Raw genomic sequence first — 115,343 nt, 5'->3', positions numbered from 1 at the left:
GCTTTAACTATGTCTTGTAAAACTGAAGACAGAATTCGCGCTCTTGAAGAAGGTTATCAGCTACATCTACCGAAACCTGTAAACCCCACTGAACTAGCTATGGTTGTAGCAAATTTATCTCAAAGAGTAAAAAATAAATAATATAAACGCTGCATGCAAGCTATTAGAATAGCGTGTCCGTAGGACGAGGACCAAAAGCTTACAGATTATAGCTTTTAGCAGTGAAAGAGATACAAGTAATCCAAGTGGGTTAGCAACAGTTAGGTAATATTTATTCGTAACTAGTCAAATCTACTTTTATTGAGTAGGTTTATTTGTTGTCATCAACTCAAAAACATGCCTGCATGCTACTTACACCTAATTTTTGCTGTTTACACTTCAAGGATTGAAGATCTGTTTAATATCAAAGTAAAAGTAAATTGACTATGGAGAAAAGTTACAGATTTTTTAACCTGAGAGCTTGACTATTCCTATATTGTTCATCCTTGGAGTATAATGCTTAAAAATTTAAGAACTCAAACAAATGGGGTCGCCAAGAGTTATGTAAGATGCAGCTAGTAGAAAAGCATGTAATTAATAGAAAGCATAAGTTCTGGAAAGATTGTGACTATTTAAGTTTACAGGCAAAACATTTATATAATGCCACTACTTATACCCAACGCCAATACTTTTTTCAAACAGGAAAATACTACAACAGTGTTGATATTTACCACGCCACTAAAAATTTAGAATCATACAGGTATTTACCAACTAAAGTTAGTAAACAAATAGTTAGGAAAGTGTCGGAAACTTGGAAATCTTGGTTATCAGCTTTAAAGGACTTCAAGAAATATCCCCACAAGTATTTAGGTAGACCAAGAATACCAGGTTATAAACATAAAGAACGTGGGAGGTATGTGGTTATTTATCCTTGTGACGCAATATCACAACCTGCCCTAAAAAAAGGCTTAATTAAACTGTCACCTGCGGTGGTGCTAAGAAGCGCCTTTGGCGAACGCGGATCACAAGTTGATATTTGTTTCCCCACTAAAGTAAAAAAAGTAGACCAAGTTCGCATAGTTCCAAAACTTAACTGTTATGTAATCGAGGTAATCTACACCTACGCTCCAATAGAATTAAAGCAATCCCCATGGGTAGCTGGTATTGATTTGGGATTGACAAATTTGATGGCTATAACTTCAAATCAACCAGGTTTAAAACCTTTGTTGGTTAACGGTAGACCATTGAAAAGTATCAATCAATTTTTCAATAAAAAATTGGCAAATGCCCAATCTAAAGAAGCTTGGAGACAAATTAAACAGTTAAATTACAAACGTGATAATAGAGTTAATAATTACTTACACACAGCTAGTCGTAGAGCAATTAACTGGTGCTTGAAAAACAATATTTCAACTTTGATTATTGGTAATAATCAAGGTTGGAAACAAAATATCAGTATTGGTAGGCTTAATAACCAGCAGTTCACTCAAATCCCTCACTCCAGATTAATCAATTTAATAACTTATAAGGCTAAATTATCTGGAATTGAAGTTATTGTCACTGAGGAAAGTTACACCAGTAAAGCTAGTGCTATAGATGGAGACAAGCTGCCAAAATATAGTCCAGATACTAAATATAAATTTAGTGGTAAACGCATTAAAAGAGGACTATATCAAACTGCCACTGGTAAGCTAATCAATGCAGATACTAATGGCAGTATGAATATTATTCGTAAAGTAATTCCCGATATTTTTAAGGGAATAGAGGGATTGCCGTTTATCCCTGTAGCTCTAGACCTTTGGACGCCGGCTACAAACATAGAAGACTATCATTGATCACTTTTGAGCAGTTTTGTATAGATTTCTGTGAACGGTGCAAGCATAATTCCAGAAGTAATGGCTGGTTTGACAGCAGCTATAGTCAGCGCTAGTCCATGGTGGGGTTATCAAGGTAAAAAGTAAGTGAGGAACAAGTAAGTAGTAGAATCATTAGGTTAAAAAGCAACAAATTACCACTACCATATGACGCTTACGCATCACGCTAGACTGCGCCTAACGGCGTAAGCGGAGCCAGAGGCTTTACCGTTTAGGCTTTATGCTAACACCGCGTTCGCTGCGATCGCAGTACGGAGTAATCATGCTGAAAGTATATTATTTTAACGAGCACCAATTACAACCACTGCACTTCTTTCCTTTCTTCCACTAATCTACGATATACATCTTCAGTTTGTTGAGCGATTTTAAACCAGTTAAACCGTCTTTCTAAATCTTCATAAGCATTATCTATCAGCCATTGCTGATAACCAGGATTTTTCAAAACCTCTAAGATTCCCCAAGCTAAAGAATCTGGATTATTTGTATGAGTGACTATACCTGTTTTGGTGTGTTTCACCACTTCCGGCAAGCCACAGGTATCAGATACGACTACAGGTACGCGAGCTGCAAAACTTTCTAATGCAACAATACCAAATGGTTCATAAAGACTGGGAAACGCAGCACAATCAGCAATTGTCTGAAATTTATCTAAATATTCATCAGTAATAAAACCAGTGAAGTAGCACTTATGAGAAATACCCGAATTCCAAGCTTGTTGCTTGAGGCGATCGGTGTTACCACCACCAATAATCACAAATTTGACGTAACCTCCCATTTGCCATAAAACTTTGGGGGCTGCATCTAATAATACCGATACACCTTTCTCATGAGTCATACGACCGACATAATAAACAATTTTTTCACCATCTTCGGCAAACTGGCGACGAAAATCTTGACGATGAAAGGTTTGTTGGTGTTGTTTCTTTTCCGGGCGAATTCCGTTGTAAATCACATCCATTTTACCCCAAGGGCTATGGAGCGCTCTTTCTACCTCCCGACGCATGTAGTCGGTACAAACAATAATTCGCCAGGCTTCATGGGCTAATGATTTTTCCTTACCGTTAATATAACGTTGAGTTGCTGTGTAAATACCGTTATGACGCCCGGCTTCTGTGGCATGAATTGTTACTAATAAGGGAATTTTAAAATGATATTTGAGAGCAATTGCTGCATCTCCAACAATCCAATCATGGCCATGAATAATATCAAATGGACCTTCTTCGAGAATTACTTTACCACCATGAATACCTATACTCTGGTTCATGTTGTTTACCCAGTGAAAAAAATCATTACCGTGAGCAACTGGAATTCGATGTACTTTGATCCCTTCCACTACCTCGTACATCGGTGCATGACCAAATTCTGGTGTAATTAAATGGACATCGTGTCCCAATTTGACTATTTCTGGGTATAGCTCTGCAACATGACGAGCAATTCCCCCAACAATACGCGGTGGAAACTCCCAAGTGAGTACTAGTATTTTCATATATTTCTTATCCCCTAACTTTCAAGACCTCTCATTTCCAATCCGAACCAAGAATTTTTCCAGACAAGTTCAAAATTCCAGACAAGTTCAAAATTCCAGACAAGTTCAAAATTCCAGACAATTTCAAAACAAGGTCAATACAAACTGAAACAAGATTAGTTGCAAAGCTTGACCTAGAAGTACAGAGCCTTTTCTACAAGTATTTTCGATAGCTTGTAGTAATAATCACGGCATGCTTCGCCAAACACGGAAATATAAAACCTAAAGTTTTAGGCTAGCGCTGAAGTTGTACTAATATTCGTAAGTAAAACCTCTTCCTAAACTCCCCAACCCCCCTAATCTTCCAGAAGGCTAACCCCCTTCTAACCTCCCCAAAGCTAACCCATCCTGACCTCCCCTTAGCGGAAGCGATACCTCAGCATTAGGGGAGGAATGAAGAGAATGGAAAGTCTAAATTATTTAATTTCTACAAAAGCATTTTCTTCCCGTGAGTAAGTAATCTTGCATAACTAAAAGTAGTTTTAACACTACTAAAAGTAATATTCTACTTTTCATGATGAAAAATTTGAGTCAGGAGTAAAAAATGACAAGTATAGAGAGATAGTTATAATACGTCTCATTTGTTACTTTGTTATGGCTGACTCTATAAAACCTTAGTACTTGTAATTCTGGGGCTATGTAAACTTTATCGATTTTATTCAGGCTTTGTTTAGTTGCAAAATTTTATAGAGACTTAGTATGGTAAGTCTTTACAAGATTTTACTAATACTTGATCGCATTAATCTTGCTTGATAAGGTAAGGTTCGTAGTAGTGCTTTAGCACCGTAATGCTAAGGCTTTAATGGGTTAAAGCCCAACTACAAACTCCTCAAAAGTAATGGAATAAAGCACTAGCAACTTGCGTTATCAGACCGATAGTTTTTGGCGAAAATCATTCCAAGCAACGCGTGCTTGCTCGTTATCTACGGTAGCTTTTTTCAGTAAAATAACACCGTCTTCAAAACCAATTACCCCGTATTCCCGATCCGTCGTTACTTGATCGATAAGTTTAACTATTCTTTCTAGCTGATGGCGATCGCCTTTAAATGCTACTTGATATTTCTGCAGTCGCCCAATATCGGCTATGGCATAATCAACCTGTATCACTTTTCGCTCATCGTTTTCCAGTTTGAGCATGGGTAAGCGGAGAATTTCTCGACGACTGGAAAGATGAGGAACAATATAAGTTGTAGCAGAAACGCTCGCTTCTGCAGGAATTTGCGCTATCAAAGGACGCATAGCAGCTACATGACGCCATTGTTCTGGTAAAGATACGTACACCCAAGGTTTAATTGAGTCGGGGATAACAAAATAAAATGTTTGGTTGGGGTTAGACGTAAAACTAAAAAATATGGATAAAGAAATACAAGCAACCCAAAAACGACGAAACAATGGTTGTTTAAATTTATTGGGATGTTTTGACCACCAAATAATTGCACCATAAAATAAACCAGGAACCACGCTCAAAGCGTAACGAATAGTAATTGCTAATACTGACTGACCCTTACCCAAAAATAGTTTTAGTAATGGAAAACCAGCGATCGCCCAAGCAGGTGGAGAAATTGCAGGGATAAAAGCTAAGGGTAACCATTGACCGAGCAAGTATCTAATAGTTCTGTCAACTGGAGTAACTAGTTCTACAATTAATCGCCAAGGATTACTAACCATTCCCCAGATAATATCTAGAGTTGATGCTTCTTGAGCGTCGGTATACTGTCCAAACCTTTCCAACATGAACCGTTTGGAAATATCCTCGGAAAATATTGGCATAATTGCATTGGTCAGCAATACCATATAACCAAAACTAAGGGTGCAAACAGCTAGTCCAGCGCGAGGGAAGCGTTTGCTCAAAACCATGTAAACCCCAACACCAAATAAACTCACCCCAGCATCTTCCCGCACAGCCAAAATTAAAATTGCTAGCAGCCAAAATAACCACCAACAACGCTTTTCCATCGCTAGCAGTAGGCTAAAAATAAATAGAGGAATCTGGCTAATATCATGGAAATTACACAAGGTCGGACCAATTACTGCATTTGCAGCATAGTAACTAGCAGTAATCATTCCCGCTAATGGTGGTTCCAAATATTCCCGCGCCAAAAAATATAAAACCACACCCCCAGCAGTAATTAACACAACTAGTAATACTGCTAAAGTTGCTGCTGTGGGAAATAACGCATAAATTGGCCACCATATCAATAAAGCTGGGGTAAAATGTTGTCCAAGACGGTGGTAGTAAACCTTTGCGATTTCCCCAGCATGGACAACATTAGTGGAAAGACTTGAAGAGAGAGAACTCTGAAAAAAGCGACCGTGAAGATTATTCCAAAAAACCTGATTAAAAATTCCCTGATCGAAAGAAGCATAAAAACTGAAATAACGATGCACTGTCAAAATTAAACAGATAATGAAAAATGCGATCGTTGTAACCACCGCGAGTCTCAAACCCGGTGTTTTTTGCCATTTCAACAACATCACTCACACTCACATTTTTATAGCGATCTTGGATTATACAGATTTCATTCGTTAGTAACTATAGAACAGCGCGACAGTTTTTAGTATGACAATTTTGGCGCGCGGAGAAATAGACAAAAAAACAAACAAGCACTTACTGGATAATATATTTAATATTCAACCTTAAGATTCAAGATTTTGTTAAATCAAAATTTATCCGAATCGATATCCGATAAAAATACACATTAAAGCAATAGGCGACTTTGACTATACACACCAAAGTCACTAAATTGCAAGCTTGGCTTTCAAACTTATCTTTACAAACCTATAAAATATCAAACTTATAAAATATCTCTTTAGAAGTGAATTATTTACAAAATAAATTCAACTTCAATAGAATAAAACTATAAGCTTATTTATATAAAATTGAAAATCTATAGCAAGTTTTATTTTTGATGAATTTTCTCCAAATCATCAAGTGAAAATGTGATATTTAAGAGTAAATATTACTTTTTTACTCTCGTTATATTATTGATTATTTACTCAGCTATTTAATTTATCTTAATCCTAAAATTAATGCAAATATCTCTAAAAAATCTGGTTGAGTAATACTTATCTATTAAGTATGTAGATTCTAACTGATTCTAGGTTTTTACCAACTTCTTGAATTAATTCTTCTGCGACACTTAACTCTTTTAGGGTTGCAACTAGATGTTCAAATACAAAATCAAAATGTTCGTCTTTCAATCCACATTGTTCGACTAATTTATGGTGTGCAGTCCGTAGTGAACGACCTCTATAGTAGGCACTACCACCAAATGCAAACATTAGAAAAGCTGCCTGGTTTTCCCGCTGTTTCTTCATATCTACCCCAGCAAAAAAATGATTGATTCGTTTATCTCCCATAATTTTAAGATAGAATTTATCTACTGTAGCTTCGACTGCTGCTTCACCACCAATTCGCTCAAATAGTGTACTCATATTATTAGTCAGTTTTGCAAACTCGCAACAAACACAAACGAATCAATCTATTTTACTATTTTTTATTTGGGTATACTATGTTTTTTTTATTAACAGTTATTAACTCGATGATGAAACTCTAAAGCACAAATAATTAATCAGTAAAAACAGCAAAATTTGCTAATTTATAATAAATAAAGCCATTTTCCACCTTTTCAGTACTATGAAAATTTTAAGCGGATAAAATACTTCAAGCATCGACAGGCTGAAAACTTCATCTGACTATTATTTACCTTACTGGGGATACTAATACTCCAAAGAAAATTTTTAGCTAAAATACTTTCTATGAATCATACTAATACATTTTTAATATGATTCAGTCGAAAAAATATAAATTAAATTTTTACGTGTACCTTTCAGCATAAATTCTGAATATTAGCAAATACTTTAAAAATCTACTCATAGATTTATTTTTTATATATAGCAAATAACAAGATATGTTTCTGGTAGCTAGAAAATATCTGCTAATTATGCGTCATCTATCATCATCAATATTTTTTATTTCTTGATAGGTATAGACTTTGACTTATTTGCATAGATAGAATTAAGTGCATGGAAAGAAAAAGCAGTAATTATCGCTAAATAAGTATAAAATAGACATAGTATCGTTGTTTCACTAATTAATTTGACAACTAAGTCTCCAGAAAGTCTCACCTTTATAAGTTAGTGGTTTGGAGAAGTTTGCCACTATCCTACCTAGAAATTTTGGCGTTCATTTTTATCAAAAAAAAATTGATTCATATGTCAAAAGGTAATAGAACTGTAATTTCTATAACTTTAAGAGGCGCTTTATGTTTACAACAGCAATTGTTGTATTAGTTTTTTCTGCGATTCAATCCTTATTTGGAATGGGATTGCTAGTATTTGGTACTCCCACCATGTTGCTATTAGGGAATGACTTTTCATTTACTTTAGCCACTCTTTTACCTCCATCAATTACCATCAGTTCTTTGCAATTGTTTAAAGACCGCGACAACATAGATCGGAAAATGGCAATGAACTTTATAATATTTTGTCTTCCCTTTGTTGTCCTATCTTTAAGTTATTATTTGTACGCGCAGGTCAAGCTAAAACTAGAATTTGGGATTGCGATTTTCCTGATTCTTTCTTTACTACTTAGAACAGTACCTTCCTTTGAAAAAAAGATGCAGGAAGTAGTTTTGAAATTCCAAAAACCATTTTTGGTTATCATGGGGGTCGTACATGGTTTTACTAATATGGGTGGAGCATTACTTTCTGTTTTTTCCAGCAGTCAGTATACCAGTAAAGAAAAAGTTCTTAATTGTGTAGCTTTTTGTTATTTATTTTTTGCAACTATTCAAATCATTGTCCTGGCAATATTTCAGCCAGAAGTTTTTTCCATTGATATATTATTACTTTCTCTGGCTGCTGCCACTATCTACTTAACTTTAGGAAAATTTTTGTTTACCAATACCTCCCAAAACTTTTATAAAAATTTATTTTCTGGATTTATGTTAATCTACGCCATACTATTAGTAATCAAAGGTTTAGGATTAATGCCTTATAAATAAATATTAATGCTGCGCGGAAGTCATTAGCATAGCGTGTCCGTAGGACATAAGTAAAAAGTCAAAACTTAGAAGTATTTTATTATTTAGTTCTTAGGCTTGATGAATGCTTACTTTACTTTCACCAACCTGTCATATATCGGGGGAATGAGAAGGAAAAATTTAGATTCGAAAGAAGATTTAACAAATTTATTTATTATCTACAATAATTCATTTTCTTCTTTAACCTACCTATTCTCCATTCCCCCATTAGCAATTCTCAATTACCAACTAGCAATCATTAATTACCAATTACCAATTACCAATTAAACGACCCTGGTAACTTGTTTCCCTAAATCTTGAAACATTGGAGTACTAAGATAACGCTCCCCAAAGGATGGTTGAACCACAACAATCAAACGTCCAGCATTTTCCGGACGCTGAGCTATTTTAATCGCTGCACATAAAGCAGCACCAGAAGAAATACCAGATAACAAACCTTCTTCTCGCGCTAGACGTCTACCCATAATCATTGCTTCTTCATCACTAACAGTGACTACTTCATCAATCAAATCTTGACGCAGCACTTCTGGAACAAATCCAGCACCAATACCTTGAATTTTGTGTGGTCCCGGTTGTCCACCGGAAAGCACTGGGCTATTTGTTGGTTCAACTGCAATAACTTTAAAAGTACTTTTACGTTTTTTGAGTACTTCTGCAACTCCGGTAATTGTACCACCGGTACCGACACCCGCAACAAGAAAGTCTACTTCGCCGTCTGTATCGCTCCAAATTTCTTCTGCGGTGGTTTCACGATGAATTTTTGGGTTTGCAGGGTTGCGGAATTGTTGCAAAATAAAAGCATTGTCCGTCTTTTCGGCGATTTCTTTAGCTTTATCAATTGCACCGCGCATCCCTTCACTAGCTGGTGTTAATTCTAAATCTGCTCCATAAGCACGCAACATCGCTCGTCTTTCCATGCTCATACTTTCTGGCATTGTCAAAATTAAACGATAACCTCGTGCTGCTGCAACCATCGCGAGTCCAATTCCGGTATTTCCAGATGTTGGTTCGACTAAAGTATTTTTTCCTGGTTCGATTAAACCTTCTGCTTCTGCAGCGTTAATCATGCTCGCAGCAATTCTATCTTTGACGGAAGCTGCAGGATTCATACCTTCAAGTTTAATAACAATTCTGGCGACGCATCCTTCACTTTGAGGAATTTTTCCTAACTCAACCAAAGGAGTTTTTCCAATTAGTTCTGTTACGTCTTTAGCAATGCGCATTTTTAGAACCCCTTAAATTATAGATTTAATAATCTAACTAATGTTCAAACGATTTTTATTTCATATCATTTTTTACATTACAGCAATTTCTACCAATAATAGAACATCCACAAGTAAGGATTACGTATAGTTTTTGAACATCTAAATTGCTTAACAGTTAACTCTTAACATTTAATCTAAAATAGAAAGTACTTTCAATGCATATAAAATTTGCGAGACTTCTCAGATGTATTGAATTTAATATTTTGATTTACACTATTTTTACTTCCAATATTTTTCATCTTTAATACTATAATTTGGCCGGAATATAAAAATAGATGTTGTATAAAGAATCAGACAAGCTGACATAGTTCAATATTTTTCGTAAAACTTTAGACATTTTTACTAATGATAGAGTGTACATTCACAACTTTAATTCATGTAATGAGTACAGGTGATTTACGAAGATAAGAGGGTCGTAAGTACTTAAATAGCATAAGTTAGGTCTATTCAACTTGAGTACAGTAATTCTCAAACCACTATCCCAAAAGACTAGTTCCATAGCGATAAATTACTAGTACCCATACCCGATAGTTTTTTTTGCTGGTTATTTGGTGAGAGTTCCAAACTTTGAGTACAGATTTAATTAATTTAATAATCTTAATCTGCCAACTGTAAAAAATTGTATTGTCAGGCAGCTGATATAAAAACGGTAGGATTTACGCAGAGATTCCCCTCTACCCCCCTTTACGGGGGGGATTTCTTAATTCTCTTCTAAAGTTAAGTTAAATCCTTACAGGCATGGTTTAAAGCTTATTTATATCTAAGAAGTCATATATGTTATTGACTAACATACCATTTTTTTTAAAAATATAATTATTGTATATTGAATAGCAAGTATGGGCAGCAAGAAGCAGTATTTTAATTTAATTAATTCTTGTTGTATTCGTATATTTCCAGAGATTATATTTCAAGGGAAAATATTACTCATAATATTACTCGCTACTATCAAACCTATGAGTAAAAATACTTTGGGGTAAGCTCATAATGAAATGTAATATTTTACAACCTATCAAGGTTGCATTTATCAGTTTTGTGGTATGTATGCCAGGATTGTTAGTATTTTCTGTAGTTTGGCAACAACATCTCAAACTTATTGCGAGTAATAGTTTACTTTGCAGTAATACTAATCTTCTAGAAAAGGTATTCATGTGCTCGCAATATGCTCAATTTATTAATATTTTAGGATTAGTATTTGGATTTTCCCTACTTTTTTTAGGGGTATTAGTATTTTTAGTTGATGGATATTTAGAATACCGCGCAACTGAACGACAGAAAATAATTGAAAAATTAGAGAGAATTTACCACAGTCATTATTAAGTTACTAATGTACATTTTCAAAAATGTAGAAATAGGATAATCAGTCATAATCACGATTATTTATCTGGTCAATTACTTCATGTAAATTTTGACCCGATAGTACTATAATCTCCCAAAAAAAATGACACAAGAAAATCCCAATCTACAGATACCAGCAGAACGTCAGAACGAATATTTTCAATTAATCGATAAATTACTTAAGGCTCCTAATGGTGAAGAACCAGAAGTCTTGCAAGCTAATTCAGGATTAATTGATGCTGATTTTATTCGTACAGCCCTAAGAGTTGCAACAATATTTGCTCATGAGGGTAACCAAGAAGGAGCAAAATTCTTAATTCATGTTGCTCGCGAACTCTCCAAAGAACTGGGGTTATATCCCGATATTTCTGAAGGTTCTAAAAAAGGTAATTAGTAATGCTATTAAATTCAACTGACGCAGCGAAAATAGCATTAGAGTTTCTGATGTCTGAGTGGAGTATCCCAGAAAAATATCAGGGATGGTTTACCATATTTAGTTCTCGTCTTTTGGGTGTTAGTTGGTATGTTGTCGAGCTTGGAATAGAAGGTTTGCCAGACAGATGGCACTTGCAAGTATATGATAATGGAGAATGTGACCCAAGCTATACATTTAATTCTCCTATACCTGTCACGGAAAATAATACAGACCTTGAAAGCTTACCTGAATTAATTGCGCAAATGTTAGCAGCAGAACGCAATATGCGATAGTTTACAGTGGCTTGAAATTAGGTAAGATATCAAATTTTTCAGTTTGGGAAATAGAGAACAGGGAACAGGGAATAGACAAGAAAATGAAGTATACTTCAGTTCTTCGATGCATAATGATATTTGGAGCTTTAATAAGTACTTCATGTTTATTGTGAATAAGCCTTGTACCTGAATTTCTCTACACAGCTTTTTTTAGTTACTTTATATTTATATCGGAATAATTAAAGAAATATTTGTGATATTTCTCGTCACTGCTATGAAGGTAAGAATAATAAAATTAGGACTTACGCATCGTACAAATTTACTACTCTAAATGAACGAAAATACGTTGTTTCAGACTATTGTCAATAATTCCATAATTAAAGTAATTGCATAAAAGGTATCGGAAAATTGATGTTTAATACCTCAAATACATACCTCATATTTTCCTCATTCTGTCAATGCGTAAGTCCTAAAAATTATAAAAATTATAGATATATTAATTTTGGGTAGGTGCATTGATAGAGGTGACCTAATTCCCGGAAGAATAACTAACCCCCTCCTAGCCTAACTAACGCCCTTCTAGCCTCCCTAAGAATAACTAACCCCCTCCTAACCTCCCCCGAGGGAGGAATTTTATACAATTTTAAAATTTATAAAAGTTATTTTTATATTTCTAAAAAATTGCTTTTATTTCTGAATAAACTTATTGAATAAACTTATTGAATAAATCTAGGATCTTTCAAACTATGTGTTTATTTTATCTCAAGCTGTAAAGCCTTAAATATAACTTTTATTTTGTAGAATACTCTTTATATAGGCTTGCTGACAAAGTGTAAAAAATATCAATACAAAATTATATTATTCCCATTAAACTATGACCATTATCCATCAAAATATAAAACATAAAATAAGAATAAATAATAGGATATATTAGTTTTTATTGTGAGCGAATAATTAAATATTGAGAAGCAACTATTTAATAAAAAATTTAGAAAAAAATAAGCATAAAAACATATTTAATTGTAGATAATTCAAGATAATAATATGCTATATTAATATTGTGATAGGCGCTACATAAAGATGTTTTGTAATGATTAAAGAAGACATCCTAGCCAAAGAATTCACAAGGCTTGTCGATCTGTATTATCCAAAAATTGGTAAGTTACTAGATGGCTGCTATGTGAAAGTAATAACTAGTTATTGGGGCAGACCAAAAAAACGTCTGCGATATATAGGGATTTATTGTTGTGAGGAAATGTTGCCCTATATAGAAACAAAAAAGAATATTTTCAGAGAAATCGCAGAAAATATGGGATTAGCTCAGGTAGTTTTTTTAAATTCTTCCCGCCTCTTGCGAGATCCAATGTCAAAATTAAAACATGCAGATCCGCGTTTGTGGTTCGATTTGCATTTGCTTGAAGTCTAAAAAAACGGCGATCGCAAATAATGAAAACCGGAATTTTCTGTAACTACGAAAATTATCATCAGGATACCCGTCGTGCCATAGAGGAGCAGGTGTCGCTGGTAAAATATGCCCAAACTCTAGATTTTGAAGAAGCTTGGGTTGCAGAACGTCATTTCAATGACTTTAATCTCAGTCCTTCGATTTTGGTGCTATTGGCTCATTTGGCGGGGATGACATCGACTATCCGGTTAGGCTCAGCAGCAGTGTTGCTAGCGTTTCATAACCCTATTCGTGTCGCCGAAGATCTCGCTACCCTTGATAATTTATCTCAAGGAAGATTAGCCCTCGGTATTGCTAAAGGTGGACCTTTCCCTGAGCAGTATAAACATTTTGCCACGGATATGAGTGAATCTCGTACCAAAGCATTAGAAGCAATGGCGTTGGTTCATAAACTTTTATATGAAACTGAAGTAACCTTTAATGGGCAATATTATCAATGCGATCGAGTAACGGTTCATCCAAAACCCGTACAAAAACCAATTCCGACCTATATAGCTAGCGGAGACGATCGAGCAATTACTTTTGCTGCAAAGTATTCTTTTGGTTTGATGGGGGGACCTCCATTTGCATTGGAGAGATTAAAGCAAACCATCGCCAAGTATCGCAGTATTAATTCTAATGGTGTGGAACAATTCATCTTGGCGCGTTTCTTCTTTGTAGCTGAGACTCAAGAGGAAGCATTAACTCAGGCTTTACCTTTTATTCGCTCCTTCAGCAAAAAAATGCAAGCTAATGCTGCTGTAATGCAGCCAAACAACAGGAATCAATCCAAGTTATTCAACCGCAACAATATTTGTTACGACGAGGACTATTTACTTAGTAATTCAATTATTGGTGATGTCTCTCACTGTCGCGACCAAATTAAGAAGCTTAAAGATCAACTGGATCTAGAGACTTTACTGCTTAAACCTTGTTCTGTTAGTTTGCAAAAAAACCTTGAAAGCCTCCAACGCTATAACCAACAGGTACGGACTTATATTTGATTGGGGATTGGGGACTGGGGACTGGGGACTGGGGACTGGAGACTGGGAAAATGATATCTCGTCCAATCCCTATATGACGGTATAGACACAGAGGTGTCTGTGCTTACGTTACGCCCTGCACCTTGCTAACGCTTTGCTAACGCGTCACGCTATGCTAACGCCAATCCCTAATCCCCAATACCTAATCCCTAGTCCTTAACTCTACCAAGGGGTTATTAAGATGGAAAAATCTTTCCTTTCTCCGGACGATCTACCACCAGAGAGTAAGTCTCTCAACGACCAACTATTGCGTCGAGAATTGGAAGAATTCACTTCCAAACTTTTCTTGCAAGCTTGCGATCGCATTACACGAGTTTTACTATCTCATTGTCGTTGGCGAATTGCAATTAAACTATTACCTCTGACTTTGATAATTCACTGTCCAGACATGGAAACTTACTGGTACATACTCAACGATATCCCACAGTTGGGTAATCGTCTTGAAAGATTTACCAATAAGGCTAAAATCCGAGTTTATCCTCCACAAGGTCAAGGAGCACCATTTGAAATCAAAGTGGATGACATTCCACTTTATGGAGATTGGCTTTAGTACCCCTGTGCGGAAATCATTAGCGGAAGCGTGTCTGTAGGATATAAGTCATTAGCATAGAGTGTCCACTGGACATAAGTCAAAATTCAAAAATACTGTTTTTTCTAGTTTTGACCTTTTATAAACAGGTGCTTTATCTCCTCTCCGCCGCGATGTACTAGTTAATTTCTAAGTATTGTTGAGCGTGAGGAGTTTCTAGAGTAACGAGTAAAGAGTAAGAAGTTGGGTGATACGCTGATGGGTTCAGACTTTGATGTGCAGAGCTTATTCATTACTGTGCGCTGTGTACACTTACGTGTCCCGCTAGACCGCGCCGCGAGCGACGAATGCTAACACGCCCTGCTTATGCTGGCATTACTCGTTATCTCAGTTGAGTAGATGTACCTAATGTTACATCCCATATGTCTCAGGAGAGATTTGCTTAGAATCGCTTTAATTTATTATAGGTGTGAGTGTCGTTTTGCAAAGCTTTAATTTTAAAGGCTTTAGGTTTAAGGTTTGTTATTTCCAAGGTTTCAAAGTTCAGGGTTTTAAGTTTCAAGGTTTTAAGTTTCAGGGTTCTAAATTTCAGGATTCTAAATTTCAGGGTTCTAAATGTTAAAGTTCTAAACTGTTAGGTTTTATATCTCAAGGTTTTAATCTAAAAGATTTTCATTTCTGGGGTTTTAAGCCTAAGGGTTCCAACTCCTGACTTCTAACTCCTGACTTCTGACTCCTGACTCCTGACTCCTGACTCCTGACTTCTAACTCCTGACTTCTGACTTCTAACTCCTCACTCCTGCATAAGGCTTTTGTGAGAGAATTTTGAGAAAAAAAAACCCAGTCTGGTGGGACTGGGAAGATGTCTTTGCTGTCCAGGGTTTCCATTCTATTTTAGTTATTTAATTATGCTGTTTGTAGTAGTTTATCTTACATAAATTACGTAGTTATATTAAAGTAAAGCTATATTTATTTAAACTATTCTTGAAGAAAACATTTTTATGTTTCAAAGTGTGTAGATAATGTTGTTTGAAATACTTATTTATGATTAATGGGCAATTGGTAATGGGTAATTGGTAATGGGTAATGGGTAATGAGTAATGAGTAATGAGTAAGAATGAGTAATTTTCTCTTCCCCATCCTCCCACACTCCCCACACTCCCCACACTTTCCACACTTTCCCCAACTCCCCAATTCCCAATTTCCGACCGCTACTCATCTATTTGCCAAGCATCTTTGGTAATTTCTTCATCTAAAATTCTCTTAGGACGGATAATCACAACTATACGCCCAAGTATCGATACTTCTGGCTGTGTTTCAAACCACTGAAAATCAATTTGTGAATTCTCCTCTGTAGAATTTTCTACAGCAAAATAACTATTAGCATCCCATTCTGTTTGGGCGCGATCGATTACTACTAATACTGATTCGGGAGAAGTTTGAGTATCAGTTGGGAGTATATCGCTATTACAAATAATAACTACTGGATCTTGAGAATTTAATATAACTTGCCAACCTGGTAAAGCTACCCAAGTTTGTTCACCACTAGATTTAACTATCCCAAAAACACCTTCCTCTTTAAATGAGGGAACTGCTTGTAATTCTGAAGGGGATAAAGGTAGTTCCCCAGCAACAGCAACTAACCGGGGTAAGTCAGATTCCGACTCCGGACGATACAAAGGTAAATGGGGAGCCGGTTTCTTTGGAACAACGGTAAAATCAGTTAATAATTGTTCTACTTGTTTTCTTGCACTATCTGAAGCTGCAAATTTTAAACCTTTAGCAATCAAACGTGAACGTTCTTGTAAATCTGATTTCTGACGAGCTAATTTCCAACATTGATAAGCAACTGCATCCCCTGGATGTTGGGAAAAACCAGCCGGTAATTTTGGTAAACGAGAAAAATCTTTGATTGCTCTAGCAATTTCCCGTGCTGAATCCATATCGAGCTGGTGATGATGGGTTAATTCAGCCGCTGTTGCTCGCTCTTCTTGGGTAAGCATACGTAATTCATACAATACATCGCTTCCCCTTTCCCAATAGTGCGATTGTACTGCTTCTGATGCGTTCGCTTTTACTATAGAATGATAGACCTGTGCGCCAACAATCACTTGGTTTTGTTGAATTGGTTCAAAACCGGTTGCCTCAAAAATTATTTGGGGACTATAACCTGATTTTTGTAACTTGGCGATTTCTTTGCCCCATTCTACCCAGTTACCTTGTTTTTGCCGCAGTTTTTGCAGCAGTTGTTGAGATTCTGCTTCAGTTAAATTCTCTGAATCTTGGGGATTAGGCGGTAGATTTGTCATAGAACCAATTTACAAGTTTCTTCCAATTTACAAGTTGTTTGGTTTTACTAAAGCTTTGCTGTTTTACGATTACCTGTGAGGCTCAAAGCTTGTAGGACTCAAATGTGTAATCCACATCATTTTCTACTACCGGGTACATTGCAAATATTAAATTTTAATTAAGTAGTGACTAATGACATGCTTATAAAATCGGTTATAAAATATGTAACCAATATCTATAAATAATATGCTGTTATCCGCAGATTCCACTAATATCAATGTAAATCATTACTTTATACTAGTATGGAATATCACAGTAACAGCATAGATAAATAAAGATTTATCTTTATGGATAATTCCCCCCAACTCGATCAAATTAGTCGTCAATTAATGACTTCACCACGACGAAAAAAACAAAAAATACTTGTAGTAGATGATGAGCCGGACAATCTCGATCTACTTTACCGAACTTTTAGACGTGATTTTCAGGTCTTAAAGGCTGATAGTGGTATCAGCGCTTTGGATGTTTTAGCGACAGAAGGAGAGGTTGCTGTTATTATCTCTGACCAAAGAATGCCAGAGATGAAGGGAACTGAATTTTTGAGTAAAACATTACCCCAGTTTCCTGATACTGTCCGGATTATTCTCACTGGTTTTACTGATATTGAAGACTTAGTTGATGCTATTAATGCCGGTCAAGTTTATAAGTATATCACTAAGCCTTGGGATCCGGACGAACTCAAAGCGGTGGTGCAACGTGCTGCGGAAACTTACGATCTACTCAAACAAAGAACGGAAGAATTACGACGTGCAAATGCTCAAATCGGTTTGCTAAAAAGTTTGGTGGAAATTACCAAATCTGCACCTAATGTAGATACAACCCTCGATCCCATTGTCCAGGCTTGCGGAAGAAATTTTGCTGCTGATGGTTGTATTTTGCAACTTGTAGAAGATGGTAAGCTCCTCTCCACTCAAGCTATCTACTCCCAATTAGGAACTTTAAAAAACTGGCTTGATGCCGATCCCTTGGCTGCAGAAGCGATCGCAACTGGAACAATCCAAGTTTGCTCGAATATCGCCAAGGATGAAAAACTCAATCAAGTAGAGCATTATGCTACAACTGGTATCCAAGCTCATTTAATTGTTCCAATTATTCATAAAACCCAAGTTTTAGGCGTTCTTTCCCTGCAGTGGAAAAAGCCCTCCACTTTACCAGACGAGGAACTCAAAATAATCCATATATCAGCCCAACTATTAGCGATTGTTTTCGGTTGTGCTCACGATCGTAAATAATGTAGACGCAAGTAAATCGCGTCTTTCACAGGTTTTATCGCATGTACGATCAAGTTCACTCTATTTTTGACCGCATTGCTCCTGTTTACGACCAACTCAACGATTGGTTGAGTTTGGGACAACATCGGATCTGGAAGGAAATGACGGTTAAATGGAGTCGCGCTAGTTGGGGAAATACTTGTTTAGATTTGTGTTGTGGTAGCGGTGATTTAGCTTTTCGTCTGGCGCGCCGGGTGGGAAAATCGGGAAAGGTCTATGCTGTTGATTTTTCTGCGCAGTTGCTAGGAATTGCTAAACAACGTTACCAATCTCAGTATCCTCAGCCTTCAATTGCTTGGATCGAGGCTGATGTCCTTGATTTACCTTTTGAAGATAATCAATTTGATGCTGCGACCATGGGTTATGGTTTAAGAAATGTAAAGGATATTAGTCTTTGTTTAAAAGAAATTTATCGGGTACTCAAACCGGGTGCGACTGCGGCTATTTTGGATTTTCATCGTCCCGAGAGTCCTTTAATGAGAAGTTTTCAGGAATGGTATCTCAATAATATTGTGGTAAATGTTGCCACAAATATGAATTTAAAGGAAGAATACGCTTATATTAGTCCGAGTTTGGATCGCTTTCCCATTGGGTCGGAGCAGGTAAATTTATCTCTTCAAGTTGGCTTTGAGCAAGCTGTCCACTACCCGATCGCAAATGATTTTATGGGGGTTTTGGTGGTGAGGAAGTGAGTAATGAGTAATGAGTAATGAGTAATGAGTAAGGAGTAGCGATCGCGTAACTTACCTTATCTTTAACCTGTAATAAATTATTTTTTGTAATACCAACTTAGAAAAATAATGCGACAAATAAATTTTTTTACAGACGTTCGATTGAACTTCTCTACCGAGGAATGTGTTGCAATCATTTATTGAATTGGTATAAGTCACTTACTCTCGATTGCTTGCACTATTCTCAACAGACCCAATAAACCACCTAGGAATAAATTCCCAGTCTCATAGATAAGTCTGATAAATCAGACTGGGAAAGAGTTATATTTTGTGGACACGGTATGCTGAGAGTGCGTTTTAACACACGCCGGATTACAGCAAGTTATCAGTTACTTTTTACTTTTTACTTTTTACTTTTTAATTTTTACTTCTTACTCCTTACTCTGTTACAGCGATACGTCAGAACTTTTCCTAAAATAGTGTATGTTCCTGTGCTTTTTTTTTGAGCGCATCTTACGTTTCTAAAAGATCCTGACATATTGTGGATTGGTCTAACATCTGGCTCTATATAACTCCCCCGGTTGCTGGGGGGATTATTGGTTATTTCACTAACGATTTAGCCATAAAAATGCTGTTTCGCCCTTACCGAGCGATTTATATCGGTGGTCGAAGGGTTCCCTTTACTCCCGGTTTAATTCCCCGCAATCAAGAACGGTTGGCGAAAAATATTTCCAACACGATCATGAATTCCCTGCTGACTCCGGATGAAATTCAAAATCTGGCGCGGCGATTATTACAAACGGAACGGGTACAAGCTGCTATTCTTTGGTTGTTAAGAATGGCGCTGGATCAAGTTCAATTAGATAAGGAACAAAAAACAGCCAGAATTGTTGCGGGAATTTTACGGGATTTGTTGGGGGAGTCTGTACCGCGTCTGTTAAAGGTTTTGGCGCGACGTGAAGATTTTTTGGAAGCCCAAATTAACCAGATTTTTGACCAGGTTCTGTTAGAGTTTACCCTGAGTGAGGAACAAGCTGATCGCCTAGCTGATTGGTTGCTTCATGTTGTTTTACCTCCAAATACTATTAGGGTGGCGATCGTTGATTTTTTGACGGATCGCACGATTCAAACCATTGATGACAGCTTTCGGGAAAAAACCAGTGGTACTTATTGGGTAGTTGCAAATTTATTTGGTTTGCGTAATAGTTTGACTCGTTTGCGTACCTATTGTTTGGATGAGAAGGACGCTACAAATAATCGGATTGAGGAATTAGTAGCAGATCTAAAGGTGAAAGGACGTCTGAAGGAATTTTTACAAAATTTATCTTTACAAAATTTACCGGTAGGTACGGTTCGTCAATTACGGAAAACAACGCGCGATACTGTTCGTCAATACCTGCAAACCCGTGGTAGCGATGTTTTAAAGGGGTTTAGCGATTCTCTTAACTGGGAGCATATTGCAGTTTTGTTGGTGAAGCGTCTGAGTAATTCGGAGGTTGTTAATTCTTCTTTAGAAGTTGTCAGCAAAGAGTTAGCTTTAGTTTTAGAAAGATATTTAGAAAGAGATTTAGAAAAAATTGTGATCCAGACAATTCCGATTTTATCCATAGACCAAGTGATTATCGATCGCGTTAAATCAACTTCTCCTGCTGATTTAGAAAATGCGATCGAGGGAATTGTCAAAAATGAGTTGCAAGCAATTGTCACTTTGGGGGGAATTTTAGGTTTGGTGGTTGGATCGATGCAAACTGCTTTATTACTGTTTCGGAATTTTTGATTGGCGATCAGCGATAGCACTGCGTGCCGCCGCAAGCGGCATATGGGGATTGGCGATCGGCGATTAGGTAGTAGTGATAAAGATTTGTCATTGCGACCGGAACGCAGTGTAGGAAAGCAATCTCACAGATTTTGGTTTAGCACCCAGCAATTTGATAGTAATGGATGCGGATTAGTAACGGATGCAATGGATATCTATTTTTCCCTTATCTACAGGAATCAGGAATTAAGTGATAAAGATTTGTCATTGCGACCGGAACGCAGTGTAGGAAAGCAATCTCAGATATTTTGGTTTAGCACCCAGCAATTTGGTTGTAACTGATGGGATGATCCCAAATATTGAAAGATATATTTTGTCATTGCGACCGGAACGCAGTGTAGGGAAGCAATCTCACAGATTTTGGTTTAGCACCTACTAATAACTTGCACCAGTTTCAATAGTTTCAATAACCGCCTTGGAATAAATTCCCAGGCTAATAGACAAACTCTGCTAAAGCAGACTAGGTAAGGCTTACAGTGCAATACAGTTCAGTTAAGGTTTTTTAGTGATGATTTCGGGTCTGTAGAGACGTCGCATGCAACGTCTCTACAGGATTTATCTATTCATAAATCAAATATGATTGCTATATAAACATTAACTAGTTTGGCTTGAGGGTGAGAAAAGCTAGGATAAGCGTAAAAAAAATTGAGCCAAAATGTGATGTTAAGCAAACTCCCTTTGCATCCCTTTACAAAAAGAATAATTTTTTATCACAAAATAAATCTGGTGCCATGTTAACTTGAGGACATACAGCAAACAGAATGCTTAATTATTTTAACTTCTCAAGATTTGCTTTCTGTATCAAAAATTAAGGTGCATCATGGCAGAAAACAAGACACGGCGTGATTTTATTATTACTACCGCAGTCGCTACTGGTAGTGTTGCTGCAGCTATAGTCTTACAAAATGATACTTCTCATGCTGATACTCCCTCAGAAATAACAGCAGAGGTGGGAAGTATTATGGATGATGCAAAATTAGAGCAGTTCAAAGAAGAAATCCGACCAGTTATTGGCAAGATGCTGAATAACCCTGATTTAGCAACTGTTTTGAAAAAATATGATTTAGAAAATGGAGTAGTGGAAATCCCAGTAGCAGTTAGACTAGATAAAATTCAAGGTAGTGTAGCATCTGTTGGAAATAATACTTCAACACTAATAGGGGATTGTTGTATTTATCTTGATTCAAGGACTGGTGATCTTGAATGGCTACCCTGTTAGGCAAATAGTTATTTTACGTTCTCAAGGTCTACTTTTTATATCAACCAAAACCCATAAAACCTCACTCCCTTCCCATCACACTGACATGACGGGGTGAGTTTCGCATCTCTGTACACGAAAAATTCCTGCATATAAATATTTATTGAAATGATATTCCGCCAAATATCACTATATTAATTACTATTTCCCCCACACTGGCTTATTTTTTCTCTTAAACTAATATTTTCTATCACAGACGGATAATACTAAAAACAATAACTAAATCTAAACTTAGCTGATAATTTATAGTGACAATACACTAGTACTAAAATCCCTGTGAAAATGATTTTATCAAACTTTCATGACAGAATTTAAATCGTGCGATTTCAGTTATTTAGAAGTACCAAATGTAGTCTAGGACTCTTGTATATAAAAGCTAAGAGCAATACATTGAATATCGGGTTAACGGCTGGATGCATCTCGAGTAAAGTAAATTTGCTCGTGGTAGATAAATGTATGACTTATTGGTGCATAAGTTAATTATGGTCATACCTATTAATTATTGAAGAGACAAAAAACAATTGAAACCTATTTTTCATAGGTTATCTATTCAACTAATTCAAATAGTATTTGAAGTTGTAATTTGCTTTTACGCATATTTACATTGAGAAAGTATCCTACTTGTTAATAGTAGGTTTATTTTAAGTTGGATATTGTTTTATTTTTGCCTTTTTGCTATTAGCCAATTTTATATAAATTGGTGCGATTTTACGTTTACCAATCAAATCAACTCAAGGAGCAAATATTATGGATTCTACAGTTTTAGAAGAGTTCAAAAAAGAAATGCAACAGTTAATGGAAAAAGCCTTAAACCAACCTGAGTTTAATGAATGTTTTAAAAGATATGGACTATCTGACCAGGAAGTAGGTTTTCCGTTAGTACTTAACCTGGATAAAATAAGAGAAATAAATCAATCAGAACTAAAAGATAGTTTGCAGACAGTTATAGGTGAAGAACTTAAGTTATTTGGTTGTTGTTTAGTTAACGGGTGCATCAAGTGCAATCCATGGTTTTAGATAGTTTAATATATACACTCAAACGATCTAAATTATATCATTAAACACAGGTTTTTAATGGTATAAATCGAGTTTTGTTTTTTTAACACAATGGGCTTATGCAACGAAGGTTTTTCATTTCGACAGTAACGCATTGTAGGGAAGCAATCATGGCATCTCGTAAGATTCGTAGCTAACACTCGTAATGAAGGAAATACGTTCATTGTGCGTAAGTCCCAAGTTTATTGAAACCTCTGCCATTTAAGGATTTAAGCTCTTTTAAACTACTAATTTACTATGTTCAGTCTAGAAGAGCCTCATTGTTTTGCTAATTCTACTTTCCTTACGAGGGTATAATATTTGAGATGAATACTCTTTGGTTCTGGTTTAAAGGATTAGGGATCATAACAGTTGCTGCAATCACTTATTCTCCAAGTGATGCAATTGCACAAATTATCCCGGATACTAGTCTACCCAATAATTCTCGTGTGACACCACAAGGTAATAACAGAATTATTGAAGGTGGAACCATTTCTGGAAGTAATCTATTCCACAGTTTTGAAGAATTTTCTGTACTTACTGGTGTGACAGCAAGCTTTCAAAATGCTGCAAATATTCAAAATATTATTACTCGAGTAACAGGAAAGTCTATTTCTAATATTGATGGTATTATCCGTAATAATGGCACAGCTAACTTATTTTTAATAAATCCCAACGGTATTGTTTTTGGTCCTAATGCTTCTTTAAAGCTTGGTGGTTCATTTGTAGGAAGTACAGCCAGTAGTATTAAATTTGCTGATAATATAAATTTTAGCGCTACAGAACCTGAAATTAGACCTTTGCTAACAGTAAAAGTTCCCATTGGTTTACAATTTGGAGCTACAGCTGCGCCTATCCACCATCAATCCCAAGCTAGTCTTAATGGCGCAACTAATACTTTTGGTCAAGCCGCTGGCTTACAGGTACCAACAGGCAAAACTTTAGCGCTTATAGGAGGTGATATCGTCCTAGAGGGCGGAAACTTAACAGCATCAGAAGGAAGAATTGAACTAGGAGCGGTCGCTGGAAACAGTTTTGTAAACCTAAATCCGACAAACCAAGGTTGGGTTTTAGGGTATGGAACTGTGCAAGGTTATCATGATATCCGACTAATCCGGCGAAATCTTAATAATTCTTCGGTTGGTTCTATTGTGGATACCAGTGGCGAAGGTGGAGGTAATATTCAGGTAAAAGGTAATTTAGTGGAAATAGCTGGTCATGAAGTATTTTTAAGAAATATAACAATTGGTACCAAAGATAGTGGACACTTAAAAATTGAGGCTAATAAATTAATCCTTCGAAATGGCGCAGGAGCAAATGCTTCTACTCAAGGAGAAGGCGAAGCGGGAAATTTAACTGTGAATGCTTCCGAGTCTGTACAAATAATTGGTAGCTTTAAAACTTCAAGGGGTAGTATCAGTCCCAGTACACTGAGTACAGGAGCTTTTGGTTCTGGAAATGCAGGTAATATTACCATAAATACTGGTATTTTGCGTGTCCAAGAAGGCTCAGCAATCTTAGTAAACTCCAGCACAGCAACACCTGATTTTGTTACTCAAGGTATACAAGGTACAGGTAAAGGAGGAAACATAACTATAAACGCCTCAGAGTCTGTAGAGTTAATTGGAACCTCAAAATATAGTTCTTTTCCTAGCAGTTTGCTTACTTCAACTCGAGGTTCTGGAAATGCTGGAAACTTGATAATAGCAACAAAAAAATTGATTGTTAGAGATAGGGCTCAAATCAATTTGAACAGTCAAACACCAGATCCTGATAATGTTATTTTAGGCGATATCGAAGCTTTTGGGGAAGCAGGTTCCTTAATAGTCGACGCTGACTCTATACTTTTGGACAACGGAAAAATCAGCGCTAACACCATAGGAGGCGGAGGAAATATCACCCTCAATTCACTCCTTTCAATCCTACGTAATAACAGTAGCATTACCACCAACGCTTCTGGAATAAATATCCCTGGTGGTAACATCACAATTAATGCTAAGAATGGTTTTATCATTGGCAGTGGAAATAGCGATATCAGAGCCGACTCTCTAAATTTTCGTGGTGGTAATATCAGAATCTTCAACACCCAAGGTATATTTGGAATCGAACCCCGAGATGAGGAGAACTCAAATACCAGCGATATCACCGCAACAGGAGCAAATGAGCAGGAAAGTGGAAACATCACCATTGAAGACTCCGATGCAGAACCCGACCAAAATCTACTTAAAGTAAACGTCGATGTGGTTGATGCAAGCCAATTAATTAACCAGAATTTCTGTGCTCTCAGAGGTAAGAGTAATTTCACAATTACTGGAAAGGGCGGTTTACCACCTTCTCCTAACACCGTGTTAGATCGTCAAAACCTGTGGGAAGATTGGCGACTCAACCCAGTACCCAGGGAAACCTCGCAGCGTAAGGTTAAAGAAGAGAAAACAGAAAATAATATTATTGTTAGTGAAACCGTTAATAAACCCGTTAATAAAATAGTCCAAGCCCAGAGAGCGATAATCAACGAAGCGGGAGAAGTCGTGCTTGTTGCTGATGCAGGGACACCGCCAATTTTTGGGAGTTCGGGGTCTTGTAAATAATTCGTAATTCGTAGTGAGACGCGTCCTGACGGACGAACGTAGTTCGTAATTGATATGTGTTCAGCAGATAACTCATAATATGGTTCGTAGTTGCGCTTCAGCGCTATGGTTAGAACCTGGACTTTTAGATTAAAAGCTTTTCTGTTAGTTTTATTGGGATTATTTTTTAGTTTGGGTATCGACATGATACCTGCAAATTCCCAAATAACTTCTTCCTCCGAACATACAAACCTCGTACAACAAACAGAATTAACAGCAAACCCAGAACAATTACTGCAACAGGGAAAAAATTTCTATCAGTCAGGAAAATTTCCCCTCGCTGCAAAATTATTAACGCAAGCAGCAAATATCTATCAATCCCAAGGAGATATTTTAAATCAAGTTTTGGCGTTGAACTATCTTTCCTTAACCCAGCAAAAACAGGGAAATTCAACCCAAGCAACTGAGATTGTGAAAAATAGCTTTAACTTGCTCAATGGTTTAAAGCTTAATTCCGATCCCGCAAAAAAGATTAAATTAGCTTTGACTGCTTTGACTCTTAATACCCAAGGAAATCTGCAATTAAATCAGGGAAATGCAGAAGAAGCGATTGAATCTTGGAAACAAGCCGCTAAAATCTACGGTGAAGTTAATGATGAAGTCGGTAAGATTAGGAGCCAAATCAACGAAATAGCAGCATTACAAAGCTTAGGTTTTTATCGACGATCGCAAAAAATATTCGACCAAATCCAACAAAATTTACATAAAAAACAAAACAAACCTGAAATTCAAATTGCAGGTTTGCGTAGTTTAGGTGATGTTAAACGTGCAAATGGAGATTTAGAGGACTCCCAAGAACTATTAGAACAAAGTTTGGGAGTAGCTCGAAAATTAGGATCCCCCGAACAAGAAAGCGCAACTTTATTGAGTTTAGGTAATACAGAATTCTTTCTTGGAAGAAGGAGTCAGTTGAGAAATACTGTAAATGGAGATAACCCTTCGCCCTTTAATTGTGGCGGAATTACCAAAAAGCCTCAAACTAAAAACTCTAAAGCTATAAATTATTATCGAAAGTCAGCTAAGTCTTACCAAAAAAGTGCCAGTAAATCAACTTCAAAACTCAGCGAAGTACAGGCAAAATTAAATTATTTGAGGGCTTTACTAGAGCTACAGCAACAACCAAAAGCAGAAGAATTGCGATCGCTACAAACAGAAGTTGATAGTTTAAACCCCAGCCCAAGTGCAGTTTACGCTAAGGTGAATTTTGCCCAAAGCCTAGTATGTTTTGCAGAGCAAGAAAACCCCAACCAGGAAAATACTCAGCCAGATCTGGAAAATATTGCTCGATTGCTAACAAAAGCAATGAAACAAGCCAAGGAACTTGGAGATGCTCGTTCTATATCCTACGCTTTAGGGAATATCGCTCGAGTATATGAATACAATAAACAATGGGAAATTGCCCGTGAATATACAGAATCAGCCCTTAGTTTTGCTCAGAGTATCAATGCGTCAGATATTAAATATCAGTGGGAATGGCAATTAGGAAGGATACTTTTGAAGCAAGGAGATTCACAGGGAGCGATCAAAGCTTATACCCTAGCGATAGAATCCCTCCAATCCTTACGCAGCGATTTAATAGCCCTGAATCTGGATACTCAGTTTGATTTTCGGGATGAGGTAGAACCGGTATATCGACAGCTAGTAAGCTTACTTTTACAACCTTCTACATCTTCAAAAGATATTAGTTCGGTCAAAGAAATCAGTCAAAAAAACTTAAAGCAAGCCCGCGACGTCATTGAAGCATTGCAATTAGCTCAAATTGATAACTTTTTTCAGGATGCTTGTTCCATTGCTGAACCGAAAAGAATTGATCAAATCGTAGATAATGGGAAAATCCCCACAGCAGTCATCTACCCGATTATTTTGCCCGATCGCATCGAAATAATTGTTAAATTATCCCGTGTTAAAGAACTTCGCCATTACACAACCAACCAACCACAAACAGAGGTCGAATATACCCTGAATTTACTGCGTCAAAAATTACAACAACGCTATACCTTTCGCGATCGCGAGCAAATTTCCCAAGAAGTATACAACTGGTTAATCGAACCAATAGAAAAAGACTTACAAAAAAATCAGATTAAAAATTTAGTATTTGTCTTGGATGGTTTATTGCGTAATATCCCCATGGCGGCTTTGTATGATGGAGAACACTATCTCATAGAAAAATATAGCCTTGCTTTAGCCCCTGGTTTGCAATTGGTAGCACCTTCCCAGGAAAACAAAAAACTTCAAGCTTTAACCGGTGGAATTACAGAACCCCATCAAGGTTTTCGTGCTTTACCTCATGTCGCTAAAGAATTAGAGAAAATCCAATCTAAAATTCCCTCACAAAAACTTCTTAACGATTCATTTACCAATAAAAGCATCGAAAAACAGGTTACTTCTGTTTCCTATCCCATTTTTCATCTTGCAACCCATGGTAAATTCAGTTCCCAAGTTGAAGATACCTTTATTCTTACTTGGGATGGGAAAATTGATGCTAAAGAATTAAAAGAAGTGCTGCAAACTAGAGAGGAATCACAAGGAAAAAGATTTCGTAAACTTAATCCAATTGAACTGCTCGTCCTCAGTGCTTGTGAGACAGCAACGGGAGATAAACGAGCAGCTTTGGGGCTAGCGGGAATTGCAGTACGTTCGGGAGCACGTAGTACAGTTGCTTCCCTATGGCGAGTTGACGATGAATCGACCTCTATACTGATGGGAGAATTTTACCGGCAATTAGCCAAAAATCCAAACATCAGCAAAGCAGAAGCTTTAAGTGAAGCCCAAAAATTAGTTTTTCTAGAGCATAGGAAACACCCATATTTTTGGGCTCCATATGTTTTGGTAGGAAATTGGTTTTGACAGTTATCAGTTATCAGTTAACAGTTAACAGTTACCAGTTATCAGTTAACAGTTAACAGTTATCAGTTAACTGTTAACAGTTACCAATTAATCCTTACTCATTACTCATTACTTCTTACTTTTTACTTGTTACTTATTCCTAGTAATGTGTTTCGCATTGCTACAACAATCTTGAATTGGTTCATTAGCAATCTCATCTAAGTCAACAGATTGTAATAAATCTTTCCAATAATTCAATATTGGGGTATCCTGTGGTTTATTACGACGAAGTTTAGCTAAAATCGTGATCGCATCTTGCCAAATACCTTCTCGAGCATAAATTTTTGCTTTTTGCTGTGGTGTAGCACCTTCCAATTCTTGTTTTAAATCTGGTTGTAGGGAGATCCTTTTAACAAAACCCTCAATAGCTATATCCTCAGAAATACTTTGGGGATTGCAATCTACTAAAAAATACCAATGATAATACTTTCCGACTTCTAAAGGTTTTGCACTTTTGGAAAGCTCAATACCAATAGTCCCCGGTTTTTGAGGTACATCAACCCGAATTGGTTCTTTTATCATAGGATTATCATCTTCATCCAACAGCATGAACTTTAGAGAGTTGATTTGATTAGATGTATAAGGAACATAAAACCAAAAAGTTGGATATTCTAAAGTAGTTAATCCCAAAGCCGATTTTGAAGATGGATCTGCAATTTCTTTGGGAACTGGAACTGGTTTTTTACCGATCTGCATCAATGGTGCTAAAGCTGTAAAATCGAGTTTAGTTGCAGGACATTCTTCACTACGAGTCCCTGCTCCTTTGCGGTCTTTTGGTGCGCCTCTATTTGCTGGTTTTTTGTTTAAAGTTGGTTCAATAAAACGGATTTTGCTGCTATTTGATTGATTAGAATATGCTGGCGTTCGCGTGAGATTAATAATTGTCACAGCGAGCAAGCAAGGAAGCAGCATCTGTAAAAAAGAAAGTCTAGTTTTAGTCATTAGGGATTACACAATGCAATAAAGAAAGTGCAATAAAAAAGTACAATAAATTAATTGCAATAAAGAAAGTGCAACAAAAATTAATTGCAATAAAGAAAGTGCAATAAAAATTAATTGCAATAAAAATAGGGTCAACTGAACTTCTTGTGATGCTTACAAATCAATTTTTATATCAATAGCGTACAGGTTGATGGGCGCAACCTAATAGGGTCTTTTGAACGGAAAATTCAGTGTATGTGTTGACTAGAAGGGCAGTAATTAACAAAGATAATACTGAAGGCACAATTGGTATCCAACCACCTTGTAGCAATAGAAGAAAACAAACTAAAAACTGAGTTAAAAGTGCATTACCGATAAAAATAGATTTTTGTAATTGGGAGCCGTTATATAAAGCGATCGCCCCTCCCAACAAAGACCAAAAACAGATCCATAAAACCTCTCCCACTCCAGACCAGACCCACAACAACGAGCGTCCATCCAAAACAGCACTAAGAATTTGACTCACCATATGAGCGTGAATCATAACTCCAGAGAATTCTCCATGGGGTGTTAAAAAAGTATCTCTAACGCTTTCCGCTTCAACCCCAATCAGAACTATGCTGTTTTTAACCCAATCAGAATTGAAATCTCCCTCTAATGCTTGTGCGAGGGTAATTTGTCGACCAACCGTTGGTGAAACCCGATAATTTAGTAATACTTGATGACCTGCTGCATCAAATTTTTGGTAACCACCGGTAGGAACATCAATGGGTTCAAAGACAACATCACCAAATTGAAAATAACCTTTGTTGTTAAATTGAAGGTTAATACCCTGACTTTCCAAATATTTTTTTGCCAATTGTAGGCTGAAGGAATATTGAGTTTTACAAGAAGAATCAGGTTCTGGAGTAAGAGAAATTAACTGACGACGAACAACAAAATCACTATCTTCAACAACATCACTAAAGCCTATGCGTTGTTTGGGAATTTCTGGAGGAGATGCAATCCCGGGTGATTGCTGGGTTTGACCGCTAGCTTTACAAATTGCAAAGAAGTTGTCATTATTTCTCAAGCTATTTGCTAGATTAGGGTATTCTTTTTCTACGGGAAAATCACGATAAATATCTAAACCAATTGCTTTTGGTTGATGTGGTTCTAATTTTTTCAATAATTGTTGCAATACTGGATCTGATAGGGAAGATTTTTGTCTTTCCCGTTGATTTTGAATATCTGCTTCCGTGAGTGTGATCGCTAGAATGCGTTTATCCGGAGCTTCTGCGGGTTTCATCCGCGTCATGGAATCAAAAGCTGACAATTCCCATTTTTGCATCAATCCTAGGGTTCGGATTCCTGTCAGACAAGCAGTTACCATAACACCGATAGTTAATGCTGTTTGTAGGTTTACCCGATTAAATTTAGAGAAAATATCGCGTTTTTTACTACCACGTAATTCTTCCCAAGTCGGGGTTATTTCCGCCGGATTTTGGCAAATTACTGGTAACCAAGAAGCTCCGGGAAAATTATCCTCTAAACCTTGTAATTGTAAGCGTGCATAGCGCACTGCTAAATGTAGCGACTCCCCTGCTGCAAATGACGTCAAAAAATTTTTCAAAAACTCATGGGCGATAATATCTGGTACATTCTCCCGCATGACAATAGTCTGGGGAATATTCAGATCGCCTAATTCTTTTGCTAAACCCAAACCATCACAGGAATTAAAAATAGCCAGTTTCAAACCCCTAGCGATCGCATACTTGAGAGCATTTTTTAGTTCAGAAACTGTTAAACAGTTTTTCCGGTTGATATGTATTTTTCCCGTATCTTCTTTACTGTGGCTATGTCCAGCAAAAAAGAGAATGTCCCATCCCTGTTTATCCCAGAGCCATTTATCTAACTCTCGACGTGAAGGTTCTACCAAAAACTTCATTGATGCATCAGGTAATTGCTCCAACAAAATTCGGTCTTGTTGAACATCAATTCCTTGACTATTACCCAAAATAGCTAATATTCTTACCTTTTTGACATTTTTTTGGGAATTTTTTTGAACTTGCTCGTAATTAAGTCTGCTTAAACCCACCTCTGCTTTTTGATAATCCTCAAAGAAATCCCACAAATGCCAGGGAAGTCGTCGTATAGTATAGTCATTACTCTCAACAATGACCTGAAAATCTTCGTCTAAAGATAATCGCGATCTTAAATTTCGATCAATAGGGCGAAATGAAGTGGAGCTTAGCCAAGTGTTAATTTGTTCGCATAACAAATCACAAACTTCATTAAAGTCTGACTCACTAACATTTGTTAAACCCTCTGTATCTATTTCTAAATCTTCTGATTCTAAGTCTTCTGATTCTAAATCTTCTGATTCTAAATCTTCTGATTCTAAATCTTCTGATTCTAAATCTTCTAATTCCGTATTATCTAATTCAATAACCTTGGAATTAGATACAATCTCAGCCTCAACATCCAGTTTAATATTATTTGCAAATTCAGTGCTGGTTTCAAGTTTAGATTTTTTAACTAATGTTAAGGGAGCACGTTTTCTCAAAGATAGATAAAGTGCGCTATATATTGATTTAAAGCGTTTATATAGTTCGTAAATTTCTGGCGCTGAGGGTAAACCGCCATGGAATTGTGTTGGGCGAGAATTATTAGTCTCCCAAAGCTGAACTGTAACTCTTGGAAATCCTTGATTTAAGCTACCTTCCCCCAGATTAATAACAACTAACTTAGTCATTGCTAATTCTGCTCTTACTTGGTGTTAATTGATAGCATTTGATAGACGTTAAATTAGTTTTGATTGGTATAAAAGTAAGCCCCCTATTTATCACTACATATTTCAGTTTTATTTCATACTTGCAAATGTTAGTTCAATAGTGAATATAAACTTTAGTATCAAAAAACACCAAAACTAAATAAAATTTTCTACATGTAAATGTTGGGCTACAAAATATTGTTCAAGAATTTAGATGCCATTTGAGACCTTATCTATGAAATTTGCGCAGCTAGATAATCCTAGTTATCATAATTAAATGGTATGGAATCAAACAAACTTAGAATTTCACAGTTATCTTTACCCTATTCTGTACTTCAATCACTTACAAAAAATACACGTATATATATATTGCATAAAATAATATAGGGCAGTAATAAGCATGGAGAACACTTAAAATGCTAGACAAATTCAAATGTAAAATATTTTCAGTTCTCCACTAATTTAATTCATACAATAAAAAGCTTACCCTTACGGAGTCAACTATATTTTATGGTGTTTCGAGTACATTTTTGTGTATGTAATAAGTGACGGTTCCCATTTTTCTCAGGGTTTTTAGCACTTACTGCAAACTTAAATTAAAACTTTCCTTTTAATACTTTTGCATAAAATCTTTTGCACTCCTTTCTAATAAAGATGTGGGTTTTATGTTTGATCCTGTAACTTAAGAATAAACACAGTCACCTGTGATGTGGCAGACTTGTTCACATAAAGCTTATTTGAATCAAATATTTGCAAGTTTTAATTAGAATTTAACTTTTATGTAGACAATCTTTAGCAATTAAATTTAATTCTTTTAATACAATAATTGATTCTTCCAAGATTTTGAACTCATAAAACTCATATAAATTTCATAAAATATTTGCTATGAAGATATGAGTTTTATTATGAGGTATGTATGAGTTTTTTTTGGCCTTCATACCCATACCCAAACATATTCTAAATATATTATCCCTTCAAAACCTTATCTACTATTGCTTCTATGCATTTGCAAGGATTACTTTCATGCATGCAGAAATATCACTTTAGATTCGAAGTTTTGTAGCGAAAAATGATTTAAGTTATACAAATATAACAATAAAAGCCAGGAACCACCATAATTACTAGAATATTTTTCTGTAATTTCTCATTTCCTGCTCTTTACAATCCATAATTCTTAAAATACAGATTCTTAAACTCCTTAATACCTTATCACAATCAAGCAAAAACAAGGTTAAACAAAAATCGATCTATAAATTTTATTTTGAACTCTTAAAGTTCCTTGTTGCTTAACAACCAGACCCGACAAAAGCAATTCCCTTTCCTCTGAGCTATCAACCGCAGCAATCTCTCCTTTTTCCAGAATTTGTCGATAGATTTCTTGTAAATGCGCCGATTGTTCACTTTTAAGTAGTCGGTCGCGAATAGTTCTCAAATGTTCTGGTTCATCCTGTGACTCCCAATTCTCGATAATATTTGTCCGTACCAGATTTTCAATCCATTCTGCTTCTTGATTCGTAGGAATAGATGATGAAGAACTGCGGATGAGTTTACAGATTTTTTGGGTTAAAAAAGGTTGACCGTTTGTCCAAGACAACACCTCTTTGAGAACTGTTTGAGGATTGCTCACTTTCTCCGCTAAGCCTTGTAATAGTGGCTGGGCTTCATGTTCTTTAAATCCCTCTAACTGAATTGCTTGACCAATATTAAATGGGGTGGTTTGAATGTCACTCATTAAGTCGTTCGGTGTAGCAACCCCAAAAAAAGCAAATGTTAAGCATTTATATTCTTGATTTATACTACGCTGATTATAGCAGGATCTAATCAAAGCAAAAAAGTCATTAACAGGAAAATTCAGCCCTAAGACACAGTCAATTTCATCAATAAGAATAACTAGTTTTTTTGGCGAAGCATCATCTCGTTGAGTGACTTCGGTTAGTAATACTTCTTCAATAAATTGACCTAATCGCTGAACCGGAGAAACATCATTTCGTTCGTTCCACCAGTTTTTGAGTTTCACTTTCCTGAGTAAACCAAAACTTCGCCACAGTTCTACAGCGAATCCTTTGTACCATTGTTCGGGCGTAGTATTTTCACAACCGATGCGAGTTAAATCGATCGCCCCACATTTAAAACCCTCCTGTTGGAGTTGATGCATCATTCGCACCATCAAGCTTGATTTACCCATCTGTCGGGGATTGAGAATATAACAAAAGTCCCCACGCTTTAATGCTTTATATAAATAACGATCTGCAGCACGTACTACGTAAGTTGGAGCATCCATAGGTAAACTTCCCCCGACCTGATAATCAAAGTTTGAGGGTTGTTCAGCGTTTCTGAGTAACTCATTTTCAAACAGTAGTTCTGCTTGGGTTGCTTTGAGAACTTCGAGAATTTGTGATAATTCTTGGGTGCGTTCTGAGACTTTTTGTTCCAAAGTCCGGTTGGACTCAGCTAATTCATCTTTTGCTTGCTGCATAGCAGCATTCTTGAATTCCAGTTCGCGAGTAAACTGGATTCGCTCAGCTTCTGCTTGTTTTCGTTCTGTGATGTCAGTGAAAGCAGCGATCGCATAAACAATGTTCCCCTTTTCATCAAAAACTGGTTTTGCGGAAACTTCCAGAGGGATAACTTTATGTGGTAAATGAAGTTCTAAATCTTCTTTCTTAACAGTCTCCCCAGAAAGTGCTCGTGCAATTGGCAATTGCTGTGCGGGGTATAATTCTTTTGTTCCCGATTTATATACTTGGTAGGCTTCGGGTAATTCCTCAATATTGATTTTTGAAGAAGTATTACTTTGCTGTGCTAACTTGTCGGATATCTGATTGGAGTAGTAAATCTCACCTGTGGAATCACAAACAGATACGCCCACTGGCATAGCTTCCAAAAACTGATGAAGTCTATTTTGATTTTCCTGCAACTCTGTATAGAGTTTAGCATTAGTGATAGCGATCGCTGCTTGACTAGATAAAAGCTGGAGAATTTTCAACCGATCCTGGGTAAAAGCTCCCACGGTCAAATTATTTTCTAAATAGACAATTCCCCTCAGGTTTCCTTGGTCGAGTAGTGGAGTACATAAGAGAGATTTGGTTTGGTGAGATTTAATATAAGGGTCGTTAGTAAAATTGCCCTGATTAACTGCATCATTTTTGAGAACTGTTTCTCGCGTACGAGCAACATAATTAATAATTGATGTAGGTAAATAATTATCAATTGAAATTGACTTTAAAACAGTAACATCATCTTCATCAATAGAACCAGAGGCTTCAATGAAGAGTTTTCCTTCTGTTTCTAGTATTAGGTAACCAAACTGCGCCCCAGCATTTTCGATCAGAATTTTCATCAGGGTCGCCAATAGCTTATCTAAAACTATTTCGCTGGAAATCGCTTGGGATGCTTTCATGATCGTAGCAAAATCTAAGATTTCTCCCGAACGGGTTCCACTGGTGGTTTTGGTCATCGTTGTCAGCATATCTGCTATGGAAGTAGAAACCGAGGATTTTGCTAACAAGTGCGGATATTTAGCCTCTAAATCCTTAACTTTTGCTGTGGCTCCCCATAAAGAATAAAGGTAATATGCTTCATTGATATAGGTTTTAGCAATTTTTTCTTTGCCCCAATCCAGATAGAATTTTGCTGCTAGTTCGTTAGCTAAGGCTTCTTCATTTATGTATTCATTTTTTTCTGCTGCGGCGATCGCGCGATCATAGAAATCCATTGCATTAACATAGGAGTTTTGAACTCGATGTTTTTCTGCTTCTACTAAGTAAAATTTGTGCAGATAATTAGTCGGTGCGCTATCCGCCCATTTCTGCATTTTTTCTTGATTTACTGCAACTCTTGCTAAAATTTGCTGTTGTTGGGAGCTAGAATCTTGAGAATTAGAATCTTGAGAATTAGAATCTTGAGAACCAAAAACAAAACTATAAATAGCAAGTTGAGCTAGAGAATCATAAAAACGGAATAGGGGAATTAATAAAGTTGAAGTTGCTCCATCTAAATATTGTTGAGCATTTATAGCATTTTCAACAGCTTGCTGATACTCCCCAAACAGGTAGCAAAGGTGTAATTTATTCACGTATAAAGCAGCAAGTGCATAGCGATCGTTTGCTCTTAGATGGAGGGGAATCATCATTTGTTCGTGGTAAATTTCCCCAATCAAATCGCACGGATTGTCCGAGCGACCCATTAAATTTAAGACACCCTGACCGTATATTTTCAGATAGTTGAGGGTATTTTTTTGTTTAAGTTTACTAAAAGCTAATTCGTATGCTCCGACTTCTGATGATAATTCAGCAAGGTCTTTGCCAACAAAAGCTGAATGAAACAAATAAAGATAAGCACAGGTAGTTCCATAATATAAATCTCCTACCTCCAAACCAACATGATAAGCAGATTGAAGCGATGCTAACGAGTTTTTGAGAGGTTTTTTCCAGATACTGATTGATGTTATAAATACTGCAGTTATTCTAGGAATAAGTTCTTTGGCGTGAAATTTATCAGCGAGATTTACAGCCAGACATCCAAATTGATAGCCTTGCTCAAATTCCTCTAACAAACCACATAGAATTAGTCCATAATTAACATAAGCAAAAGCAGATAGAGAAGTATTCCCATATTCGACAGATAAATTAACCTGTTTATATACCAATAGCGGTAACATTTCAGGAGCAGCAATAAAAACAGAAGAAAATATAGAACTTGTTATCTTCATCGCCGCTAATTTTTCTGGGTCAGTCATTGGAGGTAAATTAATTAAATCCTCTATTTGCTTACCCGCTAAGCTTATTTGAGGTTTTCTTAGTTCCTGTTTAATATCTAGTAATTGAGGTGATTCAGGAAAAATACAATCTAATTTTTGTAAGATGGGAAGGGCAATTTGAATCGATTCTAATTCTTTATTTTGCGAATGATAAGCATCTATTTTAACTTCATAAACTTTGACTTTATCCAACAAGGTTTGAGATTTTTGCAGTACCAGTGAAGAAAAACTTTCCATTTCTTCAAAATTGCCACTTAAATAAGCAACTTCTACTATCTCTGAGTAAAGATTTAACGTGAATTTATAGTTCGTTTTCCAGCTATTTTCTGCTAATAAATTTTGACCTATTTTCAAATATTTTAACGCTGCTTCATAAGCGTTAGCAAATTTTGCTTTTTCTCCAGCCAACAAATTTAATTTAGCAATTTCATCTTTTTCCGATCTATCGATAATTAATTCGTAACCCAAATTTAGATGATCAACTATTTTAAATATTTTGTCTGATAAATCATCTGGTTGAGTATTTTCCCAAAGTAAACGACCAATTTTTAAATGAGTCAGCGGTTTTTCTGTTTCTTTGATTAGAGTATAAGCAGCTTGTTGGATGCGATCGTGCCCAAATTTATAATCTTGGATTAATAGCTCTTCATCTAATTCCGATAAAGTAATAATTAGACCCGTATTAATTGCTGGAGTTAAATCTTGAAAAAGTTCGGCAGTTGTTTTTTCACAGATAATTGAAATCATATTTAAATCAAATTCTGCACCAATACATGCAGCCAAACTTAAAATATCCTGAGTCGATATAGGCAATTTCTGCATTTTGCCGATCGTAAACTGCAGGAGATTATCTGTGCTTGCAATCCTTTTAATCTTTGTTAAATTCCATTGCCAATATCCTTGGGATTTTTTGACCTGAGTTCTATTGTTATGGAAATGCTTAAATACTAATAAATTATCAGAATATATAGTTTTAAGAAATTCACTCACAAAGAAAGGATTTCCATAGGTTTTTTGCCAAACTAATTCGGCGAGTGGATATACATCTTTTTCTGTACTGTTGAGTGTATCTGCAATTAACTGATTAACATGATTGAGTGCTAAAGACTTTAAAAATATTTGATTAACTATTGCTCCTTCTCGAAGTAAATTTTCCAGAGTAATACTTAACAAATGAGTCGGGCTAATCTCATTATCTCGATAAGACCAAATCGAGAATAAATATTTAATATCTACATCCAACATAATTGATTCTATTAACTTCATACTTGCAGAATCAGCCCACTGCAAATCATCAAGAAATAGAACTAAAGGATGTTCGGAAGAACAAAAAACGCGAATAAAATTTTTGAATGCTAAATTGAAGCGGTTTTGCTTTTCTGTTGCTCCTAATTCTGGTAATTTTGCTTGCTTACCAATAATTAACTCGACTTCAGGAATAACATCAATAATTACCTGACCATTTACTCCCAATGTAGTTAAAAGCTTTTTACGCCATCGATTCAGCCTTAATTTACTTTCACCCAATAATTGCTTTACTAAACTAGTAAAAGCATTAACAATTGCAGAGTAAGGTGTATTACGCTGAAACTGGTCGAACTTTCCAGATATAAAATATCCTCGTTTTTCGGTAATGGATTTATGGATTTCCTGAACGAGCGTTGTCTTACCCGTACCAGAATACCCACTCACTAACATGATTTCCGTTTGGGATGAATTTGATCGCGCTCCTGAAACTCTTTCAAAGGCTTCAAGCAATGTGGAAACTTCTTCTTCTCTACCGTATAGTTTTTGAGGAATTTGGAATTTATCTGCCAGATCTTGAGTTGCGATCGCAAAATCTTCTATCTGTCCCGTGGTTTCTAGCTGTCTCAAACACTCTTCTAAATCAGCTTTAATCCCATAGGTGCTGCGATATCGTTCCTCGGCTATTTTTGACATTAATTTCATTACCATCCGAGATAAAACCAGAGGAATATCGGGATTAACTTGATGAGGTGGTAAAGGTTGTTTTGCGAGATGACAGTGAACTAATTCCAAGGGATCACTAACATCAAAAGGCAATAATCCGGTAAGTAGTTCGTAAAATGTAACTCCAAGGGAATAGAAATCAGTACGATAATCTAAACTGCGATTCATCCGTCCTGTTTGTTCTGGGGAGATATAAGCCAAAGTTCCTTCAAGAACGTTGGGACTTTTCAGGCTAGGATTTTCCCTTCTAAGGATAGTAGCGATACCAAAATCAATAATTTTGATTTGCCTGGTTGTGGTGTTTAGGACAATATTGGCAGGATTGATATCTTTGTGAATAATGTTCGCTGCATGAATTTTACCTAAATTTTCAACTATCTGAATAGCAAGGGAGAAAAAATCTTCTAACGATAAAGGTTTTTCCTCAATCCATTTTCTCAGAGATATAGCTCCAAAATCTTCTAAAATAAGGATTAATGTTCTTTGATAAGGTTCTAAACCGTAGGCTTCTATCGCTCCATCAAAGTTAAGGCTACGGATAGTTTTATATTCTTGTTTGTAGCGGGTGAGTTCTTGCGCAGTGGGATATTCCTGCTTGAGTACCTTAAGGATTACAGAACGATTATCTGAAGAGCGAATCGCTTGATATACTTCTGAGTTAAAACTTTCGTAGATTTGGGTCAGAATTTGGTAGCCAGCCAGAGTCACCATGATAAGCCTGTTGAAATTTTAAGCTGATGAAAGTTTATTTCAGATAAATATTTATTTGAAATATTTCACAAAAATAATACTGCTCAGACCGAGCAGTTTAAATTCAGACAATAGAAGTTGTAATAATAAGTTTCATATTAATAAGATATGCAAAAATAAAATAGCTTTTTTCAAAAAATGTAAATATACTGCTGCACGCAAATCAAAATAGACTGCGTCTATATCTAGAATATTCTGGAACCTATAATTAGTAAACTTTTGACCCGCGCGTGGCACTGTAAAATGGTGGAAACTCTCCACAGCAGAGGCTAAGTCAAGAGAAAGCCTCTAATTTGATATTTGTTGGTTATAAGGGCGCACCGACGTGCACCCTGACAAACGGTATATTTTTTAGTTGGAAATCTTTAGCTGAAAATTCCCTACCTTACCTTTCTATTAACGATATCACTACGTGGATTGAGGAAAAATTCATAAGGAACCTTGGTTAAACTACCCAAAGCAGAAGCTAATCTATTAACTTTATAGGTTGATTTCCGCTCAGAAAGGCGCTCGAAATATTCTGAATGCAAGGTAAAACCAAAGTCAATTTTTTTGGATAAATTGATTTTAGCGATTGGTCCTTGCTTTAGACAATCGGCAGCAAACAGCCAAATTTCCGAACCTGTTGGAGTTACAACACTGATAAAAATGTATCCTTTTTCTTGGGGAATGAATTGAATACTGTCTAAAAGATGTCCTTTAGGACAAACGTAAAAATCAAGCAATTCTCTACCCAATTCAGATAAATGGGTATCAGGATTTGCTTGTTGTTCTATCTTGAGTTTCTCGGTAAGTTCTTCCCAATTTAGATCTGTAGGTAATTTGGCTAAAACACAAGGAAGATCTTCTTCGGGAAGCTGCTCGTCTGTAAAAAATCTAGTTCCGTGGTCGCGGAAACTCATATATTGGCGGCGACAAACCAAATCTTGATGGAATCCTCCATAAACTTGGTAAATTGCAGAATAACCAGTTTTTTCCTTAAGTTCTCGCGGGTCTGCTGTGTAGAGAACAGTTGTATACCAACCTGGATGTATGAATACTTCTTCGCTAATCAACTGAGCATCTTCGTTGATGACTACTTTACGTAGAACCCCAGGGTCGAAAGCAAACATCCAAGGTAAGCCGTAGCATTCTTTAGGGTAGCTCTCGCCGCTAAAGTGTTTAACATCACCCGGTTCTATTGCTTCGGTTAAGCTAATCGTTCCTTGCTGCACTGTAACAAAACGAATTTCGTTATCAATATGACGGTAGTTACATACAAAGTGGTAACTATCACCCCCAAAAGTTACTAAGCGGGATGGAACAGTTTCCTTATTTGTTTTCAAGTCCTCGCGCTTGACTATGTACATTTGTGTTTTCGGATAAGCTTTGCGAGGTGGAATTTTTAGCCCTAATAACATCGCAATCCCAGTTTGGAAGGGCATATCCGGAATCATAATTAATTTCTCTGTCACAATGGCTGTGTGGGGAGTTCCATCAAGAACTGTTCCAGCTAGTTCCCAGTGTTTTAGGGTCCCTTCACCATCCCAACGAGTAATGTAGGGAGCGCTAGTCATATCAACAACGAAGTTTTCCTTACGGGGTGTAGTTTTTAGTTCGCAGGTGATAAGTTCTTCAACTTCCTCGTCATAAAAAGGGTGAGCAGTATTAGCCACCATCGGGAAAAATGATAAGGGAACAGAAACTATATGTTCGTCGAATCGTCCAATTGGCGTAAGAGTCTCCAGGGTGTTTGGATCTGCTTCCCAGTAACGTCCCGCATCTGCTGTGAGGATTAGCCTTCCACCCATATTGACAATAGCTGTGTTAGCTATTTCTGAAATTCCCCAAAAACCGGTTCGCGCGGGGAAGAATTTCTTCGGGAAAAGTTTGATAATTGGTAACAGTGATGAATACCATAAACTGTCCCAAGTTTTTAATTTTTTGCTGTTAACCTTGACTTTTCCATTTTCAGATTTAAGGTCCCACCTAACAATTACACCTTCACCAGTAAATAAGTGTGTATCGCTTTCACGATTAAAAGGAGCAACAATAAAGACATGACCAGATAAATTTTCTGGCCATGTCCCTTCTGAAATTTCTACATATTCAGATAAATTAGCTAATTTGCTAGAACCTCGTAACTTATTGACATCAAGTGACATAAAAATTACTCCTAAAATTTATAGAACTTAGGTAGTGGTAAAAATTTGATTCTACTTGCTAAGTTTTCCTAGGCTTACTTTTTTTAATCAATAGGTATACGTAAAATGAACTTATGCAGTTATAGCTCTATTTTTTTAGTAGTGACAAAATTTTAGTGGTTATGAGAAATTAGCAGTGATGAAAAACTAGTAGTGATGAAAAACTAGCAGCGATAAAAAAATTTATACTTTAGTGAAACACACTGGAAAAGATGATAAAAATTCTAGATAAGAAGTTATGATGCGATGAATTTATTGGTATCAATTTTATTGAAATAATACTATGAAAATAACTTATTACACTAACTCATCGCAGTATAATGACAATCAACTGATCTAACTATAATCCTGTCTAATTATGATTTTACTTAATAAATTAAAAAGATTTCAGATCAAAATTTAGAATAAAATGTTAGTGATATCCATAATATGCTAACTATTATAATAGAAATTATAATTTTTTTTCAGAAAAGTACCTGTTCGTCAGCAATATTTTTTGATTATTTATTTGTGAGTTAATCTTACTATTTGACTCCTTTATTATTGAAAACTGACAAAAAATACTGCCGATACAATTCACATCCAGCCACTACCTTACTTCCTGATTTTTTAATTAGACCCATACTACTTAATTTATGACTAAGTATAGGATCTAAGGGAACAGGTTCATTAGTATTTAGAATTATATCCAGAGCTTGTGCTAATTCAGGCTGTTTTTTCAATGCAGCCCAATGACGCTGTAAATGATTATGATAAATTCCACTACTATTAGGAATATTTTCTAATAATTCCGATAAACTAATACTACCTAAACTTAGGTGATAAAGTGCTAGATGTACCAACGCCGGATGACCTCCAATCATTGCCATCAGTTGTCTGATTTCTTCGCCATCCTCCCATTTAAGTCCATAGCGTTGGGCTAACTGTTGCACTTTCTCTTCACTGAAACTATCTAACTGAATTGGAAGACCCACATTGAAAGGAGATTGATTGAGATCGAGAGGAACGTAAATTTCTGTTGAGTGAACCACAAGCAATCGCAGTTTTTGCCAAATCGGTAACCTTTTTGCTTCCTCGTACCAAGAACGTAATAAAGGTAAAAAATCTTTAGCTACTTGGGGATGCTCAAAAATTTGATTAACTTCATCCAGTGCTAATACTAAAGGAGTATCAGTAGACTCTAGTAAATAGTCTTGGAAATATAGAGTAGAACTTATTTTACTTCCTAAATCTTCATCCCAATAATCATCTAAGTTGGGTTGAAGCTGAAGCAAACGAGCGCTGTTAGCACATAACCAACGCAAAAATTGATTCAAATTATTTAAAATTCCCCATTCTACCTGCTCTAGATTCAAGCTAATAGTACGATAACCTAGGAGATTTGCGTGATCGATAATTCTCAAGAGCAGGGAAGTTTTACCCATTTCCCGAGGAGCTTTAACTCTAATTAAAGCTCCTGGCTTGCTAATTTCTTGATAAACTTGCTCTTCCAAAGGTGAGCGTTCAATATAAAATTTTGAGTCAAGGGGCACTGAACCACTAGGATAGCGAGGGGAGTTATCCTTTTGCTTAACTTCAGATTGGTTGACTTCAGATGTTGACTCTGGCAAATTTGTCCCCAAAGGTGTTGTTTCCAAAGCATCTTGAGCGATAACATAAGATTCCAACAACATTCGACAGTTTTTCTTTGTCACACGCTGACCTATGACTTTAGATAGTCGCCCAAATAACTCAGGTGCGGCTACATTAGTAAAATAGCCGGTGCTATAACCTGCTTCTACAGCCATTTGACTGTAAGTCCAATATTTCCAAATACCCCGCATGATAAGAATTTCTGTGGGGTTAAGGGGACGGTCTTGGTTTTCAATTAGTTTGCTGTCAACAATTTCAAGTAGACAATCAAGGTTCATAGAAATCACATTTATTTTTGGCCTTTGATTGACTTTATTCATATCTATATAGGTACAGGCACTGACTTTAGTTATTTAAACGTATTGCCTGATGAGGTATCTAGGTTGAAGTTTCACTGAGTCTGGTCAACTCAAGGCTGGAAGCCTCCGACTTTAGTCGGGGGTCGTTGACGAATATAGTAATAACGTTTACTGTTTCGTGAAATTTCCGATGATTTTTTTTTATCTTTCAAACGATTTTTCAAAGATTTCCTTAAATAATTGTTATTTTAAATTAACTGTTCTCTCCATTCGCTGTTAAATTTATCATCTTTCATAATATCAACTTATTCACTCTGTATCGCTAATAATAGTATTTATATCGGTATCAGTAAATATTCATAACCATTAATTTTTCAGAAAATAATTTTATATATAAGAGTATTTACGAGAAATACTCACATATATAAAATGTGAACTGATACTTTTATTTGACACTTAAGTGAAAAACGATGATTTTACTCACGTACTATATTGTGTGTAGAAAAGCAGCTTAGATTGCAATAGAATCAAACAAAAATATACCCCAAGTGTAAAGAGTAGCGGTTAAAGCATAAAAACTACTCCGTAATATACACAGGCACTTGCACCAATCAAATATACAAGCCAGGTAATAAAGAAACCAAATGCTCGTGCAAGGGAGGGACCATATGTAGTAATTAAACCCCATGCATGACTAATTCTGGCCAAGGTCAAAGCAGTTCCGAGGAACCACACTAACCAAGTTGGTGAATTCATCAACTCTAAAGCGAGAATAAAAAGTAACCCCAGTGGTACATACTCACTAAAATTACCGTAAGCGCGAACTTTACGTTGTAAAACTCCATCATCTTCGGTTTTTGTGACTACTAGCTTTTGGGTTATTTTCTCGAAAAAAGCTGCCCAAGCATTAGGTTGTTCTAAATAATCTACTTGCAAATTTACGTCTTTTTTTGATTCTCCATGCCAAACTCTTATTTTTGTTCGTTCTAACGCCACAATATAAGAAAGTGCGAAAGCAATAAAACCATTGATTCCAATAAACAAAGTTGAGATGGGAATAATATTTTCGTTAATTTTAAGAATAAAAAACATGATGATAAGATGCTGGCAATCAAGAGAAATACCTGATTGCTAAAAGCTTATAAAAAATTTTTGCTCTATGTCTTATCTATTACTCCAAATAATGTTCTAATATTCCGAATTCCAAGCTTTGAATCTAAAATATAAAATCTAAAATATAAATGTAATTTAATGAAAATTGTTTCTATATACTTTTGGTGTTGTTGCCGTATATTGACGAAATACTCTGGTAAAGTGACTCTGGTTTTGGAATCCAACTTGCTGACAAATTTCAATTATTTTTAAATTCAAATCCCGTCTTCGCAATAGTTTTTTTGCTTTTTCAATCCGACATCCCATCACGTATTGATGAACAGTAATTCCCGTTGATTCTTTAAATAAGCTGGCAAAATAGTTTGGAGTTATATGAATGAGTTTACTCAAACTAGTCAACGTCAAATTTTGGTCTAAATTCTCTTCTATATAATCAATTATTTTCCGTAATTGAGCTTTGGGTAAACCACCTGTGTAGCTTTTTATTTCTTGTGTTCGCGTTGAATATCGTGATAGCAAATGTACTGAGAGCGCATTAGTCATAGAATCAGCGTAAAATCGACTATCTGCACCTCCCAATTCCAGTTCTGTTTTGAGCGCCAAACCCATATGCTCAATTAGTGGATCGCGTAAATACCACTGCGGTACTAATTCAATGCGATCTATATCCAGTAACTCGCAGTTAATACGCTCAAAAGCTATGGGACTAAGAAATAATTCTAATAACTCTACTTTTCGATCTACTTGTGTTCTAGGGAAAGGTTGATTCGCTGGAATAATGGCAATATCACCTTTAGTGTAATCCACGTGATGCCAAGTTCCCCCGAGCATATAACTAGCACGAAAATCACCCAATGCGATCGCAATAAAATGCTGACCTAAATAAGTTTGGGGAATTTCATCAGCAGGTTCTATTTCATGAATGAGCTGTAAGCCACTCCATCCAGCATTAAAGCTTTCCAGAAGATGTAAATGAACTGGATGTTCCTTGTCAGACACAGTTTGCGAGTTTGGGCAAAAGGCTAAAATTTATATTCTAAAATTCATATTCAAAAGCTATTCTACTCCTCCCTTCTGAATCATGGGATATTTTATCAATTCTATTATTCAGATCCTATTATTTACACAATTTTGTCATCAACTTGTTACTTTTTGCTGATTAAATTTTAATGCGCTTGATATTGTGAGCCTACAAAAAATTCCAAGATAAACGTAAAAAGTTGAGCTTTTATATCTCAAAGCAAAAAATAAATATACCTCGCTTTTTGTAAAGGGGAAAAATATACCCTGACTAGCTTCTTTGTTAAATCTGGATGATGAGGAGAAAAAGAAGATGTTTAGAATAAAGAAGACAACTGGGCTAAAAAAGTTAGCATTGACAACTTTAAGTTTGTTAGGAACAAGTTTATTTACCCTCGATATAGATATTTCTCCTGTTTTGGCGAGGGACCCAGTAGATACAGTTTGCAAAAATAGATTAAATGTTAATAATTCCAGCAATCTAAAAGTACCCTATTGCGCAAACAAGCGTTTAGGTGAGACAGATGCAATGGTTAAGCGTGCGGTCATTGTAGTTCACGGTACTAACAGAAATGCTGATGACTATTTCGACCGGATGCGTAATGCTGCAATCAAAGCTGGGAAATTAGAGGAAACTATTATCATTTCTCCACAATTTCTTCTTCAGGAAGATAAAGATGAATTTAATTTTGGGGAAGATTTTTTACATTGGACAAACGGAGGCTGGAAGCGTGGTGATAAATCGCGGAGTTCAAATGAAAGAACTAGTTCTTTCGTAGTAGCCAATTATATTATGTCGCGGTTAGCAGATAAAAATGTTTATCCCAACCTGAAAAGCATTACGCTAGCTGGACATTCTGCAGGTGGACAATATGTTCATCGTGTTGCTTTTGGTAGCAAAGAAACAGGTATTCCAACTCGTTACATTGTTGCAAATCCTTCTTCCTATCTCTACCTTGATAAAAAGCGTCGAGTAAAAGGTAGCCTAGACCAGTTCCAGATTCCAAGCGATCGAGAAATATCTAATTGTCGGGATTATAACGAGTACAAATATGGTTTTGAAGACATAAACAGCTATTTAGAAGCAGTTGGCGAAGATAAAGCCAAGAAGCAATATGCTCAAAGAGAAGTAGTTTACTTGCTTGGTGAAGAGGATAACAATCCAAATAGTTCATCACTCGACAAAAAATGTCCTGCAATGCTCCAGGGAAAACATCGTTTCGAGCGAGGAACTACCTACTATAATTACCTTCAATATTTCTACGGCGCGGGTATTACAGAAAACCATTCAAAGGTAACTGTACCTGGAGTTGGACACAGCAGTACCGAAATGTTCAACTCTAGCGAGGGAGTTCAAACAATTTTTGCTGATACTGACACACCTTCTTCTCCAACTCCAGACCCGACACCAACTCCAGACCCAACACCAACTCCGGAACCAAATCCAACCCAACCCAAAAAAGAAACAGAAGACGAAAAACCAGAAGATGATGAGAAACAAGGAGATGACGATAAAAAAGAAGGTGATGAGAAACAAGGAGATGACGATAAAAAAGAAGATGATGAGAAGCAAGGAGATGACGATAAAAAAGAAGATGATGAGAAGCAAGGAGATGACGATAAACAAGAAGATGATGATAAACAAGAAGATGATGATAAACAAGAAGATGAGGATTAACTTGGTTTTTTCATCACTTCAATAATCAATAAAACCGAAAAACGTACAAATGATGCGCCGAATTAATGCTTTGACATTATTTGGCGTATTATGCTGAACTACTACTTTCCCCTTTTATAAAAGCAGCAGAAATCAAATGTGCTAAACGTAAAGCTTCTGGAACTTTTCCACAGTCAGTTAATCTTTGCAATACTTCTGCAACTATCTGTGGGTTTTCACCGCAAACTTGAAATACAAAAGGTGGAGAACTATAAATCTCACCTGCAAGCTTTAACAGTTCGAGTCGTTTTTCAAGATTTGGTAAGCGACTCATAGCATCTTTAACAGCATCTAAATTGGGTTGACGACGCATCACAGCAACGCAAGGAAGTTTTAGTTGTGCGTTTAATTCCGGTAAATTCACCAAATTAAAGCCCCCAAACCCAATACCATCAATTAAAACAATATGTAATTGTGGTAAAAACTTGCTACCAATTAATAATTTACAAATAGTTTCTGTTGCATTCCAACCATCTTGTTCTAGTTCTCCCCACACCATCCCTTCAAAACGAGTTCCAGCACAAACGATTCCTGCCAAATTAACATTTTTTCCACTACCACGAACAAAAGGTGCATCATCAAAACCGATCGCTCGGATTGTGCGATTAAGTTTTAGCAGCGATTCAAGATTCAAAATTCACACCTCAAGATTTATAATCTCACTCACCATAAATTGTTATCATCACCTTACGTTGTCGGGGTTTAATGTCGCACTCCAGATGAAAAATTTGCTGCCAAGTACCCAGAACCAAATTACCATTTTGCAGTGGAACTGTTATTTCTGGACCCAGCCAAGTTGCTTGAAGGTGGGAATGTCCATTACCATCATGCCAAGTTCTTTCGTGTCCATAATCGCGACTCGGAGGAATAAGTTTGTTAAGAATTTGCGGTAAATCGTTTGTTAATCCCGGTTCAAATTCTATAGCGCCAATTACCCCGGTACTGCCGACGTTAAATATATTTACCATGCCGACTTTAATTCCGGAATTTCTCACGATCTGATTTACTTGATCGGTTAGATCGTGCATATCACCATGACCTTTAGTTGCAACTGCGATTTGCTCTTGGTGAATCATGTCAATTACTTTTGTTTATAAGAAATTCTCTTCTACTCTTCCACATAAATAAAGTTTGACTGGACAGTCAAGCTTTTAATTAAAGTTTTTGACACTCCCCCCACTAGAAGTAGGGGGATTCTTTCGGAGTAGGCTAAATATCCGAAATATCCTCAAACAGACTAAGCTGTTTAGCCGGGTTCCCAGGCACCCGCCGTCTGCCCTTGCGGGCGGCGCGTCTCCTAACCTCTGTTGTTTCAGAGATGGGCATTTTGAACAGACAAAGCTGTTCTGGTTCCCGAAAGTCCTCCGGTACCATTCGTATTTTTACTTTGCAAGCAACGGGGAAAGAATACTCGTCAATCCCTCGTTGCTTGATGTTCCTGGCTGCATTCAAGTCGGCATGAGCCAAATATCCACAATTACCACAAAGAAACTTTTCCTTATTGCGATTAGCTTTATCAACGTGTCCACATTCTGGACACTTTTGACTTGTATGACGTGGATTCACTCGCCTAAAAACCTTTCCCTGCTTTGCAGCTAGGTATTCGATTTTTTGAGTCAGACTGTACCAGCTAGCATCGCTGATACTACGATTTAAACCGCGTTTTCTTGACTGACCGTTGGTTAGAAATCTTCCTTTATTTGATACATCTTCTTTGGGCTTGCATCGTTTTTTCATCCCTGAGATGTTCAAATCTTCCACAACAACCGCATCTGCTTTTCTGGTTAGCTTGTTTGCTAACTGCCATTGGAAAGCTTCGCGTTTATTGGTGATTTTTTGGTGCAACCGACCGATTAATTTACCAGCTTTTTTACGGTTTTTAGAACCTTTCTTTTTACGAGCTAGTCGGCGTTGTCTTACTTTTAAGAGCTTACGAGTACGCTTATTGGTCGAATGTCTGGGATTATCGTATTGGGAGCCATCCGAGCAATGCACCAACTTAGTTATCCCCATATCTAAGCCGACGACAGTTTTTGCATCTTCAACCGCGATTGTAGGGAATGGAGGTACAGCCTTGTTTTCTATTTTTAAAGTCACATATAAACCGTCAGCCTTTAGTCTCACGGTCGCTGATTTAACCTTAAAACCTTCAGGAATAGGGCGAGAATTGAAATATTTTACCCAACCTAATTTAGGGAGATAAATTGCTTTGTCAGCTACTTTAATTCCAGAAGTAAAAGTAAACGATTTAAAATTGCTTTTATTTTTAAACTTTGGATACTTACTACGTCCAGCAAAGAAATTATTGTACGCAACTTGTAACCTTTTAACGTTTTGTTGCAATACAGTTGAGTCTATTTCCTTGTACCACGGGCGTGTTTTCTTTAAAATCGGAAGGTTCGTTATTTGTATCTCTTCAGCAGTTTTTAACTTAATCTCCCTAGTTTTCTTCTTAACCTTATAAATATCTCCAGTATCAGAAGTAGCTGAATTAGATGATACTGAACAGGTTAAAGGACAAGCAGTACCTTTATTCCTTAAATTACAATACTCCCCTTGTACGAATCTCTCTTGATAAGTCACCTCCCTGTCAGCAAGATTGTAATTGTAATTAGCTCTTAGCATATCAATCCAACTAAGAACCTTTAAGGTCTGCTTCTTATTTGGTTTTAACTTGTTTTGATATCCTAAAAGCATTTATTGCAACGTTTATTGTAGATGTGCTACTTATATCTACATAACTATAGCGTACAAATCCGTAAAAATGCAGCAATACAGAAGAAAAAATCATACTGTTTCAATGATTAATTTTCATCTTGTATGGATACCAAAACGGAGAAAACGAGTATTGATAGGGGATGTAGAAAAAAGATTGAGAGAAATTATTTGGGATACCTGCAAAGAAAAAGACTGGAAGATTATCGCATTGGAAATCATGCCAGATCACGTTCATTTATTCGTTAATGTTTTACCTGATATCGCAGCTCGTCAGGTTGCAGCACAAATCAAAGGTAGAAGTTCTAGGTACTTAAGAAAAGAATTTCCACATCTATTAAAACTACCTAGCTTATGGACCCACTCGTATTTTGTTTCAACCGCTGGTAGCGTCAGCAATGAAACTATTAGAAGATATATTGAGGAACAGCGGCATCATGACGTAACCTAAGATTGACTGCACGTAAACGTGCTAACTCGTTCTACATCTCCCGCCTAAAGGCTGGGAGTTTTGAACTTCGACAAGTTCTATAAAAATAATTTTTCAGTATTGTACCTGAAGAGGGATGAAAATTATTGACATTTACTTATAGGAATGTCTGGAGATATTGGGGTGGGAGCTCTTTAACAGATTTACGTATATGATTTTAAATTCAACTGTCCCAAAATTATTGGACTCTATTTTTTCTTATTTGTCTATTTTAAATTAGTAAACACTATTGAACGGTAGTTTGTGAGAGTCATAGATTTCATGAAACGTCTACTTATTTTCCCCGCAACCATCTTATTCGCAACCTTATTAGGAAGTTTCTTGTCTGTAACGTTTGCTCAGATCCCAAATACCCCACAGCAGACTTCTCCAACCCCTGATGAAACTCAAACTCCAACAGAATCGAAGCAAGAAGATTCTTCAACTTCTGATCGAACAGTAACACCCGTACAACCAAAACAAGAAGATTTTCCAACCAGCGATGAAATTGAAACTCCGGTAAAACCCGAACAAACAACCTCTCCTCAAGTAGAAACAGAAAAAACAACTTCTCCAACTAGCGACGAAATTAAAGATCCAGAAGCATCTCAATCAAATAAAGGTGCTTATGTGGGGATCCAGATGATTATTTTAACTCCCGAAATTGCTCAGGAATTTAATAATGACCCAAGTACTAACTTGAAGGTACCTGAAACAAAAGGAATACTTATCGTCAAAGTTTTTCCTAATTCACCAGCAGAAACTGCAGGTTTACGTCGGGGGGACATAATTACAGAAGTTTCTGGGAAACCAACTACTGACGCCAAAGAAGTGATTGAAATTGTTAACAGTAGCAATGTTGGTGAATCTTTACCCCTTACCGTAACTCGTGGGGATAAAAAAAATTCCATATCAGTTCGCTTAGGAGAAAAACCATCTGAGGAAGCTGAAGATTAGAGTCTGAAAACTAGAACCTAAAAATTAGACCTTGACAATTAAACTGTAATAAATATTAACGGTTTGTAGTAGAGGACTAGTAAAGGTTTAAGGAGCGGGAATCATAATTTCTACCGATTCCCCTTGAAAGCAATTGATTGCGAATCCAAGGTTATTAATTTGCAGCCCCAAACAATATAAAAGGCAAAGAGGAAGGAAGTACTTTCCCCCTTTGCCTAATTGCTCTACGTTAGCGTTATGTGACCACGAGGTCACAGTTATCTTTGCCTTGTTCAGAATTAATAGTCGCCAAGAAAAATAACATATGCAGTTATGGTGCTACGCACAAGTCATTAGCTTCAGTGTTCAGCAGGCCCTAATTGCTCGATGCTATATCTACAAACAATCACTTTCGTTGATTCTTAAATTGTTTTGATGTCCCCTTAAGGTATAAAATTAGTATGAATAATCCGGAATCCCGACCGATAAACCGGAGATTAATAGGAGAATACTCATGGGGTTGTGGCGCTCTATCGTCCATCTCATTTTTAGGGGGAGACTTAGTAGATTTATATTCCTGATATTTTTGGGGATCAATTTGAGCTTAGCTATTACTTCATGCTCTATGTCCAATGCTAAGAATTCCGACCCCGAACTAACTCTGGTTTCCTATGCAGTGACTAGACCTGCATACAAAAAAATTATCCCTCAATTTGTAGCGCAGTGGGAGCAACAACACAATCAAAAAATCCGCTTCTATGAAAGTTATGCTCCTTCTGGCGCACAAACCCGTGCAGTGATAGACGGTTTAGACGCAGATGTAGTTGAGTTAGCCCTAGCGTTAGATATGCAGAAAATAGAGAACGCAGGTTTAATTCAACAAGGTTGGGAAAATGAAGCCCCTAACAATGCGATCGTTACGAAATCTGTTGCGGTACTAGTTACCCGTGAAGGAAATCCAAAGCAAATTCAGACATGGGAAGATTTAACAACAGATAACCTGGATATTATTACGGCTAATCCCAAAACTTCCGGTGTTGCAAGGTGGAATTTCTTAGCATTATGGGGTGTCCAAAAACAGGTTGGAATGACAGATTCCCAAGCTTTAGAATTCACGAAAAAAGTTTATCAAAATGTACCAATAATGCCCAGGGATGCGCGGGAAGCAAGCGATGTATTTATCAATCAAAATCAAGGAGATATCTTAATTAATTATGAAAATGAAATCATATTAGCTGGATTAAGAGAGAAAAAACGTCCTTATATTGTCCCCGAGACTAATATTTCTATAGAAAATCCGGTTGCCGTTGTTGATAAAAATGTTGATAAACATGGTAACCGAGAAATAGCCGAAGCCTTTGTGAAATATCTCTTCACCCCTGCAGCTCAAAGAGAATTTGCCAAAATTGGATTTCGACCTGTAAACTCCAACGTTACTCAAGAGTTCGCAGATAGATATCCACCAGTCAAAAAATTATTTACGGTACAAGATTTAGGTGGTTGGGATAAAGTTCAAAGCCAATTCTTTGATAATGGAGCCGCTTTCGACAAAATTCAAGCAAGTATTAGGTGATATTTGAGTAATGAGTAATAAGTAATAAGTAATAAGTAATAAGTAATAAGTAATAAGTAATAAGTAATAAGCAAGAAGTAATCATTGACTGATAACTGTAGCCCGTAAGGGCGTGGCGTTAGCAATAAACTGATAACTGATAACTGATGAATCCTGCTATATCAAATAATCAAAATCAAAAAACTAAAATTCCTCAAATATCTTTGCCTTGGGGAATCACCATTGGCTATCTTACAATAATGCTTTTACTGCCAGTTGCAGCGTTACTTTTGCAGGCAAGTAGAGTAAAACCAGCAGAATTTTGGCAAATAGCAACAAGTCCGATTGCCATTTCTGCATACAACGTCACGTTTCTCACCGCATTATTTGCAGCGATCCTAAATGGAGTATTTGGAACTTTAGTTGCTTGGGTATTAGTTCGTTATGACTTCCCTTTTAAAAAAATAATTGATGCAGGGATTGATTTACCATTTGCTTTACCAACAGCAGTTGCAGGTCTGACTTTAGCAAATGTTTATAGCGAAAATGGTTGGATTGGTTCTTTACTGAAAAATGTGGGCGTCAAAGTTGCGTTTACGCGCTCCGGCGTACTCGTTGCAATGTTATTCATTTCTTTACCCTTTATTATTCGAGCATTACAACCAGTCTTACAAGAAATGGATACTGATATTGAAGAAGCTGCATGGAGTCTGGGAGCATCAAAATTTCAGACATTCTGGCGAGTAATCTTACCTCCATTATTTCCTGCATTGCTTACAGGTATAGCCCTAGGATTTTCTCGTGCTGTTGGTGAGTATGGCTCGATTGCAATTGTTTCATCAAATATTCCTTTCAAAGACTTAATTGCATCTGTCCTGATTTTTCAGAAATTGGAGCAGTATGATTACGCCGGTGCAACTGTCATTGGTACTGTTCTTTTAACAATTTCTCTATTTATTTTATTGCTAATTAACCTATTACAAGCATGGGGAAGAAGATATCAGTGAACAGTTGTCAGTTAGCAATTTATGATTAGCAGCACACTCTTGCAGACTACTGTTTTTATCTCTTATCCCCTATCACCAATCCCCTACAGCCAATGAAACAGTCAATAAACCAAAAATCAAACAGAACTAAATTAATTTTAATTTTTTCTGCTGTTATATATCTTTTATTGATTTTATTTATTCCGGCAATTAACGTTTTCTACCAAGCTTTTAAAGATGGATTCGGCGATTTTATTAGCTATATAACCACTGACGAATTTATCCATGCAATTCAATTAACCCTGTTGATTGCATTAATTGTGGTTCCGATCAATGCAATCTTTGGATTATGTGCTGCATGGGTAATTGCTCGACGCAAATTTCCTGGTCGCGCCCTGGTCATTAGTATTTTAGATGTTCCCTTTTCTGTGTCACCTGTAGTTGCAGGTTTAATGATGGTTTTACTCTACGGGCGCAACAGCTGGCTTGGCTCAGCTTTAGAATCAGTCAATTTTAAAGTCATCTTTGCTCTACCTGGGATGATTTTAGCAACAGCTTTCGTAACTATGCCTTTTGTTGCTCGTGAAGTAATTCCAGTTCTAGAAGAAATTGGTCCCGATCAAGAAGAAGCTGCTCGAACTTTGGGAGCTAGTCAGTGGCAAACTTTTTGGCGAGTTACTTTACCCAATATTCGTTGGGGTCTACTTTACGGATTAATCTTAACTAATGCCCGAGCAATGGGAGAATTTGGTGCCGTTTCAGTAGTATCGGGCAATATTATCCGTAAAACTCAAACTTTACCTTTATTTGTAGAACAAGCTTATAAACAATATGAAACTCAAACAGCATTTGCTGCTGCAGTTTTGCTAGCTTGTTTGGGATTTGTCAGTCTTGTTTTAAAAGAGATTATCGAACGCAAAACTCATAGCAAAACAAGTTAAAACTGACAAGCCTCCATCGAATTAATTTGACTTTTTATATAAATGCGAATTTTCTAATGACGAGTGTTGATTAACCTCCAAAGAGCAAAATTTATATATCATCGGGAACATTCCAATAAGAAAAATTTCTGAAACAAATTTCTATATTTTTGAGTCTTGTAGAGACTTACCGTGGTATGTCCCTACAGATTTTTGGTGATGTGCATATCTCTGAGAATTGAGAGGAGCTAAACTCTTAGAGATATTTGTTTAAAATCGATCGTTCCAGAACTTATTCATGCTGGAATGCCTTAAAGCTTGCAAACCCTTAGGAGCCAGGGGAAAGCGCCCCCTAACAACAAATTATATTTGCAATCAAGAAGGGAACTTTCCTTTAGTTGCCAAAACCTAGCTAGGACTGAAATTTGCCCTATTTGTGGTGAGGATTTAAGAGAATATCAAATCTTGGCAACTCAAACTTGAAAACTCAAACTTGAAAACCTAAATGGTAACCTTTCAAGAAGTTTTAAGTTTTAATAGTCTAACCATACAAGGCAAGATTTTAGTTGAGTGATTAGCTATTAAGTCTTACTTTCTATTTTGGCTAGCCCTAGAATCGCAAATTTCTATAATCCCAAACTTGAAATCAAAAACTTGAAATCAAAAATTTGAAACCAAAAATTTGAAACCAAAAATTTGTGGTCTATGCCATTTGGTTCTCAATTGCCCAGCGAGCTAACTCAGTACGGTTATGGAGGTTAGTTTTGCCTAACATGTTGGAAACATGGCTTTCAACAGTGCGTTGAGACACGTTTAGCTCTTCAGCAATCTCGCGATTAGCTAAACCTCTGGCTACAAACTGCACTACTTTCAGTTCCGTTGGAGTCAGTTGCACATCGAAAGGAACCTGAATTCTGGAACCGTTATCTCCGCCTTTAGCTTGGTGTTCTTTCCAACGGATAGTTTGCTTGAGTGAAGATTCTACTTGGGCTACTAATTCTTCTGGTTCGAATGGTTTGACCATGTAGACATCTGCACCCTTATTCAGACCTTTTACTCGGTCTGCACTTTGCCCCTTAGCTGAAAGGAACAAGACAGGGATCCAAGCAGTACGTTCGGTTTGCCGAACTTGTTCAACAAAGGTATAACCATCCATTTCCGGCATCATTACATCGCAAATAATCATGTCTGGAATATCTTGCTCCAAGATATCCAGAGCTTCTCGACCATTTTCGGCTGTAATGACTTCATAGCCCCGGAACTCTAAATAATCCTTCACCAGCAAGATGAGGTTAGGGTCATCATCAATCAATAGAAGTCTTTTGTGATCTTTCATGCTGGGTTCTTTCATAGCAGTGGCACTTGTCGCGCTTCGGTCCATCAAGGTCTTGTGTAGTTATCGTCTATGGTGGATTATTGAGATGTTGTTGTTTTTTCTTACATGACTTACCCTTGCTTACACTAAATCTCATTGAGTGTCAGCCACTCTTAATGAAACTAGTGTGCGATGGCTTAAGTCTCGTAAGGATACGTAGAGCAGTAGTATCTATAATGCGCTATTATATATCGCTTTGAAAGTGGCAGGCTAAAAAACACCGAATAAATAATAATCTTTCAGATTTATATCTAAATGTTCGCCCTATACGCTCTCAAATCTAAACATATGTCGCTTTTCTAATTTCTACCGCTTCTCATACCCTATAAATGTTAAGCTTCCATAAGTTGCTCTTTTCCTTTATAAGATTTTTTGCGGTTGAGATGAGCTTACAGCCGATTCTTTTTACCCTTAATTACCTATATTAATAGTTATTGGATTTTGGGTTCTATTACTTTTGGATTAGCTTTGCACTTAAATCATTTTTTATAAACCTTCAAAGTAAGTTATTTTGGCTCGATCCCCATAAATAAACTTGTAACCACTCGGATTTAGATATTCCCATGCAGTAAGAACGAGTATATCGATGTTGACCATACCTTAATTTATCGACCTGTTTTTTTAAGTTTCCCCAAAATTCAAGGCCAATTCGTTTTAAACAAATTTTTCGATTTGCCTGCTCAGTACAGATAAAAATTTGAGACTGACTTTTTGTGAGCCGCAAACTTTTTGCACAAATATTCAGGATTTTATATTCCTTTGGTTGGATTGTTTTCGGTATTCGAACATTTAAGTTAATCACTTTATTATTACCCGTAAAGGCAGATCTCTGTTTACTGTTCTATAACAATTTTTTCGCTTTGCAAATATTGCCTAGATAAAACTATCCCAAAGACACCAAAAAAAACAAAAATAATATTTTTATTAAGTATTTTTACTTACAATAACTAACACTTTTCAAGTTCGGGAACCCGTACTAGGTTAATTGTTGCCATCACAGGCTTTCCTTCGGTAAATTAGCACTCAGGAGTTGAGAGTGCTAACAAGGCGAGTAAATTTGTATGGCAGCAGTATCTCTAAGTGTTTCTACAGTTAAACCATTAGGCGATCGCGTATTTGTAAAAGTGAGCGCCTCGGAAGAAAAAACAGCTGGTGGCTTATATTTGCCTGATACAGCAAAAGAAAAGCCCCAAGTTGGTGAAGTAATTTCTGTTGGTGACGGTAAGCTTAAAGATGATGGTAGCCGCATGGCTATGGATGTAAAAGTTGGAGATAAGGTTCTTTACTCCAAATATGCTGGTACCGACATTAAGTTGGGTACAGATGAATATGTATTACTTTCAGAGAAAGATATTCTGGCGGTAGTTTCGTAGTTTGCTAAATTCATGGATTAAGAGTCAAGGGCGGTGATCGCTCGAAAGGCGATAGCTCAAAAGCTCTTAATTCAAACCTCATCAATTATTTTGACAGTTAATTAAAAACCCAAAGCTTACTAACTTCTTCCACTACTATGGCTAAGCGAATTATTTACAACGAGAACGCGCGCCGTGCCTTGGAAAAAGGTATGGATATTTTAACTGAGGCTGTAGCGGTTACCCTTGGTCCCAAAGGTCGCAACGTAGTTTTAGAGAAAAAATTTGGTGCACCACAAATTATTAATGATGGTGTAACTATCGCTAAAGAAATTGAATTAGAAGACCACGTAGAAAATACCGGCGTTTCTTTAATCCGTCAGGCTGCTTCCAAAACTAATGATGCTGCAGGTGATGGAACCACCACAGCTACAGTTTTGGCTCATGCGATGGTTAAAGAAGGTATGCGCAACGTTGCAGCTGGTGCAAACGCGATTCAGCTTAAGCGTGGAATTGATAAAGCAGCAGCTTTCTTAGTTGATAAAATCAAAGAAAATGCTCGCTCAGTAGAAGATTCTAAAGCTATTGCTCAAGTTGGAGCGATCTCTGCTGGTAACGACGAAGAAGTCGGTCAGATGATCTCTCAAGCAATGGATAAAGTTGGTAAGGAAGGTGTGATTTCCTTGGAAGAAGGGAAGTCCATGTCTACCGAACTAGAAATTACTGAAGGGATGCGCTTTGACAAAGGCTACATCTCTCCTTACTTCGCTACCGACACTGAGCGAATGGAAGCAGTTTTTGACGAACCTCAAATTTTGCTTACCGACAAGAAAATTGCTCTAGTACAAGATTTGGTTCCAGTTCTGGAACAGGTTGCTCGTGCTGGTAAGCCTTTAGTAATTATTGCTGAAGATATTGAAAAAGAAGCTTTAGCAACTTTGGTTGTTAACCGTCTACGTGGCGTACTCAACGTAGCAGCGATTAAAGCTCCTGGTTTTGGTGACAGACGCAAAGCGATGTTGGAAGACATTGCGATTTTAACCGGCGGTCAAGTAATTACAGAAGATGCTGGTTTGAAATTAGAAAACACCAAGATTGATATGCTTGGTAAAGCTCGCCGCATCACCATTACCAAAGACAACACCACAGTTGTTGCAGAAGGTAACGAACAAGGAGTTAAAGCTCGTTGCGAACAAATTCGTCGTCAAATGGAAGAAACTGAATCTTCCTATGATAAAGAAAAGCTTCAAGAACGTTTGGCAAAACTTTCTGGTGGTGTAGCTGTAGTTAAAGTTGGTGCAGCTACCGAAACCGAAATGAAAGATAAGAAGCTGCGTCTAGAAGATGCGATCAACGCGACCAAAGCTGCTGTAGAGGAAGGTATCGTTCCTGGTGGTGGTACAACTTTGGCTCACCTAGCTCCCCAATTGGAAGAATGGGCTAATAGCAAGCTCACAGGTGAAGAACTAATTGGTGCGTTGATTGTAGCTCGTGCTTTAGCAGCTCCTTTAATGCGAATTGCTGAAAATGCAGGTCAAAACGGTGCAGTAATTTCCGAACGCTTAAAAGAGAAGCCTTTTGCTACCGGCTACAATGCTGCAAATGGTGAATTTGTTGATATGTTCAACGCTGGTATTGTCGATCCTGCAAAAGTGACCCGCTCTGCTTTGCAAAATGCTTCATCTATTGCTGGTATGGTCTTAACAACCGAATGTATCGTTGTTGATAAGCCCGAACCAAAAGAAGCTGGTGCTGGTGCTGGTGCTGGAATGGGTGGTGACTTCGACTACTAATATTCCTTCACCCCATTATTTCTAAACAAAAAAGCAAACAAAAAAGCTGTCTCTTGGAAGGAGGCGGCTTTTTTGTGTTGGGGATTAGGGATTGGCGATTTGTAATACCAATTTGGAAAAATAATGAGACAGATAGATTTTGTAGAGACGTTGCATGCAACGTCTCTACCGGAGAATCTGTTGCAATGATTTATTGAATTGGTATAACTATAACCGTTAACTGTTAACTGTTAACTGACAACTGATAATATCTTTCTTTAGATGGTTGGTTTGTTGATATGTATTTGGAGAACATACTAAGCGTGCTTCTACCAAATAAAATTTATTGACATTAAATGTCTCAACTTACTGATACCCAAGCCCAAGCTGACTTGCCCTATCTACAGGTTCCCTAACATCAGAACCGATCTGGTACGCGATCGCTAGGTACTAACAAAAGCTGACAAATTATAGCTTTCGGTTCCAGCTAAACTTATTATTTAGTGCTATATGACTCATAGTGAAGCTCTTTATAACCTCAACCCGCTAAATCGTTTCACTGATAAAGTTGAAAACTATGCCAAATATCGTCCTACTTATCCAGAGGAATTAATTGATAAGATTCTTGAAGGCTTAGCATCACCACCTCAAATCGTCGTAGCAGATATTGGTGCAGGTACAGGAATTGCTGCGCGTCAGTTAGCTGAACGTGGTGTGAGGGTAATTGCAATAGAACCGAATGCAGCGATGAGGAATGCAGGTAAAAATGCAATATCTCTAAATATAGAATCTAAAAGTACAGAATCTGAAAGTACGAAATTAAAAAGTACAGGATCTACACATATAGATCGGACATGCCGTGTATCTGCAAAATCAACATCATATTTTAATGTTGAATGGAAAGACGGAACAGCAGAAACAACAAATTTACCTGATACATCTGTCGATCTCATAACTTCTTTTCAAGCTTTTCATTGGTTTAAACCCAAACCAACTTTATTGGAGTTTAGCCGAGTTCTTAAATCATCTGGAAGATTAGCACTAGTTTTTAACGATTTAAATCGGGACGACAACTTTACGAAAGAATATCACAAACTAATTTTGACTACAGCAAATAACCGTCTTGCCACAGATTTTAATGCTAAAGTTCAACCACTGCGAGAAAATCCAAAGTGGTATTACCTTCAAGATCATATATTTGCATATCAACAAGAATTAGATTTAGCGAAATTAATCGGTTTAGCAAAAAGCGTATCATTTATCTCTTCAGAAGAAACAATACAAAAACAATTAGTTGCTGATTTAGAAGATTTGTATCGAAGTTTTGCAAACGAAGATGGCTTTGTAAATTTGCAATATTGTGCCAGCCTACATATCGCTGAGTTGATTCCTTAAATTTAAATTAACCTATTTGTAGATGTTTTGAATAAAAACCATGGATAAAACACCTTTACATGCTCTCAACCCCTTGGGTCGATTTTCTGATCGAGTCGAAGACTACGTAAAATATCGTCCAAATTATCCTGAACCAGCAATCGATTTAATTCTCGAAGGTTTAACATCACCATCTCAGCTAGTTGCAGCAGATATTGGTGCAGGTACGGGTATTTCTACACGTCAGTTGGCTGAACGTGGGCTGAAGGTAATTGCAATAGAACCCAACACTGCGATGAGAAATGCAGCTACGGACGGGACACTAAAAAATAACATCGAATGGAAAGATGGAACGGCGGAAGAAACAAATTTACTTGATGCATCTGTAGATTTAGTAACTTGTTTTCAGGCTTTTCATTGGTTCAATCTAGAACCAACCCTAATGGAGTTCAGACGGATTCTCAAAGATTCAGGAAGGTTAGCAGTAGTATGGAATAACCGCAACCGCAACGATAGATTTACAGCAGAATATAGCAAAATTATCCGGAAATCCTCGAAAAATCATCCTGCAGAGTCCCGAATGAAGAAATTGGAACCACTCCCAGCAACTCCCTATTTTGTCAATTTCAAGGAATATACCTTTGCTCATAAACAAGATTTAGATTTGGATGGACTCATTGGACGAGCGATGAGTAGCTCTTATCTTCCTCGTGAAGGTAAAGAGCGTGAGGAACTTGTTTCTGATTTACAAGATTTATTTCAAAATTTTTCTCAACAACAAGATTATGTTAGTCTAGTTTACTCAACTAGCGTACATATCGCTGAAGTTGTTAAAAATTAACACTTCAATCCTTGACCATTAACTGATTGGATACTGTTATATCGCCTGAATTTAAAGCAAATTACTAAATAGGTTAAGTTGTATTCAACAACAGTTAATTTACTCAAAACCTTATGATATATTATACTATCAATACTTAAAGACTGAATAAGCAAATCCTACAAATCTAGTTGTTATCCTGTCTCTCTCGACCGAGTTGACTATTAATAAAATCTTGCAGGAAATAGATTATTTAGAAACTAGATTTTGTAGAAACTAGATTAGTTTACCCTTTCTTTAGAGTAGCTTAACCTTTTATTAACTAAAATTTATTTTACCAGTGTCAGAACCAGTCAAAACAGTTGAAATTTTTCAAAAATCATCTTCTCCCCTGACTTATGTCGCCGGTCAGACGATATTTGAGGAAGGAGAAACTGGGAGTGTGATGTACGGCATTATTCAAGGTGAGGTTGAACTTGTAGTTGATGGAAAAGTTGTAGAAACAATTACAGCAGGTGATGTTTTTGGGGAAGGAGCATTAGTTCAACCAGAACACGACCGAGCATCTACAGCGATCGCTAAAACTGATTGCATAATCGCATGTCTCGACCGAGAACGTTTTCTTTTTGCAATTGAAAATACTCCTATGTTTGCAATAGATGTACTGAGAAGTTATTCTAACCGCGCTCGACGGTTGAAACGTATGGTTGCTTTCTATCTCCAGTAGGTTTAAATTTATATAATTAGGTTTATACCTATTCGATCCACATGATTTGTGATTCAGCCTTCAGATTTTAATCCTGAAGTACTCAACTCTGAAGTACTTAATCCTAAAATAGTCAATTCTAAAACACCATGTTCAAAAAACTGGCATGGGATGCTCAATTTAACTTATGCTTCTCGTCAGGGAAAAACAGTTATTGTCGAACAACAAAATCAAGCACCATTAAAGGTACAGCGTCCATTATATCCAGAAGAGCAAACTGATCCAGAAGGACAAAAGATTTGTCACAGCATCATTTTGCATACTGCTGGTGGTGTGGTTGGTGGCGATCGCCTATCGTGTAATTTCGACTTACAACCCAATTCTCAAGCATTAATTACAACAGCTGCAGCAAGTAAAATTTATCGCAGCAATGGGAGCCAAGCAAGACAAAAGATTGAGATAAATGTTGATGAAAGGGCTTGTTTGGAATGGTTACCCCAAGAAACAATAGTTTTTAACGCTGCGGACTATCGCCAAGACCTACGAGTAGATTTAGCAAATAATGCTAGTTTTTTGGGTTGGGAAATTAACCGATTTGGACGTACTGCTAGGGGAGAAAAGTTTGTCCAGGGAAATTGGCGATCGCACACGGAAATTTACCAAGAAGGTATACCCCTATGGATAGATAGACAATGGTTACCGGGTAGTGAGGAAATTTTCTATAGTCCCAACGGTTTAGCAGGACAAGCAGTTATTGGAAGTTTGATATTTGTTGGTAAGACCATTTCTAAAGATATAGTCGAACAAGTACGATCGCTTTGGAAATCCAATCCCCACATGACGCTGTCGCGTCACGCTGCGCTAACGCCAATCCCCAATTCCAAATCCCCAAACCAAGGTGTTACTCGTTTAAATAATGGATTTTTATGTAGATATCGAGGTAATTCTACTGCAGAAGTGCGAAACTGGTTTATTAATGTCTGGTTATTGTTACGGACATCTTTTTTAAGTCGTGGTAGTTCTGTTCCTCGGGTTTGGATGCTTTAAAGCGATCGCATAAACCCAAAGGCTGCAAAAGAGGTTAATTAAGGGTTTTAAACAAAATAAGAAAATGCAATTAACACCGCAGGAAAAAGATAAGCTGTTGATTTTTACCGCTGCTTTGTTAGCAGAAAGGCGTAAACAACGGGGTGTAAAGTTAAATCATCCTGAAGCGATCGCTTTTATTTCTGCTGCAATTTTAGAAGGTGCGAGGGATGGACGTACGGTATCAGATTTAATGAGTTATGGAACTACCTTGTTAACTCGGGATGATGTTATGGAAGGTATCCCAGAAATGATTAATGAAGTGCAGGTGGAAGCTACTTTTCCTGATGGAACGAAGTTAGTTACGGTGCATAATCCGATTCGGTAATGAGTGGTAAGTAATGAGTAATAAGTAATAAGTAATAAGTAATGAGTAATGAGTAATAAGTAATGAGTAATGAGTGATGAGTAATGGGTAATAGGTAATAAGTAATAAGTAATAGGTTATTTCTTCTGATTTCTGACTTCTGACTTTTAACTTTTGACTTTTGACTTTTGACTTTTTTTTATGATTCCAGGCGAAATTATTACCCCAGAAGGGGAAATTGAATTAAACGCAGGTCGTCAACCAGCAAAATTGCTAGTTGCAAATACAGGCGATCGCCCGATTCAAGTTGGTTCCCATTTTCATTTTTATGAGGTCAACGCAGCTTTAAACTTCGACAGAGAACAAGCACGGGGAATGCGTCTTGATATTCCTGCTGGAACTGCTGTTCGGTTTGAACCAGGTGATGAGAAAGAAGTTACAGTTATTCCTTTAGCTGGCGATCGTCAAGTTTATGGTTTCAATGCCAGAATTAATGGACAATTAGATTCTTGATTTTTGATTTCTTCACAGCACGATAGCAAGGTAGGGTGTGTTAGTCCACTACTTTTTTTCAAAATAATTACGCATTACGGGACTAATTTCTACGTTTACTTGGTTCATCAATCCCATCGAGTAATTTTTCAATACTAATTTCTTCAGTAAGTCCTGGTACAATCACATCCCTGTAACCTTTTCTTTCCAAACTTAATAACCACTGGTAATCAACTGGGGGAACTCCTGGACGATCTAGCAAAGGTACTTTTTCCTCTGGAGTAATACCAGGAATAGTTTTATGAATATAGTCAAATTGAGAACGAATAGCAGTCAAGAGATTACGTCTGGTGTTTTCTGGACCCTTGACACGAATAATAATTTTTTTATCTTCTCTGTCAGCTTTAACTAAAGCTTTATTCCCTTCTTTTACAAGAACTACTCCGCTACGCCAATAAGTCTTTCTAGAAATCCAATGATTCATGCGGACAATGAAACGGGAAATAATGCTACTAGGTAAAACAAGATAATTATATTCAAAAGCTAAGGTATTATTCCACTCACCTGTTTCGGGTTCTTCTTTCGGTAAAATATCCGATATTAGAAATTTTTTATCTGATTCAATCTCAAAACACAATTCAAACTTTTGCATCATATCGATAATAAATATATGCTTATTTTTTGGGTAGTCACGACGATTTAAAATTCTTGCTAGCATTTCTCGTCTGAGAATTCCCTTTTCTTCAAGAATCAAATGGCGATCGTTGAGAATTTTATAAACGCCATTAGTTACCCATTCTGGGTTAAGTACATGGGTATGTTCTAATCTAGGATCGTCTTTAAAGTTCAGCACAACTCCTAAATCGTGAAGAAATTGAATCAGAGTGCTTTGTTTATCTTCTTCCTCTACCCCTTCTGTTTCGCAAAGGAATTCGTATTCACTGTACGGAATATAATCTTTGTCTAAGTCTTCCAGTTTTTGTTTGATATTAAACCAAGTTAGGGGTAATTGGTCATCAATATGTTCTAGCTGGTTAATTTCTTGTTTTATAACTTCTTCTAATTCCTCAATTCCTGTGTTTTTCTCACAAGAAGTTTCTTTAAAAGCTTTGATTTGGGGATATTTATTTTGCAAACTTCGCTGGTCAATATCTAAAGGATGTTGATCGGCTTTATTCCCGACAATAATTACTGGGGAATCCTTACCGAAACTTTGAATTATCTTCAGCCAATATTCAATGCGGTTTTCTTCTTCTCCTAATGTGGCGTCCAAAACCAAAACATAAAGACTACGCTTGGTCAGGAAAAATTGGTGGGTAGAATGCATGATTTCCTGTCCACCAAAATCCCAAATATTAACTTGAAGCTGACGCTCACCTAATTCTATCGTCCAATCTTCAATATCAATACCATCGGTTTTGTTGCGATGCGGATCGTATTTGTTTCTAATTAAACGTTCTTTTAGGCTAGTTTTACCAACACTACCTTGACCAACCAAAAGCATTTTCGCTTCATGAAGAGGTTTTGTTTGGTTATTCTGCAGGGATAGATAGTAATTAATAATGTTTGCAGGATTACTTAAAATCTCTGGCGGAGTAGGAGGTAGGGAATTTTCACTGATATTAAGTGTAGTGAGGTTGATTATTTGTCCAATTTCTTGGGGTAAGCTGCTCAGAGAATTATACCTGAGGTGAAGTGTAGTGAGGTTTGTTAGTTGTCCGATTTCTGGGGGCAAACTGCTCAGATAATTATAACTGAGGTGAAGTGTAGTGAGGTTGCTTAGTTGTCCAATTTCTGGGGGCAAACTGCTCAGATAATTATAACTGAGGTGAAGTTTTGTGAGGTTGCTTAGTTGTCCAATTTCTGGGGGCAAACTGCTCAGAGAGTTATTGTACAGGTCAAATATTATCAAGTTTGTTAGTTGTCCAATTTCTGGGGGCAAACTGCTCAAAGAGTTATTGTGTAGATGAAGTGTTGTAAGGTTGTTCAGTTGTCCAATTTCTGGGGGCAAACTGCTCAAAGAGTTATTATACAGGTCAAGTGTTGTAAGGTTTTTTAGTTGTCCGATTTCTGAGGGTAAACTACTCAGGGAGTTGTAGCTGAGGTGAAGTGTTATGAGGTTGGTTAGTTGTCCGATTTCTGAGGGTAAAATGCTTAGAGAATTTACGCTGAGGTAAAGTGCTGTGAGGTTTTTTAGTTTTCCAATTTCTGAGGGCAAACTGCTCAGGTCATTATTGACGAGGTGAAGTGTGGTGAGGTTGGTTAGTTGTCCAATTTCTGAGGGCAAACAGTTCAGAGAGTTCACACTAAGGTGAAGTGTTGTGAGTTTGGTTAGTTTTCCAATTGTTGGAGGCAAACTTCTCAGGAAATTTACGCTGAGGTGAAGTGTTGTAAGTTGGGTTAGGTGTTCAATTTCTTGGGGCAAAAGGCTTAGATCATTATTATCTAGGTGAAGTGTTGTGAGGTTAGTTAGTTGAAATATTTCTGGTGGCAGACTGCTCAGAGAATTTCCAAGCCATCTACCGTTTTTCTGATCCCATTTACCTAAAATGAGTTTTTTAAGTTTAGATAATTTACCTATTTCTGCAGGAAGTTGAGTTAATCCCATTCCAGAAAGGTCGAGTTCTTCCACTCCATCTCTAGCTGCTTGCTCTATTATTCGTAGTGCTTTACTTTCAGGTGTATCAGAATTACTTTTAGGACTGACAAACTCATCACCAGTTTCCAAGGGTTTGGGATTGCTTTCTTGCGTCGCAATGACTGTACTTGTATTGTCTGTGTGTAAGTCCTGATTATTTACTACCGGCTTTGGTATTTCTGATTCAGACGAAGAAATTTCTACTGGGTACCAATCAGCAACAATATCCTCTGGCTTTAATTCCAAAACATTACATATCGCTTCAACTGCTTCCTCCCCAATTTTGTATTTACCATTACCCCACTGAGGATTAAATAATCGTTTTACTTGATCTAACGTTACCTTTGCTTCTTCTCTAATTTTTTCATAAGTATATTTATTTATTCTTTTTGCCTCTTTAAGTTTCTTTACCCCCTCCACCGTGGCGAGATAACCACCTCGTCTTTTGTTGGTACCCATCAGCAACTTGCAAGCTAGTTTTTTCTACTGTAGCGAAAGAGTGCGTGTAAGTACGTAGAAGTATCTGGATAATTTGAATTATGTACAGACGTTGCATCCAAAATCTCTACAAAAGCTGTATTTTATTGAAGATAACTTTAGGTTTTTAACAGATTAGTACGATTTGATGATTATTAATGCTCGTATTGAATCGCTTTAAATGGCTTTTACTCGCTCTCACGCTTAAATACTCAACTTTGTGATTATTGGGGAGACGATGAAATAAACACACCGAGACATGTTGATCAAACCTAAAACTGTTAAAAGCTCCCGATCGCCCAAACCATCGAAAAAATCTAAAATCAACTCATACTTACTAAAGGCGATCACTGTTATTCTTACGACTCTAATTGCTTGGTTGCTACCGGAAGCACCACTTGCGATCGCGTTAATAAAGCTACTATTGTTTATCCTAGAATATTTAAATCAAAAACGTAATTCCGAGTAATTTTTTTATCTAACTTTCCAAGTAAATACTTGCTCATACCAAAGATAAGTTATTTCATACAATTCCTTCGCTTGCGGTGCGTTATGGCTTACGCCTAACACACCCTACTCTGATTTTTTAATCCTTCCAGAAGGGTCGAATTACAAATATACGGAAACACGAATGACAACACATAGTTTTTATACTTAGAAGCACACCGAAATATATCTTTTTTTAAGTCTTTTTTTTACTTTATATATTTTGAAATATCTTAATTCCAGAGTTAATCTATCAATTTAAATAATTAGTCAATATTAAATACACAATAATTAATATTATGAAATATGTGATGATTAGTATCACCTCAAAGTTGATACTAGTTAACAGACATAATTTCGTGAGAATGTATCAGAAATATTCAAATGTTCAGAAAGCACAGTATTTGATATCCACATAAGGAATACTTATAAAATACTCAGGATTGAACAATTTCCAAGCGTTGTATAGACAAATAGAAATAACAAATAATAGAATAAACATCCTTAGTGAAATAGCTACGGAAAGATTAGGGTTACAATGGAACCTTAGATGCACTGTTTGAGAGAAACAGTTTTTTACCAGGTTGTGTGGGGCAAGTTGAATAGCGCATGAAAAAATAGCAGAAGCGAGGCGAGATATTATGCTATTCGTTGATAGTGGCATTAAATTTATACATCAACAATTAGCTGCAGAATTAGCTGACTGGAATCACTATAAAAAGGCTGGGTACATCTTTGATAATCAAACACAGTTCAAACTACCCAATGGTTCTCATATCTCTCCAGATCTATGTTGGGTAGTATTAGAGCAATGGGATGCATTATCTAATGAAGAAAAGCAATCAGTTCCACCTGTATGTCCCGATTTTGTAATTGAAATTTTTGAAGGGGACAAATCTCTGGAACAATTGAGACTTCAAATGCGCGAATATATCAAAAATGGAACCCGTCTCGGTTGGTTAATTAACCCCCAAAAATCATCAGTAGAAATTTATCGCGTTCGTGATGTTCAAGAACGTAATACTCAAAAGTGTGACATTCTTGAATATGACATTCGAGAAATTGTTGCTTTTGGTTTTAGGAAAGCTCCAACTCTTCTTGGTGAAAATGTTTTACCAGGATTTTCTGTAGATCTCCAAGATCTATTTAATATTCAACTCAATTATCGACTCCAACATGTTGCTTAAATGATTGATTTAAGCGCCAAAGAAATTTGATAATTTTTCTTTTAATGGAGTGAGGGAAAGTAAACAACCAAATTGAAATAAACAGCACAGACGCACCAATAACACTGGTGCGTCTTTAAAAATAGAAGTAACGAGTAATAAGTAATGAGTAATGAGTAATAAGTAATAAGTAATAAGTAATAAGTAATGTTAGCGTAAGCGGGGCGCGACAGCGCACAGTAATAAGTAATGAAGCGCGTAGCTAGCGTCAGCGTACCGGATCCGCAAGGTAGCGCAGCTAGAGGCTATAACTACGTTACCTGCGGATCTGCCGTCGCCGCAGGCTCTAGGTATTGCGGGGCGCGTTAGCATTCGCCAGCAGGACACGTAAGTGTACACGGTGCACAGTAATGAGTAAAAGGGTTATTACCTAATAACCGCCGTCTTTTCAATAGGGTTATATAGTAACTAATTAAGCGGACTTGATATCAAAAGTACATTATTCCCGGTTCGCCCATTTTTTTTGGAGTTAGAGAAATTGCCAAAAAACAAAAAAATCTAGATGTCGTAAGGTTTTCACCTATTTTTCATAATTTTTCCTAAACAATCCCCAGTTCTAAAAACTCTATTTTTATGCAGTCGCATTCCGCAAGGTGGAGTATTGGGTCTTTGTTATAGCCAAAAACCCTGACTAAATCGTTTGAAAGACGCGCGGCTAGTACCACGTTCGCGTAGAGCGTCCAAACAGCTTTTTCTAACTTGATTTTACATGGGCGAACAGTGATTTATTACTTATTCTTATTACTTATTACTCATTACTGTGCGCTGTCGCGCCCCGCTTACGCTAACATTACTTATTAACGTTGTGTAAACGAGAATTAATTAATCGATCCATCCATCCTTCAAGATAAGCTTGATTTGCTTTTTGTTCTTCTGGATCTTGAGTATCGGGAGAATGGGGCATTAATCCAACAACTGCAGCATTAGTAACGCAATACATTGATTTTTGGAAAGTTTCACAAATTTTTACCCGTAAGTCATCTTCTCCCCGGAGGGTTTTCTGATAAAATTCGTGTAAATAATCTGGTAAATAGTGACGCATATCTTGCATCAGTAATGTGGGAGGAATACCAGAACCACCAATAGGTAAAGGATCTGCATACAACGCCCCATATTGGAAATTCCCTTGAACCGGAGGAATTTGACGCGCTTGAGCATTATAAGAAACTGTACCGGGGAAAGGTGTTCCTCGGAAGAATACAGCTTCTACATAAGGTACAGCCGTATCCATCAAGAAAGTTAAGCCTACAGACTTGGGAATGATGTCATAGTCTTTATCTTTGATTGTGACGGTGTAAGTAATTGGTTGAGCTGCTGCTGCTACTAATCCAGCTTTAATGTGGTTTACAACCTCAAGAATTGATGTAATTTTACCTTCATCATAGAGATCTGATAAATCTATGAATATATCAGACATCACTCGCCAAAATTGACCCAAACCACTGTAGTAACTATAAACCCGCATCTGTTCGATTAAAAACTGGGAAAATATTTTGTTAACGGCGAGAACGAAGGGATTATTTTTAAACTTTGCTGTAATGACGGCTTTTGCTCTTTGTTCAAATTCTGGCGAATCTAAGTATTCATCTAAACCACCACCACCATGCCATAACATTGCTTTCATGCAATACTCGGCATATTCATAATTTATCCGATCGTGCCACCAATGCCGAAATAATTTTTTGCTGTTGATATCTCCGTTAAAGTATTTAAAGAAAGGAAAAAATACTAAAAACTGATTTTGAGCGATGTAGATCAGATTGTTTGAATAAGCATCTAATACAACGCCATAACTTTTCAAAATTCCTACTACTTCTAAAAGATTAGTTTCACTATTGGGAAGTAAAGTTTCGTTGTTTAATAGACGCTGTATATATTCCGATAAAGGATGTGGCGAAGATTTCTTTTTAGCGGTTAACATTGTCAATTCTCCCTAGACAGGAATTGGTAATTGGTAATTGGTAATTGGTAATTGGTAATTGGTAATTGGTAATGGGTAATTGGTAATTGGTAATTGGTAATTGGTAATTGGTGATGGGTAATTGGTGATGGGTAATGGGTAATTATGAATTTTTAACTGTTAACTGTAGCCCGTAAGGGCGTGGCGTTAGCCATAAACTGTTAACAAAGCGTGCGCTTCAGCGCATTAACTGACAACCAAATTCTCAATTTTGACTTTTTTCTTGGTACAAGGAAACAGCAGCAATTGGGTTTGGTGGGTTTACCATTGCAGTTATTGTCGTTTCACTCCAACGCGTCAACCAACTGGGTTGGATGCCAAAAATTACAATTAATATTGCTAAAATAATTGCTGGGTTGCGATCCGACCAATATACCCGTGGTAAATTAACAACCTGCTCTGATAAACGTCCAAAAAATGCACGGTTAGCAAGTATTAAGAAATAAACAGCAGTTAAACCAGTACCAAGCATACATAACAGAGTTTGAACTGGGAACACCACAAAACTGCTACGAAAAATAATGAATTCTGAGATAAAACCGACCATTCCAGGAATACCTGCACTAGCCATTACCGCCAAAATCATTAAACTACCAATTAGCGGTAAACCCCGCTCTGGGTTCAATAGTCCCCTAACTACATCTAAATCTCGGCTACCTGCTTTTTTGTAGACAACACCAACCAACAAAAATAGCAATGCAGAAATCAAACCGTGACTCACCATTTGCATCACCGCAGCCAAAATACTTAATGGTGTAGAAGCTGCTGCAGCTAACAGGATATAACCCATATGTCCAATGGAACTATAAGCCACCATTTTTTTCATATCTGTCTGAGCGATCGCACAGGAAGCACCAAATAAGACGCTAACGACCGCCCAAGTTGCAAGCCAGGGTGCAAGGTAATTCCAAGCATCAGGTAGCAAATTCATCCCAAAGCGTAAAATTCCATAGGTTCCCAGCTTTAGTAGTATCCCTGCAAGCAACACAGAAATTGGTGTGGAAGCCTCAACGTGAGCATCTGGTAACCAGGTATGAAAGGGAACGATGGGAATTTTTATGCCAAAACCAACCAACAATCCAGCTAATAAGACTAGCTGGGTTGTTAAGGGTAGTGCTGTAGCGTTTAATCCTTGCAAAGCAAAACTGCTTGCACCACTAAGCCAGACTAGACCCAAGAAACTTGCTAAAATTAGAATACCGGAAACGGCGGTATAAATTAAGAATTTGGTTGCAGCATAACCTCGACGTTTACCGCCCCAAATTGCAATTAGTAAGTATAAGGGTATGAGTTCTAATTCATAAAACAGGAAAAATAGTAGTAAATCCTGTGCTAGGAAAGCCCCCGTTACGCCAACATTGAGCAGTAACAATAAAACATAGTAGAATTTCGCCCGTGGAATTGAAATGTCGCTACTGTAGATTGCAATGCAAGTTAATAGCCCATTCAAGACTAATAAGGGTAAGGATAGACCATCAACACCCAAGTGATAGTTCAAACCTAGAGCATCTATCCAAGGCAAAAATTCAGAGAACTGTTGGGTGACATTGTTTATTTGAAAGAAATAAGCAATGACAATTGTCCAAATGAAGGCGATACTAGCAAAGATTAAAGCCAACGAGCGAAAAGCTTTGCTGCTGATTTTTCCTGGTAATAAACCAATAATAGCCGCACCTAAAAGCGGCAATACAATCAAAGTACTAAGCATAGTCTAGGAATAAATTATGGGTCATAGATTCAGATAAATTTAAGTAAAGGTAGGATGCACGGCTATAGCTTTAAAGCTTGATATACAAAGTTTGGAACTTATATTTCTACATTTCTAATTACAGGAATAAAACTGTTTGGAATTACCTTTTGAATTGAGCCTGATATGTGAAAAATTTACGTTTGAGAAGCTTATTTACTATCGATTTGTTCTGTAAATCTTGTTCTAGGGATATTAACCTGGAAATATAACTCTGGAAATATTACCCTGGGAATATTTTCCCTTCGCAGATTATTTCTGGAATATCTTTCTGGAACATTGCGATGTGTAGAGACGCCGCATTGCAACGTCTCTACAAAAGAAAGATATTTTGTTGAAAATTCCCCTTCCCTATGTCTTCGATTAATTGTTTGATATTCATAAAACCTCAAACAAAGTCAAATTTTTAATATCTTCTTTAAAACGGTAAGTTATCCAATAAACCTAGAGACCAGCCCAAGAAAATTCCTAAAATGCTGATACCTACCAAAATAGTCAGCAAATATCCTTGCGAACGACCGGAAACACTATACCTTAAACTTTGTCCGCCAAACACAGTCGCAATACCAACGAGATTAACGAATCCATCAACTAAATAGCGATCGCACCACGCAGATATGTTGGACAAAAAGCCCACAACCGAAACAATGGTTACACGATAGATTTTATCGATGTAGAAGTCGTATCCCAATAAATCCTGGATCATTCGCCACGACATCAATCTCGATCTCGACCAAGCTTTGTGGAGATAAATCTTAGAACCAATAGCAACTCCCAAAAGACTAGAAGCAAATAATGATGATGCAACATACCAGTTGACACTATCCAATGTAGGTAGCAGATACCATCGCTGCAACATTACAGGAACTAACAAAGTTACTATCGTTAGGGATACCATTGGTAACGCCATCGGCCAATGAACTTCCGGTGCGCGACGGGTTTTTGGCTGCGGTTCTCCCCAAAACACTAGTCGGAAAAATCTTGTCAAATTTAACGCTGTTAGACCATTTACTAACAACAAAACTCCAATCACCCAAGGAGTAAAGTAAACTAAGCCATCAGACCAAGACAGCATCGCCCAAAAGCTACCTAAGGGTAATAGAGTTATCATTCCCCCAGCACCTACTAGAAAAGCCGTTGTAGTTGCAGGCATTCTTGACCACAAACCACCCATTTCCGTTAAATCTTGACTTGAGGTGGTATAAATTACTGAACCCGCACTCATAAATAACAGTGCTTTAGCAATCGCGTGGGTGAACAAAAACATCAGCGCAACGCCGCCTTGTTGCATCCCTACCGCCAAAAACACCAACCCCATATAAGCACTGGTAGAGTGGGATAAAGCCCGCTTAATATCTGTTTGAGCTACCGAGACCAAGGTTGCACCGATTGCTGTCACTGTTCCAAGAACAACTAAGGTGCTAAGAGCTACTGGTGATAACGCTAAAATGGGCTGCATTTTATACAAAATAAAAGCACCACCAGCTACTACTAAAGAGTTCCGCAGTACAGAAGCAGGGTTGGGTCCTTCCATTGCTTCATCCAACCACAAATGTAAGGGAAATTGGGCACACTTACCTGCAGGACCAGCGATTAAAGTTAAACCAAGCAAAGATGAGGTTAAAGGGCTTAATTCGGCTGTCTGCGCCCACTCATACAGGTCAGAAAAGTTTAAGCTACCTGCAAAAACGGAAAGGGTAACCACTCCCATTAGTAGTAACAAATCTCCGACCCGCTTTGTCCAAAAAGCATCCCTTGCTGCTGTTACCACCAAAGGTTGGGCATACCAAAAACCTACAATCAAATAAGTTGATAAGGTTAAAACTTCCAAAACAGCATAGGAGAAAAACAGGGAGTCGCTAATAGCTAAAGCACATAACGCCGCTTCAAAAAAACCCATCAAGGCAAAGAAACGTGCAACTGCCCAATCTTTTTCCATATACCCTAGGGCATAAAGTTGAGCGAGAAAACTTAAACCAGAAACTAATGCTACAGCCCCCATACTAATGGGTGAGATATCCAAGGCAAAAGATAAATCTAAATCTACAGCCTTAAACCAGTGAACAATTACAGTTTCTGGACCTCTGCTCGAAAAATCTTTAAATACAAGAATACTATGAGCAAAGGTCAATAATGTGGTCAACAAGTTAAAGTAAGCAGCTGGTCTTGGTCCAGTTCTGCGAACTATTCCGGTCGCCCAAGGCAATGTTAGAAGCGCGCCAACTAAGCCATAAATGGGCACACACCAAGACGTAACAAAGAGAAATTGATTCATTTAGATTATCCTTGACGACTTACCCCTACAAGAATTTTTGCCCAATGATTACATTGGGCATCAGGTTAATCTTGGGGCATTTTAGTTCCTCTTGATAGATGTTATTTTGCCATTTCATTTATTCCCATAGATTTAAACATCTATGAAAAAGTACCTCCACAAACTCACACTTAACTTTTGATTTATTCAATTTTTCTGGAGTTACAATGGCAATCTATCTTTCTGATAACCACAACTTATATTTATAATTACTGTTAATTTTAACTATCAATTTTATTGTCCCATTGTAAAGCTAAAGGAACAAGCTTCCCAATATTTTTAAAACTTTGTAATTCCTTTGCGCGACATAGAAAATTCTTTGCGGTAAATCAGTTCCACCTAATGATATAAAGAAATTATAAAACACAAATGGTTGCTTTACGAATAAAGTCAACTTCTATTAAGCAAAAAGCCGTCATCAAGATATGTTAAGTTTTTTAAAACTATTTTATTATGAACTATTATAGTAATTTATATTGCCACGGGGACAAAGCTTTCATATGCTTAATTTGAGAACGCTTTATTGAGCACAAGGAAAAATACCCCCGGTCTAAATTTTCACCTTTGTTGTACCAGTTGATTTAAGTTAGTGGGAGTTTTGCGATGCCTATTGCAGTTGGAATGATTGAAACCAAAGGCTTTCCGGCGGTAGTGGAAGCTGCGGATGCGATGGTAAAAGCCGCTCGAGTTACCTTAGTAGGTTATGAAAAAATTGGTAGTGCTCGCGTGACTGTAATTGTCCGTGGAGACGTTTCTGAAGTCCAAGCTTCCGTAGCAGCAGGAATAGAAGCCGCAAGAAGAGTTAATGGTGGTGAAGTCGTATCCACCCACATTATTGCTCGTCCCCATGAGAATTTAGAATACGTACTACCAATTCGCTATACGGAAGCAGTAGAACAGTTTAGGACCTAGCAATTAAAAAAAATAGGGATGAAGGGATTTGTAAATTTGCCAATTTGTATGCCCCAAAGGTGAGAAAATATTACTGTATCGGGTTTTTCGTTGACATGTCATTAATCATCTTATTGGCTTCAACATTCTTCCCTATAAAATCTAATAATTTCTCTCTAAAGTTGGAAATTTTGGAAATCTGGGATTTTAAAAGCTTGAGATTTGAGCAGTCTAAAATTTTAGAAATCTAACATTTTAGAAGTCTGAGATTTTAAAAATCTTATATTTGAGGAATTTTAGACTCTGGAAGGTTGAGACTTTAGAAGTTTTAGACTGTAGAAGTTGGCAACTTTGGAAACCTTAGGTTGAAATTTGAAATTTGGGGGGTCCGAATGGGAATCCTAAATTTGAAAATTACAAATTTTATATTTTCTCAGGTTGAAATTTTAGAAGTTTGAGACTTCAGAAGTTTTATACCTTAGGAACCTTAGGTTTGAGAAGTTAAAAGATTTGGCTTCAATAGTCGTCTTACATTCAAAGCTTGTACGTTCAAAGCTCCTATTAGATTTTTGTTTTCATTAGCCTCTTATTAAGGAACAAGATAATGTCAATTGCAGTGGGAATGGTAGAAACGCTTGGCTTTCCGGCAGTAGTGGAAGCTGCTGATGCAATGGTGAAAGCTGCTCGCGTTACCTTAGTAGGTTATGAAAAAATTGGTAGCGGTCGCGTTACCGTAATTGTGCGCGGAGATGTTTCCGAGGTTCAAGCTTCAGTTGCAGCTGGAGTTGATAATGTAAAAAGAGTTAATGGCGGACAAGTTTTATCTACACATATCATTGCTCGTCCCCACGAAAACTTGGAGTATGTTCTGCCAATTCGTTATACGGAAGATGTAGAACAATTCCGTGAAAATGTCAATGCAATTCGTCCCTTTGGTGGCAGACCATAAAGCGTAATGCAAATCGCCAAAGTGCGCGGCACAGTAGTTAGCACTCTAAAAGATCCTAGTCTTCGAGGTGTAAAACTACTGTTGTTGCAGTTAGTGGATGAGGAAGGACAGATTTTACCGATATATGAAGTGGCAGCTGATTACGTTGGTGCGGGAGTCAATGAATGGGTTCTACTCAGTCGCGGAAGTGCTGCTCGCAAACTTGATGGTAGCGAACAGCGTCCCCTTGATGCGGCTGTCGTCGCGATAATCGATACAGTAAATGTTGATAATCGCTTGATATATAGCAAGAAAGATGATTATCAATAAATTCTTATCTGGAACTTTTTCTCTGGAACTTTTTCTCTAGAAACTGTTATCTGGAGGTTGTTATCTAGAAATTGTTATCTGGAAGTTGTTATCGGAGTAATCGTGTTAGCCGTTCAGTTAACTTCCTCGCTAAGACAGCTTTGTTTGCTTGATTTATTTGCCGGAATAATTAGTTTTCTCGTTGATTTTGTCTCAATTTTATTTGTCTTGGTTTAAATCATCAGCGATCGCAATTTACGTTAATAGGTTCGATTACTGATAGCTGGACGGCTGATAGCTGTATATGAGGAGGAATAATTCGATGGTAGTCCGCAGTAAGGCGGCTCCCCCCACAACCTGGTCGAGGGATTTAGCTGAACCACAGATTCACGAAAGCGCTTTCGTACATTCTTTTTCCAACATTATTGGAGATGTTCGGATTAGTCCGAATGTAATTGTAGCTCCAGGCACTTCCATTAGAGCAGATGAAGGTACGCCTTTTTATATTGGTGAAAATACTAATATTCAAGATGGTGTAGTGATACATGGATTAGAACAGGGAAGGGTTATTGGTGACGACCAACAAGAATATTCAATCTGGATTGGTAAAGATGCCTGCATTACCCATATGGCTCTGATTCATGGTCCATGTTATATCGGCGATGATGCTTTTATTGGTTTTCGCTCTACTGTTTTCAATGCCAAAGTAGGTGCTGGCTGCATCGTAATGATGCATGCTTTAATACAAGATGTGGAAATTCCTCCAGGTAAATACGTAGCTTCAGGAGCAGTAATTACAACTCAACAACAAGCTGATCGATTACCAGATGTACAGGGAGAAGACAAGGAATTTGCCCATCATGTAGTGGGAATAAATCAGGAACTGCGGGCTGGTTATCTGTGTATTGAAGATAACAAATGTATTACTAATTTCCGCAGTCAGATAGAAAAATCTTATACAAACGATCGAGTTGAAACATTAGAAGTTGAAAGGTCACAAAGGAGTCAGGAAGTGTTTAATAATAGCCTAGGTAGTGAAACAGTAGAGCAGGTACGCTACTTATTAAACCAAGGGTACAAAATCGGTACAGAACATGTAGACCAAAGACGTTTTCGTACTGGTTCTTGGCATAGTTGTCAGCCCATTGAAGCTAGATCCCTCAACGAGGCGATCGCAGCTTTAGAAAACTGTATGGTAGAGCATAGTGGAGAATATGTCCGCTTATTTGGTATTGACCAAAAAGACAGACGTCGCATATTAGAAACAATTATTCAACGTCCTAACGGTAATCCAACCCCATCGACAACAAGTTCCTATAAAGCACCTACTAATTCCTACAGCACACCAGCAGCTGGTTATAGCAACGGCTATAGCAGCACCAGCACTAGTAATAGCAGTAACGGAACTGGTAATGGCGCGCTTAGTAGCGAAACTTTAGAGCAAATCCGCCAATTACTATCTAGTGGTTACCGGATTGGAACAGAACATGTAGACCAAAGACGTTTTCGTACCGGTTCTTGGCAAAGTTGTCGACCAATTGAAACGACTTCTACCAACGAAGTAATTGCGGAATTGGTTGATTGCATGCAAAATCACCAAGGCGAATATGTTCGTTTAATTGGTATCGATCCCAAAGCTAGGCGTCGTGTACTGGAAACAATTATTCAAAGACCTAATGGTGCAGTTGCGACATCTTCTTCTAGTAATGGTCATTATTCCTCCAGTAGTTCGAGTTCATTCAGTACAGCCTCCGCGAGTGCTGTAGCAGCAAAAGCTGCTGTTCCCACTAAATTAAGCTCAGAAATAATATCTCAAATACAACAGTTGCTAGCTGCCGGTTATAAAATTAGTGCCGAACACGTAGATAAACGGCGTTTCCGTACGGGTTCTTGGCAAAGTTGCGGGTACATAGAATCCACATCCGAACGGCAAATTATAGTGGAATTAGAATCTTATATGGCTTTGTATGACGGTGAATACCTGCGTTTGGTTGGTATCGATCCAAAAGCCAAGCGTCGAGTATTAGAAACTATCATTCAGCGTCCATAATCAGCAAAATTGAGATTTAGGGAGTAGAAAAATTAACGAATAGGAAAATAACAACTTCAAAGGAATTTTTACTCAATAGATTTGGCTATTATCTCGGTTGTTAATGGCTAAGTATCTTAGCTAAATACTTGACAGTAGAAAGCTTCGCTTTGAAAGCTTGCAAAATCAAAGAGAATATTTTCCGAGAAGGACTATTTATTAGGAAAAATTATTTGTCAAGAATAACTCTTTCCCAAAGAACTATTTCTCGATTGGAATAATCTCTGAAGAGTAATAATTTTTCCAATCATTCTCTTAATCTGATTGGTAAGTAAATATTTCTACTCTCTGATTCCTCAAAGATCTCATAAGGGTAAGTTTTGAGTTTTGACAATTTAGTTAAATAAATTTGTGAAATAAATAAAACCTACGCCTGCGAGTTTTATCCCCCAAACATCTGCTTGTATAATTTTTGGCTCTAATAAGGTTAATATTCCTATGTCCGTGCCGCCACTGCGTTTAGGCAATCAATTTGACATACATATCAGTGGCGAAGTTAGCATTCACCAAACTGCAGTTATTGCCCCAGGGGTAATACTTCAAGCAGCTCCAAATAGCAAAATAATTATTGCAGCAGGAGTTTGTATTGGTATGGGATCAATTCTTCAAGCTGCCCGGGGAATGATTGTAATTGGAGCGGGAGCAAATCTAGGTGCTGGATTTCTGATGGTTGGTGCAGGTACAATTGGAGAAAATGCTTGTGTCGGAGCAGCTTCAACAGTTTTCAATTCTTCTGTTGCACCTGGAGAAATAGTTGCACCTGGTTCAATTCTAGGAGTACCAAATCCCATCAAAGAAATACCTTCTCCGGAGGTAAATAGCAATACACAACAGCTAAACTCAACTACAAATCCTGAATCTGTAAGTTCTCCCTCGGGGAATACAGAATCAATGAATGGAAGAGTTAATACGAAAAATCCTGGCGAAAATTTATCCTCCCAATTCCCAGAAACATCTCAGCAAAAAGAGCTAAAGACTCCATCCCCTGAGGAAAATCAGTTAGGAGGTAACGAGCCCGATAAAACTGAGCAATCCTCCTCTAGTTCCCAATCCAATGCACCAGCCACTGAATCACCAAGTAATTTCGGCGCTCATATCTATGGACAAACCAACATCAACCGCTTATTAATCACTTTATTTCCTCACAGACAACCATTAAATCAACCGGAGTCTGAAGATTCGCCAGAATAAATGTTAATTGTGTTAATTGTAAATTGGTAGTTGTATTTGCGATTAACAGTCCCGGAGAAATTTCATGGAGACACACAACAAGTCGTCTCACAGGCAAACCTTATTTATGGATAGTGCCTTGGGATTAGTCTCTACCCGTAGCTTTCCTGCCATTGTAGGGACTGCGGATATGATGCTTAAATCAGCTGGAGTTCACCTAGTTGGATATGAAAAAATTGGTGGCGGACATTGTACAGCCATTATTCGTGGTGGTGTAGCTGATGTTCGTCTTGCTATAGAAGCAGGAGAGGATACCGCCAAGCAATTCGGTCAGTATGTTTCCAGCTTGGTAATCCCTCGACCTTATCCAAATTTAGACGTTGTTTTACCAATTACAGGTCGCCTCAGTCAAATTATTCAAGAAAATAGTTACTCTCGCTTAAGTAATTTAGCAGTTGGTTTAGTAGAAACAAAAGGTTTTCCTGCAGTAGTAGGAGCCGCCGATGCAATGCTTAAAGCCGCTGATGTCCAATTAGCCGCATATGAAAAAATTGGAGCGGGTCTTTGTACGGCGATTATCCGTGGTTCTGTAGCAAATGTCGCTGTTGCAGTGGAAGCTGGAATGTACGAAGCCGAAAGAATTGGTGAATTGAATGCAATTATGGTCATTCCCAGACCTCTGGATGAGTTAGAAAAGACTTTACCCGTTGCTAATTGTTGGATTGAAGAACGTCAACCATTAAACCTACCAATAAATATCAAAGAACCTATTGCTGAGGCGGAATTAGTTGAATTGCCAGATTTGAGTCAAGTACCTGAAACAATTAAAGAAACAATTATAGAAGAATAACTAGAGAATTTGGGAGTCAGAATTCACGAGTTGTGGAGATGTAACATTCTACGTCTGTACGGGAGTCATAATGCTAAGTCAATTTTGACTTTTAACCTTTGACTTGCGCTTACCAACATAAATGAAAACCATCCATTAAAAAAGAAAAAAAAAACGTTGTAGCCAACCTAGTGGGAGAAGGTTAATACAACGTTTTTATTAATATCCCCCGAAACACACCATGTTAAGTGATGTGTAACTTTGGCTGGAAGGCATCTTACGCTTTGCTTGCTAATTTGATAATAGCTCCTTAGAACCATAAAGGGAATACCGTTATAATGATAAGTAGCATAGATAAAAATCTATGATCCAACCCCCATGTTCTCGTCTCCTCGCAGATGCAGCATATGTAGGGGTGTAGTGATACTAGAACAATAAATTCAATTACTTTTGCAGGAGAGTTTAACTTGAACCAAGTAACACTACATCAGTTAAGAGTGTTCGAAGCCGCAGCACGACATGCAAGTTTTACTCGTGCAGCAGAAGAACTTTTTCTTACCCAACCTACTGTTTCAATGCAAATCAAGCAATTAACCAAAGCAGTAGGACTACCATTGTTTGAACAGGTTGGTAAGCGTTTGTTCCTGACAGAAGCAGGGAGAGAATTATTTTCTACTTGCTTGTCAGTATTTGATACTTTGGCTCAGTTCGACATGAAAGTAGCCGATCTCAAGGGTTTAAAACAGGGACAATTACGTCTATCAGCGATTACCACCGCCAAATATTTTGTTCCCCGTTTGTTGGGTCCATTTTGCCAACTATATCCGGGAATTGATATTTCACTTCAAGTTACAAATCATGAAGGTATTCTCGAACGGATGGGTAATAACCAAGATGATTTGTATATCATGACAAGAGTTCCTGAAAATATTGATGTTAGCTATCAACCATTTTTAGAAAATCCTTTAGTGGTTTTAGCACCTAAAAATCATCCCCTCGCAAAGGAGAAAAATATTCCCATTCAACGCCTGAGTGAGGAAGCATTTATTATGCGAGAACCAGGTTCAGGAACGCGCAAAGCGGTACAAAGTCTACTGAAAGAACATGACGTAAAAGTCAAAGTTAAGTTAGAACTAGGTAGTAACGAAGCAATTAAGCAAGCAATTGCTGGCGGTTTAGGAATTTCAGTTTTATCCCGTCACACATTGATTCCATACAAAGGTGATATAGCCATTTTAGATGTGGAATATTTTCCCATCCAGGGTCACTGGTACGTTGTTCATCCATCAGGTAAACAACTATCTATAGTTGCTAAGACTTATTGTGAATATCTCTTAGATGCAGTTAAGCAGATTAGAGATGAAAGTGTAACTATTCCTGCTTAATTTTTCCAAAACGCAGTAAAAAGATTCTCGAAAATATCAACTTGATTTTGTGAAATTACCAGAGAAAACAATGTTCCCCCCTGAAACCACCATATGCTGTTCCCATAAAAAGTTCAGGAGTAATTAGCAGATGATTCGGTTTTTGGAATTCAGCAGATAGTTCTAGTTAGACAAATATCTACTTACTGTCTTCTGAATTCTAAATTCTGAATTCTATATTCTATAATTCTGAGCTTTATATTCTGAATTTTTAATTCTATATTTTAAATTTTATATATTAAACTTTATATATTAAATTATAAGCCTTACATTCTAAACTCTAATTTATAAAATCTCTATTTGCCAACATAAACTCTATACTTAAATTTGATACATATTATCAACTTTTCAATCAAAATACTAAAAAATATTAATTATCTATACTAAAAATAAAACTAAGAAAAATTAAATATTCATACATTTTCCTGAGAATTAATTATTAAAAATTCATGATCGGTGAAAGATTGACTTTAGAAGTTCTCAATACTAAAAATAAAAAAAAGAAAATAATTAAAAATAAAGAGGAAAATGGTGGTGATAGAATCAGACTTAGAAATTGATAGACAAACTCTAGAAAGCCGGATTATTGCAGTCACTGTCTATAAAAAACAAGCTTTAGTAACCCGCACAGCAAAGGCAGAGTTAACCGGAGAGGAAAGTGTTTTAATAATTAATCAATTGCCAGTAACTCTCAAACCTGAATCAGTACGTGTCAAAGGAAGTGGTAAAATACCAGTACGTCTACTCACGGTAAATACTGAAAAAAACTATTCAACAGAATCGATAATTGAACGACAAACACAGATCGAAAGACAAATAAAACATTTAGAAGCTCAAAAACGTAATTTACAAGCACAAGTAGATGCTTTAAGCTTGCAATCTAAATTTATTGAGGGTTTACGGGAGAAAGCTGAAGAACAATTTTCTGTGAGTCTGGCACGGAAAAATATGAGTCTGAGTGAAACTTTGGACTTAGTCAATTTTTTAGGAAGTCAATATAGCGAATATGCTATTGCAACAGGGGAATACAAGAGTCAGCAAAAAGAAATAGATAAACAAATTGAAGCACTAAAACTACAGTTGCAATCTCTACAAACGCCAAATTCAACTAGCGATTTCAGTTTGTTTATTGCAATAGAACCAGCAGGAAGTGGTGAATTCGAGCTAGAAATTTCTTATGTAGTCACGGGTGCAACTTGGACTCCCCTCTATGATTTAAGAGTTGATAGTGTAAGCCACAGTGTTTACTTGAGTTATTTGGCTGAAATCTCTCAAAATAGTGGTGAAGACTGGAATAATGTTGCCTTAACACTTTCTACAGCTAAACCGGGTTTGGGTACCCTACCACCACAATTAAAGCCTTGGTATATTGATAAACCTGCTGTACCGGTTGCTGTTCAACAGAAACGAAGATCCCTTTCACGTTCCTACTCAATGAATCCTGATGATTATGAGGAATCTTCAGAAGAAATTGCTTTTTCATTAGAAATGGCTGAAGAAGAAACAAATAATGAAAGTGAAGCTTTAATTGGAGCAGAAAGTCTTAATGGTAAGGTATCTAAGCAAGGGAATGTTGTTACCTTCAAGTTAAAAAATAAAAGTAATATTCTCAGTGATGGTACGCCTCACAAAACAACAATTTTTCATGATGATTACCCTTGCTGTTTTGATTATGTAACAATGCCCCGTTTAGTCAGCTTTGCTTATTTACAAGCAAACGTGAAAAATAGTTTGAATGGTGCGACCTTATTACCTGGGAAAGCCAATATATTTCGTGACGATGTATTTGTCGGAACGACTAAAATCGCAAATACTGTTGCTGGTGAAGAGTTTAAATTAAATTTAGGTATTGATGAAGGGTTAAAAATTGAACGTGAGTTAGTGGAGCGTCAAGTTGATAAAAAACTGATTGGTAATAATCGCAAAATAACTTATACCTACAAGTTAGTAATTACTAATTTATTGCAACATGAAGCTAATTTAAAGTTATTTGAGCAACTACCGGTTAGTCGCAACGAGCAAATCAAAGTTCGTCTCAGTCGTACTAGTCCCCAGATTAATCCAAGTGAAATGGGAATTTTGAGTTGGGATTTAATAATTCCATTTGAAGGTAAGCAAGATATATTTTATCAGTTTACGGTGGAGCATCCACCCCATTTTACCGTTGTTGGTTTGGACATTTAGATATTCTTTTGCCTTAGATCAACTTATTTTATCAGCAAAATTGAAAATTGTTTAAATTAATTTAAAAACTGATTTATTGAATTTTAGGACCAATGTAACCAATAATTATTTTTCCTGGTCCTAATTCCGTGCAAAAATGAAGCCTCCATGCTCCTGGTGTCATGCGTGCATGTAAACTAAATACACGTTTTTTGCCATCAGAACATTCAAAAGTAAGTTTATCCTTGAATTGGTTAAGTCTTGATTCGCTTTCAGGAGTTACCTTACTGGGTAAAGCATCGGAGTCAAAAGCTCCATTTTTCCAAGTTTTACAATACTCTTCAAGTTCGAGTAAACGTTTTAATACTTGTGTAAGCATTGGTTTGCCAGTATCAAGGGACTGAATTTGCTTACTTACATCATCGCAAAATTCCAAGCTGGGAAATAATTCTTGTCTTCGACTCCAAAGTTGTTCTCCGTTCGTAACTTCTGTACGGATACGATTTTTGATCCAATCAGCATGTACGAGAACATGATTGTGGCAACTAGCATGTACGATTTTGACGGTTTCATCTACGACTTCTTGATTTGCGTCAATTCTTATAATTTCTAAACTTAAATAACAACAATTCCAGCGTTTTTCAGAATTGAAACTGATAGGAAGAGCATCAATAATTAAAGCAAATCCTATTCCTCTTACTAGTTCTCCTTGATGTTTAATGTCTGATAAATCAAATTCATCTTTAAATTCTTCAAATACATCAGTCCAAAAAGGAGCTTTGGTTACCAGAGTTTTGAAAAATCGACTTTCTTCTCTATCTACTTTTGGATCATTACGCCACTGAGAAATGCGATAATTAGGTGCAAGCTCCAAAGAGTGTATCTCATCGGAAGTGCGGAGTACTCGATTTGCACCATTAGCTGTTGCTTGACGCAAAGTACCAATCAACTGAGACATTAGTTGTCTTGCTTCGTAACGATCACCTACAGGAGTTTTGAGAGAAAGTTCATTTAAAACCATCTCTAAGTCCATACTCTATTCTCCCGCTGGTTCCAATAAAGCGTCTAAACTTTTATCCCACTCATCAAAAAAACCATCTGGCCATTTATCAATTCTGCCATTTCTATCAATCTGTGGGGATACCACTTCAGTAAAAGTTAGTTCTCTTTGTTGTCGGCGTTGTAGGTAATGCAGCCGTACATCTTCTGGAGCAAGCTTAGCATCATGAACTGCAAGACGAATACCATTCAAAACATGGTCACTATGTGTTTCTATTACCACTTGAATACCGCAACTAGCAGCAAGTGCTAACAATTCTCCCATTTTGGCTTGCCCTTTGGGGTGGAGATGAGCTTCTGGGTTCTCAACCAGGATAAGTGTACCAGGTTCAGATGACAAAATGGCTACAATAATAGGTAATGTATAACTAATTCCAAATCCGACGTTAGTTGCACGATAAGTATTACTATCTCCGTAAGAATATTGCAAATTTATTAAATCTATATCTGTATTTGAGTTAATTGTGATGCGCGTACCGGGACTCACTTCTCTCATCCATCCCTCAACTTGATCTATCAGATCCATTGATTTTGCCCGTGGATACTTGAGATAATTTATAGGAATTGATTGGCGTCCATAAATATTAAGAAAGTGTGCTGTGTATTCTCCCTTTATACCAAGTTGTCTAAGCCGTCTAACTTTATAATCTGACATTTCATTAACTAGGCGAGGACCAATACGTTCTGCTTGCAGATAATGAAATTTTTTCCTGAAAAGATTGGATAGGTAAACTGCATCATCAACTTTTGTTGACGTAAAATCTAAATCTAGAAAATCTGTCTCTTTTTTCTCTAATTCATATTTAAAGCGCCAAATTCCCTTACTTTTATCTTCCCGAGTTAGGTCAAAACCTATGCAATCTTCTTTTGCACTTTCGCAAAAGGCATCTTGAGCATTACCAATACCTACCAAATCACCATTTAACGCTAAACCTATTTCTTGTAATAATTCCTGCTGATAAGACTGACGCAGAAGTAATAATGATTGCATTACGGAAGATTTACCAGTGCTATTTAGACCAGAAAGTAAGGTCAGTGATTTAAACTCGAATACTTGATTTTCAAAAGCTTTGAAATTTATCAACCGTAACAGATGAATCATAATAATACTTCCTGAATTATTTTTTCAATCGTGCTAAATCTATACTCGACTTTATTCGCAGCCTGAGAAATAGATGCAAGAAATTCTTTATCATTATCTGATTTACTAATAAATTTACGTATCAATTCTTTTTTGTGAATCTTTAATGTTTCAATTTTTTGCTCATTAAGTTCACTAAGATTTACTGACCAGGCTTCAAATAATGCTTTATTTAGTGGGAATTTTCTTTTATTGCTAGACTGCTTACGAAATGCATTATCACCAAAAATATCGAATGCTGCAATCATTGCTTTTTTAAAATCATTTTCAATATTATTGAGTTCTATTTCAGATAATTGATTTGCTTTGACTAACCCTTGATTCAGAAATGTATCCCGATCGCCATCTTGATGTTTTTTGTAAGAAGTTAGCTTAAAAGCTAGAAAACCAAGAATAAATTCTCGATCGTCCATTCTTTTTTTACGAGATTCACCAAGTTTAACAACACGTGTAAATTCTCTACATTTTGTAAGTTTTTCTAAGAATTTAGTCGCTTGACCGGGATTTAAAGCATGACGTAATTCTTGATTAGAAAGAGGTATTCCCCCCGTATTAATACGTTTGAAAATATTATATTTAACTTCAACAGGAGTACCTTTTGCTATCAGATAAACTGTAACCTGAGTTTCTTCTATACGTCGCTGATATCTACGCTCTAATTCATCATAGGTTTTTCCTTCTAACTCAATCAGGTATTCTAGTCCAGTCAATTTAAGAGTTCGATCACTAACAAATTGCTTCAGAGTAGATAATCTTTGCAAACCATCTACAACTAACCATTCTTCTTCGTTTGTGCCATCTATATAAAAAGCTGGCAATGGAATTCTAATCAGAATAGATTCAATTAAACGACTTTTAGCTTCTGTATCCCATATACCTGCTTGCCGTTGAAAATCAGGTGCTAAATTGAGAGCTTCTTCATCAATTCGCCTTAATAATAGATCGATAGTTGGTTCTTTGGTTACAATATTTATTTGTTCTGGATCGTAGTTAAAAGTCCTTTTTTCATATTCTTCTTCATTTTCTTCATCTAAAGATTCTTCATCCAAATATTCGAGATGAATTTGTTTATTTAACTCTGTCACCACATAAACTCCTTACTATTAACACTCATAAAATCTTTGGCGGATAAATTAATTATCGAGAGATAGCATACTTCGATGGTACAGTTTCCCAAACACTTAAAGACGCGAATTTGCGTCACTCTGATAAGAGCCAGCAAAAACGCGTCTCTAGTTTAAGTTTTTTCTGTATTTACCTGTATTTTAAGCCGCTACAATTTCATTATTAACAGGCTTAACCCCAGCCATATCTAAAATTGGGGAAATCAAATCTTCCCGCTTCACCGCCATCATATGTACTCCTTGACATAATTGACGTGCAATAACCACTTGTTCTGCAGCGATTTTCATCCCTTCTTCTAAAGGTTCTTTAGCTCTTTCCAAGCGATCAATGATATGTTCGGGAATATTGACTCCCGGAACAGCACGATTAATAAATCGGGCATTTTTTGCTGATTTAAGCAGAAAAATTCCAGCCAAAATCGGTTTGTTTGAACCTGCGGCTATTTGGGTCATAAATTTATCCAGTCGCTCGAAGTCCGTAATTAGCTGACTTTGGAAAAATTGTGCACCGGATTTCAATTTACGTTCAAATCGACTTTGTAAACCAGACCAACTACGACATTGTGGATCTACTGCTGCACCTGCAAATAAATCTGTAGCACCATCGGGTAAAGGTTTTTCGTTATAATCTATACCTTTGTTAAGTTTGCCGATAATTTGCAGTAAGCGGGTAGATTCTACATCAAATACACCTTTAGCATCGGGATGATCGCCTACTTTCACCGGATCGCCCGTTAAAGCCAAGATGTTACGAATACCTAAAGCATGAGCGCCCATCAAATCAGCTTGCAAACCAATTTTATTGCGATCGCGGCATGCAACTTGACAAATTGGTTCAATTCCATGTTGTAGTAAGATAACGGATGCAGTTAACGAAGACATCCGCATCACAGCACGACTACCATCGGTAATGTTGACAGCATGAACTCTCCCCTTAAGAGTCGCCGCCATATTTATCATGTGTTGTGGGTTACCTCCTTTTGGTGGAGCGACCTCCGCAGTCACCAGAAATTCTCCTGCTTCAACTGCTTTACGGAAACAGGTCAGAGGTATTTGGTTATGGGTATTAGGCATAATATAAAAAAAGACTGACATTTCCAGTCTAAAAAATTATGCGGAACAAAAGTTACAAAGGTTTGGAAATTATAAAGGTTTAGAAAAACCTAAAGCAGCTTTGACTTGTGCGAGGGTTTCTTGGGCGACTACCTCTGCTTTTTCTCGTCCTTCTCGTAATACAGACTCCAAATAACTTTTATCATCCATTACCGCCTGATATTTATCTTGGATTGGTTTAAGGGCGTTAATTGTGGTTTCTGTTAACAAAGGTTTAAATTTACCCCAACCCATATCCTGACATTCTGCTGTAACTTCTTGTTTTGTTTTGCCAGCAAGCAGCATATACAATGTCAGCAAATTGTTACATTCAGGACGTTCTGGATTATCAAATTCCAAACCCCGCACTGGATCTGTTTTACATTTTTTGATTTTCTTTGTGATTTCATCTGGCGGGTCCAGTAAGTTAATTCGACTCAAATCCGACGGGTCGGACTTGGACATTTTCTTGGTTCCGTCTGTTAAACTCATCACTCTCGCCCCTTCTTTACGAATTAAGGGTTCTGGTAATTTCAAGATTGGTTTTTCTGGTGTACCAAATTGGTGATTAATTCTGTTAACTATATCTCGCGTCAACTCTAAATGTTGTTTTTGATCTTCGCCCACAGGTACTTTATCAGCTTGATAAAGTAAAATATCTGCCGCCATCAGTACGGGATAATCTAACAAGCCCACACTGACATTTTCCCCTTGCTTAAGCGCTTTTTCCTTAAACTGAATCATATCTTCGAGCCAGTTAAGGGGTGTAATACAGTTAAATAACCAAGTCAGTTCGCTATGGGCAGAAATATGAGATTGAATAAAAATAGTAGAATGATTTAAATCCAGTCCGCAAGCAAGATATAACGCCGCTAAGGTATAACTGTTATTTGCTAAAGTTTTTGGATCTTGCGGTACGGTAATAGCGTGTAAATCTACGACACAAAAATAGTTATCGTACTGGTCTTGAATTTCTACCCAGTTACGAATTGCTCCTAAATAATTACCTAAGTGTAAATTACCGGTTGGTTGGACGCCCGAAAGAACTCTTTGCCTATTCATAAATTTTAGTTTTTGGCCATATTAAATTTACGCTATATGACGGCGCGTTTCAAAATCATTACCTCTGCTCCTGACCTCTGATACTAAATCCGAGTTAATTACGCCTTTTAAGAATGAGAGGGGGAGGTGTGGGAAGTGTGGGAAGTGTGGGAAGTGTGGGAAGTGTGGGGAGTGTGGGAAGTGTGGGAAGTCTAGTGATTAGTGACTCTTGACTCCTGACTTCTGACTTCTGACTCCTGACTTCTGACTCCTGACTTCTGACTCCTGACTTCTGACTCCTGACTTCTGACTCCTGACTTCTGACTCCTGACTTCTGACTCCTGATTTCTGACTCCTGATTTCTGACTCCTGACTCCTGACTTCTGACTCCTGACTTTTTTTCAACGACGTAACTGACGCGTACCCAAACCAGCAAAAAATGCACCCAAAATAGTTCCAGTCCAGATCCCCGATGTACTTCCTTGCCAACCTTTATACATTGATTCTGGTGAAGTTTGGAGATTACACATCATTTTGCCAATTTCCCAAGTTTGATTTCGACACCTTTGGGATGGAAGAGAAGAAGCTATTTGCCAACCAATAAAGCTACCAAATAAACCGCAGGTAATGGCACAAAAGCTACAAATCATCATTCTTTTACGGGAGTTTTTCATGGGGATTGGGGATTGGCGATTTGGGATTGGCGATTTGGGACTGGCGATTTGGGACTGGCGATTTGGGACTTTAAACGGCGGTTTACAACCTTCGGCAGAACTATTTATTTTTCTTCTGAGAATTAAACAGCCCTTCTGCTAGGTTAGGGGAGATAAAAATTTGAAATATTTGTAACTGTAGCTTACATTAGCAAACCAATCGCCAATCCCTAGTCCCTATATGCCGCAAGGCGGCACGCAGTGCTATGCCCAGTCGAACCCCCCGCTCAACCAGTATTTCTCATACCAGCAGCGATACCATTAATGGTTAATAATGCTCCGCGCAGTAGTTCGCCCTTACTGTAACGGGAGTCAATTACACCAGAAGTGTAACTACTGTTCCGTGACTGACGCAGGCGTTTGAGTAAGGATACCTGAATAAAGCCTAAGGGAACAATAGTACCGTTACGCAATTGTACCGAACGTTGCAATACTGGATCGCCGTCAAGTAATGTTTCATGTCCGGTAATTTGTAACACTAGATCCCTTGTAAGATGAAATTCTCTGAGGATTTGTTCAAATACCTTATCAAATCGAGCTTTGTTTTCAGTCTTAGATAGTTCTTCTACGTAATGACGCGCCATTTGAATGTCAACTTTCGCCAAGGTCATTTCTGCTTTAGAAATTACCATCTTGAAGAAAGGCCATTTCATATAAAAATACCTGAGTAATTCCATGTTTTCCTCAGGTGCTTCATCCAAGAATGCTTTTAATGCTGTGCCGATACCATACCATGCAGGTAGTAAGAACCTGGTTTGCGTCCAGCTAAAGACCCAAGGGATTGCTCGCAGACTGCTCAAACCTTTATTACCAGAAGGACGACGGGCGGGACGAGAACTAATTTGTAATTGACTAATTTCCTCAATTGGAGTTACTTCGTGGAAAAAGTCAATAAAATCCGGTTGTTCATAAATCAAAGAACGATAGTGAGACCGCGATCGCGCTGCTAATTCTTCCATAATTTGGTTCCACGGCTCGATGTCGTCAAAACCGGTACGCAATAAACTGGCTTGAACGACTGCGGTGGTAATGGTTTCTAGGTTATACAGCGCTAAATCTTGTAAGGAGTATTTGGATGCTAAAACTTCTCCTTGCTCGGTAATTTTAATTCGCCCGTTAATACTGTGACCGGGTTGTGCCAAAATCGCTTCGTAGGCTGGACCGCCACCTCGTCCCACAGAACCGCCCCGTCCGTGGAAAATTCGCAGATCAATACCATATTCCTCGGCAATGGATTGCAGCGATTTTTGGGCTTTATGGATCTCCCAATTACTACTGAGAAAACCGGAGTCTTTATTACTGTCGGAATACCCCAACATTACTTCTTGTAAATTTGGGGTTAATCCATAGGATATTGGCGTATGGTCTTGTTTATTATCTGTTTGTAACTTCTTAAAAGCCACATAACCACCTGCAAGTAAGGCGCGGTAAAGTGGTAGTTCGAATAATTCCCGCATTACTGTACAGGAACGTTGTAAATCTTCCACCGTTTCAAATAACGGTACTACCTGAATGCTACCGATTGCCGTTCCGGGGTCATAAAGTCCGGCTTCTTTTGCCAATAATAATACCTCTAAAACATCACTCACTTCACGACACATACTGATAATGTAGGTTTGGCAAATATTTTCACCAAACTCCTGTTGCAGCGATCGCACCAAACGCATGGTTTGAATGATGTCGTTGGTTTTCTCTGAAAATGGCAGTTCTCCAGGAATTAAAGGACGACGAGTTCTCAGTTCTTCGATCAACCAATTTACTCTTTCAGTTTCCGAAAGTTCGTTGTATGGTCGTTCCAGACATCCTAAATATTCGCAAACTTCGTTGATGGTATCGGAGTGACGAGTTGATTCTTGACGAACATCCAATTTGGTCAAATTAAAGCCGAAAATTTCAGCTTGACAAATTAGATTGTCTAACTCCTGACAACTTAAACCTGTTTCGGCTAAATTCCGTTGAATTAAAAGCAATTCTGCCAAAAATTCCGCTCCTGAATTGTAAACCGGAGTTTGGTCGTCTTTGAGCGTTTCTCTTTGTCTGACAGCAACATTACGAATGCGAGTGTTTTCTAAGCGTTTGAGAACATAGGCTAACTTGAGGCGATAAGGTTCTTGGCGATATTTTAGCGCTAATTCTTCGTAAACTTGGCTCAGTTGAGATTGCTCTAATTCCAGAGATTCCAGCAAATCTGGAAGGACATCACTCCAATGTAGCGATACACTTAACAACTCAATCAGGTTTCTTACAGAATCGATATACTTGGATAAAACCATCTCGCGTTGGTAGCAAGCAGTTTGCCAAGTAATTTCTGGAGTTACAGATGGGTTTCCATCTCGATCAGAACCTACCCAAGAACCAAAGGTACAAAAATTCTTTCTTGGTGGTTTTAACCAAGGAAAGGTACCCCTCAAAGCATATTGTAATCTTTGGTATAACCCAGGAATGCTCTCAAATAAAACTTCTTGGAAGTAATGCAGTGCGTACTCAACTTCATCTAATACCGATGGTTTGAATTGACGTAACTCGTCTGTACGCCACCACAAACGAATTTCTTCCAATAGCTTATCTCGTAATTCTGATACCTCCCAGGGATATACCCCAGCGACTCGACCTGCATAACGTTTTTCAACAATGTCTAACTGTTGTAGCAATTGGACAACTCGTCGCTGTTTATTGCGGATGGTCGGGCGAACGATTTCTGTGGGATGAGCAGTAAATACCAAGCGCACATCTAGTTGATTAATTAACCTTTGGATGTGACCGGGGGGAACATTAAGTTGAAATAGTTGGGGAAATAATGAAGCAAAAGTTCCGGTTTGCTTCTTGTTTGGCTTTGCGGACCAACTTTTAGTTAGTAAGTCCGAACCCACTCCACTATTAACGGGAGAATTGTCATTGCGATCGCTAGAAGGAGATATTATATTTGGCAAAGTTTCTGCGATCGTTGTTTCTGGTTCTGACTCATAACGAGTTAGTTGCTGTCTTTGCTCGTAGTCCTGTTCTATGATGTTAATCAGCTGAAAATAGAGAGCAAAAGCACGCGCAGCCCTAATTGCTTCGTTGATCCCCAACTGTTCTATCAGTTTAGAGACCCTACTTGCTTGACCATCAATTGCTTGTCCCTCAGGCGAACACAAATCTCGGAGTTGTTTCAAAAGGTCTACCATCTTTTGTCCGCATTCTTCTCGTAACACGGACTCCCATAATTCCTCAACTATTTGGAGTCGATGGCGTAAAAATAAGTCAGATGATGGGTCAATGTGTACATCCCGCTCAGAAGAGTGTAAAAGATAACTCATTCCTCTGTTGTAGTAAAGGCAATTACTGTTGAAAATGTCTGAACTCGCAAGCCAAGGTTATGCAGAAGACCACAAAACCTTGATCACACTAAATTATTTTCGCTAAGTATGTTTTGCGAAAAATATTTTTCATAAGTGTGTTTGTGCGAAGTATATTTTTGCGAAGTTATGATTTGCAAAGTATGTAGATTTTGCAAAGTATGTTTTTGGCAAATTATATTTTGTGAAGTGTATTTGCTTCCTCACAACTCATTTTCCTGTTTGCTCGGGAAAGTCCAGAATTGGGAGGCGTTCGCCCCTGAATAATTCTTCACTTGCTTCTCCCATAGCTTCCATCGTTTGAATAGCAGCTTCTTGTGCCACGAGAGCAGCAAGCATGGAAGCTGTGCCAATTTGTAAAACAAGAGACTGGGGAATGGTAAATATACCAAAGTCCAATCCAACATTTGTAGAGGGGTCGATGGGAACAGAAGGCATAATGACGGTACCTAGCTAGACATTTTTTGGGTTAAGTAAAATCCGAATTTCATAATTCGCTCTGCTTGCAGACGAATAAAACTTTCTTTATTGATTATGCAAGCGATCAAGAGAACAAAAGTGTTAAAAAACTTGAGAGTGTGATAAATCTATGGTTCTAGTTTACAAGTCCCGCGCACAATCCCCCAATATTAACCTTCTGTAAAGTTAACCACCCATGAACACAGTATCACTAGATAGACAAAAAGCATTGGCGCAGTGGGTTAGCCAAGCAACAGGTATTAACTCTGTCGGGGTGAAAATCCGCTTGCGGGGAAATGACCTTCATATTCTTTGTGAAGCGCCTATTTGTCCTCCACGGTGGAAAACCTTATCAGATCTACTCCGAGCTTTGCAGCAAACCGATTTGGAAGCACTTAAGAGTAACGATCAGCCAGCAGTTTACCAAGTTTTTGTCTATGGTCGTCACAAGGAAGAACAACGACCCCAATGGTGTCATCGAGTATTTTTAAATCAGCTTGATAAACACATTGAAGAAGTAGAACGGGCGCTCCTAAATCACAAAAAAAATTCACCAGTATCGAGCGGAGCCATAATTATTTCCAATGAGAGTTTGGCGCGTAAGGGAGACCCTGCGGCAATTGCTCGTTATTTAAGCGAAACCTTAAGTACTTTAGGAGTTGCTGTTAAAGTCAAGGTAAAAAAACAAAGAACTACCGAAAAAGAGGCAGCAAACAAGCAGCGTTTATGGATATTTTGTCAATCACATTATACCCCCGACCCATCATTAATTGCAGAACCAGTAGCTCAAAAACTGCGTAATTTAAATTTATCCAACTACCAAGATGCTGTAATTGCTTCTGGAGTTGTGGGAGAAAAGAACCATGATTGGTTATTACGCATTGATTTAACTCCCCCAGAGGTAATGCTCAAGGAATGGGCGCGTTGGGGGGATATAGAAGCAATTTCGCGTTTGGCAAAAATTTGGTTAAATAAGGAAATTTCGGTTCAAGCTTCTGTTAAAGAATCAACTTTACATATTTTTTGTACCCCTAGGGATCCATCTTCAAGCCAAATTCCCGATAAAGATTTCTGTTTAGAAGCAATTATTCCCCAATTAGAAATTCTCGCACCCCAAGGAATTTCAGCGGCTACGATCTACGGACAAAAAACTGTTAAGTGCGAACCAACTTGGATTGATTGGATATCTCTTCCTGCAGCGGATCATCAAGCTTTAAATATTTCTGTTTTAAAATTAGCAAAATCTGGTGATGAATCAGCGCTACTATTTTTGCTCGAACGCTTGTTAAACCCCGATCTGGACAACCGTCTAGCAACGGGAGGTATTCGGGTGATGCTGTTGCGTAAAGAAGATTTACTGCACGTAATGTGTGATGCACCGATTTGTCCCACCCGTAAAAAAATTGCCAACACAGTAATTGAATTTATTCATAAGTTGCAGGTTCAAGGTGTAACGGGAGCGCGGATATACGGTCGCCGTGCGGGTAACAAAAAACCATTTTGGCAATTTGGAATTGATTTTCAGCCCCGTCAGAGTACAGTACCAGAAGCGCCTCCGGAATTTGCCGCAACTTCTAGTTTTGTCCAAGACTTATTACCATCCCCAGATAGCGAACCAATTCTACGTCCCGATTTAAGCATCGAAGAAGTTCAAACTTTTATTGGTACGCAAACCCAAAAATGGGGCACAACATTCCGAAAGTTTTTATTGTCAACTCAACTGTTCATTGAAAAAGACTCTGCTCCTCAAACAAGTACAGATACTCAAAAGGTATTATTAGCAGGGATCTGGGGTGCTATTGGGATTTTACTGAGCCTGCAGTTGGATTGGGCACTAGGGAAAGCAATCGCGGATTACAGTCAAGCCCAACAATCGAAGGTGTCTGCGAATAGATATGAATTGGTAGAAGAAAGTGCTATTGCAGCTAATCCAATCAAAGGTAAAACAAATTCAAGTAATAGTGACGCTTTTAACCACAATGGATTTACTCAAGCAGGGAAAAAAATAGCTGAAGAACAAAAAAAAGCAAATTCAACAGCAATTCTTTTGGCTGCACGATCGCAAATACCAACATTTAATTCTCGCCAGTTGGACGAGCAATTGGCACTTTACAAGCAGCGTTTAGCAAAAAGTGGTCCCCCAGATGTATTAATTGTTGGTTCTTCTCGGGCTCTCAGAGGTGTAGACCCGGTCGCCTTATCTAAAGCTTTAGCATCTGAAGGTTATCAAGACCTTGATGTATTTAATTTTGGAATTAATGGAGCTACAGTCCAGATAATAGAATTACTCGTAGTTCATGTGCTTAAAGCATCAGAATTACCAAAAATTATTATTTGGGCTGATGGAGTACGTGCGTTTAATAGTGGTAGACCAGACCAAACCTTTGAAACAATTGCAGCATCTGAGGGCTATCAACAGGTTATTCAGGCTAGCGAAGAGAATAGTAAAAATTCCCAAACATCCCAAATATTAGGACAAGAGCTAGATCAGAAAAATCCAAGTGACAATCAAAACATATATCAGGCATTCAATAAACGCTTAAATAGAAGCATTGCAGCATTGTCTGCGACCTATCCTCAAAGGGAACAATTTAAAGGATTGTTGAATCAACAACTCAAAAAAATACCAGCAATTAGTAATTTTTCAAAACATCCAGGAAATTATCCAGAGCAAGATACTAAAATCCCAGCAGTTGATTTTGATGGCTTTTTGGCTTTATCAGTTCGTTTCAAGCCAGAAACTTACTATCAAAATCACCCCAAGGTTACTGGTAGCTATGACAGGGACTACAATAATTTTCGGCTAATGGGAGAACAAGATATCGCTTTGCAAAGAATGTTGAAATATACTGCTTTACGTAAGGTACCTGTGGTATTTATTAACATGCCTTTAACTACTGATTACTTAGACCCTATACGTAGTAAATATGAAGAGGATTTTCGACAATATATTTCAAATATATCAAAAGTAAACAATAATTTTATTTTTCGAGATTTAACGGAACTTTGGCCAGAGAAAAACGATTACTTCTCCGATCCCTCTCACCTGAACCGTTATGGTGCTTATAAAGTTTCCAAAAAGCTTGCAGTAGACCCGATGATTCCTTGGCCAAGAAAATAACTTGTAATATCAGCGAATATACTTGTTAAGAAGTCAGGAGTCAGGAGTCAGGAGTCAGGAGTCAGGAGTCAGGAGTCAGGAGTAATGAAATAGCAATTACCAATTACCAATTACCATATGACGCTTACGCGTCACACCTTGCTAACACTACGCTAGCAGTGCGGGCGCATACCCATTACCAATTACCCATTCCCAATGAAAACAAAATCTCGAAATCTTAATTTAATAATTAAAACATGAATTTTATTTCAGGTATATACGGTCTGTTCTTGTTGAGCATACTGGGTATTTACTGGTCTGTAACACAACAGAAATGGCAGACATGGATTTTATTAGTTGCAAGTTTAGTATTTTATGCATCTTTGCAACCATATTATATTCCACTACTTCTTACACTCATTTTTATTAATTTCCGCCTAGGAAAAGCAATTGGTTATAACACTTCTCCGGGAGAACATTCCTTAGATTGGCGTATCTCTAACGAGCAATGGCAAATAGCCCATTCTGATTGGAATCGTCGTCGTATTAGATTGCTTTGGTTTGGAATCGGCGTTAATATTTTGTTGCTTTATGGTTCTAAATATGTACCGGCAATTCTGAATTTTCTTCAATCAAATAATGCCATTGCAACAAATTTTTCTAGTTTTAAATCTATTGCACCTCTGGGATTTTCATTTTTTATTTTTGAATGTATTGCCTATTTAGTTGATGTTTATCGTGGAGCCCCCGCAACAGAAGAGTTAATTAATTTTGCATCTTATAAATTCTTTTTCGCTAAATTAATTTCTGGACCAATTACTCCTTATCACAATTTTATTTCTCAGTTTAAAAACTTAGAGTCTCCTACCCCTGAAACTGTTGCTGAAGGTTTATGGTTGATTGCTAGAGGAATTGTTAAAAAAGGTATATTTGCAGATAATCTAGCTATTTACGTCGATTTGTGCTTTGGTAATATTCCCAGGGCTGGCAGTATAGATTTATGGTTGGCGATGCTTGCCTATGGTTTGCAACTATATTTAGATTTTAGTGGCTACGTAGATATGGCTCGTGGTAGCGCTTTATTATTTGGCTTAAATTTGCCCAAAAACTTTGATGCTCCTTATCTCAGTACCAGCATTGCTAACTTTTGGCGACGTTGGCATATGACTCTCGGTAGCTGGTTACGTAATTATCTATACTTTCCATTGGGTGGTTCGCGTCAGGGTTTAACGCGTACTTGTATCAACTTGATGATTGTTATGGTTATCGCTGGAATTTGGCATGGCGCTGCATTAGGTTTTGTTGTGTGGGGTACTTATCACGGTTTAGCCTTAGTAGTTCATCGTCTCACTGATAGTGTAAGCAATCGCATATCTTTGCTAAGAATATTTTGGCAGCATCCCATAGGTGTATTCTTTGCTTGGTTATTAACCCAGTTGATGGTATTTACTGCTTGGATTTGGTTCCGTTTACCAAACCTACAAGATTCCCTACTCGTATTTCAGCGACTTTGGGGTCATTCTGCTGATGTTCAATTTTTGCAGAAAGTCTACCTCGAAGCTTTAAGTATGACCCAATATCAATTTATTTACTTACTAGCAATTTTAGCTATTGTGATGGTTTTGGTTTATATTTTAAACCGATATTTAACACTGCAAATTAACTGGCCTTTAAAATTATTATTCGTACCTTTATGTCTGTGGAGTGCTTGGATTTTAGCACCCCAAGGTGCCCTACCTTATATCTATTTTGATTTTTGAATTTTTTTGAATCTTGTTTTTTATTTTTATTTCTGATTTGTGATTTTTGCATCTTGAGTAATAGCTCTAACTGAAATCAGAGGTTTCTCATTTTGCCTAGATTGAGTCAAATTTTTTATTAATTCGTCAAATAAAATCATTTTCAGTGATTTAATTGGCATTTAAGTATTAATACGGTGGATAGTTACTCGGATAAGGCATAAATTTTGATTGGTAACAAAGGTAATTACTTGCAAGAAAATAGGTGCTTTTTGGGGTAATTACAATTAGCGTTCGTGCTTAGATTTGCGTAGGTAACGGATAAAGTTCGTTGCTATTTAGGGTGCATCTTCTGAAAGGGAATTAAGTGAAGCGGTAAAGAGTCAACAGATATTTTTGTTGACTCGATTTTTTCTTTACTATTAAGTACTGTTACTGTAATTTATAACTATCAAAAAAAATAATCCTTAAGATAATATATGTAATTATTAGTGTAGAGTTATATCCCCTTAAAGGATACTGGTAATTATCGTTATATTTTTAAAAATAATGAACGACCCCGGCGGCGTATAGACGTTTCTAATTTCCCCAATCGTTGTACTTTAAAGCTTTTGATACGTATTACCGTGGATGCAATTTGATACTAATTGAATCTTAAGCTATTGATTAATTGATGTAATTTATTTGATAACTCTTATTTATTTATGGGGAAAGCGAACTATTAGGTTTGTATATACTATGGTTGATGGAGTGAATATAATTTCGATTTAAGTATTTGAAAAATTTTAAATCTATCTGTGAACCGCCAAGAAAGCTTGATAGGCTACAAACAAACCCAAAGTGAGGAGAAATTAATGGACGCACCAACACAAGCAGAAGGCTATTCCAAGCCCAGCAGACCTAGTAGACCCAGTAGACCTACTAAAAGAGAGCCCAGGAAGCCAAAATTCCAGCCCATGAAATTTGTGGACTGTAACACCGATAAACCGCGAATTTTCACCCAATGCTACAAATGTGACGTACCACTTTTAATTCAAACTCACCACGATGGTAGCGAACCAATAGAACACAGGGTACAATGCCCCAGTTGTAACCACACAGCATTTATTGCTATGACTCCTAAAGTTGACCAAGTAATAGTACTACAGGGTTGAGATATAGCTTGCTGTACCTCACTTGCTAGATGCAGAGGTACAGGTATTAAATATGACTTATTTTCAACCTAAAAACATCTGTAGGGGCGTAGCATGCTATGTCCCCACTGTTAACAGGCTACATCATGTTCAAAGGATCGACATCAATTGTTAAACTTACTATCTGGGGACACAGTTGACGAATTTCTTCCCAGTTAGGTAACTGAGGTAAAGCATCAGGAGCAAATTTAATTAAAATCTGCCAGCGAAAACGATTTGCAACCCGTAAAACATTTGCTGGTGCTGGACCTAATACATCAAATCCACTTCCAGATTTTAAAACTGCAGCGATCGCTTGGGCGGTTTTTTGTACTTGAATCTCTTCAGGACTACTCAAGCGCAATAAAATTAAGCGTCCGTAGGGTGGATAATTAAGTACTTGACGTTGCTCTAATTCAGTATTGGTAAAAGATTGATAATCATGGTTTTGTACGGCTTCAATTACCTGGTGGTCCGGATTATAGGTTTGAATAATTACTTGACCGGGATCTTCACCCCTACCCGCACGTCCTGCAACTTGAGTTAAAGTTTGAAATGCCCGTTCGCTAGCTCGATAGTCAGATAAGTGTAACAGACCATCGGCAGCCACAACACCCACCAAGGTAACTTGCGGTAAATCTAAACCTTTAGTTAACATTTGAGTCCCGATCAACAATTCTGCTTCGCCGTTAGCAAACTTACTCAAAAGCTGGCGATGTGCCCCTTTTCTCCTGGTAGTATCGCTATCGAAACGAATAAACCGTAGTTCAGGAAATTGTCTAGATAATTCCTGTGCAACTTTTTGGGTTCCGCTACCAAAAAATTTTAAGTAGGGAGAACCGCATTCAGGACAATTAGGAGGATGAGCACAGCCATAATTACAGTAATGACAGCGTAATAGTTTTTGTGCACCTGGTTCGGTATGGTGATAAGACAAGGACACATCGCAGTTAGGACAATCTAAAACATATCCACAACTACGACAAGAAACAAATGTGCTGTGTCCCCGACGATGAATGAATAAAATTCCCTGTTGGCGTTTTTCTTGTAAATTTAGTAACGCAGCCTTGAGAGGTTTACTAAAGATAGATCTGTTTCCCTGTTGCAGTTCCAAACGCATATCCACTATTTTGATTGGCGGTAGGGGACGGGAATAAACGCGTTTGGGCAAACTTAGGTAATGAGTCTTATTATTGCCTTGCTTCCAATCTCCTTGCTCCCCAATTGCACTAATCAAACTTTCCAAGGAAGGAGTTGCAGAACCTAAAACTAAAGGAAAACCCTCCAATTCTGCACGCCATTGAGCAACAACGCGAGCATGGTAAGTCGGAGCGGGACTATCTTGTTTAAATGACGAATCATGTTCTTCATCTAAAATTATTAAACCCAAATTAGGTAAAGGTGCAAACACTGCACTCCGGGTTCCAATTACTACACTAGGCTCACCAGTTAACATCTGTCGCCAAGTGTCATAACGCTCACCTTCAGATAAAGCGCTGTGATAAACAAAAACTTTATTTCCAAAACGAGCGCGAAAGCGATCGGTTAGTTGGGGAGTAAGTCCAATTTCTGGAACCAAAACCAAAGCCGATTTACCTTCTACTAACAAAGGTGCGATCGCCTGTAAATAGACTTCTGTTTTTCCCGAACCTGTCACCCCATGCAAAAGTACTTTTGCATAACCATTCAGTTCTTGAATGGTTGCTAATGCTGTTGATTGTGCAGGCGTCAGAGATTTTACTTGTTCTCCGGTTAAATCTTCTCCTGTTTGAGGAGAATGCTCTGTTCTTAGTCTTTCTCGCTCTTCAATTAGAATACAGCCCTTCTGGGCTAATTTTTTCAGGGTAGAGGTACTGGTGTGACAAGCCTGCAATAGTTCAGTTTGCCATAACTCACCCCCACGTCGGCGCAAAACAGCCAAAATTTCTTGCTGACGGGAAGTCAACTCATTTTCTGACAGATCGTTAATCAGTATTACCGCTTTTTGTAACTTTGGGCGAGCCAGTCGCGGTGGTTCCAGATAACTTTCGACTAAGCCACGTCTAATCAACTCCTTCACTCCACGAGATGCTCCCCTTACCTGACGTTGTAAATACACAAAACTGTAATCTCCTGCAGTTTGTGCTTGTAAAAGTTGCAAAATTTTCTGTGCTGGTAGGGATAAAAATGGAAGAATATCAGATAATAACAACTCTTGTTCGTTGGAGTTAGAACTATCTAAATGAGAATTTTCCGTTTTCTGTTCCCAGCTAACTTGTTTTGGATTGATTCTTTCTAAATTAACCCGTTTTTGGTTTATTGTTTCTGGATTTATTATTTCTAGATTAACTTGTTCCAGATCAACTTTTTTTTGTTTTCTAATTAACCTAATTCTTCGTTGCGATCGCCCCAGCAAACCAGGGGGTAAAGAAACACGAATGACCTGAATTAAAGGAGTATAGTAGTATGCTGCAACTCGGTTTAAAAGCTGCCAATAAAATTTTGGAAAAAAACCAACGCTGACAATATCTTCAATATTCCGAATTTTTTCTTTTGGTAAATCTATATTCGGCATAAAAAGCAAGCGAACGGCGATACCTCCAACTATTTGCGTTCCAAATGGGACGCTAAGAATATCTCCTGCTTTTACCTGCAAATGTGACGGCAATCTATAAGTAAATATTCCCATTGCCCCAGGACAGTCAACTAATACTTCAACCCATTCATTCTTTCCTCGATCTATTTTGTAATCTTCACTATTTTGGGCAACAACCTTTGAGGACAAAGTAGTATCTTGAATATACATAGTTTCTGAATTATATGAATAGATATTTTTCTGATATTTATTTGTCAAAATCAATATTTTTCATTAAACTGTAGCTGTTTACTTTATCTCTCAAAATTTGTATTTACCAATACTTTCATGAGACATAATACTTGATAAATTTCATTTTATGTAATCCATAGAACAAATAGGGAATCAAGATAAATTGGTATCGTTGTGAAAGAGTTACTAGATAACAAAAAGATTGGATAATAACTCGCTAATTTTATATCGTTTATACTCCTGTTGATAGATATTCAGCCTCAAAAGGATATGCGATGATTTCACCTGTATTAGTTTAGAGAAAATACTCTGCTAAACATTCAAAATTTTTATTAGAGCAAAACAGCACAAACCATTACGCAATCAAGTTGTTTACCCCTGACATGGTGAATAATTTCATGAATATCAACAAATAAGCATAAAAATCAACATATTTCCTGATTGTTGAGAAACTTGAGCGAATTTATTCATATTTATTAGTTGGCAAAAGAAATATAAGGAGGTTTAACATATTCAACTATCTCCATTTATTGAATAAGAATTTGCAATAAATATTGTAGTTGTCTAAATAATCAAAACTTCAAACTCAGTCAAAGTTCTTGTATCTTTATGTAACAAATGATTTGAATAACTCCTTGGTAGCTCAAACTCATAAAGCAAAGAAATAAAGCGGGATAATAGACATAAAATCATATCCCAAAGAATGATAAATTAATAGCATCTGCTGTTTTTGCTATCAACAAAGGCGCATGTGTCTTTTAGGGAAAAAATAACCGATGTAGAGAACCATTAGCGGCTGTAATTAAATTATGTATCAGATAAAGCAACGATCCCTAAAGGAAAATAGCAATTCTGAATTAGAAAGCGTAGAAATCATGAAAAATGCTGCTGAGAGTCAAGAAAAGGTTTTCAATAATTTAGAGACAGTAGCAGAAGAAGATTTTGTCATTACTGAAAATCTTGAAGCAGAAGTACGTAATGCAGATGAAATGGGAGCGGCACGTGCTTCTGGATATAATAAGACCGATAATGATGATGCTGTCGGAGCTTTTTTTAAAGAAATGGCGCGTTATCCCCTACTTAAAGCTGATGAAGAAGTAGAGTTAGCGCGAAGGGTTCAATTTTTAGAAGAATTTAGAAATGCACAAGCTTCATTGCAAGAAGAATTAGGTAATCAACCTAGTAGAGAAAAAGTTGCTGCTCGGTTAGAAATGAGTGGGAAACAACTAGAAAATCGCCTATATCAAGGTCGAGTAGCTAAACGTAAAATGATTCGTTCAAATTTGCGTTTGGTTGTATCTATTGCGAAAAGATATTTAAACCGAGGAGTACCATTTCTCGATTTAATTCAAGAAGGAGCAATGGGATTAAATCGCGCAACAGAGAAGTTTGACCCAGATAAAGGTTATAAGTTTTCTACCTATGCTTATTGGTGGATTAGACAAGCAATTACCCGAGCGATCGCTAATGATGCTCGTACTATTCGTTTACCAATTCATATTGTTGAAAAACTCAATAAACTTAAAAAAGCTCAACGAGAACTCAAGCAACAATTAGGTCGCAATCCCACGGAGGTGGAGATGGCAGAATGTTTAGATATTCCTGCTCCACAACTGCGACAATTACAACAATTAAGACGTCAAGCACTTTCTTTAAACCATCGTGTTGGTAAAGAAGAAGATACGGAACTGATGGATTTATTGGAAGACGAAGATAACCAATCTCCAGAAGCAAAAATGAATGAAGGAATGATGCGTCAGGAGATTTGGGAGGTATTGAGTGACGTACTAACACCAAGAGAGAAAGATGTTATTTCTTTACGCTATGGTTTAACAACTAGCGAACCTTGCACCCTGGAGGAAGTAGGAAACATCTTTAATTTATCCCGGGAAAGAGTACGTCAGATTCAAAGTAAAGCCATGCGCAAATTACGTCGTCCCCACATTGCTAAACGCCTAAAGGGTTGGCTGATATAGCGCTACGCGCAAGTCATTAGCATGGCGTTTCCGTAGGACATAACAGAACGCGCCGATTGCGACCAAAAGCTTACAAGTTATAACTTTTGGAATTTACAAATGTCCTAAACTTATTACGTACTGCGATATGATGCAGTTCTAGTTTGAAGATATTTCATTGGAATATATTTAGCTTGAAGCTAGAAGATATTTATCCTGGAAGATGGAAGATATTTTTTAGCTATAAGCTGGAATTTCTGAAATGTATTCAGCTTGAAGGTGGTTGACTGTAGAGCAAAATTTATGAACTAATAGCCAATAGCTCTATCTTAACGAATAATTAACAAATGGCTCTGCAGAGTAAATTTAGCTTGCGATTAGCTCAAGCAGAAGATTGTGATGCGCTATTTAATTTGATAAAGGCGTTAGCTGAATATGAAAAACTACCTAATGCTGTTAGTGGCAATGTAAATCTTCTTAGACAGCATCTGTTTGCAGAACCTCAGTATATTGAGGCAATAGTAGCAGAAAGTCTCAGCGATATTGTAGGGTTTGCCTTATTTTTTCACAATTATTCAACATTTCTGACTAAGCCAGGAATTTACCTAGAAGACTTGTTTGTTTTACCTGATTACCGACGTCAGGGGATTGGTAAAGCACTTCTTATTAAGCTAGCGCAAATAGCCTTAAAACGGGACTGTGGGCGTTTAGAATGGAGCGTTTTAGATTGGAATGAACCTGCCCAAAAATTTTATCGTGCCATGGGAGCATCAATTCTCGATGATTGGCGAATCTGTAGAGTTACCGGAGAAAAACTAACTAAATTAGCTGACAATCATTTATCAGTTAATAGTTAGCAATTGACAATTAACAGTCAATATTTACTTTTATCGGCATCATTCATTAAGTTCTGAGTTCATAAAAATTAACAAAAAACGGGGCATTAAGGACAAAAATTAACAAAACGATAAGTATGACGAATTGTCATTTGACGACTGCTGTTTCGTTTTTGAGAATTGAAAGGGACATTTAACCGAGTCATCCTTTTAGGCAGAGGAAACACTGAATGAAAAAAGTTCTTTCTATTTTGATCGCGGGTATAGCGATTTTAAGTTTTGCATTTTGTCCTCCAGCTTTGGCGGGTGATGCTGCAAGTGGAGCAAAAATTTTCGCAGCTAACTGCAACGCTTGTCATATGGGCGGTAATAATGTAGTTAACGGTGCTAAAACATTAAAATCGGATGCCTTGGAGAAATATGGTATGAACTCTATTGAAAAAATCACATACCAAGTAAACAACGGTAAAAATGCAATGCCAGCATTTAAAGGTCGCTTGACCCCTCAACAAATCGAAGATGTAGCGACCTACGTCTTGGATAAATCAGCTAAAGGCTGGAGCTAAGACTAAATAATCGTTATTTCCTAAAATTGTAGAGTGGGCAAGTAACCTGCTCTACAATTTATTTTAGTGTAAAACCGTAGTGTAAAAAAATACATTAGAATAAGTATTCTAGTTAATATTCCAGTCTCAACAACTTAAACATATGCTTAATCGCTGCTACGGCTTGATTTTAGATTTGTTGATTTTAAGTGTGTTGGTTGTTTGCTTGTGTTTGGGTATTTTTCTCAGCTTTCCAAACTCTTCATTAGCGGTCTCAGATGAGAGAACGAAAGCAGATAATTTATTTGGGTTAGGTATCGAGTATATACAAAGAGGTGATTATCGGGGAGCAATCGATAATTTTCTTAAGGTTACTAAGTTAAAGGAAGATTTTGCACCAGCTTATAGCAATCTTTGTCTTGCTAACCTTCAAATAGAAAATTATCCAACTGCAATTCAAGACTGTACTAAAGCTATAACCTTAAATCCTAAAAATACAGAGGCTTTGCTAAATCGCGGGTTAGCTCACTACCGAGAAGGAGATTTTGAAGCTGCGATCGCAGACGATAACAGGGCTATCAAAATTAAACCCTATGATTTTCGTGCTTACTATAATCGAGCTCTAGCAACTTCTGCTTTAGGCTATTATCAGATAGCAATTATTGATTATAACCGTGCTTTAAGTCAAGTTCCTCAGACCCTGAGTTCATCAATTGCAGAGATTTATAATGACCGAGGTTTAATGAATTTAGAGTTACAAAATACTCCTGCAGCATTGATTGATTTTTCTCTCGCAATTCGCCACAACGCAAATCACTACAAAGCTTATTTTAATAGGGGCTGTGTTTGTTCTAATAATGGCTATTTTCACAAAGCCATACAAGACTTTACAAATGTAATCGAACTACAGCCAAATGATGCAAATGCTTATGTTAATAGAGGTGTAGCTTACTATCATCTTGGCGAGCAACAAGCAGCGATCAAGAACTTGCAAATAGGTGCTGCATACTTTGCTAAACAAGGACAAGAGTTAGCTTTTGAACAAACTTTAGATTTAATCGATAATTTCGAGGAAGTATCTGAAGATGAATTTGCATATATTGCTTAGAGAATGTTTTTGATGCTCTCTACTCGAATCAATCAAAAAGGATAAATTCGATATTGCGCGTTCATTAAAAAAAGCGGTAGCGATTTATTGTTTCGCTACCGCTCATAGAAGTTTCGACCTCTGATATGCCTTTTTTAGGTTCAATACTTTTTGATTTGGAAAATCTCTAAAATTTAGTGTAGAGATTTAGAATTTTTTAGACTTGTAGATTTCTTGAGATTTGAAGTTAAACTTGATTGACCAGTTAGACCGAATGCACACACTACTAGCAAACCAAAGATTGTAGTTGGTTCGGGGACTGACTGAATTGGATTTTTTGAATATTTCACATCAACATTAATGTCTACTCGACCAAAACCAGGAGCAACAAGACTTAAAGAGTCGTCTTTATCATTTATCCCATCTGCTAACAAAGTAACGTTGAAAGTACGACTTTCACCTGCTGGAACATTAGGAAATATACGTGGTTGAGTGTTTGCAACATAACCAAAGTCATCACCAACGACATCGAGAGTAATATCTTTGAAAACATCGCTTAAGCCTAAATTAATTGCATTAATCAAGTTACTGCTGTCAGGACTTAATTCTACTACTGAACCAAACCCAAAATTATTTACTAGATTTTCATAATCGGAGCGTACATTTTTCGTGACTGCAAAAATAGGAATTATATTTGCATCTTCTAATTTTTGCTTAACTTGCTCAATTGCAGGATAATCTTCTCCGGTTCCTGGTTTATTTCCATCAAGAATAGCATCACCGTTGTTTGCAGGTACTGAAGGATGATCCCCTGCTTTATGAAACTGTGCATCAGTTGAGAGAACAACAACTTTAAATGCGTCTTCGCGGAAGCCAATTTCATTTTCACCGCGTACAGCAGCCTGCAACAACGCTTCTAGCTGTGACTCAGGAAAGTCACTCCCTCCTTTTGCAAAGAGATTATTAACAGTTGTTTGTAATTTTGTTACATCGCTAGTTAAACCAAGATCTGTTTTGTAGACAAAACTACTTGAACTTCCAAATGGACTGATAGGTTTGTCAATAAAAGAACCGACTCCAAATTGTGCATCTGAAACTGTACCTTTAACGGAATCAACTAGACTAGGTACTAAGTTTTGGATATTTTTTAAATCATCGACAAATGAACCAGAAACATCTTCTAGTAAAAATAAATCAAGCTTTATTGGCTTCGTGGGTATTTTTACTTGTATGTCTACAGAAAGAGGGTCATTTGCATCGAGATAAACATTATATGTATCTGGACTTACGGATGCATTTTTGGGGGCTGGAGTAATACTTTTGATTTTACTTTCAGCAAGAGCTTGTGACGGATTTAATATTCCAGTAAAGCTTACAGATAGTACTGTACCTAATAAGATTTTTGAAAAGTTTTTAATTAAACTATGCATATTAAAATCCAATAAATTAATTTATTATTTGTGGTCTTTTAAAATGTTTTTTTAATCTATTTCTATCTCGAAGGAGAAAGATTTACCCAACTCTGTAGAGTATCTAATTTTTTTATTTAGCTTATTTTATTTAGCTTGAAACAAAAATTGTATAAGGATACTTTGAGCTACATTATTGGGTAAAACCTAATATCGATTCTCAAGAACTTATAGAGAGCTTTGATTCAGTATTTTCTCTACTCGTAATAATCACGATAAGCGCGTTTTTTTTGAGGTGCCAGGATTTCTACGGACATTTACACAAACATTAAATTATAATTTTTAAACTAAATTTAGCTAATGTCTTTTACCATAATGATTTCACTACCAATTATTAATTTTTTTAGATATAAAATTTATAAAGTACGCGTTTGAATTCAAGTTATTTTTACGTAGGTGGAGTGACAAGCTTAAAATGGTGGTTCAGAAATATTCAGCTAGTTATTTAACAACGAGTTGGGTAAATAATAGATAGATTAGTTCTGGTAAGAATGGATATATGATTTGTGAAAAGATAAATCAATAAGAGACGTAGCATTGCTACGTCTCTACAAAGATATATTTTTTATGAAATGATTTACGATTGTGATATTACTAGGACTTATACACTCGTTACTAGTTTAGTTTTTAATGTTTTGAGATCAACCGCACAAGAAGGTGAATGCTATTTCCTTGCGTAAAAGCTGAGCCGTGCCTTAAGGTAAATGCTAACCTTGTTTGTGTTGCAATGACTGTAATTGCGTTATCCGTGCGTAAGTCTTGATTACATTGAATTTGCATAATTCCTAAATCAAAAACAGCATAGCAAATTTAGTCGCACTGTTATTTATTTGTTATTCTCACATTTTCCTTTTTAGATAAAGCAGCAACTCCCAGCGCAACTGCAGCACCCAAAATTGTCACGGGTTCGGGTACAGGTTGAGGTACATTATCTTGTTGTGCAAAGGTCACTGAACCAGCCCCACCATTTGCATTCGTGGGCGCATAGGTAAAGTATGATTCAGAAATATCAGTAAAGCCAGGAACAAAGGAAAAATTTAATTGAACGCTACCAGCAGTTGCATTATTAACATTAAAGCTTAATCCTGCTAGGTCATTACCAATAAAAGCGACTTCTGGTCCACCATAAACATCATTGGCTTTAGTAAAAGTACTACCGAGAAAATCAAATTCAAGGTTAGCAACAGGGATGTATTCTTGAAAGAAAAAATCGCCAGTTCCGCTCACCAATGATTCATCATAACTAAAAGAACCCTGAAATCTTTCCCCAGATAAAGCACCAGAATCGATTTCGCCTTCAAAGTTAAAATTAACAGCTTCAGCAGGACGTGCATCAACAATAGCAAGGCTAAGAACTAAGCTAGCAGTTGCAAGGGCAAATTTTTGTAAAGTATTTTTCACGATCTTTTCCTTAAACTTTGAATGTGTATAATTTTTGAGTTTTAAAAAATTTTGAGCTTGAAAATTTTTAAATTTGGAAATGTTGAATCTAAAAATCTTTTAATCTAAAGATTATTGATTTGAAGATTGTTGATTTGAAAAATAGCAGTCTTAAATGTGGAGCGATGGGGAAACCATCGCCTCAATTTCAGTTAATTAACCAAATATCAAACTATCAGGATTTTCATTGAGTTCTGCTACGGAAACATCCTGTAAAAATAGATATGGTCTGAAAGCTGCAGAACCATCTATTCCGTCTGCATCTATTTGTAAGGAAGTTCCTCTAGTTCCATAGGAAACGAGTTGGACATAACCATCATCAATTGCATTGGAACCGTTGAAACCGACACTCTGGAGAACACCTTTAAGATCAAGGACATCATTAAGCGCGTCAAAGTCAGCGATCGCATCACCTGCATCTACAATACTGGTGTAAACGATTTGGTCTTGACCTCCTCCGGTGGTAATTCTGTCTGCACCTTGGAAGCCAGTAATGATGTCATTACCATCTGTTCCCAATAAGGAGTCTCTACCTGCAGTACCATTAATGATATTGTCATCGTTGCTGGGATTTACGGTAATATCTACAGTGGCGTTGGTCGTATCAGTGCCATCACTGACAGTATATTCAAAACTAGCTAACCCACTGAAGTTGGGTTCTGGGGTAAATAAAACATTACCATCTGTATCCAGTTCTACACTACCATTGGTAGAATTGTCCACCTCGGTAATTGTTAAGGAGTCGCCATCAACATCACTGTCATTTTCTAATAACTGGCTGGAGAGGATGGTCAGAGGTTGATCTTGATTGGTTTCGGCTGTGTCATCTGTGGCTACAGGTAAGTCATTAACAGGATTGACCGTAATATCTACAGTGGCGTTGGTTGTATCAGTGCCATCACTGACAGTGTAGGTAAAACTATCATTACCGTTGAAGTTGACGTTGGGAGTATAAGTTATTGTATCATCAGTGGGGTCGGTTGGGGTGCCGTTATCGTTGATAGTTGCGCTACCGTTGCTCGGTGTTTCGGCGATGCTTGGGGTGAGGGGATTGCCGTCTGCATCGGTGTCATTGGCTAGTACGTCTATTTCTACTGCTGTATCTTCGTTGGTGGTAGCTAAGTCATTTACGGCTTGGGGTGAGGTATTGATAGATTCACTATTTACATTAACCGTAGCGGTACCAATAGTTGTAAAGTTAGCTAAATCAGTTGCAGTAATAGTAGCGGTTCTTGACCCAGCAGTTCCGGTGATATTTGTAAAAGTAGCTTGATATTGGTCAGCACTTACTTGAGTTGCTGTAACTGTTTCTCCGGAATCATCAACATCTCCATCACCATTAATATCAAAGGATATACCTACGGACTGAATATCAATATTATCAGTTGCTGTTACATCAATATCTATAAAATTACCAATTCTGATGTTAGCAGGTGCGGAAATTGTGGTGATTACAGGAACTTGGTTGTCTAAAGCATCAGGACCGAATATTTGTTCAATATCATCTATGGTTAATTCTTCTTCTGTTGAGTTCGCAGTAGTACCAGCTAAACTAAATATTCCATAACTATTGCCTAAAGTAGTGAAATAATCAGCAAAACCTAACTTTATATTTCTCCAGTCATCAAAAGGAGAACCATCGGAATAATCTCTGATTAGAGTTGGGGTAGTGGTAAAAGTATCTGGGTAAAGTTGATATAAATAATTCATGACACTTTTATAGCTACTTTTTTCCGCAGCGATAGTAGTATCTCCTTCTAGAAAAATAGGAGGAGTTGTCTTATTATCTTTGCCTCCATGACGTAAACCTAATGTATGACCAAGTTCGTGAATTAAGGTTTGTCCTTGTAAAAAACCAGCAGGTATCGCAATACTTTCAGGAAAAGAACCTATAAAATCTGTGACGTTACGTAAACCTTGTAAAGACACAATTAAATCGTTACCAGGGATCGAGCGAAAATCTCCACTATCTGGATCTATTTCTTGTAATTCAGCTATACCACTAGATCCATTTAAATCAGAATAGTCAGCAAATACGGCATAACGAAAAGCTAATTCCCTTGCTCTTTTGGTAGTTGTTCCAAAAAAGTTATCTTTGATATTCTCAAAAGAACGAGAAACTGCGAAACCGTCACCATTTTTATCTTCGGCTCCAGAAGCTGGAAAGTTTTCATCAAAGTAAACTAAGTCAATATGGTTTCTAGTACCCGCTTCTCTAATAAGATCACCACCTTCTAAAGATCCCGAACCCATATTTCGACTTAAACCAGTTCCTGCATCAATGTGAACTGTAATGTCTTGGTCTTTAAATACATCTACGACAAAATCTAGAGCTTGTGCTTGAGGTGAAAAGTCTCGACTAGTAGCTGCATCTGGAGCTAACCAGTCAATTTCCAAGAATAAATCTTTTTTATTCTTATCAGCCCCCATTGCTTTGAGGTCTAAATCTATTATCCCATCACGGTCAATATCAATTCCTTTTTCTTCCCAATGGTCGAGTAAACCATCCCCATCTGTATCAAGATGCTCTGCTTTGATAATCATCTCTCCATCATCTGTGTTAGCAAAAAACGCTATTTGATGACTATCAGGAGAAGAATTTGTGATTCCAACATTAGCTATGGGATCATAAACGGAAATGTCGTTAACAGTAGCACCATTAATTACATCATCTACTTGAACAACAGGAATAGCACTTGTCTGATTAAAATCAAATCCTTCACTTCCATCAAGTTTAGAATCAACCGTAACTTTAACTGTCCAAAGTGCTTTTTGATCTGAAAATAATAAGGATTTAGCTGTTATTGGATTGTTACGACTAGCTTGATTGGGTGTGCCGATAAAACTAACTACAAAAGTATCATCAAGAATACCAGTTCTGCCACTTTCAACATGAGAAACACCAATCCTACTATTGATGTCAAAAGATTCAAATTGAATAACAGGAATATCTCTAGTTTGAGTATTTAAATCTCCATATCCCAGTTGCAAGGGATTGCGAGAACTGTTCTCTCCTGCTATTGTAATTAGTTCGCGTCTAGAACCAGTATCTATACTCGCAAAGATTCCCGAACCATTACCGCGATCGCCAGCAAAGACTACAATCTGACCATCATCGCTAATTCCAGGACTTCGACCTATCTCACTATACTGACTAGAACCAGCGATTCCTTCAGCGTCATTAAAATCGTTATCATATAAAATAATTGGAGAATTATCTTCATTCCCTAATTTAACAATAACATTGCCATTATCAGCAATCATTGGTCTTAAAGTTACCGGATTTACTGGGAGCGATAACGTATTGAAATCATCGGTGGGGGGTTTCGGTGCAGTAACTAGTAAATCATCACCCAGACCGAAAGAAGCTCCTACAATGGGGTCAAAACTAAATTCTTCATCAAAAACAGGGAAAACGCTTTCACCAGAATTATTAACACTGGTAAGCGGTAATATTGAGAAATAATCAAAAGGATAGTTAAATCCAGATTGAGAGCCACCACCAGTAGCTATTGTTTCAAAAGTATTGATACTGTTACTCTCAAAAAGTCTTATTGCTGATATACCATTGCTTTGGGTCCAAGCAGCAACTACTTGACCAGCATTATTAATTTGTATCGCTGTCCCAAATCTGCGGCTAGAAAGAACTGAAGCGGGAGCAATATCGGTTAATGAGGAACCATCTCCTACAAAAACAGCATTTCCTCCAAAAACACTATCATCCAAGTCACCTGTGAAAGCAACTACACCTTCATCATTTATTGAAGTTCTATTACCTAAATCTTCTATACCTTCATCTCCTGTCTTGGCAATAATTTGGTATTGGTAAAAATTGCTCATTAAAATCTTATCTCCAAAACTTATACTATTTATAGCAACCGCCAGGTTAGCTAGGACGCTAAAGTCAAGACATGCTCCATGGCTTCTCGCAGTGTTCCAAAATTCTCGAGTTGTT

Annotated in this window: 85 protein-coding genes (1 of these 85 running past the window's edge); 50 read left to right on the top strand and 35 right to left on the bottom strand. The window is 37.3% G+C overall.

From position 1 onward, the window contains the following. Together BC008_RS17625 and BC008_RS17620 are read left to right on the top strand one after the other, a co-directional pair. On the top strand, positions 1-141 hold the end of the coding sequence (locus BC008_RS17625) for a hybrid sensor histidine kinase/response regulator (protein ID WP_235595887.1). 3,285 nt of this gene lie to the left of the window's left edge; only the last 141 of its 3,426 coding nucleotides appear in the window; the start codon falls outside the window, past its left edge; the stop codon is at positions 139-141. A gap of 407 nt (positions 142-548) precedes the next feature. Continuing rightward, positions 549-1,814: an RNA-guided endonuclease InsQ/TnpB family protein gene (locus BC008_RS17620; RefSeq protein ID WP_058183732.1), complete on the top strand. Its 1,266-nt coding sequence runs from the start codon at positions 549-551 to the stop codon at positions 1,812-1,814. A gap of 334 nt (positions 1,815-2,148) precedes the next feature. On the opposite strand, the gene BC008_RS17615 is transcribed toward BC008_RS17620, so the two are convergent. The 3 genes from BC008_RS17615 to BC008_RS17605 all read right to left on the bottom strand — a co-directional run bounded on the left by BC008_RS17615 (position 2,149) and on the right by BC008_RS17605 (position 6,813). Next, positions 2,149-3,339, bottom strand: a complete 1,191-nt coding sequence (locus BC008_RS17615) for a glycosyltransferase family 4 protein (protein ID WP_027845388.1) — start codon at positions 3,337-3,339, stop codon at positions 2,149-2,151. Positions 3,340-4,245: 906 nt separating this feature from the next. Next, positions 4,246-5,853 carry a DUF2079 domain-containing protein gene (locus BC008_RS17610; RefSeq protein ID WP_027845389.1) on the bottom strand — a complete coding sequence of 536 codons (1,608 nt, stop codon included), beginning with the start codon at positions 5,851-5,853 and terminating at the stop codon, positions 4,246-4,248. Positions 5,854-6,444: 591 nt separating this feature from the next. After that, entirely contained in the window at positions 6,445-6,813 is a 369-nt protein-coding gene (locus BC008_RS17605) for a group I truncated hemoglobin (protein WP_027845390.1), read from the bottom strand. Positions 6,814-7,643: 830 nt separating this feature from the next. Here BC008_RS17605 and BC008_RS17600 point away from each other — a divergent pair. Continuing rightward, entirely contained in the window at positions 7,644-8,384 is a 741-nt protein-coding gene (locus BC008_RS17600) for a TSUP family transporter (protein WP_027845391.1), read from the top strand. Positions 8,385-8,528: 144 nt separating this feature from the next. Beyond that, positions 8,529-8,690, top strand: coding sequence for a hypothetical protein (locus BC008_RS49530; protein ID WP_161938128.1), 162 nt, complete (start codon positions 8,529-8,531; stop codon positions 8,688-8,690). Here the strand turns inward: BC008_RS49530 and cysK are convergent. Beyond that, entirely contained in the window at positions 8,687-9,646 is a 960-nt protein-coding gene (gene cysK, locus BC008_RS17590; protein WP_027845392.1) for a cysteine synthase A, read from the bottom strand. The genes BC008_RS49530 and cysK overlap by 4 nt on opposite strands. Positions 9,647-10,672: 1,026 nt before the next feature. Here cysK and BC008_RS17585 point away from each other — a divergent pair. The 6 genes from BC008_RS17585 (at position 10,673) to BC008_RS17560 (ending at position 14,750) form a co-directional block, all read left to right on the top strand. After that, positions 10,673-11,005, top strand: a complete 333-nt coding sequence (locus BC008_RS17585) for a hypothetical protein (RefSeq protein WP_153009612.1) — start codon at positions 10,673-10,675, stop codon at positions 11,003-11,005. 121 nt (positions 11,006-11,126) lie between these two features. Beyond that, positions 11,127-11,417 (top strand): hypothetical protein, encoded by a 291-nt coding sequence (locus BC008_RS17580; protein ID WP_036267299.1) that lies wholly within the window; start codon positions 11,127-11,129, stop codon positions 11,415-11,417. A 2-nt stretch (positions 11,418-11,419) separates the two neighbouring features. Beyond that, positions 11,420-11,731 (top strand): hypothetical protein, encoded by a 312-nt coding sequence (locus BC008_RS17575; protein WP_027845394.1) that lies wholly within the window; start codon positions 11,420-11,422, stop codon positions 11,729-11,731. Positions 11,732-12,803: 1,072 nt separating this feature from the next. Continuing rightward, the gene (locus BC008_RS17570; RefSeq protein WP_027846752.1) at positions 12,804-13,139 is read left to right on the top strand and encodes a hypothetical protein; all 336 of its coding nucleotides are present in this window, start codon (positions 12,804-12,806) and stop codon (positions 13,137-13,139) included. Between the two features lie 20 nt (positions 13,140-13,159). Beyond that, positions 13,160-14,161, top strand: coding sequence for an LLM class flavin-dependent oxidoreductase (locus BC008_RS17565; RefSeq protein ID WP_027846753.1), 1,002 nt, complete (start codon positions 13,160-13,162; stop codon positions 14,159-14,161). Positions 14,162-14,381: 220 nt separating this feature from the next. Continuing rightward, the gene (locus BC008_RS17560; RefSeq protein WP_027846754.1) at positions 14,382-14,750 is read left to right on the top strand and encodes a hypothetical protein; all 369 of its coding nucleotides are present in this window, start codon (positions 14,382-14,384) and stop codon (positions 14,748-14,750) included. Between the two features lie 651 nt (positions 14,751-15,401). On the opposite strand, the gene BC008_RS17555 is transcribed toward BC008_RS17560, so the two are convergent. The 3 genes from BC008_RS17555 to BC008_RS17550 all read right to left on the bottom strand — a co-directional run bounded on the left by BC008_RS17555 (position 15,402) and on the right by BC008_RS17550 (position 17,038). Continuing rightward, positions 15,402-15,617, bottom strand: coding sequence for a hypothetical protein (locus BC008_RS17555; RefSeq protein ID WP_058183729.1), 216 nt, complete (start codon positions 15,615-15,617; stop codon positions 15,402-15,404). A 160-nt stretch (positions 15,618-15,777) separates the two neighbouring features. After that, a complete protein-coding gene (locus BC008_RS49525; RefSeq protein WP_161938127.1) occupies positions 15,778-15,948 on the bottom strand; it encodes a hypothetical protein in 171 nt (56 codons plus the stop codon). Then, positions 15,941-17,038 carry a RuBisCO accumulation factor 1 gene (locus BC008_RS17550; protein WP_027846778.1) on the bottom strand — a complete coding sequence of 366 codons (1,098 nt, stop codon included), beginning with the start codon at positions 17,036-17,038 and terminating at the stop codon, positions 15,941-15,943. Before BC008_RS17550 ends, BC008_RS49525 begins: the two co-directional genes overlap by 8 nt. Before the next feature lie 327 nt (positions 17,039-17,365). Here BC008_RS17550 and BC008_RS17545 point away from each other — a divergent pair, with 327 nt between their 5' ends. From BC008_RS17545 to BC008_RS17510, 8 genes are all read left to right on the top strand, one after another. Beyond that, on the top strand, positions 17,366-18,310 hold the full coding sequence (locus BC008_RS17545) for a response regulator (RefSeq protein WP_027846779.1): 945 nt from the start codon (positions 17,366-17,368) through the stop codon (positions 18,308-18,310). Between the two features lie 41 nt (positions 18,311-18,351). After that, complete coding sequence (ubiE, locus tag BC008_RS17540) at positions 18,352-19,041, top strand: bifunctional demethylmenaquinone methyltransferase/2-methoxy-6-polyprenyl-1,4-benzoquinol methylase UbiE (protein WP_027846780.1); 690 nt, start codon at positions 18,352-18,354, stop codon at positions 19,039-19,041. A 520-nt stretch (positions 19,042-19,561) separates the two neighbouring features. Next, positions 19,562-20,797 (top strand): DUF445 domain-containing protein, encoded by a 1,236-nt coding sequence (locus BC008_RS17535; RefSeq protein WP_027842937.1) that lies wholly within the window; start codon positions 19,562-19,564, stop codon positions 20,795-20,797. After that, the gene (locus BC008_RS17530; protein ID WP_153009611.1) at positions 20,798-21,118 is read left to right on the top strand and encodes a hypothetical protein; all 321 of its coding nucleotides are present in this window, start codon (positions 20,798-20,800) and stop codon (positions 21,116-21,118) included. 538 nt (positions 21,119-21,656) lie between these two features. Next, positions 21,657-22,055: a ubiquinol-cytochrome c reductase iron-sulfur subunit N-terminal domain-containing protein gene (locus BC008_RS17525; protein ID WP_027842938.1), complete on the top strand. Its 399-nt coding sequence runs from the start codon at positions 21,657-21,659 to the stop codon at positions 22,053-22,055. Between the two features lie 786 nt (positions 22,056-22,841). Continuing rightward, entirely contained in the window at positions 22,842-23,111 is a 270-nt protein-coding gene (locus tag BC008_RS17520; protein WP_027842939.1) for a hypothetical protein, read from the top strand. A 344-nt stretch (positions 23,112-23,455) separates the two neighbouring features. Next, entirely contained in the window at positions 23,456-25,717 is a 2,262-nt protein-coding gene (locus BC008_RS17515; protein ID WP_036265242.1) for a two-partner secretion domain-containing protein, read from the top strand. Positions 25,718-25,822: 105 nt separating this feature from the next. Continuing rightward, on the top strand, positions 25,823-28,603 hold the full coding sequence (locus tag BC008_RS17510; protein WP_027842940.1) for a CHAT domain-containing protein: 2,781 nt from the start codon (positions 25,823-25,825) through the stop codon (positions 28,601-28,603). Positions 28,604-28,732: 129 nt separating this feature from the next. On the opposite strand, the gene BC008_RS17505 is transcribed toward BC008_RS17510, so the two are convergent. The 7 genes from BC008_RS17505 to BC008_RS17475 all read right to left on the bottom strand — a co-directional run bounded on the left by BC008_RS17505 (position 28,733) and on the right by BC008_RS17475 (position 46,021). After that, a complete protein-coding gene (locus tag BC008_RS17505) occupies positions 28,733-29,584 on the bottom strand; it encodes a DUF928 domain-containing protein (RefSeq protein WP_058183727.1) in 852 nt (283 codons plus the stop codon). 172 nt (positions 29,585-29,756) lie between these two features. Continuing rightward, positions 29,757-32,297 carry a CHASE2 domain-containing protein gene (locus BC008_RS17500; RefSeq protein ID WP_058183726.1) on the bottom strand — a complete coding sequence of 847 codons (2,541 nt, stop codon included), beginning with the start codon at positions 32,295-32,297 and terminating at the stop codon, positions 29,757-29,759. Positions 32,298-33,546: 1,249 nt separating this feature from the next. Further along, the gene (locus BC008_RS17495) at positions 33,547-39,756 is read right to left on the bottom strand and encodes an AAA family ATPase (protein ID WP_027842941.1); all 6,210 of its coding nucleotides are present in this window, start codon (positions 39,754-39,756) and stop codon (positions 33,547-33,549) included. A gap of 419 nt (positions 39,757-40,175) precedes the next feature. Beyond that, the gene (locus tag BC008_RS17490) at positions 40,176-41,939 is read right to left on the bottom strand and encodes a carotenoid oxygenase family protein (protein ID WP_036265243.1); all 1,764 of its coding nucleotides are present in this window, start codon (positions 41,937-41,939) and stop codon (positions 40,176-40,178) included. Positions 41,940-42,502: 563 nt separating this feature from the next. After that, positions 42,503-43,888, bottom strand: coding sequence for an AAA-like domain-containing protein (locus BC008_RS17485; RefSeq protein WP_027842943.1), 1,386 nt, complete (start codon positions 43,886-43,888; stop codon positions 42,503-42,505). Positions 43,889-44,473: 585 nt separating this feature from the next. Further along, positions 44,474-45,001: an MAPEG family protein gene (locus BC008_RS17480; protein WP_036265245.1), complete on the bottom strand. Its 528-nt coding sequence runs from the start codon at positions 44,999-45,001 to the stop codon at positions 44,474-44,476. A gap of 156 nt (positions 45,002-45,157) precedes the next feature. Next, positions 45,158-46,021 (bottom strand): helix-turn-helix transcriptional regulator, encoded by an 864-nt coding sequence (locus BC008_RS17475; protein ID WP_027842945.1) that lies wholly within the window; start codon positions 46,019-46,021, stop codon positions 45,158-45,160. A gap of 334 nt (positions 46,022-46,355) precedes the next feature. Here BC008_RS17475 and BC008_RS17470 point away from each other — a divergent pair, with 334 nt between their 5' ends. After that, complete coding sequence (locus BC008_RS17470; protein ID WP_058183724.1) at positions 46,356-47,720, top strand: hypothetical protein; 1,365 nt, start codon at positions 46,356-46,358, stop codon at positions 47,718-47,720. A gap of 88 nt (positions 47,721-47,808) precedes the next feature. Here BC008_RS17470 and BC008_RS17465 read toward each other — a convergent pair whose 3' ends face one another. The 3 genes from BC008_RS17465 to BC008_RS17455 form a co-directional block, all read right to left on the bottom strand. Then, on the bottom strand, positions 47,809-48,393 hold the full coding sequence (locus BC008_RS17465; protein WP_027846267.1) for an endonuclease dU: 585 nt from the start codon (positions 48,391-48,393) through the stop codon (positions 47,809-47,811). A 25-nt stretch (positions 48,394-48,418) separates the two neighbouring features. Further along, on the bottom strand, positions 48,419-48,835 hold the full coding sequence (locus tag BC008_RS17460) for a secondary thiamine-phosphate synthase enzyme YjbQ (protein WP_027846266.1): 417 nt from the start codon (positions 48,833-48,835) through the stop codon (positions 48,419-48,421). Positions 48,836-48,968: 133 nt separating this feature from the next. After that, the gene (locus BC008_RS17455; protein WP_027846265.1) at positions 48,969-50,456 is read right to left on the bottom strand and encodes an RNA-guided endonuclease InsQ/TnpB family protein; all 1,488 of its coding nucleotides are present in this window, start codon (positions 50,454-50,456) and stop codon (positions 48,969-48,971) included. Positions 50,457-50,523: 67 nt separating this feature from the next. Here BC008_RS17455 and tnpA point away from each other — a divergent pair, with 67 nt between their 5' ends. From tnpA to cysW, 5 genes are all read left to right on the top strand, one after another. Beyond that, a complete protein-coding gene (gene tnpA / locus BC008_RS17450; protein ID WP_027846264.1) occupies positions 50,524-50,925 on the top strand; it encodes an IS200/IS605 family transposase in 402 nt (133 codons plus the stop codon). Positions 50,926-51,225: 300 nt separating this feature from the next. Further along, the gene (locus BC008_RS17445; protein ID WP_027846263.1) at positions 51,226-51,900 is read left to right on the top strand and encodes a PDZ domain-containing protein; all 675 of its coding nucleotides are present in this window, start codon (positions 51,226-51,228) and stop codon (positions 51,898-51,900) included. A 493-nt stretch (positions 51,901-52,393) separates the two neighbouring features. Continuing rightward, positions 52,394-53,452: a sulfate ABC transporter substrate-binding protein gene (locus tag BC008_RS17440; protein WP_036268257.1), complete on the top strand. Its 1,059-nt coding sequence runs from the start codon at positions 52,394-52,396 to the stop codon at positions 53,450-53,452. Positions 53,453-53,598: 146 nt separating this feature from the next. Beyond that, the gene (gene cysT, locus BC008_RS17435) at positions 53,599-54,438 is read left to right on the top strand and encodes a sulfate ABC transporter permease subunit CysT (protein ID WP_027846169.1); all 840 of its coding nucleotides are present in this window, start codon (positions 53,599-53,601) and stop codon (positions 54,436-54,438) included. 92 nt (positions 54,439-54,530) lie between these two features. Beyond that, a complete protein-coding gene (cysW, locus tag BC008_RS17430) occupies positions 54,531-55,358 on the top strand; it encodes a sulfate ABC transporter permease subunit CysW (protein WP_058183723.1) in 828 nt (275 codons plus the stop codon). Between the two features lie 682 nt (positions 55,359-56,040). On the opposite strand, the gene BC008_RS17425 is transcribed toward cysW, so the two are convergent. Next, positions 56,041-56,718, bottom strand: a complete 678-nt coding sequence (locus tag BC008_RS17425; RefSeq protein ID WP_027846171.1) for a response regulator transcription factor — start codon at positions 56,716-56,718, stop codon at positions 56,041-56,043. 1,055 nt (positions 56,719-57,773) lie between these two features. Between BC008_RS17425 and groES the strand changes: the two genes are divergently transcribed. From groES to BC008_RS17380, 8 genes are all read left to right on the top strand, one after another. Next, positions 57,774-58,085, top strand: a complete 312-nt coding sequence (groES, locus tag BC008_RS17415; protein ID WP_027846172.1) for a co-chaperone GroES — start codon at positions 57,774-57,776, stop codon at positions 58,083-58,085. 137 nt (positions 58,086-58,222) lie between these two features. Continuing rightward, positions 58,223-59,857: a chaperonin GroEL gene (gene groL / locus BC008_RS17410; RefSeq protein WP_027846173.1), complete on the top strand. Its 1,635-nt coding sequence runs from the start codon at positions 58,223-58,225 to the stop codon at positions 59,855-59,857. Between the two features lie 489 nt (positions 59,858-60,346). Next, on the top strand, positions 60,347-61,231 hold the full coding sequence (locus BC008_RS17405) for a class I SAM-dependent methyltransferase (protein WP_027846156.1): 885 nt from the start codon (positions 60,347-60,349) through the stop codon (positions 61,229-61,231). Positions 61,232-61,271: 40 nt separating this feature from the next. Next, on the top strand, positions 61,272-62,051 hold the full coding sequence (locus BC008_RS17400) for a class I SAM-dependent methyltransferase (protein ID WP_036268106.1): 780 nt from the start codon (positions 61,272-61,274) through the stop codon (positions 62,049-62,051). A 319-nt stretch (positions 62,052-62,370) separates the two neighbouring features. Then, the gene (locus BC008_RS17395) at positions 62,371-62,757 is read left to right on the top strand and encodes a cyclic nucleotide-binding domain-containing protein (protein ID WP_027846154.1); all 387 of its coding nucleotides are present in this window, start codon (positions 62,371-62,373) and stop codon (positions 62,755-62,757) included. A 150-nt stretch (positions 62,758-62,907) separates the two neighbouring features. After that, on the top strand, positions 62,908-63,783 hold the full coding sequence (locus tag BC008_RS17390) for an urease accessory protein UreD (RefSeq protein WP_058183739.1): 876 nt from the start codon (positions 62,908-62,910) through the stop codon (positions 63,781-63,783). Positions 63,784-63,847: 64 nt separating this feature from the next. After that, positions 63,848-64,150 (top strand): urease subunit gamma, encoded by a 303-nt coding sequence (locus BC008_RS17385; protein WP_027846152.1) that lies wholly within the window; start codon positions 63,848-63,850, stop codon positions 64,148-64,150. 180 nt (positions 64,151-64,330) lie between these two features. Then, positions 64,331-64,642: an urease subunit beta gene (locus tag BC008_RS17380; protein WP_027846151.1), complete on the top strand. Its 312-nt coding sequence runs from the start codon at positions 64,331-64,333 to the stop codon at positions 64,640-64,642. 82 nt (positions 64,643-64,724) lie between these two features. On the opposite strand, the gene BC008_RS17375 is transcribed toward BC008_RS17380, so the two are convergent. Continuing rightward, positions 64,725-67,718: a leucine-rich repeat domain-containing protein gene (locus BC008_RS17375; protein WP_153009609.1), complete on the bottom strand. Its 2,994-nt coding sequence runs from the start codon at positions 67,716-67,718 to the stop codon at positions 64,725-64,727. A 277-nt stretch (positions 67,719-67,995) separates the two neighbouring features. On the opposite strand from BC008_RS17375, the gene BC008_RS48410 reads away from it, so the two are divergent. After that, on the top strand, positions 67,996-68,205 hold the full coding sequence (locus BC008_RS48410; RefSeq protein ID WP_027846849.1) for a hypothetical protein: 210 nt from the start codon (positions 67,996-67,998) through the stop codon (positions 68,203-68,205). Positions 68,206-68,863: 658 nt separating this feature from the next. Continuing rightward, positions 68,864-69,409, top strand: a complete 546-nt coding sequence (locus tag BC008_RS17370; RefSeq protein ID WP_058183721.1) for a Uma2 family endonuclease — start codon at positions 68,864-68,866, stop codon at positions 69,407-69,409. Between the two features lie 829 nt (positions 69,410-70,238). Here BC008_RS17370 and BC008_RS17365 read toward each other — a convergent pair. The 3 genes from BC008_RS17365 to BC008_RS17355 form a co-directional block, all read right to left on the bottom strand. Further along, positions 70,239-71,369 carry a CO2 hydration protein gene (locus BC008_RS17365; RefSeq protein ID WP_027847081.1) on the bottom strand — a complete coding sequence of 377 codons (1,131 nt, stop codon included), beginning with the start codon at positions 71,367-71,369 and terminating at the stop codon, positions 70,239-70,241. A 244-nt stretch (positions 71,370-71,613) separates the two neighbouring features. Then, positions 71,614-73,116 carry an NADH-quinone oxidoreductase subunit M gene (locus tag BC008_RS17360; protein WP_027843906.1) on the bottom strand — a complete coding sequence of 501 codons (1,503 nt, stop codon included), beginning with the start codon at positions 73,114-73,116 and terminating at the stop codon, positions 71,614-71,616. 457 nt (positions 73,117-73,573) lie between these two features. Beyond that, complete coding sequence (locus BC008_RS17355) at positions 73,574-75,430, bottom strand: NAD(P)H-quinone oxidoreductase subunit F (RefSeq protein WP_027843907.1); 1,857 nt, start codon at positions 75,428-75,430, stop codon at positions 73,574-73,576. Positions 75,431-76,072: 642 nt separating this feature from the next. On the opposite strand from BC008_RS17355, the gene BC008_RS17350 reads away from it, so the two are divergent. The 8 genes from BC008_RS17350 to BC008_RS17315 all read left to right on the top strand — a co-directional run bounded on the left by BC008_RS17350 (position 76,073) and on the right by BC008_RS17315 (position 85,293). Beyond that, positions 76,073-76,381 (top strand): carbon dioxide-concentrating mechanism protein CcmK, encoded by a 309-nt coding sequence (locus BC008_RS17350; protein ID WP_010995042.1) that lies wholly within the window; start codon positions 76,073-76,075, stop codon positions 76,379-76,381. A gap of 583 nt (positions 76,382-76,964) precedes the next feature. Then, on the top strand, positions 76,965-77,309 hold the full coding sequence (locus BC008_RS17345) for a carbon dioxide-concentrating mechanism protein CcmK (protein WP_027843908.1): 345 nt from the start codon (positions 76,965-76,967) through the stop codon (positions 77,307-77,309). Between the two features lie 6 nt (positions 77,310-77,315). Next, positions 77,316-77,618, top strand: coding sequence for a EutN/CcmL family microcompartment protein (locus BC008_RS17340; RefSeq protein WP_027843909.1), 303 nt, complete (start codon positions 77,316-77,318; stop codon positions 77,616-77,618). A gap of 301 nt (positions 77,619-77,919) precedes the next feature. After that, positions 77,920-79,647: a ribulose bisphosphate carboxylase small subunit gene (locus tag BC008_RS17335; protein WP_027843910.1), complete on the top strand. Its 1,728-nt coding sequence runs from the start codon at positions 77,920-77,922 to the stop codon at positions 79,645-79,647. Between the two features lie 477 nt (positions 79,648-80,124). Further along, positions 80,125-80,877 carry an LbetaH domain-containing protein gene (locus BC008_RS17330; RefSeq protein ID WP_027843911.1) on the top strand — a complete coding sequence of 251 codons (753 nt, stop codon included), beginning with the start codon at positions 80,125-80,127 and terminating at the stop codon, positions 80,875-80,877. A 64-nt stretch (positions 80,878-80,941) separates the two neighbouring features. After that, a complete protein-coding gene (locus BC008_RS17325; protein WP_027843912.1) occupies positions 80,942-81,706 on the top strand; it encodes a BMC domain-containing protein in 765 nt (254 codons plus the stop codon). 446 nt (positions 81,707-82,152) lie between these two features. Beyond that, complete coding sequence (locus BC008_RS17320; protein WP_027843913.1) at positions 82,153-83,070, top strand: LysR family transcriptional regulator; 918 nt, start codon at positions 82,153-82,155, stop codon at positions 83,068-83,070. Between the two features lie 567 nt (positions 83,071-83,637). Beyond that, the gene (locus tag BC008_RS17315; protein ID WP_153009608.1) at positions 83,638-85,293 is read left to right on the top strand and encodes a mucoidy inhibitor MuiA family protein; all 1,656 of its coding nucleotides are present in this window, start codon (positions 83,638-83,640) and stop codon (positions 85,291-85,293) included. A gap of 73 nt (positions 85,294-85,366) precedes the next feature. Here the strand turns inward: BC008_RS17315 and BC008_RS17310 are convergent, their stop codons facing one another. The 7 genes from BC008_RS17310 to BC008_RS17285 form a co-directional block, all read right to left on the bottom strand. Then, positions 85,367-86,305 carry a hypothetical protein gene (locus tag BC008_RS17310; protein ID WP_027843915.1) on the bottom strand — a complete coding sequence of 313 codons (939 nt, stop codon included), beginning with the start codon at positions 86,303-86,305 and terminating at the stop codon, positions 85,367-85,369. A gap of 3 nt (positions 86,306-86,308) precedes the next feature. After that, positions 86,309-87,433, bottom strand: coding sequence for a DUF3696 domain-containing protein (locus BC008_RS17305; RefSeq protein WP_027843916.1), 1,125 nt, complete (start codon positions 87,431-87,433; stop codon positions 86,309-86,311). Continuing rightward, entirely contained in the window at positions 87,430-88,557 is a 1,128-nt protein-coding gene (locus BC008_RS17300) for a DUF262 domain-containing protein (protein ID WP_027843917.1), read from the bottom strand. Before BC008_RS17300 ends, BC008_RS17305 begins: the two co-directional genes overlap by 4 nt. A 180-nt stretch (positions 88,558-88,737) precedes the next feature. Continuing rightward, positions 88,738-89,670 carry a methylenetetrahydrofolate reductase gene (locus BC008_RS17295; protein ID WP_027843918.1) on the bottom strand — a complete coding sequence of 311 codons (933 nt, stop codon included), beginning with the start codon at positions 89,668-89,670 and terminating at the stop codon, positions 88,738-88,740. A gap of 69 nt (positions 89,671-89,739) precedes the next feature. Then, positions 89,740-90,750 (bottom strand): tryptophan--tRNA ligase, encoded by a 1,011-nt coding sequence (gene trpS / locus BC008_RS17290; protein WP_027843919.1) that lies wholly within the window; start codon positions 90,748-90,750, stop codon positions 89,740-89,742. A gap of 94 nt (positions 90,751-90,844) precedes the next feature. Further along, positions 90,845-91,174: a hypothetical protein gene (locus tag BC008_RS50555; RefSeq protein WP_201026140.1), complete on the bottom strand. Its 330-nt coding sequence runs from the start codon at positions 91,172-91,174 to the stop codon at positions 90,845-90,847. Continuing rightward, positions 91,131-91,403 carry a hypothetical protein gene (locus BC008_RS17285; protein WP_058183720.1) on the bottom strand — a complete coding sequence of 91 codons (273 nt, stop codon included), beginning with the start codon at positions 91,401-91,403 and terminating at the stop codon, positions 91,131-91,133. The genes BC008_RS50555 and BC008_RS17285 overlap by 44 nt, the downstream gene beginning before the upstream one ends. Between BC008_RS17285 and BC008_RS50550 the strand changes: the two genes are divergently transcribed. After that, complete coding sequence (locus BC008_RS50550; RefSeq protein WP_201026139.1) at positions 91,402-91,545, top strand: hypothetical protein; 144 nt, start codon at positions 91,402-91,404, stop codon at positions 91,543-91,545. The two genes, BC008_RS17285 and BC008_RS50550, sit on opposite strands and share 2 nt — an antisense overlap. 124 nt (positions 91,546-91,669) lie before the next feature. Here BC008_RS50550 and ppc read toward each other — a convergent pair whose 3' ends face one another. Together ppc and BC008_RS17275 are read right to left on the bottom strand one after the other, a co-directional pair. Next, entirely contained in the window at positions 91,670-94,741 is a 3,072-nt protein-coding gene (ppc, locus tag BC008_RS17280) for a phosphoenolpyruvate carboxylase (RefSeq protein WP_027845991.1), read from the bottom strand. A gap of 249 nt (positions 94,742-94,990) precedes the next feature. Next, a complete protein-coding gene (locus BC008_RS17275; protein ID WP_027845992.1) occupies positions 94,991-95,218 on the bottom strand; it encodes a hypothetical protein in 228 nt (75 codons plus the stop codon). Between the two features lie 217 nt (positions 95,219-95,435). Between BC008_RS17275 and BC008_RS17270 the strand changes: the two genes are divergently transcribed. From BC008_RS17270 to BC008_RS17260, 3 genes are all read left to right on the top strand, one after another. Next, on the top strand, positions 95,436-98,360 hold the full coding sequence (locus tag BC008_RS17270; RefSeq protein ID WP_027845993.1) for a hypothetical protein: 2,925 nt from the start codon (positions 95,436-95,438) through the stop codon (positions 98,358-98,360). Between the two features lie 236 nt (positions 98,361-98,596). Next, a complete protein-coding gene (locus BC008_RS17265) occupies positions 98,597-100,099 on the top strand; it encodes an MBOAT family O-acyltransferase (protein ID WP_027844252.1) in 1,503 nt (500 codons plus the stop codon). Between the two features lie 833 nt (positions 100,100-100,932). Continuing rightward, complete coding sequence (locus BC008_RS17260) at positions 100,933-101,232, top strand: hypothetical protein (RefSeq protein WP_153009606.1); 300 nt, start codon at positions 100,933-100,935, stop codon at positions 101,230-101,232. 118 nt (positions 101,233-101,350) lie between these two features. On the opposite strand, the gene priA is transcribed toward BC008_RS17260, so the two are convergent. Next, on the bottom strand, positions 101,351-104,035 hold the full coding sequence (gene priA, locus BC008_RS17255) for a primosomal protein N' (RefSeq protein ID WP_027844251.1): 2,685 nt from the start codon (positions 104,033-104,035) through the stop codon (positions 101,351-101,353). Positions 104,036-104,865: 830 nt separating this feature from the next. Between priA and BC008_RS17250 the strand changes: the two genes are divergently transcribed. The 4 genes from BC008_RS17250 to BC008_RS17235 all read left to right on the top strand — a co-directional run bounded on the left by BC008_RS17250 (position 104,866) and on the right by BC008_RS17235 (position 108,500). Further along, positions 104,866-106,032, top strand: coding sequence for an RpoD/SigA family RNA polymerase sigma factor (locus tag BC008_RS17250; protein ID WP_027844250.1), 1,167 nt, complete (start codon positions 104,866-104,868; stop codon positions 106,030-106,032). A 326-nt stretch (positions 106,033-106,358) separates the two neighbouring features. Then, positions 106,359-106,868 carry a GNAT family N-acetyltransferase gene (locus BC008_RS17245; protein ID WP_027844249.1) on the top strand — a complete coding sequence of 170 codons (510 nt, stop codon included), beginning with the start codon at positions 106,359-106,361 and terminating at the stop codon, positions 106,866-106,868. Positions 106,869-107,077: 209 nt separating this feature from the next. Next, positions 107,078-107,413, top strand: coding sequence for a cytochrome c6 PetJ (gene petJ / locus BC008_RS17240; protein WP_027844248.1), 336 nt, complete (start codon positions 107,078-107,080; stop codon positions 107,411-107,413). Between the two features lie 142 nt (positions 107,414-107,555). Further along, positions 107,556-108,500: a tetratricopeptide repeat protein gene (locus BC008_RS17235; RefSeq protein ID WP_036266176.1), complete on the top strand. Its 945-nt coding sequence runs from the start codon at positions 107,556-107,558 to the stop codon at positions 108,498-108,500. 173 nt (positions 108,501-108,673) lie between these two features. On the opposite strand, the gene BC008_RS17230 is transcribed toward BC008_RS17235, so the two are convergent. The 3 genes from BC008_RS17230 to BC008_RS17220 all read right to left on the bottom strand — a co-directional run bounded on the left by BC008_RS17230 (position 108,674) and on the right by BC008_RS17220 (position 115,228). Beyond that, positions 108,674-109,909 carry a PEP-CTERM sorting domain-containing protein gene (locus BC008_RS17230; protein WP_027844246.1) on the bottom strand — a complete coding sequence of 412 codons (1,236 nt, stop codon included), beginning with the start codon at positions 109,907-109,909 and terminating at the stop codon, positions 108,674-108,676. An 861-nt stretch (positions 109,910-110,770) separates the two neighbouring features. Then, positions 110,771-111,349 (bottom strand): PEP-CTERM sorting domain-containing protein, encoded by a 579-nt coding sequence (locus tag BC008_RS17225; RefSeq protein ID WP_027844245.1) that lies wholly within the window; start codon positions 111,347-111,349, stop codon positions 110,771-110,773. Between the two features lie 195 nt (positions 111,350-111,544). Next, entirely contained in the window at positions 111,545-115,228 is a 3,684-nt protein-coding gene (locus BC008_RS17220) for a tandem-95 repeat protein (RefSeq protein ID WP_058183757.1), read from the bottom strand. Positions 115,229-115,343: the final 115 nt, after the last annotated feature.

This window comes from Mastigocoleus testarum BC008 (assembly GCF_001456025.1).
Lineage (GTDB): Bacteria > Cyanobacteriota > Cyanobacteriia > Cyanobacteriales > Nostocaceae > Mastigocoleus > Mastigocoleus testarum.
This window is presented reverse-complemented; position numbering and strand designations above follow the sequence as displayed.

Excerpts from the sequence above, each read along its gene's own strand:
- BC008_RS17620 (WP_058183732.1), top strand. The coding sequence starts at position 549 with ATGCAGCTAGTAGAAAAGCATGTAATTAATAGAAAGCATAAGTTCTGG.
- BC008_RS17615 (WP_027845388.1), bottom strand. The coding sequence starts at position 3,339 with ATGAAAATACTAGTACTCACTTGGGAGTTTCCACCGCGTATTGTTGGG.
- BC008_RS17610 (WP_027845389.1), bottom strand. The coding sequence starts at position 5,853 with ATGTTGTTGAAATGGCAAAAAACACCGGGTTTGAGACTCGCGGTGGTT.
- BC008_RS17605 (WP_027845390.1), bottom strand. The coding sequence starts at position 6,813 with ATGAGTACACTATTTGAGCGAATTGGTGGTGAAGCAGCAGTCGAAGCT.
- BC008_RS17600 (WP_027845391.1), top strand. The coding sequence starts at position 7,644 with ATGTTTACAACAGCAATTGTTGTATTAGTTTTTTCTGCGATTCAATCC.
- BC008_RS49530 (WP_161938128.1), top strand. The coding sequence starts at position 8,529 with ATGAGAAGGAAAAATTTAGATTCGAAAGAAGATTTAACAAATTTATTT.
- cysK (WP_027845392.1), bottom strand. The coding sequence starts at position 9,646 with ATGCGCATTGCTAAAGACGTAACAGAACTAATTGGAAAAACTCCTTTG.
- BC008_RS17585 (WP_153009612.1), top strand. The coding sequence starts at position 10,673 with ATGAAATGTAATATTTTACAACCTATCAAGGTTGCATTTATCAGTTTT.
- BC008_RS17580 (WP_036267299.1), top strand. The coding sequence starts at position 11,127 with ATGACACAAGAAAATCCCAATCTACAGATACCAGCAGAACGTCAGAAC.
- BC008_RS17575 (WP_027845394.1), top strand. The coding sequence starts at position 11,420 with ATGCTATTAAATTCAACTGACGCAGCGAAAATAGCATTAGAGTTTCTG.
- BC008_RS17570 (WP_027846752.1), top strand. The coding sequence starts at position 12,804 with ATGATTAAAGAAGACATCCTAGCCAAAGAATTCACAAGGCTTGTCGAT.
- BC008_RS17565 (WP_027846753.1), top strand. The coding sequence starts at position 13,160 with ATGAAAACCGGAATTTTCTGTAACTACGAAAATTATCATCAGGATACC.
- BC008_RS17560 (WP_027846754.1), top strand. The coding sequence starts at position 14,382 with ATGGAAAAATCTTTCCTTTCTCCGGACGATCTACCACCAGAGAGTAAG.
- BC008_RS17555 (WP_058183729.1), bottom strand. The coding sequence starts at position 15,617 with ATGGAAACCCTGGACAGCAAAGACATCTTCCCAGTCCCACCAGACTGG.
- BC008_RS49525 (WP_161938127.1), bottom strand. The coding sequence starts at position 15,948 with ATGAGTAGCGGTCGGAAATTGGGAATTGGGGAGTTGGGGAAAGTGTGG.
- BC008_RS17550 (WP_027846778.1), bottom strand. The coding sequence starts at position 17,038 with ATGACAAATCTACCGCCTAATCCCCAAGATTCAGAGAATTTAACTGAA.
- BC008_RS17545 (WP_027846779.1), top strand. The coding sequence starts at position 17,366 with ATGGATAATTCCCCCCAACTCGATCAAATTAGTCGTCAATTAATGACT.
- ubiE (WP_027846780.1), top strand. The coding sequence starts at position 18,352 with ATGTACGATCAAGTTCACTCTATTTTTGACCGCATTGCTCCTGTTTAC.
- BC008_RS17525 (WP_027842938.1), top strand. The coding sequence starts at position 21,657 with ATGGCAGAAAACAAGACACGGCGTGATTTTATTATTACTACCGCAGTC.
- BC008_RS17520 (WP_027842939.1), top strand. The coding sequence starts at position 22,842 with ATGGATTCTACAGTTTTAGAAGAGTTCAAAAAAGAAATGCAACAGTTA.
- BC008_RS17515 (WP_036265242.1), top strand. The coding sequence starts at position 23,456 with ATGAATACTCTTTGGTTCTGGTTTAAAGGATTAGGGATCATAACAGTT.
- BC008_RS17510 (WP_027842940.1), top strand. The coding sequence starts at position 25,823 with ATGGTTAGAACCTGGACTTTTAGATTAAAAGCTTTTCTGTTAGTTTTA.
- BC008_RS17505 (WP_058183727.1), bottom strand. The coding sequence starts at position 29,584 with ATGACTAAAACTAGACTTTCTTTTTTACAGATGCTGCTTCCTTGCTTG.
- BC008_RS17500 (WP_058183726.1), bottom strand. The coding sequence starts at position 32,297 with ATGACTAAGTTAGTTGTTATTAATCTGGGGGAAGGTAGCTTAAATCAA.
- BC008_RS17495 (WP_027842941.1), bottom strand. The coding sequence starts at position 39,756 with ATGGTGACTCTGGCTGGCTACCAAATTCTGACCCAAATCTACGAAAGT.
- BC008_RS17490 (WP_036265243.1), bottom strand. The coding sequence starts at position 41,939 with ATGTCACTTGATGTCAATAAGTTACGAGGTTCTAGCAAATTAGCTAAT.
- BC008_RS17485 (WP_027842943.1), bottom strand. The coding sequence starts at position 43,888 with ATGAACCTTGATTGTCTACTTGAAATTGTTGACAGCAAACTAATTGAA.
- BC008_RS17480 (WP_036265245.1), bottom strand. The coding sequence starts at position 45,001 with ATGTTTTTTATTCTTAAAATTAACGAAAATATTATTCCCATCTCAACT.
- BC008_RS17470 (WP_058183724.1), top strand. The coding sequence starts at position 46,356 with ATGTTTAGAATAAAGAAGACAACTGGGCTAAAAAAGTTAGCATTGACA.
- BC008_RS17460 (WP_027846266.1), bottom strand. The coding sequence starts at position 48,835 with ATGATTCACCAAGAGCAAATCGCAGTTGCAACTAAAGGTCATGGTGAT.
- BC008_RS17455 (WP_027846265.1), bottom strand. The coding sequence starts at position 50,456 with ATGCTTTTAGGATATCAAAACAAGTTAAAACCAAATAAGAAGCAGACC.
- tnpA (WP_027846264.1), top strand. The coding sequence starts at position 50,524 with ATGCAGCAATACAGAAGAAAAAATCATACTGTTTCAATGATTAATTTT.
- BC008_RS17445 (WP_027846263.1), top strand. The coding sequence starts at position 51,226 with ATGAAACGTCTACTTATTTTCCCCGCAACCATCTTATTCGCAACCTTA.
- BC008_RS17440 (WP_036268257.1), top strand. The coding sequence starts at position 52,394 with ATGGGGTTGTGGCGCTCTATCGTCCATCTCATTTTTAGGGGGAGACTT.
- cysT (WP_027846169.1), top strand. The coding sequence starts at position 53,599 with ATGAATCCTGCTATATCAAATAATCAAAATCAAAAAACTAAAATTCCT.
- cysW (WP_058183723.1), top strand. The coding sequence starts at position 54,531 with ATGAAACAGTCAATAAACCAAAAATCAAACAGAACTAAATTAATTTTA.
- BC008_RS17425 (WP_027846171.1), bottom strand. The coding sequence starts at position 56,718 with ATGGACCGAAGCGCGACAAGTGCCACTGCTATGAAAGAACCCAGCATG.
- groES (WP_027846172.1), top strand. The coding sequence starts at position 57,774 with ATGGCAGCAGTATCTCTAAGTGTTTCTACAGTTAAACCATTAGGCGAT.
- groL (WP_027846173.1), top strand. The coding sequence starts at position 58,223 with ATGGCTAAGCGAATTATTTACAACGAGAACGCGCGCCGTGCCTTGGAA.
- BC008_RS17405 (WP_027846156.1), top strand. The coding sequence starts at position 60,347 with ATGACTCATAGTGAAGCTCTTTATAACCTCAACCCGCTAAATCGTTTC.
- BC008_RS17400 (WP_036268106.1), top strand. The coding sequence starts at position 61,272 with ATGGATAAAACACCTTTACATGCTCTCAACCCCTTGGGTCGATTTTCT.
- BC008_RS17390 (WP_058183739.1), top strand. The coding sequence starts at position 62,908 with ATGCTCAATTTAACTTATGCTTCTCGTCAGGGAAAAACAGTTATTGTC.
- BC008_RS17385 (WP_027846152.1), top strand. The coding sequence starts at position 63,848 with ATGCAATTAACACCGCAGGAAAAAGATAAGCTGTTGATTTTTACCGCT.
- BC008_RS17380 (WP_027846151.1), top strand. The coding sequence starts at position 64,331 with ATGATTCCAGGCGAAATTATTACCCCAGAAGGGGAAATTGAATTAAAC.
- BC008_RS17375 (WP_153009609.1), bottom strand. The coding sequence starts at position 67,718 with ATGGGTACCAACAAAAGACGAGGTGGTTATCTCGCCACGGTGGAGGGG.
- BC008_RS48410 (WP_027846849.1), top strand. The coding sequence starts at position 67,996 with ATGTTGATCAAACCTAAAACTGTTAAAAGCTCCCGATCGCCCAAACCA.
- BC008_RS17370 (WP_058183721.1), top strand. The coding sequence starts at position 68,864 with ATGCTATTCGTTGATAGTGGCATTAAATTTATACATCAACAATTAGCT.
- BC008_RS17365 (WP_027847081.1), bottom strand. The coding sequence starts at position 71,369 with ATGTTAACCGCTAAAAAGAAATCTTCGCCACATCCTTTATCGGAATAT.
- BC008_RS17360 (WP_027843906.1), bottom strand. The coding sequence starts at position 73,116 with ATGCTTAGTACTTTGATTGTATTGCCGCTTTTAGGTGCGGCTATTATT.
- BC008_RS17355 (WP_027843907.1), bottom strand. The coding sequence starts at position 75,430 with ATGAATCAATTTCTCTTTGTTACGTCTTGGTGTGTGCCCATTTATGGC.
- BC008_RS17350 (WP_010995042.1), top strand. The coding sequence starts at position 76,073 with ATGCCTATTGCAGTTGGAATGATTGAAACCAAAGGCTTTCCGGCGGTA.
- BC008_RS17345 (WP_027843908.1), top strand. The coding sequence starts at position 76,965 with ATGTCAATTGCAGTGGGAATGGTAGAAACGCTTGGCTTTCCGGCAGTA.
- BC008_RS17340 (WP_027843909.1), top strand. The coding sequence starts at position 77,316 with ATGCAAATCGCCAAAGTGCGCGGCACAGTAGTTAGCACTCTAAAAGAT.
- BC008_RS17335 (WP_027843910.1), top strand. The coding sequence starts at position 77,920 with ATGGTAGTCCGCAGTAAGGCGGCTCCCCCCACAACCTGGTCGAGGGAT.
- BC008_RS17330 (WP_027843911.1), top strand. The coding sequence starts at position 80,125 with ATGTCCGTGCCGCCACTGCGTTTAGGCAATCAATTTGACATACATATC.
- BC008_RS17325 (WP_027843912.1), top strand. The coding sequence starts at position 80,942 with ATGGAGACACACAACAAGTCGTCTCACAGGCAAACCTTATTTATGGAT.
- BC008_RS17315 (WP_153009608.1), top strand. The coding sequence starts at position 83,638 with ATGGTGGTGATAGAATCAGACTTAGAAATTGATAGACAAACTCTAGAA.
- BC008_RS17310 (WP_027843915.1), bottom strand. The coding sequence starts at position 86,305 with ATGGACTTAGAGATGGTTTTAAATGAACTTTCTCTCAAAACTCCTGTA.
- BC008_RS17305 (WP_027843916.1), bottom strand. The coding sequence starts at position 87,433 with ATGATTCATCTGTTACGGTTGATAAATTTCAAAGCTTTTGAAAATCAA.
- BC008_RS17295 (WP_027843918.1), bottom strand. The coding sequence starts at position 89,670 with ATGCCTAATACCCATAACCAAATACCTCTGACCTGTTTCCGTAAAGCA.
- trpS (WP_027843919.1), bottom strand. The coding sequence starts at position 90,750 with ATGAATAGGCAAAGAGTTCTTTCGGGCGTCCAACCAACCGGTAATTTA.
- BC008_RS50550 (WP_201026139.1), top strand. The coding sequence starts at position 91,402 with ATGGGGATTGGGGATTGGCGATTTGGGATTGGCGATTTGGGACTGGCG.
- BC008_RS17285 (WP_058183720.1), bottom strand. The coding sequence starts at position 91,403 with ATGAAAAACTCCCGTAAAAGAATGATGATTTGTAGCTTTTGTGCCATT.
- ppc (WP_027845991.1), bottom strand. The coding sequence starts at position 94,741 with ATGAGTTATCTTTTACACTCTTCTGAGCGGGATGTACACATTGACCCA.
- BC008_RS17275 (WP_027845992.1), bottom strand. The coding sequence starts at position 95,218 with ATGCCTTCTGTTCCCATCGACCCCTCTACAAATGTTGGATTGGACTTT.
- BC008_RS17270 (WP_027845993.1), top strand. The coding sequence starts at position 95,436 with ATGAACACAGTATCACTAGATAGACAAAAAGCATTGGCGCAGTGGGTT.
- BC008_RS17265 (WP_027844252.1), top strand. The coding sequence starts at position 98,597 with ATGAATTTTATTTCAGGTATATACGGTCTGTTCTTGTTGAGCATACTG.
- BC008_RS17260 (WP_153009606.1), top strand. The coding sequence starts at position 100,933 with ATGGACGCACCAACACAAGCAGAAGGCTATTCCAAGCCCAGCAGACCT.
- priA (WP_027844251.1), bottom strand. The coding sequence starts at position 104,035 with ATGTATATTCAAGATACTACTTTGTCCTCAAAGGTTGTTGCCCAAAAT.
- BC008_RS17250 (WP_027844250.1), top strand. The coding sequence starts at position 104,866 with ATGTATCAGATAAAGCAACGATCCCTAAAGGAAAATAGCAATTCTGAA.
- BC008_RS17245 (WP_027844249.1), top strand. The coding sequence starts at position 106,359 with ATGGCTCTGCAGAGTAAATTTAGCTTGCGATTAGCTCAAGCAGAAGAT.
- petJ (WP_027844248.1), top strand. The coding sequence starts at position 107,078 with ATGAAAAAAGTTCTTTCTATTTTGATCGCGGGTATAGCGATTTTAAGT.
- BC008_RS17235 (WP_036266176.1), top strand. The coding sequence starts at position 107,556 with ATGCTTAATCGCTGCTACGGCTTGATTTTAGATTTGTTGATTTTAAGT.
- BC008_RS17230 (WP_027844246.1), bottom strand. The coding sequence starts at position 109,909 with ATGCATAGTTTAATTAAAAACTTTTCAAAAATCTTATTAGGTACAGTA.
- BC008_RS17220 (WP_058183757.1), bottom strand. The coding sequence starts at position 115,228 with ATGAGCAATTTTTACCAATACCAAATTATTGCCAAGACAGGAGATGAA.